101 protein-coding genes and 12 tRNA genes are annotated in these 115343 nt (G+C 58.1%); 42 read left to right on the top strand and 71 right to left on the bottom strand.

Annotated elements, in window-relative coordinates:
* Positions 1–461: 461 nt before the first annotated feature.
* The 3 genes from ACEQFP_RS07405 to ACEQFP_RS07395 all read left to right on the top strand — a co-directional run bounded on the left by ACEQFP_RS07405 (position 462) and on the right by ACEQFP_RS07395 (position 2101).
* Positions 462–671: a hypothetical protein gene (locus tag ACEQFP_RS07405; RefSeq protein ID WP_005288687.1), complete on the top strand. Its 210-nt coding sequence runs from the start codon at positions 462–464 to the stop codon at positions 669–671.
* Between the two features lie 204 nt (positions 672–875).
* A complete protein-coding gene (gene leuE / locus ACEQFP_RS07400; protein WP_035598801.1) occupies positions 876–1517 on the top strand; it encodes a leucine efflux protein LeuE in 642 nt (213 codons plus the stop codon).
* A 200-nt stretch (positions 1518–1717) separates the two neighbouring features.
* A complete protein-coding gene (locus ACEQFP_RS07395; protein WP_005288695.1) occupies positions 1718–2101 on the top strand; it encodes a helix-turn-helix domain-containing protein in 384 nt (127 codons plus the stop codon).
* A gap of 35 nt (positions 2102–2136) precedes the next feature.
* Here the strand turns inward: ACEQFP_RS07395 and eco are convergent, their stop codons facing one another.
* Together eco and ACEQFP_RS07385 are read right to left on the bottom strand one after the other, a co-directional pair.
* Positions 2137–2640: a serine protease inhibitor ecotin gene (eco, locus tag ACEQFP_RS07390; RefSeq protein ID WP_068870571.1), complete on the bottom strand. Its 504-nt coding sequence runs from the start codon at positions 2638–2640 to the stop codon at positions 2137–2139.
* 156 nt (positions 2641–2796) lie between these two features.
* Complete coding sequence (locus ACEQFP_RS07385) at positions 2797–4392, bottom strand: ABC-F family ATPase (RefSeq protein WP_035603828.1); 1596 nt, start codon at positions 4390–4392, stop codon at positions 2797–2799.
* 785 nt (positions 4393–5177) lie between these two features.
* On the opposite strand from ACEQFP_RS07385, the gene ACEQFP_RS07380 reads away from it, so the two are divergent.
* The 3 genes from ACEQFP_RS07380 to yajD all read left to right on the top strand — a co-directional run bounded on the left by ACEQFP_RS07380 (position 5178) and on the right by yajD (position 8447).
* Positions 5178–6080: a LysR family transcriptional regulator gene (locus tag ACEQFP_RS07380; protein ID WP_370558336.1), complete on the top strand. Its 903-nt coding sequence runs from the start codon at positions 5178–5180 to the stop codon at positions 6078–6080.
* Between the two features lie 196 nt (positions 6081–6276).
* Entirely contained in the window at positions 6277–7941 is a 1665-nt protein-coding gene (locus ACEQFP_RS07375) for a methyl-accepting chemotaxis protein (protein ID WP_035600750.1), read from the top strand.
* A gap of 158 nt (positions 7942–8099) precedes the next feature.
* Positions 8100–8447, top strand: a complete 348-nt coding sequence (gene yajD, locus ACEQFP_RS07370; protein ID WP_005288716.1) for an HNH nuclease YajD — start codon at positions 8100–8102, stop codon at positions 8445–8447.
* 50 nt (positions 8448–8497) lie between these two features.
* On the opposite strand, the gene ACEQFP_RS07365 is transcribed toward yajD, so the two are convergent.
* From ACEQFP_RS07365 to pbpG, 17 genes are all read right to left on the bottom strand, one after another.
* Positions 8498–9208 (bottom strand): oligogalacturonate-specific porin KdgM family protein, encoded by a 711-nt coding sequence (locus ACEQFP_RS07365; RefSeq protein ID WP_005288720.1) that lies wholly within the window; start codon positions 9206–9208, stop codon positions 8498–8500.
* Between the two features lie 305 nt (positions 9209–9513).
* Positions 9514–10095 (bottom strand): DJ-1/PfpI family protein, encoded by a 582-nt coding sequence (locus ACEQFP_RS07360; protein ID WP_005288722.1) that lies wholly within the window; start codon positions 10093–10095, stop codon positions 9514–9516.
* A 12-nt stretch (positions 10096–10107) separates the two neighbouring features.
* Positions 10108–10962, bottom strand: a complete 855-nt coding sequence (locus ACEQFP_RS07355; protein WP_005288725.1) for a tagatose bisphosphate family class II aldolase — start codon at positions 10960–10962, stop codon at positions 10108–10110.
* Positions 10963–11061: 99 nt separating this feature from the next.
* Positions 11062–12552, bottom strand: coding sequence for a DUF2264 domain-containing protein (locus ACEQFP_RS07350; protein WP_005288728.1), 1491 nt, complete (start codon positions 12550–12552; stop codon positions 11062–11064).
* Positions 12553–12618: 66 nt separating this feature from the next.
* Positions 12619–14235, bottom strand: coding sequence for a sulfatase (locus ACEQFP_RS07345; RefSeq protein ID WP_005288731.1), 1617 nt, complete (start codon positions 14233–14235; stop codon positions 12619–12621).
* A 14-nt stretch (positions 14236–14249) separates the two neighbouring features.
* Entirely contained in the window at positions 14250–15482 is a 1233-nt protein-coding gene (locus ACEQFP_RS07340; protein WP_035594708.1) for an anaerobic sulfatase maturase, read from the bottom strand.
* 192 nt (positions 15483–15674) lie between these two features.
* On the bottom strand, positions 15675–16724 hold the full coding sequence (locus ACEQFP_RS07335) for a glycoside hydrolase family 105 protein (RefSeq protein WP_005288740.1): 1050 nt from the start codon (positions 16722–16724) through the stop codon (positions 15675–15677).
* A gap of 137 nt (positions 16725–16861) precedes the next feature.
* Positions 16862–18016 (bottom strand): N-acetylglucosamine-6-phosphate deacetylase, encoded by a 1155-nt coding sequence (gene nagA / locus ACEQFP_RS07330; RefSeq protein WP_035595144.1) that lies wholly within the window; start codon positions 18014–18016, stop codon positions 16862–16864.
* Positions 18017–18020: 4 nt separating this feature from the next.
* Positions 18021–18461, bottom strand: coding sequence for a PTS galactosamine/N-acetylgalactosamine transporter subunit IIA (agaF, locus tag ACEQFP_RS07325; protein ID WP_005288746.1), 441 nt, complete (start codon positions 18459–18461; stop codon positions 18021–18023).
* A 68-nt stretch (positions 18462–18529) separates the two neighbouring features.
* Entirely contained in the window at positions 18530–19420 is an 891-nt protein-coding gene (locus tag ACEQFP_RS07320) for a PTS system mannose/fructose/sorbose family transporter subunit IID (RefSeq protein ID WP_005288749.1), read from the bottom strand.
* A complete protein-coding gene (agaW, locus tag ACEQFP_RS07315) occupies positions 19410–20180 on the bottom strand; it encodes a PTS N-acetylgalactosamine transporter subunit IIC (protein ID WP_005288753.1) in 771 nt (256 codons plus the stop codon). The genes ACEQFP_RS07320 and agaW overlap by 11 nt, the downstream gene beginning before the upstream one ends.
* A gap of 54 nt (positions 20181–20234) precedes the next feature.
* On the bottom strand, positions 20235–20732 hold the full coding sequence (gene agaV / locus ACEQFP_RS07310) for a PTS N-acetylgalactosamine transporter subunit IIB (RefSeq protein ID WP_005288756.1): 498 nt from the start codon (positions 20730–20732) through the stop codon (positions 20235–20237).
* Positions 20719–21915 (bottom strand): SIS domain-containing protein, encoded by a 1197-nt coding sequence (locus ACEQFP_RS07305; protein ID WP_370547270.1) that lies wholly within the window; start codon positions 21913–21915, stop codon positions 20719–20721. The genes agaV and ACEQFP_RS07305 overlap by 14 nt, the downstream gene beginning before the upstream one ends.
* Positions 21916–21928: 13 nt before the next feature.
* Positions 21929–23209: a tagatose-bisphosphate aldolase subunit KbaZ gene (gene kbaZ / locus ACEQFP_RS07300; protein WP_005288761.1), complete on the bottom strand. Its 1281-nt coding sequence runs from the start codon at positions 23207–23209 to the stop codon at positions 21929–21931.
* 50 nt (positions 23210–23259) lie between these two features.
* Positions 23260–24039, bottom strand: a complete 780-nt coding sequence (gene agaR, locus ACEQFP_RS07295) for a transcriptional repressor AgaR (protein ID WP_005294363.1) — start codon at positions 24037–24039, stop codon at positions 23260–23262.
* A gap of 675 nt (positions 24040–24714) precedes the next feature.
* Positions 24715–25620, bottom strand: coding sequence for a DUF808 domain-containing protein (locus ACEQFP_RS07290; protein WP_370547269.1), 906 nt, complete (start codon positions 25618–25620; stop codon positions 24715–24717).
* A gap of 122 nt (positions 25621–25742) precedes the next feature.
* Entirely contained in the window at positions 25743–26672 is a 930-nt protein-coding gene (gene pbpG, locus ACEQFP_RS07285; RefSeq protein WP_005288777.1) for a D-alanyl-D-alanine endopeptidase, read from the bottom strand.
* 416 nt (positions 26673–27088) lie between these two features.
* Between pbpG and ACEQFP_RS07280 the strand changes: the two genes are divergently transcribed.
* Both ACEQFP_RS07280 and ACEQFP_RS07275 read left to right on the top strand, forming a co-directional pair.
* Positions 27089–27988 carry an EamA family transporter gene (locus tag ACEQFP_RS07280; RefSeq protein WP_005294358.1) on the top strand — a complete coding sequence of 300 codons (900 nt, stop codon included), beginning with the start codon at positions 27089–27091 and terminating at the stop codon, positions 27986–27988.
* Between the two features lie 123 nt (positions 27989–28111).
* Entirely contained in the window at positions 28112–29083 is a 972-nt protein-coding gene (locus ACEQFP_RS07275; protein ID WP_370558335.1) for an arsenic resistance protein, read from the top strand.
* Positions 29084–29147: 64 nt separating this feature from the next.
* On the opposite strand, the gene dusC is transcribed toward ACEQFP_RS07275, so the two are convergent.
* The 7 genes from dusC to bioB form a co-directional block, all read right to left on the bottom strand.
* Positions 29148–30104, bottom strand: a complete 957-nt coding sequence (dusC, locus tag ACEQFP_RS07270; RefSeq protein ID WP_035600732.1) for a tRNA dihydrouridine(16) synthase DusC — start codon at positions 30102–30104, stop codon at positions 29148–29150.
* A 72-nt stretch (positions 30105–30176) separates the two neighbouring features.
* Positions 30177–30449 carry a VF530 family DNA-binding protein gene (locus ACEQFP_RS07265; protein ID WP_035600729.1) on the bottom strand — a complete coding sequence of 91 codons (273 nt, stop codon included), beginning with the start codon at positions 30447–30449 and terminating at the stop codon, positions 30177–30179.
* A 75-nt stretch (positions 30450–30524) separates the two neighbouring features.
* The gene (gene uvrB / locus ACEQFP_RS07260; protein WP_005294350.1) at positions 30525–32543 is read right to left on the bottom strand and encodes an excinuclease ABC subunit UvrB; all 2019 of its coding nucleotides are present in this window, start codon (positions 32541–32543) and stop codon (positions 30525–30527) included.
* A 562-nt stretch (positions 32544–33105) separates the two neighbouring features.
* Complete coding sequence (bioD, locus tag ACEQFP_RS07255; RefSeq protein WP_370547268.1) at positions 33106–33834, bottom strand: dethiobiotin synthase; 729 nt, start codon at positions 33832–33834, stop codon at positions 33106–33108.
* Positions 33827–34597, bottom strand: coding sequence for a malonyl-ACP O-methyltransferase BioC (gene bioC, locus ACEQFP_RS07250; protein WP_035600723.1), 771 nt, complete (start codon positions 34595–34597; stop codon positions 33827–33829). The genes bioD and bioC overlap by 8 nt, the downstream gene beginning before the upstream one ends.
* Positions 34581–35732 carry an 8-amino-7-oxononanoate synthase gene (bioF, locus tag ACEQFP_RS07245; RefSeq protein ID WP_370547267.1) on the bottom strand — a complete coding sequence of 384 codons (1152 nt, stop codon included), beginning with the start codon at positions 35730–35732 and terminating at the stop codon, positions 34581–34583. Before bioF ends, bioC begins: the two co-directional genes overlap by 17 nt.
* A 1-nt stretch (position 35733) precedes the next feature.
* Positions 35734–36795 carry a biotin synthase BioB gene (gene bioB / locus ACEQFP_RS07240; RefSeq protein ID WP_370546459.1) on the bottom strand — a complete coding sequence of 354 codons (1062 nt, stop codon included), beginning with the start codon at positions 36793–36795 and terminating at the stop codon, positions 35734–35736.
* Between the two features lie 187 nt (positions 36796–36982).
* Between bioB and bioA the strand changes: the two genes are divergently transcribed.
* Together bioA and ACEQFP_RS07230 are read left to right on the top strand one after the other, a co-directional pair.
* Positions 36983–38284, top strand: a complete 1302-nt coding sequence (gene bioA / locus ACEQFP_RS07235) for an adenosylmethionine--8-amino-7-oxononanoate transaminase (protein ID WP_109579314.1) — start codon at positions 36983–36985, stop codon at positions 38282–38284.
* 139 nt (positions 38285–38423) lie between these two features.
* Positions 38424–39242, top strand: coding sequence for a pyridoxal phosphatase (locus ACEQFP_RS07230; protein WP_005288832.1), 819 nt, complete (start codon positions 38424–38426; stop codon positions 39240–39242).
* A gap of 41 nt (positions 39243–39283) precedes the next feature.
* Here ACEQFP_RS07230 and modC read toward each other — a convergent pair whose 3' ends face one another.
* From modC to ACEQFP_RS07205, 5 genes are all read right to left on the bottom strand, one after another.
* Positions 39284–40342, bottom strand: a complete 1059-nt coding sequence (gene modC / locus ACEQFP_RS07225) for a molybdenum ABC transporter ATP-binding protein ModC (RefSeq protein WP_370547266.1) — start codon at positions 40340–40342, stop codon at positions 39284–39286.
* 1 nt (position 40343) lies between these two features.
* Positions 40344–41036, bottom strand: a complete 693-nt coding sequence (modB, locus tag ACEQFP_RS07220) for a molybdate ABC transporter permease subunit (RefSeq protein ID WP_005288837.1) — start codon at positions 41034–41036, stop codon at positions 40344–40346.
* A 9-nt stretch (positions 41037–41045) separates the two neighbouring features.
* Positions 41046–41813 (bottom strand): molybdate ABC transporter substrate-binding protein, encoded by a 768-nt coding sequence (modA, locus tag ACEQFP_RS07215; protein WP_068870536.1) that lies wholly within the window; start codon positions 41811–41813, stop codon positions 41046–41048.
* 110 nt (positions 41814–41923) lie between these two features.
* The gene (locus tag ACEQFP_RS07210) at positions 41924–42700 is read right to left on the bottom strand and encodes a YdcF family protein (RefSeq protein WP_005294334.1); all 777 of its coding nucleotides are present in this window, start codon (positions 42698–42700) and stop codon (positions 41924–41926) included.
* Between the two features lie 130 nt (positions 42701–42830).
* A complete protein-coding gene (locus tag ACEQFP_RS07205) occupies positions 42831–42974 on the bottom strand; it encodes an AcrZ family multidrug efflux pump-associated protein (protein WP_005288848.1) in 144 nt (47 codons plus the stop codon).
* Positions 42975–43192: 218 nt separating this feature from the next.
* Between ACEQFP_RS07205 and modE the strand changes: the two genes are divergently transcribed.
* The 6 genes from modE (at position 43193) to galM (ending at position 49437) form a co-directional block, all read left to right on the top strand.
* Positions 43193–43984: a molybdenum-dependent transcriptional regulator gene (gene modE / locus ACEQFP_RS07200; RefSeq protein WP_005288851.1), complete on the top strand. Its 792-nt coding sequence runs from the start codon at positions 43193–43195 to the stop codon at positions 43982–43984.
* Between the two features lie 143 nt (positions 43985–44127).
* A complete protein-coding gene (locus ACEQFP_RS07195; protein WP_035600643.1) occupies positions 44128–44943 on the top strand; it encodes a CPBP family intramembrane glutamic endopeptidase in 816 nt (271 codons plus the stop codon).
* Between the two features lie 205 nt (positions 44944–45148).
* Positions 45149–46165, top strand: coding sequence for a UDP-glucose 4-epimerase GalE (gene galE / locus ACEQFP_RS07190; RefSeq protein ID WP_005288857.1), 1017 nt, complete (start codon positions 45149–45151; stop codon positions 46163–46165).
* Positions 46166–46176: 11 nt separating this feature from the next.
* A complete protein-coding gene (galT, locus tag ACEQFP_RS07185) occupies positions 46177–47220 on the top strand; it encodes a galactose-1-phosphate uridylyltransferase (RefSeq protein WP_370547263.1) in 1044 nt (347 codons plus the stop codon).
* Between the two features lie 19 nt (positions 47221–47239).
* Positions 47240–48397 carry a galactokinase gene (galK, locus tag ACEQFP_RS07180; RefSeq protein ID WP_068870530.1) on the top strand — a complete coding sequence of 386 codons (1158 nt, stop codon included), beginning with the start codon at positions 47240–47242 and terminating at the stop codon, positions 48395–48397.
* Positions 48391–49437, top strand: a complete 1047-nt coding sequence (gene galM / locus ACEQFP_RS07175; RefSeq protein WP_370547262.1) for a galactose-1-epimerase — start codon at positions 48391–48393, stop codon at positions 49435–49437. The genes galK and galM overlap by 7 nt, the downstream gene beginning before the upstream one ends.
* A 32-nt stretch (positions 49438–49469) precedes the next feature.
* Here galM and ACEQFP_RS07170 read toward each other — a convergent pair whose 3' ends face one another.
* On the bottom strand, positions 49470–50849 hold the full coding sequence (locus tag ACEQFP_RS07170; protein ID WP_370547260.1) for a DASS family sodium-coupled anion symporter: 1380 nt from the start codon (positions 50847–50849) through the stop codon (positions 49470–49472).
* Between the two features lie 306 nt (positions 50850–51155).
* Between ACEQFP_RS07170 and gpmA the strand changes: the two genes are divergently transcribed.
* Positions 51156–51908: a 2,3-diphosphoglycerate-dependent phosphoglycerate mutase gene (gene gpmA / locus ACEQFP_RS07165; protein WP_068870523.1), complete on the top strand. Its 753-nt coding sequence runs from the start codon at positions 51156–51158 to the stop codon at positions 51906–51908.
* Between the two features lie 49 nt (positions 51909–51957).
* Here the strand turns inward: gpmA and aroG are convergent, their stop codons facing one another.
* From aroG to sdhC, 26 genes are all read right to left on the bottom strand, one after another.
* Positions 51958–53022 (bottom strand): 3-deoxy-7-phosphoheptulonate synthase AroG, encoded by a 1065-nt coding sequence (aroG, locus tag ACEQFP_RS07160; protein ID WP_035603754.1) that lies wholly within the window; start codon positions 53020–53022, stop codon positions 51958–51960.
* 546 nt (positions 53023–53568) lie between these two features.
* Positions 53569–53644, bottom strand: a tRNA-Lys gene (locus ACEQFP_RS07155).
* A 247-nt stretch (positions 53645–53891) separates the two neighbouring features.
* Positions 53892–53967 (bottom strand) — tRNA-Lys (locus tag ACEQFP_RS07150).
* A 248-nt stretch (positions 53968–54215) separates the two neighbouring features.
* Positions 54216–54291: transfer RNA gene (locus ACEQFP_RS07145), tRNA-Lys, on the bottom strand.
* Positions 54292–54438: 147 nt separating this feature from the next.
* Positions 54439–54514: transfer RNA gene (locus ACEQFP_RS07140), tRNA-Lys, on the bottom strand.
* Between the two features lie 202 nt (positions 54515–54716).
* A tRNA-Lys gene (locus ACEQFP_RS07135) sits at positions 54717–54792 on the bottom strand.
* 148 nt (positions 54793–54940) lie between these two features.
* Positions 54941–55016, bottom strand: a tRNA-Lys gene (locus tag ACEQFP_RS07130).
* A 173-nt stretch (positions 55017–55189) separates the two neighbouring features.
* On the bottom strand, positions 55190–55975 hold the full coding sequence (cpoB, locus tag ACEQFP_RS07125) for a cell division protein CpoB (RefSeq protein WP_005295388.1): 786 nt from the start codon (positions 55973–55975) through the stop codon (positions 55190–55192).
* Positions 55976–55998: 23 nt separating this feature from the next.
* A complete protein-coding gene (gene pal / locus ACEQFP_RS07120; protein WP_005288881.1) occupies positions 55999–56511 on the bottom strand; it encodes a peptidoglycan-associated lipoprotein Pal in 513 nt (170 codons plus the stop codon).
* A 46-nt stretch (positions 56512–56557) separates the two neighbouring features.
* Positions 56558–57850, bottom strand: a complete 1293-nt coding sequence (gene tolB / locus ACEQFP_RS07115; RefSeq protein WP_068870521.1) for a Tol-Pal system beta propeller repeat protein TolB — start codon at positions 57848–57850, stop codon at positions 56558–56560.
* 147 nt (positions 57851–57997) lie between these two features.
* Complete coding sequence (tolA, locus tag ACEQFP_RS07110) at positions 57998–59194, bottom strand: cell envelope integrity protein TolA (protein ID WP_109728376.1); 1197 nt, start codon at positions 59192–59194, stop codon at positions 57998–58000.
* Positions 59195–59329: 135 nt separating this feature from the next.
* The gene (gene tolR / locus ACEQFP_RS07105; protein WP_005288888.1) at positions 59330–59752 is read right to left on the bottom strand and encodes a colicin uptake protein TolR; all 423 of its coding nucleotides are present in this window, start codon (positions 59750–59752) and stop codon (positions 59330–59332) included.
* A gap of 12 nt (positions 59753–59764) precedes the next feature.
* Positions 59765–60448 (bottom strand): Tol-Pal system protein TolQ, encoded by a 684-nt coding sequence (gene tolQ, locus ACEQFP_RS07100; RefSeq protein WP_035594717.1) that lies wholly within the window; start codon positions 60446–60448, stop codon positions 59765–59767.
* The gene (ybgC, locus tag ACEQFP_RS07095; RefSeq protein ID WP_005295375.1) at positions 60445–60849 is read right to left on the bottom strand and encodes a tol-pal system-associated acyl-CoA thioesterase; all 405 of its coding nucleotides are present in this window, start codon (positions 60847–60849) and stop codon (positions 60445–60447) included. The genes tolQ and ybgC overlap by 4 nt, the downstream gene beginning before the upstream one ends.
* Before the next feature lie 144 nt (positions 60850–60993).
* On the bottom strand, positions 60994–61287 hold the full coding sequence (ybgE, locus tag ACEQFP_RS07090; RefSeq protein ID WP_035595147.1) for a cyd operon protein YbgE: 294 nt from the start codon (positions 61285–61287) through the stop codon (positions 60994–60996).
* Positions 61287–61400, bottom strand: a complete 114-nt coding sequence (gene cydX / locus ACEQFP_RS07085) for a cytochrome bd-I oxidase subunit CydX (protein ID WP_005288900.1) — start codon at positions 61398–61400, stop codon at positions 61287–61289. The genes ybgE and cydX overlap by 1 nt, the downstream gene beginning before the upstream one ends.
* A gap of 19 nt (positions 61401–61419) precedes the next feature.
* Entirely contained in the window at positions 61420–62559 is a 1140-nt protein-coding gene (gene cydB, locus ACEQFP_RS07080) for a cytochrome d ubiquinol oxidase subunit II (RefSeq protein WP_005288903.1), read from the bottom strand.
* Between the two features lie 15 nt (positions 62560–62574).
* Positions 62575–64137 (bottom strand): cytochrome ubiquinol oxidase subunit I, encoded by a 1563-nt coding sequence (gene cydA / locus ACEQFP_RS07075; RefSeq protein WP_005288906.1) that lies wholly within the window; start codon positions 64135–64137, stop codon positions 62575–62577.
* Positions 64138–64834: 697 nt separating this feature from the next.
* A complete protein-coding gene (gene sucD / locus ACEQFP_RS07070) occupies positions 64835–65707 on the bottom strand; it encodes a succinate--CoA ligase subunit alpha (protein WP_068870516.1) in 873 nt (290 codons plus the stop codon).
* Complete coding sequence (gene sucC, locus ACEQFP_RS07065; RefSeq protein WP_005288915.1) at positions 65707–66873, bottom strand: ADP-forming succinate--CoA ligase subunit beta; 1167 nt, start codon at positions 66871–66873, stop codon at positions 65707–65709. Before sucC ends, sucD begins: the two co-directional genes overlap by 1 nt.
* Positions 66874–66950: 77 nt before the next feature.
* A complete protein-coding gene (gene odhB / locus ACEQFP_RS07060; protein ID WP_005288918.1) occupies positions 66951–68168 on the bottom strand; it encodes a 2-oxoglutarate dehydrogenase complex dihydrolipoyllysine-residue succinyltransferase in 1218 nt (405 codons plus the stop codon).
* Positions 68169–68227: 59 nt separating this feature from the next.
* Positions 68228–71035 carry a 2-oxoglutarate dehydrogenase E1 component gene (gene sucA, locus ACEQFP_RS07055; protein ID WP_005295365.1) on the bottom strand — a complete coding sequence of 936 codons (2808 nt, stop codon included), beginning with the start codon at positions 71033–71035 and terminating at the stop codon, positions 68228–68230.
* Positions 71036–71380: 345 nt separating this feature from the next.
* Positions 71381–72097, bottom strand: coding sequence for a succinate dehydrogenase iron-sulfur subunit (locus tag ACEQFP_RS07050; protein ID WP_035597891.1), 717 nt, complete (start codon positions 72095–72097; stop codon positions 71381–71383).
* An 18-nt stretch (positions 72098–72115) separates the two neighbouring features.
* A complete protein-coding gene (sdhA, locus tag ACEQFP_RS07045) occupies positions 72116–73882 on the bottom strand; it encodes a succinate dehydrogenase flavoprotein subunit (protein WP_005288932.1) in 1767 nt (588 codons plus the stop codon).
* On the bottom strand, positions 73883–74230 hold the full coding sequence (gene sdhD / locus ACEQFP_RS07040; RefSeq protein WP_005288935.1) for a succinate dehydrogenase membrane anchor subunit: 348 nt from the start codon (positions 74228–74230) through the stop codon (positions 73883–73885).
* Positions 74224–74613: a succinate dehydrogenase cytochrome b556 subunit gene (gene sdhC / locus ACEQFP_RS07035; RefSeq protein ID WP_035603918.1), complete on the bottom strand. Its 390-nt coding sequence runs from the start codon at positions 74611–74613 to the stop codon at positions 74224–74226. The genes sdhD and sdhC overlap by 7 nt, the downstream gene beginning before the upstream one ends.
* A 632-nt stretch (positions 74614–75245) precedes the next feature.
* Between sdhC and ACEQFP_RS07030 the strand changes: the two genes are divergently transcribed.
* The 4 genes from ACEQFP_RS07030 to ACEQFP_RS07015 all read left to right on the top strand — a co-directional run bounded on the left by ACEQFP_RS07030 (position 75246) and on the right by ACEQFP_RS07015 (position 79373).
* Positions 75246–76529, top strand: a complete 1284-nt coding sequence (locus ACEQFP_RS07030) for a citrate synthase (RefSeq protein WP_005295356.1) — start codon at positions 75246–75248, stop codon at positions 76527–76529.
* Between the two features lie 146 nt (positions 76530–76675).
* Complete coding sequence (locus ACEQFP_RS07025) at positions 76676–77212, top strand: GNAT family N-acetyltransferase (protein WP_005288942.1); 537 nt, start codon at positions 76676–76678, stop codon at positions 77210–77212.
* Positions 77213–77507: 295 nt separating this feature from the next.
* On the top strand, positions 77508–77846 hold the full coding sequence (locus ACEQFP_RS07020) for a zinc ribbon domain-containing protein YjdM (RefSeq protein WP_005295353.1): 339 nt from the start codon (positions 77508–77510) through the stop codon (positions 77844–77846).
* An 807-nt stretch (positions 77847–78653) separates the two neighbouring features.
* Positions 78654–79373, top strand: coding sequence for a LuxR family transcriptional regulator (locus tag ACEQFP_RS07015; RefSeq protein WP_005288957.1), 720 nt, complete (start codon positions 78654–78656; stop codon positions 79371–79373).
* Here ACEQFP_RS07015 and ACEQFP_RS07010 read toward each other — a convergent pair.
* The 6 genes from ACEQFP_RS07010 to ACEQFP_RS06985 all read right to left on the bottom strand — a co-directional run bounded on the left by ACEQFP_RS07010 (position 79354) and on the right by ACEQFP_RS06985 (position 85158).
* Complete coding sequence (locus tag ACEQFP_RS07010; RefSeq protein ID WP_005295349.1) at positions 79354–80022, bottom strand: acyl-homoserine-lactone synthase; 669 nt, start codon at positions 80020–80022, stop codon at positions 79354–79356. The two genes, ACEQFP_RS07015 and ACEQFP_RS07010, sit on opposite strands and share 20 nt — an antisense overlap.
* Before the next feature lie 599 nt (positions 80023–80621).
* Positions 80622–81365: a type 2 GTP cyclohydrolase I gene (locus ACEQFP_RS07005; RefSeq protein WP_005288963.1), complete on the bottom strand. Its 744-nt coding sequence runs from the start codon at positions 81363–81365 to the stop codon at positions 80622–80624.
* Positions 81366–81418: 53 nt separating this feature from the next.
* Complete coding sequence (locus ACEQFP_RS07000) at positions 81419–82432, bottom strand: MBL fold metallo-hydrolase (protein WP_370547257.1); 1014 nt, start codon at positions 82430–82432, stop codon at positions 81419–81421.
* Between the two features lie 31 nt (positions 82433–82463).
* Entirely contained in the window at positions 82464–83897 is a 1434-nt protein-coding gene (phrB, locus tag ACEQFP_RS06995) for a deoxyribodipyrimidine photo-lyase (RefSeq protein WP_047059370.1), read from the bottom strand.
* Positions 83898–83906: 9 nt separating this feature from the next.
* Complete coding sequence (locus ACEQFP_RS06990) at positions 83907–84860, bottom strand: DUF1722 domain-containing protein (RefSeq protein ID WP_035603717.1); 954 nt, start codon at positions 84858–84860, stop codon at positions 83907–83909.
* A 94-nt stretch (positions 84861–84954) separates the two neighbouring features.
* A complete protein-coding gene (locus ACEQFP_RS06985) occupies positions 84955–85158 on the bottom strand; it encodes a YbfA family protein (protein ID WP_005295342.1) in 204 nt (67 codons plus the stop codon).
* Positions 85159–85706: 548 nt separating this feature from the next.
* Here ACEQFP_RS06985 and ACEQFP_RS06980 point away from each other — a divergent pair.
* From ACEQFP_RS06980 to kdpE, 6 genes are read left to right on the top strand one after another with little or no spacing between them, the layout of a single operon-like run.
* Positions 85707–85796 carry a potassium-transporting ATPase subunit F gene (locus ACEQFP_RS06980; RefSeq protein WP_035594725.1) on the top strand — a complete coding sequence of 30 codons (90 nt, stop codon included), beginning with the start codon at positions 85707–85709 and terminating at the stop codon, positions 85794–85796.
* Positions 85796–87493: a potassium-transporting ATPase subunit KdpA gene (kdpA, locus tag ACEQFP_RS06975; protein WP_370547256.1), complete on the top strand. Its 1698-nt coding sequence runs from the start codon at positions 85796–85798 to the stop codon at positions 87491–87493. Before ACEQFP_RS06980 ends, kdpA begins: the two co-directional genes overlap by 1 nt.
* A gap of 25 nt (positions 87494–87518) precedes the next feature.
* Complete coding sequence (gene kdpB / locus ACEQFP_RS06970) at positions 87519–89585, top strand: potassium-transporting ATPase subunit KdpB (RefSeq protein ID WP_035597534.1); 2067 nt, start codon at positions 87519–87521, stop codon at positions 89583–89585.
* Positions 89586–89596: 11 nt separating this feature from the next.
* Complete coding sequence (kdpC, locus tag ACEQFP_RS06965; protein ID WP_098142958.1) at positions 89597–90202, top strand: potassium-transporting ATPase subunit KdpC; 606 nt, start codon at positions 89597–89599, stop codon at positions 90200–90202.
* A gap of 26 nt (positions 90203–90228) precedes the next feature.
* Positions 90229–92937, top strand: coding sequence for a two-component system sensor histidine kinase KdpD (gene kdpD / locus ACEQFP_RS06960; protein ID WP_005288997.1), 2709 nt, complete (start codon positions 90229–90231; stop codon positions 92935–92937).
* Entirely contained in the window at positions 92934–93623 is a 690-nt protein-coding gene (gene kdpE / locus ACEQFP_RS06955) for a two-component system response regulator KdpE (protein WP_005288998.1), read from the top strand. The genes kdpD and kdpE overlap by 4 nt, the downstream gene beginning before the upstream one ends.
* A gap of 99 nt (positions 93624–93722) precedes the next feature.
* Here kdpE and pgm read toward each other — a convergent pair whose 3' ends face one another.
* Together pgm and seqA are read right to left on the bottom strand one after the other, a co-directional pair.
* Positions 93723–95363, bottom strand: a complete 1641-nt coding sequence (pgm, locus tag ACEQFP_RS06950; RefSeq protein ID WP_116605131.1) for a phosphoglucomutase (alpha-D-glucose-1,6-bisphosphate-dependent) — start codon at positions 95361–95363, stop codon at positions 93723–93725.
* A gap of 29 nt (positions 95364–95392) precedes the next feature.
* Positions 95393–95923, bottom strand: coding sequence for a replication initiation negative regulator SeqA (gene seqA, locus ACEQFP_RS06945; protein ID WP_005289004.1), 531 nt, complete (start codon positions 95921–95923; stop codon positions 95393–95395).
* A gap of 192 nt (positions 95924–96115) precedes the next feature.
* On the opposite strand from seqA, the gene ACEQFP_RS06940 reads away from it, so the two are divergent.
* The 4 genes from ACEQFP_RS06940 to fur all read left to right on the top strand — a co-directional run bounded on the left by ACEQFP_RS06940 (position 96116) and on the right by fur (position 98850).
* A complete protein-coding gene (locus ACEQFP_RS06940) occupies positions 96116–96904 on the top strand; it encodes an alpha/beta fold hydrolase (protein WP_047060766.1) in 789 nt (262 codons plus the stop codon).
* Between the two features lie 200 nt (positions 96905–97104).
* Positions 97105–97383, top strand: a complete 279-nt coding sequence (gene ybfE, locus ACEQFP_RS06935) for a LexA regulated protein (RefSeq protein ID WP_098143516.1) — start codon at positions 97105–97107, stop codon at positions 97381–97383.
* 194 nt (positions 97384–97577) lie between these two features.
* A complete protein-coding gene (gene fldA, locus ACEQFP_RS06930) occupies positions 97578–98105 on the top strand; it encodes a flavodoxin FldA (RefSeq protein ID WP_370547255.1) in 528 nt (175 codons plus the stop codon).
* 280 nt (positions 98106–98385) lie between these two features.
* Complete coding sequence (fur, locus tag ACEQFP_RS06925) at positions 98386–98850, top strand: ferric iron uptake transcriptional regulator (protein ID WP_005289020.1); 465 nt, start codon at positions 98386–98388, stop codon at positions 98848–98850.
* Positions 98851–99192: 342 nt separating this feature from the next.
* Here the strand turns inward: fur and ACEQFP_RS06920 are convergent, their stop codons facing one another.
* The 5 genes from ACEQFP_RS06920 to nagE all read right to left on the bottom strand — a co-directional run bounded on the left by ACEQFP_RS06920 (position 99193) and on the right by nagE (position 108130).
* Entirely contained in the window at positions 99193–101859 is a 2667-nt protein-coding gene (locus ACEQFP_RS06920; RefSeq protein WP_035595155.1) for a beta-N-acetylhexosaminidase, read from the bottom strand.
* Between the two features lie 19 nt (positions 101860–101878).
* The gene (gene chiQ, locus ACEQFP_RS06915; protein WP_005289026.1) at positions 101879–102211 is read right to left on the bottom strand and encodes a ChiQ/YbfN family lipoprotein; all 333 of its coding nucleotides are present in this window, start codon (positions 102209–102211) and stop codon (positions 101879–101881) included.
* Between the two features lie 57 nt (positions 102212–102268).
* Entirely contained in the window at positions 102269–103666 is a 1398-nt protein-coding gene (locus tag ACEQFP_RS06910; RefSeq protein ID WP_005295315.1) for an OprD family outer membrane porin, read from the bottom strand.
* 527 nt (positions 103667–104193) lie between these two features.
* The gene (glnS, locus tag ACEQFP_RS06905) at positions 104194–105861 is read right to left on the bottom strand and encodes a glutamine--tRNA ligase (protein WP_370547254.1); all 1668 of its coding nucleotides are present in this window, start codon (positions 105859–105861) and stop codon (positions 104194–104196) included.
* Between the two features lie 241 nt (positions 105862–106102).
* The gene (nagE, locus tag ACEQFP_RS06900; RefSeq protein ID WP_370547253.1) at positions 106103–108130 is read right to left on the bottom strand and encodes an N-acetylglucosamine-specific PTS transporter subunit IIBC; all 2028 of its coding nucleotides are present in this window, start codon (positions 108128–108130) and stop codon (positions 106103–106105) included.
* A gap of 335 nt (positions 108131–108465) precedes the next feature.
* Between nagE and nagB the strand changes: the two genes are divergently transcribed.
* The 11 genes from nagB (at position 108466) to ACEQFP_RS06845 (ending at position 115343) form a co-directional block, all read left to right on the top strand.
* Positions 108466–109266 (top strand): glucosamine-6-phosphate deaminase, encoded by an 801-nt coding sequence (gene nagB / locus ACEQFP_RS06895; RefSeq protein ID WP_005289043.1) that lies wholly within the window; start codon positions 108466–108468, stop codon positions 109264–109266.
* A gap of 23 nt (positions 109267–109289) precedes the next feature.
* Positions 109290–110444: an N-acetylglucosamine-6-phosphate deacetylase gene (gene nagA, locus ACEQFP_RS06890; protein ID WP_005295309.1), complete on the top strand. Its 1155-nt coding sequence runs from the start codon at positions 109290–109292 to the stop codon at positions 110442–110444.
* 24 nt (positions 110445–110468) lie between these two features.
* Positions 110469–111695, top strand: coding sequence for an N-acetylglucosamine repressor (locus ACEQFP_RS06885; protein WP_005289054.1), 1227 nt, complete (start codon positions 110469–110471; stop codon positions 111693–111695).
* Between the two features lie 189 nt (positions 111696–111884).
* Complete coding sequence (locus tag ACEQFP_RS06880; RefSeq protein ID WP_005289055.1) at positions 111885–112637, top strand: HAD-IIA family hydrolase; 753 nt, start codon at positions 111885–111887, stop codon at positions 112635–112637.
* A gap of 214 nt (positions 112638–112851) precedes the next feature.
* Positions 112852–114513 carry an asparagine synthase B gene (asnB, locus tag ACEQFP_RS06875; RefSeq protein ID WP_005289061.1) on the top strand — a complete coding sequence of 554 codons (1662 nt, stop codon included), beginning with the start codon at positions 112852–112854 and terminating at the stop codon, positions 114511–114513.
* Between the two features lie 227 nt (positions 114514–114740).
* Positions 114741–114817: transfer RNA gene (locus tag ACEQFP_RS06870), tRNA-Met, on the top strand.
* Between the two features lie 19 nt (positions 114818–114836).
* Positions 114837–114921 (top strand) — tRNA-Leu (locus ACEQFP_RS06865).
* Positions 114922–114943: 22 nt separating this feature from the next.
* Positions 114944–115018: transfer RNA gene (locus ACEQFP_RS06860), tRNA-Gln, on the top strand.
* Between the two features lie 39 nt (positions 115019–115057).
* Positions 115058–115132 (top strand) — tRNA-Gln (locus tag ACEQFP_RS06855).
* Positions 115133–115191: 59 nt separating this feature from the next.
* A tRNA-Met gene (locus ACEQFP_RS06850) sits at positions 115192–115268 on the top strand.
* Between the two features lie 4 nt (positions 115269–115272).
* A tRNA-Gln gene (locus ACEQFP_RS06845) sits at positions 115273–115343 on the top strand.

Raw genomic sequence — 115343 nt, 5'->3', positions numbered from 1 at the left:
AAGTTTTACTAATCAAGAAATTTTATGCACTCGCCTAACCTGTCATCCCCCGCTATCAGGCAAGCGACGGGGCTCGTCACCCTCAGACGACGCATACGCTATGGGGAAAGTTGCGTAAATAGGCATATCCAAGGATGTAAGCTAACGCTTACGCGACAAAGTATAAACTCCCGGAATGATCTAATGAGTTGCAACAGTTTTCACAAATCTATATGTTCGCACGAGCAATAATGTCTACACTAACCACTAGGACGTCGATGTCACGTCCATCGGTCTGATGTAGGCTAAAAAATCAGCTAATTACATGGGAAATCACAATAATTTTTTTACCCATATCCGCCGATGCCTCCGCTTACTGAGCGTGCGGCACGGCCTATTCGAACGTTTTCACGCGGTGTCATGTTCCGCGTTTAGGGGCCAGGCGTCCCGCCTCCCACACACAGTTTACTTGAGGCTACAGCATGCAACAGTTTCTCTGCCGTTATGACCATATTCTCACGCTAACCGAGGAAAGAACGGGAAAAACCACCGCCAGTAAAGAGCAAGGCGCCTTTGTCATCAGTGCCGAATCGCGTCCCAAGGCGATGATGATGGCCAATGCGCGCCTGGCATCCATGATCGATCTGCACAGTACCTACTACCTGACCAGCGTAGACTGCTGCACCAAGTGAGCCAGTGAACACGGGACGAGCGACACCGCCAACCGTGCTATCGACTTCCTGCAGGTAGGTGGCGCACGAGGGTGTTGTGCCGCGCCACCACACAGTGGATGACTCGCACTCGCCCTCTGCCATTCGTCGAATAAAATGTGTAGAATATTCAGCCACTGTTATGGCTCCAATCCCACATAATTTACTTATTAAAAAGAGGTTGATGTGTTAGAAAGCTTTGGCGTACTCAATATCTGGACATATGTCCTGGGTGCGGTATTTATCATCTTAGTTCCCGGCCCCAACACCCTATTCGTACTGAAGACCGGGATCACCGGTGGTGTGCGTGAAGGCTATAAGGCCGCCAGCGCCGTGTTGATCGGGGATGGTGTATTGATCTTTCTGGCCTATCTTGGGATCGCCTCCTTGATCCGCTCCTCACCGTTCCTCTTCAATCTGATCAAGATGCTGGGGGCGCTCTATCTTCTCTATCTGGGGATTAAAATCCTCTACTCTACGTTGCGCCGACGTGACACGCCGCATCAAGGAGAGGAGCGTATCGAAGTCAGCCACACCTTTCGCAAGGCGCTGACCCTGAGCCTGACCAACCCCAAGTCGATCCTGTTTTACGTCTCTTTCTTCGTACAGTTTATCGACTTGAACTACGCCCATACCGGACTCTCTTTCCTGATCCTGGCGACGATCTTGGAATGCATCAGCATCTGCTATATGACCTTCCTGATCTTTTCCGGCGCCGCCCTGGCTCACTTTCTGGGGCAGAAGCAGCGTCTGGCACGCCTGGGTAACTCCCTGGTCGGTGTTATGTTCCTCGGTTTCGCCAGCAAGCTGGCCAGTGCAACCGCCTGATCCTCCTCGCGCGGAGAGGCTTCCCTCTCCGCCCTCCCTCACATTCTCTACGTATTGCGCCGATTATTACGCTTGGAAACACCTGGCTGGCATTTCTTTACAAAACAAGAAGAAGCCTTAGTTTTTGTATAAGTCTCTCTATTTTTGTTCCGCTAACATAAAAGTCGGCTCAACGAGTGCCTGCGATTGAGGGATTGCCAATGACGACCCAGGGACAACATCAACTGTTGGTTGACGCATTAATTCAGTGGATAGAGCAGAATCTGGATAAACGCATACTGATCGACGATATCGCCGACCGGGCGGGATATTCCAAGTGGTATCTACAACGGCTGTTCAAGGAGGTAACCGGGTATAACCTGGCCGCCTACGTCCGCCGGCGTCGACTGATCCGCGCGGCGGCCGAGCTGCAGCGCAGCAATAAGAAAATCATGGAGATCACGCTGCAATATGGCTTCGACAGCCAACAGACGTTTAGCCGAGCCTTTAAACGCCGCTATGGCACGTCACCCGGCAGCTACCGCCAACGCGCCGACGCACAAGGGGGGGAGCACCTCAGCGGCCCCCTGCTGGCGCCGATGTAATCACGCCCCCTCGATGACGGGGGCGTGGCCCCAATTTATTGGGTCAGCGCATCCTGTACCTGCGGCTGCGCCTGCCAGATACGATATTTCACCTGTACCCCTTGTGGGACATAGACCACCAGCGGCAACTTGCTGTTATAACGCTGCAAGGCATCATCGCCGAGATGCACCGTGACAAACGCCTGATGGCGCTGACTGTCTGGGCAAGCCATCAGGGTGCCCGCCGGCCCGGTGACCTTATCCATCACCAGATAGTCGTATCCCCATCCCTCCAGAGTCTTACTCTCCAGCTCACCCATCAGACGCTGGCGGTTGCAATCCACCGACAGCGTTTTGCCGATCAGCAACTCGACGCGCAGATCCGCCTCGTCGGCACGCGGCGGCAGAGCGATCACCTGACGCGTCATGCCTTTCTCCGCCTGCGGATAGGGGGCGATCTTATCTAACGGTTGCGGGCTCCGATCCGTCGTACCAGCCCAGGCGGTAGCAGAAGAGGCGGCGAGCAACATGCCGGCCATCACCATCGAGAATGTCTTCATCATCAAATCCTTGTTTAAGCTATCTCGGCCTCAGACTAGCACATTCTCTTGCCATCCCCCCATCGGCTTATTCTGACAAAGCGCTAGAGGTAAAAGATCATGCTACAGCCGGAATAAAAGGCAGCATAAAAAAACGGCCCCAAGGGGCCGTTATGCTTACTCGTCGATGCCTTTACTACGCAGGTAATCCTCGTAGCCGCCACCGAAGTCGACCACCTTCTGCGGGGTGATTTCGATGACCCGAGTGGCCAACGAACTCACGAACTCACGGTCATGAGAGACGAAGATCAGGGTACCTTGATATAATTCCAGCGCAATGTTCAACGCCTCGATGGACTCCATATCCATATGGTTCGTCGGTTCGTCCATCACCAGCACATTGGGGCGGCGCATCATCAGCTTACCGAACAACAGACGCCCTTTCTCGCCCCCCGACAGGACCTTGACCGACTTCTTGATATCTTCTTGGCTGAACAACAGACGGCCTAGGAAGCCGCGCACCGCCTGCTCGTCGTCCCCTTCTTGGCGCCACTGGCTCATCCAGTCGAACAACGTCATCTCTTGTTCGAACTCATACTCATGATCCTGCGCGTAGTAGCCGATCTGCGCGTTCTCGGCCCACTTGACGGTCCCGGCGTCCGGCGTCAAATCGCCGACTAAGGTCTTTAACAGCGTCGACTTACCGACCCCGTTCGTCCCCAGCACCGCGACCTTCTCGCCCGCCTCGAGCAACAACTTCAGGCCGCTGAATAGCGGGCCATTATCGAATCCCTTGCTGAGATCCGTCAGCTCGAGAGCGTTGCGGAACAACTTCTTCTCTTGCTCGAAGCGAATAAAGGGGTTCTGTCGACTGGAGGCCTTAACATCATCCAGTTTAATCTTCTCGATCTGACGCGCACGCGAAGTGGCCTGACGCGACTTCGACGCGTTGGCGCTAAAGCGACTCACGAACGATTGAAGCTCGGCAATCTGTGCCTTCTTCTTGGCGTTATCGGCTAACAGGCGCTCACGCGCCTGAGTCGCGGCGGTCATATAGTCGTCGTAATTACCGGGATAGATGCGCAACTCACCATAGTCCAGATCGGCCATATGGGTACATACCATGTTGAGGAAATGGCGGTCATGCGAAATGATGATCATGGTGCTGTTGCGCTCATTAAGCACCGCCTCTAACCAACGGATCGTATCGATATCCAGGTTGTTGGTCGGTTCATCAAGCAGCAGAATATCCGGATCGGAGAACAACGCCTGCGCCAGCAGCACACGCAGCTTCCAACCGGGGGCGACCTCACTCATCGGCCCATAATGTTGTTCGACAGGAATACCGACGCCCAGCAACAGCTCACCGGCGCGCGCCTCGGCGCTATAACCATCCATTTCACCGTAAGCGACTTCCAGATCGGCGACACGGTATCCCTCTTCTTCGCTCATCTCGGCCAGCGCATAGATGCGATCACGCTCTTCCTTGACCGCCCACAGCTCATGATGCCCCATGATGACGGTATCGATGACACTGTATTTCTCAAAGGCAAATTGATCCTGGCGCAACTTACCCAGACGCTCATTCGGATCCAACGCGACATTACCGGCGGTCGGTTGCAGATCGCCCCCCAGAATCTTCATCAGGGTAGATTTACCGCAGCCGTTCGCACCGATCAAACCGTAACGGTTGCCGCCACCGAACTTGACCGAAATGTTCTCAAACAAGGGTTTACTGCCAAACTGCATGGTGATGTTGTTACTTATCAGCACAGCGCGATCTCAATAGGTTAACGTGATTTTGCTCACATTATGCCACAATTGCCGCGCAAATGTCGTCCATTGTCGCCCCCTATCCTCAACGCATCTCGGGTGACCGCCTTCCGCCCTCATCGCGTTAATTGGACAGTTATTGTTCGATCATCGATAAATAATCGATTAAATAGGTTCTATTATTAAATTAATATTAAAACTTTCTGCCAAACTGACGAAATACTTTATAGCGTGCAGCATTAACTGTCGCACCAGCCAATAATTTTCCAGCTGAAATTATAAACATGAAAAGGATAGTGCTAATTTAGTATAAAAAGTAAATAAACCCCATTAAGTGATAAATAGTAAACAACAAGGTTAAATAACAAACCATTTTACCGATATATTTTTAGTGCGGGTAAACGCCTTCACTTAGAGCCTATCCGAGTAGGCGTGTATTGTTGCAGCCAGTTTGGACACGGACAGCGCGCAACAACCGGAGCGTACACGCAATACCTGAGGATTATTCGCTTCGCTCACCCTGCGGGCCGCCCTGAAGGGCGTGCAAAACTGAGTTAAGTTTTGGGTGAGCACGGCCCAGGGTCAAATGGCAAATAAAATAGCCTAATGGGATAGGCTATTATATCTAAAAATAACGATATAAAGGGATCTATGAAGAATAACGAGCAAGATATTATGATGTTTTTTTTAGGGTTATTAACTCATTGGCATAAAAAAGTGTTCAGCGGCCAGCACCCTCATCCACGCCACACTAACCCAGCCATCAATGCCGGGGGACGCGGCCTATGCGAATAAACCTAGAGGTCTTACTGATCCTGGATGCATTAGATCGTCACGGCAGTTTTGCCGCCGCCGCTCAATCGCTCTATAAGACGCCGGCCGCGCTAAGCTATATGGTGCAAAAGTTGGAAAGTAACTTAAATCTACAACTCCTCGATCGCAGCGGGCATCGCGCACGTTTCACTCAAGCCGGGCGTATTATTCTCGATAAGGGACGCCATCTGCTCAGCGAGGCGCACGCGTTAGAGCAGCAGGCGCTACTGCTGGAGTCGGGTTGGGAGACGGAGATCATCGTCGCGCTAGAGGGGTATACGCTGCCGGAGATCCTACACCCGGCGATCACGGACTTCCTCAGTCAACATCCGCATACCCGCCTACATTTAGCCCCCGCGCGCTCGGCCCAAATTGGCCTAGCGGGGCACGATACCGGCGCCGATATCATCATCGGCACCGCGGCGCGATTACCCGAACAGGGCGGTTATGTCTACCAGGCGCTCGGCATCATCGAAACCTTGCTGGTCGTCGCCCCGCATCACCCATTGGCACAAGCCATCCCCCCCCTCACACCCAGCCAACTCGGCCAACATCGCACGATTGAGATGGGCGAACGACTCGGCCAGCCGGCGATAACGCACACGCAGGAGGCGAGCCATGCCCCGCTCATCGTCTACGATATCTACTGTCAGATCAGCCTGTTACTCAATGGCGTTGGTATCGGTTATCTCCCCTACCATATTGCACGGCGCTATCTGACACAGCAGACGCTGATCGCCTGCCCACTTAGCTTTAGCCCCGCCCATGAGATCGCGTATATTGGCTGGCGCGCCGCCAAGAATGGGCGCGCCATGCAGTGGTGGCGCGAACGCTTACTGAGCGGAGAGTTACGCACGCCCTTAGGTTATGCTTAATCCCCCGACCGCCCTGCCGCAGTACACGTTTTCACCATCGTACTGCGCACTGCTCCCGACATTCTGCTCGGCAGACGATTTAATTAATTAGCTAAAACATTAAAGTTTTTACTCTATCTTCCGACAGTAATAACACCTTATTCCGATCCTTTTATCCGATCGGTAGTTTTCTCATGCTGTTATGACAGGTTACACAATGTTCGAACGATTAAAAATTTCACGGGGTCTGATGGCTGTGCTCGCGCTATTCTGCGGCCTACAGATTTTTTCCGGTATTTGGAGCCTGCGTGATGCCTCCACTACCGATACCCGCCTAGATGAGATCTCGCGGGGATTTAGCCAAATTATGGCGATGGACCGTGCCTACGCCTCGATCACGCAAATCCGTGAAGAGATCATGAAAGACGCGCTGGCATTGAGTGCACACGGCGACGACGATAACGCGCGTACTTCACTCACCAATCTGCAGCAGCGTCTGGTGAGTGTCGACCAAGAGATGGAAAACTTTTATGCCCTCTCACGCGCCAGTGGCCATGACAATGGCCGCGCAGAGAAGGTCAAAGGATTATATGGCAAGGCTCGCGCCGATCTGGTGACCATGATCGAACGACTGCAGAATAACGATATTAATGGTTTCCAAACCATCCTGCAGAATCACTCCAGCACCGGCTTCATGTCCTCGCTGGACGACGCTTCCGACTACGTCGCCAACAAGATCATCCAACCGGCGGCGCAGGCAGCCTCCGCCAATTACCATCAAATTATCCCACTGACTATCGGCTTTATGCTGCTGTTCGTTGCGATCACAGCGCTGGTCATGTATTGGGTTCGTCACTACATCATCGACCGCATTCAGCAAGTTATCGCCTACCAGGCGGAGATCGCACACGGCAATCTGGCCATCGATATCCAGGCGCGTGGCGATACCGAAATTAGCCAACTGATGCAGGGATTGCGCCATATGCGCGACGAGTTGGCTAACATGGTTGGCGCGGTGCGCAACGGCACCAGCCACATCTTCACCGGGGTGCAGGAAATCGCTGCCGGTAACAACGATCTCTCCAGCCGTACCGAAGAGCAGGCGAGCTCCTTGGAAGAGACCGCCTCCAGCATGGAGCAGATCTCCAGCACGGTGAAAAACAACGCAGATAGCGCTCGTGAGGCGACCGAACTGGTGCAGAAAGCCTCCGCCATCGCCGTCAATGGCGGCGAGATCACTCGCCAGATGGTCAGCACCATGACCGAAATCGCCGAAAGCTCACGCAAGATCGGCGACATCACCGGTGTCATCGATGGTATCGCCTTCCAGACCAACATCCTGGCGCTCAACGCCGCCGTCGAAGCCGCGCGGGCTGGCGAGCAGGGACGAGGTTTCGCCGTGGTCGCGGGGGAAGTCCGTAACCTGGCACAGCGTAGTGCACAGGCCGCCAAGGAGATCAAGGGGCTGATCGAGGCCTCCGTCAGCCGCGTCGAGCAAGGTAATCAGTTGGTGGAGAATGTGAGCCAGTCGATGGGCGACATCGTCACCTCCGTGAACCATATCTCCGATACCATGCTAGAGATCTCATCGGCCTCGGAGGAGCAGAGTCGCGGTATTGCCCAAATCGCGCAGGCCATCAACGAGATGGATAAGGTGACGCAACAGAACGCCGCCTTGGTCGAGCAATCCGCCGCCGCCGCCGGTGCGTTGGAGGAGCAGGCCGATCGCCTGACCCAGACCGTCGCACAGTTCAAGATCAGCCCGCAAGAAAGCGCCATCCCGCCCGCCGCACCGAGCGTCAGCCCGCAATCCCCCATCGTCAAGAAGGCCCCACTCTCGACGCGTGAGAACGCAGACGACGATAACTGGGATACCTTCTAATTCCCCGCATACGGCATGTCAGACGGCATGCCGCCACCCCCAGCAACGTGTCCGCGCGCACACGCTATGACGCCGCCTGCGCGCCACAGGTGATTACCGCGCAACTTTGCCCTACCATAGGGAACTCTATTTCTATTGCCAGCTAGCGAGAGAGCCCCATGGCCATTATCCCGAAAAACTATGCCCGCTTGGAAAGCGGTTACCGCGAGCAAGCCCTGAAACTGTTTCCCTGGGTCTGTGGCCGCTGCGCCCGCGAGTTCGTCTACTCCAACCTGCGAGAATTGACGGTACATCATCTCGATCATGATCATACTAACAACCCGACAGACGGCAGTAACTGGGAGTTACTCTGTCTGTATTGTCATGATCATGAGCACGAAAAATACACCGAGGCCGACACGTTTGGTACCCGCGTCGTCGCCGGAGAGGACGCTCAGCACGAGGTGGGCGTGGCGACCTACAACCCGTTTGCCGACCTGAAAAGCCGCTTAAGCGGGAAAAAATAGTCGCCAGCGGGGTGGCGCCGCTGCGTCACCCCGCTGAGCGCTGGCGCGGATTACCAGGTATATTTCAGACCGATACGATAGCGTCCCTGACGCCGGTCGCTGTCGCGGCTCTCCTTAATATCACCAATTTCGATAAAGGGGCGCCAGTTGGCATCAATGGCATATACCACCCTAAAGTTATTGGCATAATCCCACTTTTTACCGTTATACAACGGCTGACCATTGGCGGACATCTCACGCATCAGATCCAACTGATACTGAAAGTTCCACTGCCCCCACTTATAGCCAATAAACGTATCAAACTCTTGGATCTTTGAATGGTAAGGCTGCTGGTCTACCCCCTTCATCGAGTAGTCCCATAGTTTCCACTTATAGCGGCCATGGATATAGAAACCATTATCGAAGGTGTAATTCAGGCGCACAAATGGAATGAAGACCAGCCCCTCAGAGGTAAAGTCAAAGGAGTTTCCTGCCAGCAACAGGGTATTTTTATTTAGATCAGTATAATAAAAAACATTCAGTTCAGAGCCATTCAGGTACATCTGGTCATAGGCTTGATCATCGTGGTTACCATAGCGGGCATCGAACTCGAAGCCGATATGATTACCGGTATCTAAAAACACCTTAAACCTATCGCTATGTTTCTTTACGCCCTCGCGATACTCATGACGGTATTCAACGCTGGTTTTATAATTATTGGCCCATGACTGAGAGGCAGAAAACAAGCATGGGAGTGCGGCCAAGTAAATTAACTTGTTCATCGTATCCTTAACTCTTTTTCATAGTATTGACTGATGGGTAACCCGCGCATTGCCGTCATGACACCCGGGCCATAGCGCATTGACGCCGCACAGCGCCGGTACGTTCGGAGGCCGCCGTTAGCGTAGGGGTATACTACGCGCACTAAAGTTTCATATTATTACGCACGATCACAAAATCGCACCAAATAGAAAGCAAGCGAAAGAAATAAAAAGAAAGAATAGCGCCATAATCAAAAAAAAACGGTATCACCTTGCGGTGATACCGTCGCAGTCAAAGTAACCCCTAAAAACGCTTCGGCAATTAATTACACTTCAGACAGTGGCCAGCGCCGAAAATAGATATGGCTAGCCTGAGCATCGACCTTGGCCACATTGTCGGCCAAGAGGTGACGCGCCACCGTAAAGGCGAATTCAAAGCTAACACCCAACCCCTTGGCGGAGATGAAACGCCCATCGACCACCACGTCACGATCGACATATTCGCCATCGGCAAAGCGCTCAGCCAACTTATCCCCGGTACTATAACGCCGACCTTCCAGCAAGCCATGCGCCGCTAAGACCTTGGCGCCGGAAGAGCACAATGCACAGATATACTTGTCGGCGGCGATATGGCGACGCAAGAAAGCCAAGACCATGGCGCTGGCATTAAGGCGATCGGTACCCTGTGGCCCGCCCGGCATCATCACTGCGTCATACAGCGTCTCTTGGCGATCGGCCAGCAGCGCATCCGCTCGGATAGGGGTCTCAAAATAGCTATTCAGTGCCAGGCTCTCCTCGCAGGAGAGGATCTCCACCTGAATATCCAGGCGACGCATGATGTCGATAAACACCACCGCCTCCCCCTCTTCAAAACCGTGTGCCAGCAATACGGCAACGCGCTTCGTCATGCTGCTCTCCTCTTACAGTTGCCCGGCGCTGCCGCAGATACGGATCTTATGCTCGACGACCTGTTGCATCGCCGCCTTACCCGGCTCCATATAATGACGCATGTCGTTGGCGGCCGGATGGCTGGCAAAGTAAGCCTTCACCGCATCGGAGAAGGCGATCTTCAGTTCGGTTGCAACGTTAACCTTGCAGATCCCCAGCGACACGCAGCGCTCCACATCCTGATCGGGAATCCCAGAGGCGCCGTGTAGGACCAACGGTACCTCGGTCTGGCGGCGGATCTGAGCCAAACGATCGAAGTCCAGACGCGGCGCCTCTTTGTACATCCCATGGGCGGTGCCGATGGCAATCGCCAGCGAGTCGATGCCGGTGGCTTGCGCAAACTCAGCCGCCAAGGCCGGATCGGTATAGCTGCCGTGCGCCGCATCGACCACCAGATCATCCTCTTGGCCGACCAGACGCCCCAACTCCGCCTCGACGGTGCAATCCAAGCGGTGGCAATACTCCACCACTTGGCGTGTCAGCGCCACGTTATCGGCAAAGCTATGATGCGAGGCATCGATCATCGCCGACTTGACGCCACTGGCCACCTTGGCACAAATGTCGTCATAGGATTCATGATGATCCAGATGCAGCGCCAGCGGAATACGGTATTCACGCGCCGCCTCACGGCAGATATCAACCAGGTAAGCGACACCGGCATAACTAAAGGTGCCCGGCGTTCCCGCCAGGATCACCGGAGAACCCATTTGCGCCGCCGTCTTGGCGATCACCTGGATGGTCTCCAGGTTATGAATGTTAAACGCCGGTACGGCGTAGCCCCTGGCCTGCGCTTGCAGCAACATATCCCGGGAAGAAACCAAAAACATCGTCACACCTCCGCATCTTCATATACTTTCATTTAACCATCAAAATAAAACAAAGAAAACATTCAAAAGATAATAAAAGTGTGACTCCGTCCGGCGAAACTAAAAGTAAAGATCCATTTTCGAGCTATAGCAGGTGACGCCTTTACGCAACAGGTTGTTTTTCGGCCGCTCGGCGCGTCCCGTCAGACTCTCCAACAACCACTGCCAAGGACGTTGACGGATCAAGCGGCGGCTAAGCGGGGTCTGCGTCTGGGTATAATCATGGCGAAACAGCACCACACTTTCGCCCGTCTCGCGGCACCCGAACAGTTGCATCCCCGTCGCCTCGATACGTAGGGAGAAATCGTGCTGCTCGATCGGCAACGGTTGCTCCTGCGCCTGCCACAATCCATTCTGGGGCGCGCTGTACAAGGCAATATTCAAGGCGCGCAGCGACCAGAAGCTACTGGCCGGTCCACTGTAGTTGTCCACCAGGCGCGCATCATCGGCAAATAGCCCCTGAGTCGGCGCACCGGCACGCATCGCACCATTGGCGATGAAGTAACGTAGCGTCACCGCCAATGCGCGCTTGGCCAGGCCAAGGGTGGCGGGGGATGGCGCCTGACTGGCCTCAGCCAGGAGTGGCGCGGCGGCGGCCAGCCGATAACAGGCGCTACGTCCGAAGAAGGCGATGCCTTGCGGGGTCAGCAGATGGCGATAACCCGCGTTAAACTGCTGCAATGTCTGCTGAATAAAGGCCTGATCGAATTGCGGATCGATCTGATTTAGCCAATACAGGGAGTAATGGAAACCCCAGGCGTTGTAATAGTCATAGTTACCGCGTGCACCATCACGGAACCAGCCTTCGCCGACATGGAATTCCTTAATACGTTGGTATTTTTGCTGATCGACCTCCCCCTCACCGCGCAGATCGCGTAATACCATCTCGACCGTTAACCCGAACAGATGCCAGTTATTATCGACGGTTTGGCGTGCCGGTACCTGCGCGAACCAAGCCAGGACTTGTTCACGCTGGCGAGCATCGTAACGCGCCCACACCCAGCGCTTACTCAGCCAGAGTGCCAACGCCAGATCGGCACTCTCACAGATGCGCTGGTCGTAATCGTGTAATGTCCCCCAATAGCCGGGGTGGGCCGGGTCGGTACCGGCCAGAAACGCCCGACTCAACAGATCGGCGATATCCCAACGTTGACCATTCAATCCGCTCAGCACACTGCCCCGCGCCTGGCTGACTGCACCATGCAACCAGGCCGCCAGCGTCGGCAGTACCCGACTGCATCCCTCCATCGCATCGGTGCGTGCATTCTGTTGGCTGGGGCGCCCTGGGTAGTAGGCGTGGCTGTAGTCCCACACCGCATAATGATCGAAGGCCTCGGCGACGTAGCGCACCAGCATGTCACACTGCTGTTCCAGCGGCTGGCTATCATCGGCGAAACAGGCGCGCAGCGCGGCATCGTTACGCGTATAGGCACGCTTACGCCAGCGCAGCCGGACCAAGCGTTCACGCAACAGACGCAGATACATCTGCGCATCGGGATGTTCATAAGGGATGATCGGACGCGGCGCGCCGTCGATTTTCTTTTGCGCCATTTCGGTTCCTTCGCTGAAAAAAGTCAAAAAAAGGGCAGCGCACACCACGCTGCCCCGATACAAAACTTAACTGCGGGCCGACTGCTCCAAGATATGGTAGCGATCCTGGCCCCAGGCGACCGGCTTCGGCTTGGTCTTGATCCACTCATGGTAGGCGGCCTTCATCTCGGCCACGCGCTGTGGATACTTAGCCGACAGATCCTGGGATTCCGCCGGGTCGAGGCGATCGTTGAACAACTGGACCTTATCGCTACCGTCGTCATAGAAGTAGAGCGTCCACTCCCCGTCGCGTACCGCCCAAGATGAGGGCGAGAGCTTCTCCAGGTTCGGGTTCTTCGGCGGCTGCGGGGCCTCATAGCTGATCCACTTCCAGTAGTCGAACCAGAACGGCTGGTTCTCTTCGCTGTAATGCTTGGCGCCCGGTCCGGCCCAGTACAGATAGCGGTGCGGTGAGGTCTGCGCCTTGCCGCTCAGCTGCGGCATGATGTCGCGCCCATCCACCTTCATGCTAGCGGGAATGGTGATCCCGGCGGCCTTCAGCGCGGTCGGCAGAATGTCGATGGCGCTGACCATCACGTTGCTCTGTGTCCCGGCCGGGATATGTTTCGGCCAGTAGGCGACGAAGGGAACATGCACCCCACCGTTAAACATCTGCCCCTTGAAACCCCGATCCATCCCGTTGAGCGGCATCGGCGACTCATGCACCGCTCCATTATCGGAGATAAAGAAAATCAGCGTATTATCCAACTCACCCAAGGCCTTCAGACGGGCGATGATCTCACCGATACCTTCATCCGCAGCATTAATGGCGGCGAAATATTTATCCGCCTCGACGTTACCGGTCTGGAACTTGTCCATATAGCGCGCCGGTGAGGCCTGCTCTAGCGGGATATGCGGAACGCTGTAGGCCAAGCTGATAAAGAAGGGTTTGCCCTTATTCTCATCGAGGAACTTCAGGGTTTCGTTGGTCAGGTTATGCGTCAGGTAGCCCGGCGCGGCAATATTCTTACCGTTTTGCCAGATGGCCGGTGAGTTCCACAGCGCCGCCCCGGACGCGTAATAGCTGTAGGAGTAGTCGAAACCACGCTCTTCCGGCCCGTAGCCCGGCGCGCTGATGGAGATCATGTTGTCGTGATAGTCACGGGTCTGATCGGCCTTATCGACATAGTTTTTCTTTTCGATACGCGCGTTGTGCCACTTGCCGATATTGGCGGTGGCGTAGCCGTTCTCTTGGAACAACGCCGGTAGCAATTTGATATCCAATGGCACGCCGAGCAGTGCATCATCGTTGCTGTAGGTGCCGAAGCTGGCCGGATAACGGCCGGTAAAGATGCCAGCACGCGACGGTCCACACACCGGATGGGCGACGAAGGCGTTAGTCATCTTCACCCCTTGGTTCGCCAGTTGCGCCACATTCGGCATCGCTCGGCGCGCCGCATCGATCATCTTATCCAGGTCGCCCTGATAACGGGCGGCGACGGGGCGCTGCGCTAACGCCTTGGGATCTAGCGCCTCTAACGCAAAATCAAGTTGCCCCGTCCCAAGGTCATCCATGATCACCAACAGGACATTGGGGCGGCTATTGTCCGCCGTCGGGGCGGCCTGAGCTGTCGCGGCGCCGCACAGGCAGGCAGCGGCGACGAGCCCTGCCAACTGCTTCTTCTTGCTACTGAAAAACGTCATTGCCAACTCCGTTATTATGCATGCTTAAGTAAAGGCATCACATCCGCCGCCACACCGCCGCGTCGGATCACCGCCTGCATCATCTGCATCGCCTGGGCGGTATGAGTAAAAAAGTGCAAGTAGGAGGGGCACAGATAGTTGTGCCGCTGACGCTCATCGGGCAAGCCAATGAGGCGATGTTTAGGGCAGCCGCCATGGCAGAGAGGACGCACCGGACACTGTTGGCAGCGCGTCGTCAACTTATCCTGCTTAGCCTGGCCGAAACGCTGCTGACGCGCCGACGTCGCCAGCTTTAGCAACGACGTATCGGCGATATTGCCCAAGCGGTTGGCGGGATAGACGAAATGGTCGCAGCTGTAAATATCGCCGCTGGCCTCGATGATCAATGCCTGTCCGCAGGTCGCCGCCTGTACACAGGTCGAGGCGGGATAGCCCATCCATACCCCGAGCAGACTGTCGAACTCGCGCACGTAATAACGCCCCACATCCTGCGTAACCCAGGCGTCGAAGACGTCGCTCATAAATTGGCCATAGCCGTGCGCCGGTACGCTGAAGGGCGCCATCGTCGGTGAGGCGGGCGGCGAATAGTGACGCCCCTGGCCGCAGCCGATGGACGCATCGACCTCCACCAGCGGAATAAACTGCATGAACGTCGACCCCAGCGCCTTGAGCGCTTCATAGGTCTGACGCCCTTTATCCCAGTTCTGATCATTCACCACCGTCAGGGTATTGAACTCCACCTGATGATGACGCAAGGTTTCGATGGCACGACAGACACGATCGAAGGTGGGTTGCCCCTGTGCGGCGATACGGTAGCGGTTATGCACCGCGGCTAATCCATCCACCGAGACGCCGATCAGAAACTGCTGCTCGGCGAAGAAATCGGCCCACTGGCTATTGATGGCGATACCGTTAGTCTGGAAGCTGTTGGTGATAGTCTTGCCGTCGGCATACTTCTTCTGGTACTCCACCGCCTTCTGATAAAACGGCAATCCCGCGAGCATCGGTTCGCCACCCTGCCAGGCGAAGTCGACCTGTTCGCCCGCATGCGACTGAATATAGTCGCGCACATAGCGGCGCAGCGTGGCATCGCTCATCGTCTCCGCCGCGCGCGCGCCCGCCTGTTGCGGCACCACCTCCTCCTTCTCCAGGTAGAAGCAGTAACTACAGCGCAAGTTACAACGATAACTCGCCGGCTTGGCCATCATATGAAAATGAGCTTGCGGCGCAGAGGGAGAACGCGACATGAGAAACACCCCAATTTAAAACGATGTTTCTTATTTTACGAAAGAGAAAGCAAAGATACGCTGCGTAAAATCACAGTATCGAAAAAAATCGAAAGTGAAAAGATCCGGAATAGTGTCTAGCGTACACCTGTAACGAAAGTTGGCGAAAGAACGCCCGACCAAAGCCGGGCGTCATGTGTCATCCTGGGTCGATCAGGCGTACAGATCCAACATCGCACACCCCGCCAGCAGATAGGCACCGGCACCGTAATCGATGTTGTGCTGCGCCTGCACATCGCGCGGGTTGAAGGCGGGCAACTGCACCCAGCCCAGCATGCCATTAGGCTGGATACAGCCATGTAATGCCGCCCAGGCACGCTCGACGATCGGCTGGTAGCGCTCACGTGCCAGCAACCCCTGCGCGATGCCCCAGGCTAAGCCATAGCAGAACAACGCCGTGGCGCTGCTCTCCGCCGCCGGGAAGCGCTCGGGATCACGCATACTGGTGCGCCACATGCCATCGGCCTGCTGGTAGTCACTGATCGTCTCCGCCAGATCGCCGAACAACGCCAGATAGCGCGCACGACTCGGATGATCCGCCGGCAGGTGTGCCAAGATGCGCGGTACCGCCGCCAACACCCAACCGTTACCTCGGCTCCAGAATACTTTCTCACCATTTTCTTCCCGCAACTCACCGCCCTGCCCGTCGGGAATGTAGCGGTAATCGCGATAGAATAGGCCACTCTCAGGATCGTACAGATGGTCGACCGCATCCCAGAAGGCGACATCCATATAGTCGACGTAGCGGCTATCGCCAGTGCGCGCACTCAGCGCGGCGAAGGCCGGCGGTGCCATGAACAGCGCGTCACACCACCACCAATCTTCACGACCGGGACGCGGCTCATCCACCATCTGACCCAGCGCCTTGATGGTCGGCTCCAGAGCCTCCGGCTGCTCGACCTGGGAATAGACATCCAAATAGGCCTGGCAGCACACCATGTCGTCGGCGAAGCGGGCATTAGGACCGGTACGGAAACCGGTGTGCAGCGTGTAGTTCATCACTCCATCGAGATAGCACTGATCGCCGGTCGCCTGCCAGGCGGCGGCGACGCAGGACCAAAATACGCCGCGCTCCCAATCGGTATCCTTAATGAAACGCGTCTTGCCGCTGCGGCGTACCACACTGCGTGTCTGGTTGGCCGCCTGATAGCGGTACACCCGCAACATGTCAGCCAGGATCTCTTCACGTGTTATCGCATTCATTGCATTATCCTCACTGGGCCCGCGCGCCAGCAACTGGCGACTCCCCTGCGGGCCTCCGATTAGTGGTGGCCATGCCGGGCATGACCCTCCCTGGTTATCATGTATCGAACCGGTACTCAGGCCCGGCTCATCACGCGTCAGGCCGAACGCCGGTAGGCGCACTCACCGTTGATATAGGTCTCGACAACCGTCATCGCCTCATCGACCACGGTAAAGTTTGCCAGTGCACCGGCGCGGATCTCACCCAAACGCTCCGTCAGACCGAGGTAGGCGGCCGGTACCGCCGAAGCCATCTGCACGGCTTCCCACGCCGGAACGCCCGCCAGATTGATCATGTTGCGTACCGCCTGATCCAGGCTACAGGTACTGCCCGCCAACGATCCATCGTCGGTGCGCGCCTCGCCGTTACGCACGGTGATCTCCTGAGCACCGAGTCGATAACGCCCCTCACCCAGTCCACCGGCACGCATACAGTCGGTGATCAGGGCGATGTGATGATAGCCCTTGCTACGATAAGCCAAGTTGAGCATCACCGGATGAACGTGGATCCCATCGGCGATCAACTCCGCCAGCATATCCAGATACAGCACCGCCCCACAGCAACCCGGCTCACGATGATGCAACCCAGACATGCCGTTATACAGATGAACGCCGCAATCGGCGCCCAAGGCATGGGCGCGCTGAACCTGAGAAAAACTGGCCGCGGTATGGGCAACGCCCACCTTGACGCCGCGCGCGCGCCACCAAGCGATGGCTTGCAGAGCCGTCTCCGATTCGGGCGCCAGCGCGGCACGTAGCAGGGTGCCATCACTGGCCTGCCACAACGCCTCTAGCGCATCGGCATCCGGTTCACACAGGAAGGTCTCGGGATGAGACCCCCGATAAGGCGCAGTAAAATGTGGTCCCTCAAGGAAGCTACCCAATAAGCGGGCACCCTGCCGTTGCCCGGCGGCGATAAACGCCCCGACCTGTTGCAGCGCCTGGCAGACATCCTGCTGTGGCGCACTGACGGTGGTGCCCACCCACGCCACCACCCCACACTGCGGTAAGGCATCGGCGATGGTTTGTAGTGCCTGCGGTGTCGCATCCATCACATCGGCGCCGGCACGACCATGGATATGAATGTCGATCAATCCCGGCCATAGCGTATGACCGGCCAAGCGCACCACCTGGACGCCCGAGGGGATCGACGACCCGACAGCGGTGATGATGCCATCCTCGACCACTACGGCGACATCGCGCTCTATGCCGTGCGGGGTAAAGACCCGGTCGGCCAGATAGGCAATCGGCATCATCTTACAGTCCGTCGCTCGCTTCGCATTCGACGGGGGCCATCGCGGCTTCCAGCGTCTGACGCATATTCTGTACGCTGCTGGCGCCGATCTCTTGCAGGATCGCCACCAACTCCGCCAGCGTGGCACCATCGCGCTCGAAGGCGGCGTTGGCGATCATCGGCAGGTTGACCCCGGCTAACACCTCAACGCCGTCACGGCTCATCAGCACATTCAGCGCACGATTACAGGGCGATCCCCCCGGCAGGTCGGTCAGGAACAGGACACCTTCGCCCCCATCCACCTCATCGGCGGCCTGGCGCAAGGCGGCCTCCAGATCGTCGGTAGACATGGACTCAACAAAATCGATAAAACGCATCTGCGGCTGTTCGCCGGCGATGGCCCGTACGGCAGAAGCCATGCCGCTAGCGAAGTGGATGTGACCGGAAATGACAAGACCAATCATGGAATAACCCTTACAACTGACTCATTGGTAAACTCCCCGCCCATCGATGATGGCGCGGGGAGCGACGATTACAGAATACCCATCAGGTGGCCGACGACGCCGGCCGCCAAGGTCGAGAAGATCAGCACCGGAGGCTTAGCCCAGAAGCCGGTTCCCTTCACCATGCGGAACATAAAGAAGACCAACAGCAACGGCAGCATGTTTGGCATGATCTTGTCGAACAAGGCGCTCTGGAGATCCACCGTCTTGCCGCCCAACTCTATCGATGCCGTGGTACTGAAGCGGATAAAGGTGGCGCACAACGCCCCGATGACGAAGATACCCATGATGTTGGCGGCGCGCGCCAACTTCTCGGTGGCATCGCTCATGCTCACCATCGCCGCCGTACCGGCGCGATAGCCCATGAACATCAGGCCGAAGTAGACCAGGAAGTGGACGATCTGATACAGGATAAAGAACACGAACGGACCCGCGATGGAGCCATCGATGGCGATGGAGGCCCCCAGCGCCAGCGTCAACGGCATCAACGTCATATGGTCGATGGCATCACCGATCCCGCCGGTCGGGCCCATGCCCGCTACCTTCATCACGTTGATGGTAGACGGCTTCTCCTTGTTCTCTTCCATCGCGATGGCGGTGCCCAGCAGGAAGGTGAACAGTTTCGGACTGGCGTTAAAGAATTGCAGATGGTTCTTCAGCGACTTAGCCAGATCTGCGCGGTTATTACCGTGGATCTTCTTCAGGGCCGGGATCATCGAGTAGGCAAAGCCACCGCCCTGCATACGTTCGAAGTTGAAGTTACCTTCCATGAACAACCCGCGGAACGCGCACTTCCACAGATCCTTCTTGGTGATCACCTTGCGGACTTCACCATCCTGATAAGCATCCACGTTGTCCACCAGGCTGGCGGCCTTACGTGTTTCTTCCTGCGCCGGAGAGATAATGACTTCAGATGCCATCTTCGAATTCCTCTTTAACCTGCTGCTGTGAATTGGACTTATTACCGCTGAAGAAGTAGTACAACACGGCGATAGATGCGCCGAGGATAGCCACGGCCATGATCGGCAGCTTGAGGTAGGTGGTCATCACGAAACCGATAAAGAACACCCCAGCCATCTCCTTGGACCACATGATTTTCAGCAACATGGCGAAGCCGATTGCCGGAACCATCTTGGCGCCGATACCCAGGCCTTCCAGCAGCGCTTTCGGTGTGTTTTTGTCGATCCAATCGGCGGCATGCTCACCGAAGTAGACGGTGGCGAAAGCGATCACAAAGTAGAGCATCGAACGCGTGACGATAGTGCCGATCAACAAGCGCGATATCCCGCCGGCATCCGCCTGCTCCGCATACTCGTCTGCTTTCCCCATGGTGAACGCCGTCAGCGCGAAGAAGCCGATGACGATCATCTGCATCAGTACGGCGATCGGCATGCCGACCCCCATCGCCACTTCCGGTGACTGGCCAGTCATCACGGCAAATGCCACGGCGGCGATGGTGCCCATGGTGACATCCGGCGGCTGCGCCCCGGCGTTCGGCACCAGACCCAGCCAAGCCAGCTCCAGCGTCGCGCCGGCGATCAGGCCGATTTCCATATTCCCCATAATTAATCCGACCACCGGGCCGGTAATTAGTGGGCGGTGAATATTTAATGCCACATCGTATTTATCGATGCCGCATAAGAATGCCCAAATGGCAACGAGTGTCGCTTCAAAGACCATAAATATATTCCTCTACCGCAGAGTTACAATGGGGGGGACCAGCCCCCCATTGAATTAGGCGCTTTTAGCCAGAGTCAGAATATCAACCGGAGATTGGTCAGGTGTATTTTGTACGGTACAGCTAACACCTAAATCAATCATGCGACGGAAAGCATCCAGATCCTTATCGTCTACCGATACGGTCTTCGCGATCTGGCGTTTACCTTCATGGAAATGCATATTGCCAATATTGCAATGTTTAATCGGCACACCGCCTTCGACTAAACGCGCGACATCGCTTGGATTATTGCACAGAATAAAAATCTTCTGGCGTGCGGCGGCTTTGTGAATCACATCGATGGTTTTCTGAATCGTGAAGAAGCGTACATCATATTCGCCGCCTGCAGAGGCCTTCATTCCTGCTTGCATGAATGCCGCGCTATCGCCTTCAGCCGCTTCGTCGTTAGCAACCAGAATCAGATTGGCCTCAGTATGTTTACCCCAGGTAATTCGGATTTGCCCGTGCAGTAAACGCTCATCGATACGAGTCCAGACAATATTAGGCTGATTCATATATTTTCCCTTCGAGTGATTTTTCAAAACCGTAAATAGTGACACCTTGTACAACCCGATTAATTTCCCCGCTAGGTGATGGGTTGTCCGGTGAATTGCCAACGGCGATTGAATTATGGAATGCAAATGCTTGCACCAACATCAAATAAGCAAACAACAGTCCAATGTCATCGCTTTGTGCTACGCCTGGCACGATAATATGCCGGCCGGCAGTGACAGCGTGTTCTGTATAAGCAGAGACGGCAATAATTTCACTGGCAACATTATCGCTGCGTAGCTCTTGCAACAGATCGAGATCATACTTACGCGTATAAGGATCGTTGGAAATAAAAACAAAGATTAATGTTTCGCTGTTAACTATTGCCTTCGGTCCATGACGGAATCCCAATGGGGAATCGTACATGGCAGCGATTCTGCCTGAAGTTAACTCCAGCACTTTCAGTGCCGACTCCTGAGCCAATCCCTGTAATCCTCCGCTTCCCAGGTAGATAACTCGCTGATACTGCCCAGCCCGGATATTATCCACGAATTGCTGGTTTATTTGTTTGAACCAATCCGCACTTTTTTTACAAAATTCTTCGATATCTTTCGAATATTTATCAAGACCGGCAAAAATCGTAACTGCCGCCATCATCATCGAGGAGAAGCTGGAGGTCATCGCCAACGACTGATCGTTGGTCTCCGCCGGCGTCAACACCGCCAAGGCATGCTGGCTATCCTGACAGAAACGGTAGAGATGGCCCTCGGCGTTACAGGTCAGCACCAAGTGATAGCACTGGCTGAGACATTCGGAAGCGACTTGCAACGCCGCCACGCTTTCCGGGCTATTACCCGAACGGGCGAACGACACCAACAGCGTCGGAACATCTTCGCTCAGGTACTGTTGCGGGCAGGAGACCAGATCGGTGGTCGCGATCGCCTCCATGCGACGCGGTACATAACGTGACAGCAGCGGCACCAACGCGCGTCCGGCGAAGGCGGAGGTACCCGCGCCGGTGAAAATCACCCGCGCATTCTCGGCAGCCAGTGCGTGACGTAAGAAGCTGCTGATTTGTTCGTGCATGTCACTGACAATCTGTTGGGTCTTCGCCCAACAAGCCGGCTGTTGTTCAATCTCTTTCGCTGTCCATGTCGCGCCGAGACGCTGTAGGGCGTCCAGGTCATATCCCATATACTGTTGCATAGTCACGTCCTAATTAGTTGCGCAGGCAGGCCTGCGCGTAGCCGGATAAAATGTGTTTAACGTGCGCCTTAACCAACGCCTCGGGTTGCAGTGTCAGCTGACCTTCGCGCACGGCGGTGAATTCACGCGGCAGATACTGGCTGAGCAGCGGGTACGGAATCGGTGCCAGGGTCAGGTTGTCGAACAGCTTCTGCTGCGCTTCCTGGACCGCGGGTGTCGGCCAGTAGTAGCGGATGCGATCGCTAAAGCTGTAACGACGGGCAAAACGGACCTGCTCTTCGCTACCGCTGTAATATTTCTGCCAGTTCTGCGGCGCCTCCAGCATGGCTTTCTCAATGGCCTGGCGTAGACCGGAGCACTGTTCCGGCGCATACATCTCTTCTTCGATATGGCACAGGTTAAACAGCGCCTCTCGCAGGGCGAAGGTCAGGGCCGGGCCGACCTTGAGAATGGCGAAATGGTTGTCCACCAACTCACGATAGGCGCGATCGGTCTGGTAATCGGTCGAGTGCGCCTCGAACACCTGGTGTGGGTAATCCTCCAGGACTTGGCTAAGCGCCTGCGCCTGCTGCGGACGGAAGTCGATCACCCCGGTATGGTCAAACTCGACGCCCGGCTGTACCACCAGGCCGATCACTCGCTCCCAGCAGTCGGCGACGCCGGCCCGCGCAAAGGCTTCACGGTGACATTCGATGGTCTGACGCGCCGCCTGCGGTGAGGTCACCTCCAGCGTGTCGATATGCTCCTTAGCGCCGCCCGGCACCGGGACTTCAGTACCGATCACATACACCAGCTGGCTGCGACCGAAGTGATCGCGTGCGCTGCGTTCGGCGACGGCCGCCAGACGGGCGGCACGCTCGGCGACGATGGCATCACTCAACGGCACCGGATCATCGGCGCAAGACATGCTGCAATCGAGGTGGATTTTTTGGAAACCGGCGGCCACATAGGCGGCGATCAGGGTATCGGCATGCGCCATCGCCTCGGCGGCGGGCAGATGCTGCCAACGGTTGGGACCGAGATGGTCACCCCCGAGGATCAGACGAGCGAGTGGGAATTGCAGCAGATCGGCCTGACGGCACACGTAATCGCGGAAATCGGCCGGGGTCATCCCGGTATAACCGCCAAATTGATCCACCTGGTTGGAGGTGGCTTCGATCAGCAGGAGAGAATCATCCTGCAGTGCCTGCTCCATCGCGGCTTCGATAACCAACGGATGAGCGGAACAGACTGAATAGATACCGACCGGCTCACCGGCCTTGTGACGCTGAACGAGTTGCGCTAACAGATGCATCAAAATAACTCCACAATAAACACGGACCGGTTTACCGTGGAGTCAGCGCGTCACTTCTCTTTTTCAGCGATAATCACTTCGACGTGGGCTTCCCGCAGACGCTCGACATATTCATCGGGCACCCCGGAATCCGTCACCAGGATATCGATATCCGTAAAATCCCGAATCATGTGGTAGCCGCGCTTGCCGAACTTGGTCGAGTCGGCAACGGCGATCACCTGATCGGAGATCTCGCACATCAAGCGGTTAAGACTCGCTTCCTGCTCATTGTGCGTAGTGATACCCGCTCGCAGATCGAATCCATCCACCCCGAGAAAAACCTTGTCGAAACAGAAGTTTTTCAAGCAGGCTTCGGCCTGCGAACCTGAAAAAGACATTGCGCTCTTACGTAACACCCCACCGGTACACACCACTTCGATACCCGGTGAGGAGACGAGCTCCACGGCGACATCCAGACCGTTAGTCATGACCACCACGTTTTCGAGGCCCCGTAGGTGCCCTGCGATCTCACGGGTCGTCGTACCAGAATCCAGAATCACCGCGTCACCGCTGTGAATCAGCTTGGCCGCCGCCAGACCGATCTGGGATTTCACACCGCTATTACGGTGGCGCTTCTCGTGGACACTCAGTTCGGCAATCACCCCGGTATTCGGGATGGCCGCACCATGCGAACGCACGATATAGCCGTTCTCCTCCAGAAAGGTCAGGTCACTGCGGATGGTGACGCTTGAGACGTTAAATCTTGCGGCTAACTCCTCGACGCGGGCTTTCCCTTGGGAGGTCACCACGTTGAAGATTTCCATACGCCTTTCGATTGCTGCCGCTTTCACTTTTGTCCCCTTACGAAACCGGTTGAAGCGGGCTTCAACTGGCCTCGACCTAAGATTAATAACATTACGATTGCTTTCAACATAAACAACCGAAAAACATGATTGCTTTCACAAACTTTCGAATAACTACCATCAACTTTCAAAGCTAGCCTAGCAACAACCTAACTGGGACGTCACCCGCGTGGTGACAGGCGCGGTCTATCCGCTTGCAGGAGAGCGCCATCGATAGCAGCGACAATCAGCACATATCACCGCTCTCCGCCATCAGGCTGTACACGCTACATAGTAGCAAACGAAAGCAACATTCTTCGTTAACTTACGCAAAAAATGAAATAAAAAACAAATAAAAGCGGATGAGAGAAAAACGCGGCACTTCCCGTTGGAAACGGCATAAAGGTACGACAAGGCTTGTGCTTAAACACGCTTCCCCCCTCAACAACGCTTTGGCAGCTATTTATCCAAATATTACCCGGGGAAAGCAAGCGTTAAATCCATTACCCCACCTCTGTTTTCACACATCTCTCGCTAGGATATGGACGAAAACGCTAATACCTTTCCAGCACCTACGCAAGGATACGAAAATAAAACAAGGAGATATTAAGCATACCAACGAAAAGAGAAACGCAAAGAGGAGAGAGGAGAGCGGCGGCGGCAGACTGCTACCGCCGTCCTCCGTCAACGACGCAGGAGACGCTGCCCGCCAAGGAGCAACCCCACAATCAATACCCCCAACAGCAGGCCAAACAGCATCGCCAGCAACGAGGGAGCGATGCCGCCGAATAGCGCCCCCAAGGTCGGTAATGCCCCCACCGACTGGCTCAAGGCGAGGATGCCATGATGAACCCAAGGCAAGCCATGCACCACGATGCCCCCGCCCACCATGAACATGGCGATCGTCCCCGCTACCGACAGTAGACGCATCAACCAGGGCGCCGCCCGCAAGATCCCTCGCCCCACACCACGCGCCAGACGCCCTCGGCGCGCGCAAAGCCACAAGCCGGCATCATCCAGTTTCACGATCAACGCAACCAGGCCGTAAACCCCGAGGGTCATCACCAAGGCAATGCCGCATAACACCAACACTTGTTGCATGAAAGGCGCGCTCGCCACCGTCCCCAGGGTAATGGCAACGATCTCGGCGGAGAGGATAAAGTCGGTGCGGATCGCGCCCTTCACCTTACTCCGCTCATAGGCGACGCTATCTCCCTCTGGCAGCGCCGGCTCCTCCGCCGCGTCGAGTTCCCGCGGTAAACACTTATGCACCAGCTTCTCCGCACCCTCGTAGCACAAGAAGGCGCCGCCCAACATCAGCAACGGTGTAATCAGCCAGGGTGCCACGGCACTGATCAACAGGGCCAAGGGCACCAAAATCGCCTTATTTAGCAAGGAGCCGCGCGCCACTGCCCACACGACCGGCAGTTCGCGATCGGCATTCACGCCACTCACCTGTTGCGCGTTAAGCGCCAGATCGTCGCCTAACACGCCGGCGGTCTTGCGCGCCGCGACCTTACTCATCAAGGCCACATCGTCGAGTAACGAGGCAATATCATCGATCAGGGTTAATAAACTACTACCGGCCACCCTCTACCTCCTTCTTGCGGGGATCGCGCTCTGTATCATAAGACGCGACGATCAAAAAGTCGTGCGCCCTCAGGCGCACGTGGAAAACGCTAGCACATCACCCCATTATGGGGCGATACGCCTTAATTTTCGGCCAGACGCTGGCCCAGATTCTTCTGCTGTTTGTAGCTTAGCGCCGCCGCCGGTACCGGCGACGCCTTGCCCGTCAGCATCCATTCGCGCAGACGGTTAGCATCGGCGAAATGGGTATACTTACCGAAGGCATCCAACACCACCAGCGCCACCGGACGCCCGCCGATCACCGTACGCATCGCCAGGCAGTGCCCCGCCTGATTAGTAAAACCGGTTTTGGTCAGCGCGATGTCCCACTTGTCATTGCGTAACAGATGGTTGGTGTTGTTAAAGGTCTCCGTATAGGTCGGATGACGGAAGGTCACGCTCTGGGTCTCCGTCGTACTCAGCTCACTGATCAACGGATAGCGCTTCGTCGCCTGCAGCAACTTGACCAAATCACGGGCACTCGACACGTTCAGCGGCGAGAGGCCGGTCGGTTCGACGTAGTGGGTACGCGTCATGCCCAATGCCCGTGCCTTAGCATTCATGGCGCGAATGAAGGCATCGTAGCCGCCGGGATAATGATGCGCCAACGTCGCGGCGGCGCGGTTTTCCGACGACATCAACGCCAATAGCAACATCTCACGACGCGTCTGCTCACTACCGACCCGCACCCGCGAGAAGACCCCCTTTAGCTCCTTGGTATGACGGATATCGACCGCGATCACCTCGTTGAGATCAGGATGGGCATCCAACGCCACCATCGCCGTCATCAACTTGGTGATCGAGGCGATCGGCACCTGCACATCGGGATGGCTGGCGTAGATCACCTGATGCGTATTCAAATCCATCACCATGGCGCTGCCCGACGCCAGCGCCAACGGCGCACGCTGTTGCGCGGAGGGCGTGTTGTCACTGGCCTGCGCCGTCGGCAAGGCGGTCAGACTGCCACCCAGAATCAGTAGACTTAATAGGGAATAACGGAGTGTAACAACCATGTTTCTTCATTAATCTCGCTAGGGAATGGCCCGGTATGCGCCGGGAAGCCCGCCGTACGGGTGACCAACAGTATCCCACCCGGCGGGAATTGTGAGCCGAAAAGGCATGTCCATCATGGCATTAGCGGCTACCGTGCTCTGCACACGCGCCGATACAGTATAGACGCTGGCGGCGCGCTGGGCGCGGCGGCACACAGCCTAATCGCTCGCTGGAAAGGCGGCAAAAATAAAAATGTTTCCGTATGTGAATGGCGCGGCGTACCACAGACATTCAAAATTATCGCCGCCGTACAGGGGAAAAAACACACGAACAGATGGCATTGACTATAGTTGTTTTATCAGTGAGATAAACGGCAAAACGGCCACGGTCGCCGCACCGCCGCTCGGGAATGAAACGACAAGATGAGGGAGGCATTATGGGGCTGAAAGATACCCTGCTGGCGCTATTGGTGGTCGCGATCTGGGGCGTCAGCTTTGTGGCGATGCAACTCGGGCTGCAACAACTCTCGCCGCTGCTACTGGGTGGCCTGCGTTGTCTGTTATTGGCGCTGCCCGCCATCTTCCTCCTGCCGCGCCCGGCCCTCGCGGCGCACACCCTGATCCTGTATGGCCTGCTGATTGGCTTCGGCCAATTCGCCTTCCTGTTTTTCGCCCTGCATGGTGGCCTCAGCGCCGGAGTGGCCGCCATGCTGCTGCAACTGCAACTGCTATTTACCGTGTTGCTGGGCACCCTCCTGTTCGGCGAGCGCATCCGCGCCAGCCAGATCCTCGCCCTCCTGTTCGTCTTCGCCGGTGTGGCCTTACTGTTACACCAGGGTGCCGATGGCCTCTCTCTGCCTGATGGCGCCATCTTATTCGCGCTGGGGGCCGCCCTCTGCCTGGCGCTGGGTAATCTGCTGCAACGCCTACGCATCCGTGACAGCATCCAGGGATCGTTACCGGCTTTGATCGCCTGGGCGGCGTTGGCGCCGATCCTGCCGTTCTTCCTCGCCGCCTGGCTCTTCGACGGGGGACAGGCTACGCTAACGGCCCTGCGTGGGATCGATCTCACCACCCTGCTAGCACTGCTCTATCTGGCCTACATCGCTACCCATCTGGCCTATGCCATCTGGGGACGCTTGCTAAGACGCAACCACACCGGCTACTTGATGCCCTTTACCCTGCTGATCCCGTTAATCGCGTTGGCCGCCGATGAGATCGTCTTTGCCACCCCGCTGAGCGCCGTACAGCTCTATAGCCTACTGCTGATCCTCCTCGGCCTGGCGCTGGCGCTATTGGGTAACCGCCTGATGGATTTTCGCCTGGTACGTCACTAAGCCGCGGCTCAGGGAGTCGGGGGGCGTCCGTCTCCCCGATTCCCCCACTCAGGCTGGGATTTTTAATTGGCCACATTAACGCTATGATACGCCGCCCTAAATCACTAACGGACTCGCTGCGCAATGTCCCTCAGCAGAGAATGGCTAGAACGCCGGCAGATCGCCCTCTATCTTGCCGCCATCCTATTGGCGATCCTGCAAGGCCTCACGCTACCGACCCACACCCCCTCTAGCCAGGCCATCTCCCTCGCCTTGGCATTGATGCTCTACGCGACCTTCTTGCCGTTACCGCTTGGAGAACTGGGGCGAGCATTGCGCCAGCCCCGCTTCCTGGCGGCGTTGCTACTGACCCAGTTTTTATTGATCCCACTGCTGCTTACCCTGCTACTCCCGCTGCTACCCGACCAACCGCTGCTACGCCTCGGTATCCTCCTGGTGCTCTTAACCCCCTGCATCGACTATGTGGTGCCCTTCGCGCAACTCGGACGCGCCGATGTGCGTCCACTCCTTGCCGCGACCCCTCTGCTGCTCATGCTGCAAATGGTGTTGCTGCCGCTCTACCTGCATCTGTTCCTCGGCGCGCAAGCCGCGCAACACATTCAGCCCACCCCGTTTATCACGGCATTCCTTCAGTTAGTCGTATTGCCACTGTGTCTGGCGGCGCTGACGCAAACCCTATGCCGTCGCAGTCGACGCGGGCAGGCCATCGCCCACGGCCTTGCGCTATTGCCGGTACCGAGTTGTGCATTGGTGTTATGGGTTGTCGTAGCGAGCACGCTCACGCACCTGGAGGCTGCGGCAGACGCCGCCCTACAGAGTATGCCAATTTATCTGTTGTTCGCCGCCGTCGCACCGCTGATCGGCTGGGGCATGGCGCGCCTCTGGCGTCTCGATGCCCCTCAAGGCCGCGCCATCGCCTTCAGCGCCGCCACGCGCAATTCGCTGGTGGTACTCCCGCTCGCGCTCGCCATACCGGGCGTGCTGCCGCTCCTACCGGCGGTGATCGTCAGCCAGACCCTGGTAGAATTGCTGAGTGAGTTGGTTTACATTCGCCTGATCGCCCGGCTGGGACGCCGGGCAGGCGTTGACGACTAACGGCAGAGGCGGCGCGAGTCGCCGCTCACCGAGTCATGGCGGGCCGCCGCCGAGCGAGAGGCGCTTACACCTGGCCCGACAGCGCGTCGATGTGCGCCGCGATCGCCGGTGTCGCCATCAGTGGCCGCACCTGACGAAACAGCGTCTCCGCCTCGGGATAGACCTTGCGCAGGTAGCTGAGCCACTGCTTAATGCGGGCGACATGATACAAACCGGTATCACCCTGCTTCTCCAGACGGACGTAACGCTGCAACAGCGCTACCACCTCCGGCCACGCCATCGGCGCGGCGTTATCCTTCACCACCCGACTCAGATTTGGGATATTCAACGCCCCACGCCCGATCATCACGGCGTCGCAGCCGGTCTGTGCCAGGCAGGCCTGAGCGCTGGCATAATCCCAGATCTCACCGTTGGCGATCACCGGGATGGTTAAGCGCTGGCGGATCTCCCCGATCGCCGCCCAGTCGATACGATCGGCGCGATAACCATCCTCCTTGGTACGCCCATGCACCACCAGCTCCGTCGCCCCCGCCTGCTGTGCCGCATCGGCGATCTCAAAACGCTGGCTGGCACTCTCCCAGCCCAGACGCACCTTGACCGTGACCGGCAGCGCCGCCGGTACGGCCTGACGCATCGCCAACACCCCGGCGTAGATCTGCGCGGGATCCTTCAGCAGCGTGGCACCGCCGCCGCTGCCATTGACCGCCTTCGAGGGGCAACCACAATTGAAGTCGACGCCGGGCGATCCCAGCGCGACCGCGCGCTGGGCATTCTCCGCCAGCCAGTGCGGTGACTGACCCAACAGTTGAATACGCACCGGGGTGCCGCTGCGGGTACGACTGTGACGATGCAACTCCGGACAGAGACGGTAGAACACCTTCTCCGGCAACAGACGATCCACCACCCGCACAAACTCGGTGATACACAGATCGTAGTCATTCACTTCGCTCAGCAGCTCGCGCACCAGGGCGTCAAGCACCCCTTCCATCGGCGCCAGCAGCACCCGTTTTACTTTCGGCATACCTTTCCCCTCGTGGATAGCGGCGCAGATAGTACTGAGTTCCTGTGCCGCCCGCAACGCGGGCGCGGCCCCTCACTCGTCGTCGCTACGTCGGCGCCAACCCTCCCACGGCGTCGAAGCGTCGGCCGCGTCATCCTGCAACGACGCCAGATAGAGCGCCTCCACCTTGGCGCGCGCCCAAGGGGTACGACGTAAAAACTTGAGGCTCGACTTGATGCTGGGATCGCTTAGGAAGCAATTGATGGCGATACGACGCCCCAATTCCGGCCAGCCATAACGCGCCACCAGCGCGGTGAGGAGAGCTTCGAGGGTGATCCCGTGCAGGGGATCGCGTGATGTGTGCATAGGGGTTATCCGCTTGGCATGAAAGGCGCCTACCCTAACGGCCTTATGGCCGCCGGGCAAGCAAAAGCGACGGCGTTATGGCGCCGTCTTGAACTGTTCGCGCAGCTGGTGAATTTCGTCACGTAACGCGGCAGCCTGTTCGAACTCCAGGTTCTGCGCATGCTGGTACATCTGGCTCTCCAGACGCTGGATCTGCTGTTCGAGCTGTTTGGCGGAGAGGCCGCTGTAGGCCCGCTGCGGCTCGGCGGCACGTTGCCCGCGCGTTCCCTTACCGCGCCCGCGCGTCGCGGCATCGCCCAGTTGTAGGATATCGGTCACCTTCTTGTTCAACGCCTGTGGGACGATGCCATGGGCCAGGTTAAACGCCTGCTGGCGCTCACGTCGCCGCTCCGTCTCGCCGATCGCCCGCGCCATCGACGGCGTAATGCTATCGCCATACAGGATCGCCTTACCGTTCAGGTTGCGCGCCGCGCGGCCGATAGTCTGGATCAGCGAGCGTTCGGAGCGCAGAAAGCCCTCCTTGTCGGCATCCAGGATCGCCACCAAGGAGACCTCCGGCATGTCCAAGCCTTCGCGCAGTAAGTTGATGCCCACCAGGGCGTCGAACTCGCCCAGACGCAGATCGCGGATGATCTCCATGCGCTCAACGGTATCGATATCGGAATGCAGGTAGCGCACCCGCACGCCATGCTCCTCCAGATACTCCGTCAGATCTTCCGCCATACGTTTGGTCAGAGTGGTCACCAAGACCCGCTCACCGATGGCGGCGCGCTGGTTGATCTCCGACAGCAGATCATCCACCTGGGTCGCCACCGGGCGCACCTCGATCTGCGGATCGAGCAGCCCCGTCGGCCGCACCACCTGGTCGATCACCTCGCCGCCCGATCTCTCCAGCTCGTAGTTGCCCGGCGTTGCCGAGACGTAGATCGTCTGCGGCGCCAACGCCTCGAACTCCTCGAAGCGCAGCGGGCGATTATCCAGCGCCGAGGGCAGACGGAAGCCATACTCGACCAGCGTCTCCTTGCGCGCCCGATCACCGCGGTACATGCCCCCGATCTGCGGAATGGTGACATGCGACTCGTCGATCACCAGCAAGCCGTCTGCCGGCAGGTAATCGAACAGCGTCGGCGGCGGCTCGCCCGGCCCACGCCCAGAGAGGTAACGTGAATAGTTCTCGATCCCCGAGCAGTATCCCAGCTCATTCATCATCTCCAGATCGAACTGGGTGCGTTGACTCAGACGCTGCTCTTCCAACAGCTTGTTGTTGGCCAACAACACCTGACGGCGCTGCGCCAACTCGCCCCGAATCTCCTCCATCGCCTGCAGGATACGTTCACGCGGAGTCACGTAATGGGTCTTCGGATAGACGGTGAAGCGTTGCACGGTACGCAGCAGTTGCCCGGTGAGCGGATCGAACAACGACAGACGTTCCACCTCCTCGTCGAACAACTCGACCCGCAACGCCTGATCCTCCGCCTCGGCGGGGAAAATATCGATCACCTCGCCGCGCACCCGAAAGGTGCCGCGCGCAAACGCCTGATCATTGCGGGTGTATTGCAGCTCCGAGAGACGACGCAGAATCGCGCGCTGATCGATCAGCATGCCCTGGGTCAGATGCAACATCATCTTCAGATAGAGATCGGGATCACCCAAGCCATAGATCGCCGAGACCGAGGCGACCACCACCACATCGCGCCGCTCCAGCAGCGCCTTGGTGGCCGAGAGTCGCATCTGCTCGATATGTTCGTTGACCGAGGCATCCTTCTCGATGAAGGTATCGGAGCTGGGGACGTAGGCTTCCGGCTGGTAATAGTCATAGTAGGAGACGAAATATTCGACCGCGTTGTCGGGAAAGAACTGCTTCATCTCACCATACAATTGGGCGGCCAGCGTCTTGTTGGGCGCCATCACCATGGTCGGTCGATTGAGATCGGCGATCACGTTGGCGATGGTGAAGGTCTTCCCCGAGCCGGTCACACCCAACAGCGTCTGATGCGCCAGTCCATCCTCCAACCCCGCCTCCAGGCGACGAATCGCCTCGGGCTGATCGCCGGAGGGCTGAAAGGCGGAATGCAGTTTGAAGGTCTTACTCATGGCTCGCTACCCCATAGCTTGTGCGGCGGCAGAATGCCGACGGAAGCGCCGCACCTCACCCGCCGAATCATCGCGTGAACCCATCATGTTACTGGATGGCCCCCCCGCTTAAAATAGCCAGCCACATCGCTGGTGCAAACATTCACATTTCACTCACAACTGTCACGCTAAAATGACATTTATCCCCATTCCGGCGTGGCGAGGGGGCATTCCCGCCCCCCTCGCGTTGTCAAGGGGGACGCCCCGGCAAAGACGAAAATCCCCCGCCACCTTGCTTTTGTTTAATTATTTGATATAAAAGGAAATCATTGCAAAGACGAGAATCCGAGCGGGTTAAGTGGAAGCCGCATAGATACTGGCTTTGCGTCGGTTTTCTAAACCTAATACACAAGGTTATCCACAGGAATAGTGGATAACTTCGCGCGCCCCGCAGGAGAGCGGCTGTGCGAGGCAGGCGATTTTTTTTCGCCTACCCGGGGTGATTGGTTTATTAAACGAATATATCGATTAAAAAATTACAAACAATCTAAATTAGAGTTATAAGGTGAGGTGCAACGCCACATTAGCGTTGCGTGCGAGCGAGGGAGAGACGTGCATCCCCGACGTCGAGCAGGGGCGTCAGATCCAAGTAGGCGGCACGCGCCTGGCTGTCCTGCGCCGGATCGAAGGGGATCTCCCCCAGACAGGGCGCCGGGAGTCCCTGTTTCAGGGTCGCCAAATACTCCGCATGGCGCCGACCGGGAGGCTGGATCTGATTGGCCACCCAAGCGACCAATGGTAAGCCGGCGGCCGCGATGGCTCGCGCGCTCAGCAAGGCGTGATTGATGCAGCCCAACTTCACCCCGACCACCAGGATCACCGGCAAGCGCTCCGCTACCACCCACTGATCGAAACCATAATCCCGACTCAGCGGCGTAAACCAGCCGCCCGCCCCTTCCACCACGACCCACTGCGCCCGATGCTGTAGGGCATGTAAACCGGTGCTGAGGCAACGCGGATCGATGTCCACACCCTGCGCCGCGCTGACAATATGGGGCGAGGTCGCTTCGGCGAAGGTATAAGGATTCACCTCCTGGTAACGCAGCGCCAGGCTTGAGGCGGCCTGCAAGGCGACGGCGTCGGCATTACGTAGCCCCTCCGGCCGCCACTCACTACCGGAGGCGACCGGCTTATAACCGGCGCAACGCAGGCCATGCCGCGCCGCCGCCTGCAGCAGCGCCGCGCTGACCACCGTCTTGCCCACATCGGTATCGGTGCCGGTAATAAACCAACTCTGAGTACGACTAGTCACGCGTCAATTCTCCTACCACTAGTTGATAACTCAACGCCACGCCCTGTGCTTCGCGTGGATAGCACTGCGCCAGACGCGCCAGATGCTGGCGTCCGTTCAATCCGCCGCTGCGCCCGGCATGCAGATGGGTGGCACCGATCCCTTTCAGCGAGCGCATCAGCGCCATGACATCGGGAAAGTGATAACGCAGCGTATGCATCGTCAGGCAGTGGCGATAGGGCGCGCAGGCCGCCGCGATCTGCTCATGGCGCAGAAAGCGGTTGACGTGTTGCCGACCATCCACCTGCCGCCAGGCGCTATCCAGCTCCTGTAACGAACCGGCGGCCAAGGTGGTAAACAGCACCCGCCCCCCAGGCCGCGTCACGCGCATCAATTCGCCCAGTGCCCGGGGCAACGAGGCGCACCACTGTATCGCCAGGTTACAGAAGCAGAGATCCACGCACTCATCGGCCAGCGGCAGATGCTCCATATCGGCCAATAGATAGTGCTGTGCGCTGTCCAAGCGCCGCGCCTGTGCCAACATTCCGGGTGCCAGATCGAGTGCGGTGACACGATAGTCGTAGGCCGTCAGACGCCGGCTAAAATAGCCGGTGCCACAGCCCACATCCAAGGCCGTCTGCCCCTCGGCACGCCCCTCCAGCAGGGCCAGTAGACGTTCGCCGCTGTGACGCTGAAACGCCGCCGATTCCTCATAGCCGTGAGCGGCGCGACTAAAGGCCGCCGCCACCGCCGGTTTATTCACCCACTCATGCGTCAGCGTCATCGAGCGCCTCCAGCAGGCGTTCGATATCCTGCGTCCGATGCGCCGCGCTCAAGGTGATACGCAGGCGAGCGCTGCCCGGCGGTACGGTCGGTGGACGCATGGCGCACACCCACAGGCCGCGCGCGCGTAAGCGTTGCGCCAGCGCCAGCGCCGCCTGGTTCTCCCCGACGATCAGCGGTTGAATGGCGCTATGGGAGTCCGCCAGACGCCAACGCCCACCAGCCAAGGCCTGGCGTAGCTGCGCCACGTGGCCCGCCAGCTGTGCCCGCGCCGAGTCAGCCTGGCGCACCACCTGTAGGGCGGCCCGGAGGGCGCAAGCCTGCGCCGGCGGCATGCTGGTGCTGTAGATGAGGTGACGGGCGAACTGCAACAGGTACTCCGCCAATGGCTCACTACACAACAGCGCCGCACCACTGATGCCGAAAGCCTTGCCGAAGGTGACAATCAGCAGATCGGGACGTATCCCTTGGGCGTCGCAACTTCCGCGCCCCTCGCGGCCACAGACCCCGACGCCATGCGCGTCGTCCACCATCAGCCAGGCCGCGTGGCGATCGCACAGGGTGCGCAGCGCAGCCAACGGCGCGCTATCGCCATCCATGCTGAAGATCCCCTCGGTCACCACTAAGCTCTCTCCCTCATGTGGAGTGGCGAGCAGCCGTGCCAGCGAATCGGGCTGGTTGTGTTGGAAGCGACGTAACGCACTCGGCGCCAACATGGCCGCCTCCATCAGTGAGGCGTGACTCAGTTTGTCCGCTAACACCCGATCCTGACGCTGCATCAACGCCAGGATCAGCGCCTGATTCGCGGCGAAGCCGGAGATGAACAGCAGCGCACGCGGATAACCGAGCCAATCGGCCAGCTCTGCCTCTAACGCCGCATGCGCCGTCGTTTGACCGGTGACATGGGCAGAGCCCCCGGAGCCGCTACCGTAGCGTGCCAGCCCCTGCTGCCAGGCGGCGATCGGCGCCGGATGCTGGCTCAGTCCCAAGTAGTCGTTAGCCGCAAAATTGAGATAACGCCGCCCATCGATGACGATCTCTCGCCCGCCCGATGCCTCGCGTACCGTACGCCGCCGATAGGCGTCGGCGGCCTGCCGCGCCGCCAATGCCTGTGAAAGCCGTGTCTGCCAGCCCATATCAGCGCGCCGCGTTATAGAACAGATCGCTATCGGCCTGCAGCACCTGTTCGGCCAGTTGTTGCTGCTGCTGATTGTCGCCATAAGCCACCTGAGTTTGCTGTGGATTTAGCCCCAGCTTACGGAACAGCTGCCGATCGCGATCCTCCGCCGGGTTGGGGGTGGTCAGCAAGCGGCAGCCATAGAAGATGGAGTTGGCGCCCGCCATAAAGCACAGCGCCTGAGTCTGCTCGTTCATCTGCTCACGCCCGGCCGAGAGACGCACATAAGAGGTCGGCATCATGATGCGCGCCGCGGCGATGGTGCGGATGAAGTCAAACGGCTCGACGTCGGGATTATCCGCTAGCGGGGTACCCGCCACCTTCACCAGCATGTTGATCGGTACGCTCTCCGGCGGCGTCGGCAGGTTGGCTAACTCCACCAACAAGGCGGCGCGATCGCGCACACTCTCCCCCAGTCCGACGATCCCGCCGGAACACACCTTGATCCCGGCGGCGCGTACGCGCGCTAAGGTATCCAGGCGATCCTGATAACGGCGTGTGGTGATGATATTGGCGTAGTACTCCGGCGAGGTGTCCAAGTTATGGTTGTAGTAATCCAGCCCCGCCTGTGCCAGACGTTGCGCTTGGCTAGCGCTCAACGCGCCCAGCGTCATGCAGGCCTCCATCCCCAACGCCTTGACGCCACGTACCATCTGCTCCAAGTAGGGCATGTCGCGCTCATGGGGATTCTTCCACGCCGCTCCCATGCAAAAACGGGTCGAGCCGGCGGCGCGCGCCTGGCGCGCCGACGTCAACACGTGCTCCACCTCCATCAACCTCTCGGCCTCCAGGCCGGTCTTGTAACGGGCGCTCTGCGGACAATATTTGCAGTCCTCCGGGCAGGCGCCGGTCTTGATGGACAGCAGGGTGCTCACCTGTACCTGACGCGGGTCAAAGTGTTGACGGTGGACTTGCTGTGCCTGAAACAACAGCTCTAATAGGGGGTGTTCGAACAACGCCTGCGCCTGCGCTAACGTCCAGCGCCCGGAATGCGGTCTCTCTGCCACGGCAGCCTCTCTCATCGGATAAGTCGATAACTCGTCGGCTCAGTGTAAGACGACAAAACACCATGTCAACCATATGGAATGCAAAATGGTTTACGAAAGTGGCTGCTGAGTTTACCTAATTACGGCACATGACATGACGAAGACGGCATGAAGCGTTACAATGTCAACTCTTATGAAGAAATGAAGGTTGACAAAATAAGTCATGGATCTCAGCGCACTCGACTTCGACCGCCGCCACATCTGGCACCCCTATACCTCGATGAGTCAACCGCTACCGGTCTACCCCGTCGTCGCGGCCAGCGGTTGCGAGCTCCAACTGGCGGATGGCCGCCGTCTGGTGGACGGGATGTCTTCCTGGTGGGCCGCCATCCATGGCTATAATCATCCTCATCTGAATCAGGCGCTGACCCAGCAGCTCACGCAGATGGCGCACGTCATGTTCGGCGGCATCACCCATCCGGCGGCGGTGGCGCTCTGCCAAAAGCTGGTGGCACTGACGCCAGCGGCGTTAGAATGCGTGTTTCTCGCCGACTCCGGTTCCGTCGCCGTCGAGGTGGCGTTAAAGATGGCGCTGCAATATTGGCAGGCGCGTGGCGAGCCGCGCCAACGCTTTCTCACCCTACGCCACGGCTACCATGGCGATACCTTCGGTGCCATGGCGGTGTGCGATCCGCATAACAGCATGCACAGCCTGTATCACGGCTACCTGCCGCAACACCTGTTCGCCCCGGCACCGCAATGCGCCTTCGGCGACGACTGGGATGAGGCGGATTTCGTCCCCTTCGCCCGCCTGCTGGCGGCCCACCACCAGGAGATCGCCGCCGTGATCCTCGAACCGCTGGTTCAGGGCGCCGGCGGCATGCGTTTCTATCACCCGCGCTACCTGCAACGCGTACGCCAGGCCTGTAGTCGCCACGGGGTATTGCTGATCGCCGATGAGATCGCCACCGGCTTTGGCCGTAGCGGCGCACTGTTCGCCTGCGATCACGCCACCATCACCCCCGATATTCTCTGTCTCGGTAAGGCCTTGACCGGCGGCTATCTGACGCTCTCCGCCACCCTCACCACCCGAGCCGTCGCCGACACCATCAGCGAGGGTGAAGCGGGCTGTTTTATGCATGGTCCAACCTTTATGGGCAACCCGCTGGCCTGCGCCGTCGCCTTGGCGAGCCTAGAGCTTATCGAACAGGGGCATTGGCGTACTCAGGTCGCCGCCATCGAGTCTCAGCTGCGTGCGGAGCTACTACCGCTCAATGCGCACCCCCGCGTACGCCAGGCGCGGGTGCTCGGCGCCATCGGCGTGGTGGAGACCCATCAACCGGTCAATATGGCCACGCTGCAAGCCTTCTTCGTCGAGCAGGGCGTTTGGATCCGGCCCTTCGGTCATCTGATTTACCTGATGCCGCCCTACCCGATCAGCGCAGCACAACTCACCCGGCTGTGTGAGGCGATAGCGGCGGCCTTGTCACATGATGCGCACTTTTTACCGCTCTCCGACACCTAAGGGGCGTTAGCCTAGCGCACGGTGATCAGGTCATCTCTGGAAGAGTGCTCGCACTCGCGATGGGGGGAATAACGGCTGTTGTCGACTGGGTATCCGGTGTAACATTCGGCGCAGAATTCATCGTTTTAAGGTATCCCTCATGCACTATCGCCTGATCGCCCTCGATCTCGACGGCACCCTGCTCAATGCCCGCAAACAGATCCTGCCGGAGTCACTGGCCGCGCTGGCCGAGGCTCGCGCCGCGGGTCTGGAGGTGATGATCGTCACCGGTCGCCACCATGTCGCCATCCACCCGTTTTATCGCGCGCTGGCGCTCGATACGCCCGCTATCTGCTGTAATGGCACCTATCTGTATGATTACTTGGGACAACGCGTATTAGCTGCCGATCCGCTGCGCGCCGATCAGGCGCAGGCGGTGCTGGATCGTCTCGAGGCACAGCAGATCCACGGATTGCTGTACGTCGATAATGCGATGCTCTACCAGCGGCCAACCGGCCATGTGCAGCGCTCCCACGCCTGGGCGGAATCCCTACCGGCCGATCAACGCCCAGTACTACAGCAGGTCGAGAGCCTGCGCGAGGCGGCACAGCACGCCGACGCCATCTGGAAGTTCGCCACCTCCGACGAGGACGGCGACCGCTTGCGGGACTTCGCCGCCGGCATCGAGCGCGATCTGGGATTGAGCTGTGAGTGGTCCTGGCACGATCAGGTGGATGTCGCCCAGGCGGGCAACAGCAAGGGACGCCGCCTGGCGGAGTACGCCGCCACACGAGGCATCACGCTAGATCAGGTGGTTGCCTTTGGAGATAATTTCAACGATATCAGCATGCTGGAATCTGTTGGCCTGGGCGTTGCCATGGGCAACAGCGATGAGGCGGTCAAGGCGCGCGCTCAGCGTGTCATCGGCAGTAACGAGACCCCGGCGATCGCCGATTTCCTGCGGCAGCACGTCCTGTAACACCTTCACGGGCACCGCCGAGGCGGCGCCCGCTTATATCCCTACTGATTGATCGACACGCTCTTGATCTGGGCGTATAGCTGTTGACCGGGTACCAACGCCAAATCGTCGCGAGCCCATGGGGTGATGCGCGCCCACAGCGTCTCGCCCGCTAACGCCAGCTTAACGTCGATCTGCCCCTCAACCTCCACCAACTCGACCACGCTAACCGCCAGGATGTTACGGATGCTGCTGGCACGCGGCACTTCACGCACCAGCGATACGTCCACCGCATCGATCCGTAGCCGGAAACGCTCACCCGGCTCGCCCGCCTGTCGCGCCACCCACAGACACTGATCGCCCAACGCCAACGCGCTCATGGCGTAGTGCGGATGATGGTGATCGAGGCGCACATTCAGCACGCTGCTCGGCGCCTCCTTTTGTAGCCAGGGACGCAAGGCGCTGCTGGCCCAGACCTCCTCCAAACGGCCAAAGGCACGCATCTGCCCCTGATCCAACAGCAAGACATGCTGCGCCAGCCGCAGGATCTCATCCATGCTATGGCTGACGTAGAGGATGGGGATGCGCACATCGCGCGCCAAACGCTCCAGGTAAGGCAGCAGTTCACGCTTACGCGGCAGATCGAGGGAGGCCAACGGCTCGTCCATCAGCAGCAACTCGGGGGCGGTCAACAGGGCGCGGCCGATGGCCACCCGTTGACGCTCGCCGCCGGAGAGGGTGCGCGGAAAGCGCTGTAACAAGGGGGCGATCCCCAGCAACTCAACGATGGCATCGAACTGGCTACGCATCGTCTCCGCCATGCCGTAGGTGAGATTGCCGCGCACCCGGTAGTGCGGAAATAGGCGCGCATCCTGGAAGACATAGCCGATGCGCCGCTGCTCTGGCGGTAGATAACGGCCCTGCTCGCAGTCCAGCAGCGTGCGGCCGTTGAGCACAATATGTCCCTGCTGCGGACGTGTCAGCCCGCCGATGGCGTTGATCAACGAGGTCTTCCCCGCGCCAGAGAGCCCGAAGATGGCGGTGATCCCCTCCCCCGGAAGATCGGCATTGACCTGCAGATCCAGATCGCCTAGGCGTTGACGAATATCGACATGCAGCATCTTAGGCGCCTCCCAGCCGTTTCTGGCTCCAACGCGCCAGCCACTCCGATAGCAACAGAGAGAGCAGCGATAACGCGATGGCGATGGCGCAGAGACGCGCGGCCTCTAACTCCGCCCCCGGTGTCTCGATCAGGGTATACATCGCCAACGGAATGGTTCGCGTCTCACCCGGAATATTGGAGACGAAGGTGATGGTGGCACCGAACTCGCCCAACGAGCGGGCAAAGGCCAGTACCGTTCCGGCCAAGATCCCGGGAAACGACAACGGCAAGGTGATGGTAAAGAACACGCGTAGTGGCGTGGCGCCCAGGGTACGTGCCGCCAATTCCAGACGCTGATCGACGGCAGACAGCGCCAGGCGAATGGCACGCACCATCAAGGGAAAGGCCACCACGGCCGAGGCCAGTGCGGCACCATGCCAACTGAAGCTGAAACTAAAGCCGAACCAGTGATACAGCCAAGCACCGATCACCCCTTTGCGCCCCATCGCCAATAACAACAGGTAGCCAATCACCACCGGCGGCAACACCAACGGCAAATGGATCACGCTATCCAGCAATGCCTTGCCAGGGAAACGGTAACGGACCAACACCCACGCGGTGAGGATGCCAATCGGCAGACTAAAGAACACCGCGGTGCCCGCCACTTGCAGGCTAAGCACCACGGCTTCCCATTCATAAGGACTCAGGAACATACTCACGGATTAACGCGGGGTAAAGCCGTAGCGGGTAAAAATGGTGGCTGCCTGCGGCCCCTTCAGATAGTCATAGAAAGCATCGACCGCTGGCGATTGTTTGCCCTTGACGATCGCCATCGGGTACTCCACCGGCTTGTGGCTATCCGCAGGGAATACACCGACCACCTTCACCTTCTTACTGGCCACGGCATCGGAACCGTACACGATCCCCAGCGGGGCCTCGCCACGCTCGACCAGCGCCAAGGCGGCACGCACGTCGTTAGCGCGCGCCATCAATGGCGACACGCTCTGCCAGGCACCCAACTTCTGCAACGACTCCTTGGCATAGATCCCCGCCGGCACATGGTCCGGATCACCGACGGCTAAGCGACCACCGTCCAACAGCTTCTTCCACGGGGTCTGTGCGTCGATGGTGATCTGACCCAGCTTGCTATCGGCCGGTGCCACCAGCACCAACTGGTTGCCCAGCAAGGTGTAACGGGTGTTCGCCACCATCGCCTGCTTATCGATGGCATAATCCATCCACTTCTGATCGGCAGAGATGAACAGATCGGCCGGCGCCCCTTGATCGATCTGGCGCGCCAGCGTCGAGGAGGAGGCGAACGAGGTCACGATGCTGACATCCTTACCCTGCTGATACTGCGCGGCGATCTCCTGCAGCGCATTGGTCAACGAGGCGGCGGCGAATACCGTCACCTTCTCTGCGGCCTGGGCCCCCTGACATACCCCGGCAGCCAGCACGGCTCCCGCCACTAACTTATTCCACACTTTCATCGCCTCTCCCCGTTGCATACAGTGATATCGTTATGTAGTGGATTATATGGCGCGAATCCATGCAATGACACTGAAAAAAATCATAAATATGACGCCGTTGGCATTTGTCCCTATGCCGGACGGAAGCCATAGCGCTCGCCGAGCATCGACGCCAGGCGCTGAAAGGCGGCCTCAACCTCATCGGGCAGATCGACGTGAGCGATAAAGTCACGCCCGCGTGGCCCATACCCCTGAGCATCGTCACGCAGACGAGGGATCTCGCCCAACAACAGCGACATGAAGCGCGCGACGGGCCACAATGTCCCCGGAGCGCCAGCGATACACCATTGCCCCGCACGGCACACTAACTGTGGAACAAAGGTCGGCCAGCTGGCAAAGGATACCGCCGGCTGATCCTGCCAGACACGCTGAAAGGTCGCTAGGGTACGGCGTTGCATCAACGGATCCTGCACCAACAGAATGCGCGACGGCATTTCCCCCTGCGCCTGCAACAGTGCGCGACTAAAGCGCGCATTCTCGCCACAGTTCGTCGACGCCTTCTCCAGCCAGATGCGACAGCCATCGATGCCCGCCTCACTCAACGCTAACTCGGCCAACAGCTCGGCCTCCGCACGCCCGGCACACACAAGCGTCGCCCCCACGGGATCGGCAGCCAACGCCTGGTATAACAAGGGGGTAGAGTGACCAATGCCACCGGCGATCAGCAGCTGCGGCGCCACACCGGCGCGTAGCGCGGCGAAGCTGGCGCGAGCGGTCGGCAACAGGGCATTGCCCAGCAAGATCAGCAGATCGGCACTCTCCGGCGGCGGCATCTGCCCGGCGAACTCATCACAGGCGAGGAAACGGGCGATCAGGTTAATGTCATGCACTTGTGCGGTGGAAAACACGGCGGCCTCCATGGCGAAAGGTGAGATTGCAGATGCAGATAGCACATCGCCCGGCAGTACCGGGCGATGTGAGGGGGCGGCAGACCAGGTCTCACCGCCACGGCGCCGCGCGCTACGCGACGCACATTAATTAGGACTCTTTCTCTTCGGGATGACCCCACGCGGAGATCAGGTTACAGAGCTCACCCATTCCCCAGATCAGTCCCAAAATCACCGCCATCACCACCGGCACCATGATGGCGGCGACGACCAAACTCTTCAGCAATTCAAACATAGCTGACTTCACTCTCCGTTGATATGCGCGCTGCGCTAACCCTACCCTACGCCGCCGACGCAACGGCGGCGCTGTCCTCGTCGGATGACAGGCTCCTAATCGATAGTGTAACTCAGCCATCACCGTTTCGCATTGTTCAATCCGTGCGATAGTCCCGGTTTGCCTGTCGACGGTCAGATCGGCCACAATAGCGTAAGCAATCACGCCGAGGAGCCGCCATGCAAGCCGATATCTTACTCACTCTCAAACTTCAGGATCGTCTATTCGCCGATCCGCGCCGCATCGAGCTGCTCAAACAGGTGCGCCACACCGGCTCCATCAGCCAGGGAGCCAAACTGGCCGGGATCAGCTATAAGAGTGCCTGGGATGCCATCAACGAGATGAATCAACTGGCCGATGAAGAGATCGTCGCCCGCGCCACCGGTGGTAAGGGCGGCGGCGGCGCACGCCTGACTCGCTATGGCGAGCGCCTGATCGCCCTGTACGATCTCCTGGGACAAATCCAACAGAAGGCCTTCGACGTGTTGAAGAGCGACGAGCTACCGCTCGATAGCCTGTTAGCCGCCATCGCCCGTTTCTCACTGCAAACCAGCGCGCGTAACCAATTTTTCGCCACCGTCATCGAGCGGGACGATGAGGCGGTGCAGCAACACCTACTGCTGCGCCTGGCGGACGGTAAGACCCAGTTACGCGCCGCCGTCACCGCCCAGAGCGCCCAACGCCTGGCGTTACATCCGGGTAAAGAGGTGTTGGTGCTGATCAAGGCGCCCTGGATCCGTCTGAGCACCGATCCCGCCCTGAGTGGTGCCGCCGACAATGCCCTGAGCGGGCGCGTCAGCCATATTCAAGCCGGTAGCGATAACAGCGAAGTGCTGCTGACCCTGCCCAGCGGTGAAACCCTGTGTGCCACCGTCGATAATCGCACCATGAGTCAGCTCCAACTGAGCCTAGGGATGTCCGTCAACGCCCTGTTCAACGCCGATCGGGTCATCGTCGCAACCCTAGCCTAACGCCGCGCGGGCGGCGCGGCTCCCCCGCGTCGTTCTCGTCAACGCGCCTCCCCTTGACCTCCATTATGTTACCGTTAGGTTAATAATGATGTGCTAACATCGTATCCCTTTAGATAGCAGCACGATCATTCCAAGGAGGAAACATGTGGGAGATTTTACTCCTGCCAGCCCTGTTGTTGGCCTGGGCGCCGCGCGCCGCCTTTCTGAGCGCCGCCGTCGCTGTCGCACTGCTCGCATACCAAGGGCTGATCGCCCCGTTGGCGGTCGCGCTGCTGGCGTTGATGGCACTGGTTCTCTATCTGCGAGGCCGTCTGACACTGAGCACGCCCTGGCGTGCCCTCAGCGAAATCGGGCTCGTGGCCGCCATTCTGACACTCTATCTACACCACTTTCCCGGCTTCCATAACCCGCTGCTGCTGGATAAGGTGCGTGTCGGCGCGCACAGCGCCCCCTTTACCCTGTACGCTAATCTCGACAAGGCATTGGCACCGCTACTGCTGCTGGCGCTGTATCCCACCCTGCTGCGCCGCCCCGACGCCCCGCGTGTCCCGGCCTGGCGCTATGGCGCCTTGCTGCTTAGCCTGCCTGCCCTACTGCTGCTGGCGGTCGCCCTGGGAGGCCTACGCATCGAGCCCCACTGGCCCCACTGGCTCCTGACCTTTTCCCTCCTCAACCTGCTGTTCGTCTCGCTGCCAGAAGAGGCGCTGTTTCGCGGCTACTTGCAACAGCGTCTGAGCGCCTGGTTTGGCCCCTGGGTCGCCCTGCTACTCGCCGCCCTGCTCTTCGGCCTGCTGCATCTAGCCGGTGGCCCGTTACTCGTCCTCTTCGCCACCCTCGCCGGGGGAATTTATGGCCTGGCGTGGCAATGGAGTGGGCGATTATGGGTGGCGGTACTGTTTCATTTTGCGTTGAATATGTTGCACCTGCTGTTCTTCACCTACCCACTCTACCGCCCCTAGCGCGCACATTAGTGTAAACGATACCACTCACACCGCTACTGACGCGGCACTCTCCGGCTAAAGTAGAACGGTTGCCGCGATAGTTAAAGGGGTGAGTGGATATCAGCCATTGTGTAAACGATTCCATTTTTACCACCTAGATCACCTTTTCACCTGCTGGTGCGTGTTACCTTTTTAACCATCAGAGTCGCACTGGGAGTTCATCATGATTGTATTAGTCACCGGGGGAAGCGGTTACATTGGCAGCCATACCTGTCTCCAACTGCTCCAGGCGGGCCATACACCGGTCATCGTCGATAATCTCTGCAACAGCAAAGTCAGCGTGCTAGATCGTATCGCCGCACTCGGCGGCACACGTCCCGTGTTATATCAGGGAGATGTTCGCGACCGAGCCCTGCTCACGCGCATCTTCGCCGAGCACGCCATCGACGCGGTGATCCACTTCGCCGGTCTGAAGGCGGTCGGCGAGTCGGTGCAACGCCCCTTGGCCTATTACGACAATAATGTCGGTGGAACGCTGGTACTGCTGGAGGTGATGCAGCAGGCGGGAGTGCATAACATCATTTTCAGCTCCTCGGCCACCGTCTATGGCGACCAACCGCAGGTGCCCTATGTCGAAGCGATGCCAACAGGGATGCCCTCCAGCCCCTATGGCCGCAGCAAGCTGATGGTCGAACAGATACTGCAAGATCTACAGCACGCCTCGCCGGCATGGAGCGTGACACTGCTGCGCTACTTCAATCCGGTCGGCGCACATCCCTCCGGTACCATGGGCGAGGATCCTCAGGGTATCCCCAACAACCTGATGCCCTATATCTCGCAGGTAGCCATCGGCCGCCGCGACTCACTGGCCATCTTCGGTAATGACTACCCGACGCCTGACGGTACCGGGGTGCGCGATTACATCCATGTGATGGATCTGGCCGACGGCCACCTGGCCGCGTTACAGGCCAAGTGTCATCAGCCAGGGGTACACATCTATAACCTCGGCGCGGGCGTCGGTTACAGCGTGTTACAGGTGGTCGACGCCTTCAGCCAGGCCTGTGGCAAAGCGGTTCCCTACCATTTCGCCCCTCGTCGCGCCGGCGATCTGCCCGCCTACTGGGCCGACGCCGCCAAGGCTGAGCGTGAGCTAGGTTGGCGCGTTCATCACTCCCTGGCGCAGATGGCCGAAGATACCTGGCGCTGGCAATCCCGTAACCCGAATGGCTACCCACAATAAGGAGTGTGGCGATGACGACGACCTTTAACCCGGTGGATCATCCCCACCGCCGCTACAATCCGCTCAACGATCAGTGGGTGCTGGTATCCCCCCATCGCGCTAAGCGCCCCTGGCAGGGCGCGCAGGAGACCCCCGCCAGCACACAGCTGCCGGCACACGATCCCGACTGCTATCTGTGCCCGGGCAATCTGCGTGTCACCGGCGATCGCAACCCGGACTACCGCACGACCCATGTCTTCACCAACGACTTCGCCGCATTGATGCCGGACACGCCAGATGCGCCGTCCAGCGACGACGTGCTGATGCGTAGCGCTAGCGCCCGTGGGACGAGCCGAGTGATCTGCTTCTCTCCCGATCACAGTAAGACGCTGCCCCAGCTCTCATTAGCGGCGTTAGAGGCGGTGATCGCCACCTGGCAGAGCCAGAGCGCCGAGCTGGGCCGCCGCTATCCTTGGGTTCAGGTATTCGAGAACAAGGGGGCGGCGATGGGCTGCTCCAATCCGCATCCTCATGGCCAGATCTGGGCCAACAGCTTCCTCCCCAACGAGGCGGCACGCGAGGATCGCCTGCAGCGAGACTACTTCCTCCGTCACCATCGCCCGCTGCTGCTCGACTACGTACAGCGAGAGTTAGCCGACGGCAGCCGCACGGTGGTGGAGACCGCGCACTGGCTGGCGGTCGTGCCCTACTGGGCCGCCTGGCCGTTTGAAACGCTCTTACTGCCGAAACAGCCGTTACGACGCCTGCCCGAGATCGATGCAGCACAGCGTAGCGATCTGGCCGTAGCCATAAAAAAACTGACCAGCCGTTACGATAACCTGTTCCACTGCGCCTTCCCCTATTCGATGGGCTGGCACGGCGCCCCCTTCGATCAGGTCGATACCGATCACTGGCTGCTACATGCCCATTTCTACCCACCCTTGCTGCGTTCCGCCACGGTGCGCAAGTTCATGGTCGGCTACGAGATGCTGGCGGAAACCCAACGCGATCTGACCCCGGAGCAAGCGACCGAACGCCTGCGCGCCGTCAGTGACATTCACTTTAGCGAAGCCTAACGCCCGAGAGGATACAACCATGCACCTCCATGATCTGACTCGCCTGACCCGTGAGATCTTTACCCGTGAATTTGGCTACGCGCCGACCTGCTGCGTCCAGGCGCCGGGACGCGTCAACCTGATCGGTGAGCACACCGACTATAACGATGGCTTCGTCCTCCCTTGCGCCATCGACTACCAGACCGTCATCAGCTGCGCGGCGCGTCCCGACCGCCAGGTGCGCGTCATCGCCGCCGACTACGCCAATCAGCAGGATAGCTTCAGCCTCGATGCGCCGATCGTCGCCCACGACAGCATGATGTGGAGTAACTATGTGCGTGGGGTGATCAAGCATCTCCAGCAACGTTGTGACACCATCGGCGGCGTCGACATGGTGATCAGCGGCAACGTACCGCAAGGGGCGGGACTCAGCTCTTCCGCCGCCTTGGAGGTCGCCGTCGGCCAAGCGCTCCAGGCCCTGTATCAGTTGCCGCTGGATGGCGTTGCACTGGCCCTCAATGGCCAGGAGGCGGAGAACCGTTTCGTCGGCTGTAACTGCGGCATCATGGATCAACTGATCTCCGCCCTCGGTCAGGCACAGCACGCGCTGCTGATCGATTGCCGTTCGCTGGCGACCCAGGCGGTGCCCTTGCCCGCAGAGGCGGCGGTGGTGATCATCAACTCCAACGTCAAACGTGGCCTGGTCGATAGCGAGTACAACACTCGCCGCCAACAGTGTGAAGAGGCGGCGCGCTTCTTCGCCGTCCCGGCATTACGCGACGTGACCCCGGAGCGCTTCGCCGCCGAGGCGCATGCCCTGCCCGCACTCACCGCCCGGCGCGCCCGCCACGTCATCAGTGAAAATGCGCGGACCGTAGCGGCCGCCGAGGCGCTCGCTGCCGGCGATCTGGGTCGGATGGGGGAATTGATGGCCGCCTCACATGCCTCGATGCGCGATGACTTCGCCATCACCGTGCCACCCATCGACACACTGGTCGAGATCGTCAAGGGCGTCATCGGCGATCGAGGCGGGGTCCGTATGACCGGCGGGGGATTCGGCGGCTGTATCGTCGCCCTCATGCCACACGCGCTCGTCGAGGCGGTGCGCAGCGCGGTCGCGCGCGACTACCCGGCGCGCACCGGCCTACACGAAAGCTTCTACGTCTGTCAGCCATCGGCGGGAGCCAGCGTATGTTAAGTGACAACCTCGAACGGGCGCCGGACGGCGATCCCTTTCAATTTACCGCCCTGCATAACGCTCGCGGCACTACCCTGCTGTTGATGGACTGGGGGGCCAGTTGGCTCTCCTGCCGCCTGGCGCTCGGCGGCGGCCAGGCGCGCGAGGTATTACTCGGTTGCCGACGCGCCAGCCAGTATCCCGAACAACAGGCCTTCCTCGGTGCGACCATCGGTCGCTATGCTAACCGCATCGCCAACGCGGCCTACCTCGACCACGGGCGGCGCGTCGCCCTGCTCCCGAGCCAAGGCGTCAATCAGCTGCATGGCGGGCCCGAGGGGTTTGACAAGCGCCGCTGGCAACGCATTGCCCACGACGCCCATTCGGTCACCTACCGCCTGCACTCGCCCGACGGTGATCAGGGCTATCCCGGTAACCTGACGGTGGAGACACGTTATACGCTGGATGACGAGGATCGGGTGACGATCGACTGGCAGGCCCGCGTCGATCGCCCCTGCCCGGTCGGCCTGACCAACCACGCCTACTTTAATCTTGGCGGCGATGGCCAAGCGGATGCCCTCATGCAGCAGTTGCAGTTAAATGCCGACGAGTATTTGCCGGTGGATGAGCAGGGGATCCCCTGCGCGCCCTTACGCACGGTCGCGGGCAGTGGCATGGATTTCCGCCAGAGCAAAACGCTGCGCGGCGACCTGCTACGCGACGTCGATCAGCGCCGCGTCAAGGGGTACGACCACGCGTTCCTGCTACAACCCCGTTGTCGCGATGGCGCCTACCCCGCCGCCACGCTCCGCGCGGATGATGGCCGGGTCAGCCTCCAGGTTTACACCAATGCACCGGCCTTGCAGCTCTACAGCGGCAACTACCTCGCCGGGACGCCCGACCGACAGGGGGGCCACTACGCCGACTATGCCGGGGTGGCGTTGGAATGCGCCTTTCTCCCCGATAGCCCGAATCATCCCGAATGGCCTCAACCCCGCTGCCTGCTGCAACCCGGCGAAACCTACCACGCCTTCGCACAGTATCACTTCCATGTCGCGTGATGCAACGGGGCGCTCGGCGGCGCCCCGCTGACTTAACGCCAGAACAGCCAGGCAAACAGGCTCAGGGCGAAGATGCTCACCAGGTTGAGCCAGAAACCGACGCGCACCATCTCCTGCTGGTGGATATGACCGGAGCCGAACACGATGGCGTTGGGCGGGGTCGCGACTGGCAACATGAAGGCGCAGGAGGCCCCGATCCCGATCACCAGCGTGAGCAGGCTCTCCGGCATGCCCAGCGCCTTGGCGACGGTGGCGAACACCGGCACCAACAGCGCGGCGCTGGCGGTGTTACTGGTGAACTCCGTCAGGAAGATGATGAACGCGGCCACCGCCAACAGAATGATAAACCAGTGACTTTGGCCGAAGATGTCGGCCATTCCACGTGCCAGGATGGCGCTCGCTCCCGACCCCTCGAGGATCAAACTCAACGTCAGGCCACCACCGAATAGCATCAGTACGCCCCACTCGGTGTTGCGCTGGATCTGATCCCAACTGGCGACCCCGCTGGCCCCGATCAAGACCGCCGCCCCGACGGCGACCAAGGTATCAAACTGCTTGATGCCACCCAACATGGCACTGATTTGGTTACTGAAGATCCAACCGATCACCGTCAGCGCGAAGATCAACAAGGCGATCACCCGCGATGCGGTCCATTCCAATTTTTCGACATGAAGCGTCACCTTATGCGAGAGATTGGGACGCAGCAGCAGGTAGAGTAGCCCCATCATCAGCGGCATCATCACCACCATCACCGGAATGCCGTACTTCATCCAAGTAAGGAAGTCGATCCCCAACTGGGCGGCGGCGATGGCGTTCGGCGGACTACCGACCAGGGTCCCCAACCCACCAATACTGGCGCTATAGGCGATCCCCAACAACAGGAAGACATAGGTATTGCGCTCACGCACCGGATCGAGATTAGTGAGAATCCCCAACGCCAGAGGCAACATCATCGCCGCTGTCGCGGTGTTACTGATCCACATCGAGAGCGCCGCGGTCACACTGAACAGCATCAGTACGGCGGTGCCCATCCGCCCACCGGCCAGTAGCAGCAACTGATTGGCGATCAACCGATCCAGCCCCTGCACATGCAGCGCCGTCGCCAGCACGAAGCCGCCGAAAAAGAGGAAGATGGTCGGGTTAGCGAATGATTTCAACGCCCCGCTGGCGTCCAATAACCCGAAGCCGATTGCAAGCAGAGGGATCAGCAGCGCGGTGATGGTCACATGCACCGCCTCGGTCAACCACAGCACACCGACGAAGATCGTCAGTGCCAAGCCCGTATTGGCCTTCTCGTCGAAAGGTAAGGTATGCAACAAAATTACTAACAGCGCAATGTCGAGCGCCATAATCAATAAACCCCGCTGCGAAGGCGGACTGGTCATCGCAGCGGTTAATGGGGTGGCATCCATGGGCAACCTCGCTATCCTAGAGTTATTTATTGTTAACATTTGAAACAAGGCATTAACTATAATCAACAATGCGCCGCCCTCAAACCCCGAAACGGTAAAAATGAGAGGCTGATAGGATCCTCGTCGCCACCCGCGCCCCACGGGGCGCGAAGGGGAATAACCTCCGCTCGCGCATCGACTACACTGAGACGGTGACGCCGCGCGGCAACACGGCAACACGTTTGCCGTCGCCATCGCGACCATTGCATTTCACAAGGTATAATGATAATTATTATCAGTATGCTAACGCAATTAAGGAGTCTCTCTATGGCTGTCACCAAACTGGTTCTGGTTCGCCACGGCGAAAGCGAGTGGAACAAGGAAAACCGCTTCACCGGCTGGACCGATGTTGAACTGTCGGATAAAGGGCGTCAGGAGGCCCTGGCGGCGGGACGCCTCTTACAGGAGCAAGGGTTCAGCTTCGACTTCGCCTACACCTCCGTGCTCAAACGGGCTATTCATACCCTCTGGCATATCCTGGACGAGATCGATCAACCCTGGCTAGCGGTCGAGAAGTCATGGAAGCTCAACGAGCGCCATTATGGCGCCCTGCAAGGATTGAATAAGGCCGAGACCGCTCAGAAGTATGGCGATGAACAGGTCAAGCTATGGCGACGCGCCTTCGCTATCACCCCGCCGGCCCTGACACCGCAGGATGAACGCTACCCAGGACACGATCCACGCTATGCCGCGCTGAGCAGCGATGAATTACCGCTAACGGAGAGCCTAGCCACGACCATCGAGCGCGTGATCCCCTACTGGCAGCAGCAGATCATGCCGCGCATCGCCGCCGGCGAGCGCGTGATCATCGCCGCTCATGGCAACTCACTGCGAGCCTTAGTGAAACACCTGGATCAGATCAGTGAGGCGGAGATCGTCGAGCTGAACATCCCGACGGGGGTGCCGCTGGTGTACGAGTTCGATGAACAGATGCGCCCGCTACGCCATTACTACCTCGGCGATGCCGCCGAGATCGCCGCCCGCCAGGCGGCGGTAGCGAATCAGGGCAAGGCAGGCTAAGCCCGCCTTGGGCGATAATGACGGTGCCGAGCTAGCGCCGTCAGCCATTTTATGCAACCGAATGGGCGCGACGCGCGCGTACCGCTTGAGCGAGCTGGCGTAACGCCCGCTCGCTATCTTCCCAGCCGATGCAGGCATCGGTCACACTCTGGCCATAGCGTAACGTGGCGCCGTTGTCCGGGCTTTGGTTACCCTCCACCAAATTGCTCTCGATCATCACGCCCATGATGGCACGCTCACCGGCGGCTAACTGGCCGCAGACATCCTCACACACCACCATCTGGCGCTGAAACTGCTTACTGCTATTGGCGTGACTGAAGTCGATCATTACCTGTGCGGGCAGCCCGGCTTGGCTGAGTCCCGCCTTCACCGCCTGTACATCGTCCGCACGATAATTCGGCTGGCGCCCACCACGCAAGATGATATGGCAGTCACCGTTCCCACTGGTGCTCACGATGGCCGAGTGCCCCCACTTGGTGACCGAAAGGAAACAATGCGGCGCCCCGGCGGCATTGATCGCGTCGATCGCCACCTTAATGGTGCCATCGGTACCGTTCTTGAAACCGACCGGACAAGAGAGGCCTGAGGCTAACTCACGATGTACCTGTGACTCGGTAGTCCGTGCCCCGATCGCCCCCCAACTCATCAGATCGGCCAGGTACTGCGGAGTGATCATATCCAAAAACTCACCCGCGGTCGGCATGCCACTGTCGTTGATCTCAAGCAGCAGGCGACGTGCGCTACGCAAACCATCGTTGATACGGTAACTACCATCCATATGCGGATCGTTGATCAGCCCTTTCCATCCCACCGTCGTCCGTGGCTTCTCGAAGTAAACACGCATCACAATCTCCAACTCACCGGCTAACGCATGACGTAGCGCCAGCAAGCGGGAGGCATACTCTTTCGCCGCCAGGGGATCGTGGATCGAACAGGGGCCAATGATCACCAGCAGACGATCGTCTTGCGCCTGAAGAATACGGTGAATGGCGTTACGGGTCTGCGCTACCGTCTGTGCGGCACTGTCGCTAGCCGGAAAGGCCTCTAACAAGGCCACTGGCGGTAATAACTCCTGGATCTGGTTGATGCGTAAATCGTCGTTCTGATAACTCATAGTGCGTCCATCACAGTCAGAGAAAAGGCTTGTCACAAGCGTTTCAATCTATCCGCTTTTTTACGCGCTTGTAAATGACTGACCCAGCAGGAGATTTTTTACATAATCACATGATTTAATTAAATAAAAATAATAAAGCAAAATATCAGGCTGGCTCCAGCGCTGTATTCACGCTATCGGGATGATGGATAGCCAGAGAAACAGACTAATTCACTACCAGTAAACCTGAGATAGCGGCGTGAAAGTGCAGAGAACAGGCCAAAATAGGCGAGTCGCCTGGACAAGAGGTGATGATCGGCGCGCTACGCCATAACGTCAGCTAACGAAATAGGCCGCATTGGGTCGCTGAATAATCACGGGGGGGAGGCTCGGCTTTCGTGCATCGATTGATCCATGCTACGCGATGTGATCCTTCACGCTAAACAAGGGGTTCTCATCGGGAGAATGGTGGGTCGTGCAGGATGACTCGGCTGACGCCTCGCCCTAATGGGCCATCGCTACGCGATGTTATCCTTCACGCTAAACACCGATTTTTCACCGGGAGAATGGTGGGTCGTGCAGGATTCGAACCTGCGACCAATTGATTAAAAGTCAACTGCTCTACCAACTGAGCTAACGACCCGCTCGGATAATCATTCGCCAACGGCCAATGATCTGATAAAAGGTATGACACGACGGAGCGTGTAAAACAGACGGGGATATCACCCTGGTGGCCTATCGCTACGCGGGGTTATCCTTGACGCTAAACACCGATTACTCATTGGAAGAATGGTGGGTCGTGCAGGATGACTCAGCTGACGCCTCGCCCTAATGGGCCATCGCTATGCGATGTTATCCTTCACGCTAAACACCGATTTTCACCGAAAGAATGGTGGGTCGTGCAGGATTCGAACCTGCGACCAATTGATTAAAAGTCAACTGCTCTACCAACTGAGCTAACGACCCGCTCGGATAATCATTCGCCAACGGCCAACGATCTGATAAAAGACATGACACGACGGAGTACGTAAAATACATCAGGAGACAACCCCGATGGGCTACCGCTAAGCGATATATCCCTTTACGCTAAACACCGATTTCTCACCGAGAGAATGGTGGGTCGTGCAGGATGACTCGGCTGATGCCTCGCCCTAATGGGCCATCGCTACGCGATGTTATCCTTCACGCTAAACACCGATTTTTCACCGAGAGAATGGTGGGTCGTGCAGGATTCGAACCTGCGACCAATTGATTAAAAGTCAACTGCTCTACCAACTGAGCTAACGACCCGCTCGACGTGCAATGCGACTCTGACTATCCATATCTCGGAATAAACGGCGGATGATCCAGGATAACTTGGCTGACGCCTCATCCTAGTGATGCCATCGCTAAGCGATGCAACCCTTCATGCTAAACACCGATTTCTCACTGAGAGAATGGTGGGTCGTGCAGGATTCGAACCTGCGACCAATTGATTAAAAGTCAACTGCTCTACCAACTGAGCTAACGACCCATACCAGAGTATGACTCACAGAAAAACCAGATGACCGATGTGGTCTGAGACGTAGTGTGCTAGCACACCTTACTCAGCGCGTCCCTTTCTCATCAAGAAAAGGGTGGAGAATGCAGGATGACTCGGCTGACGCCTCGCCCTAACGGGCCATCGCTACGCGATGTTATCCTTCACGCTAAACACCGATTTCTCACCGGGAGAATGGTGGGTCGTGCAGGATTCGAACCTGCGACCAATTGATTAAAAGTCAACTGCTCTACCAACTGAGCTAACGACCCGCGCTATGGCTTACTGCTGATTACAGAATATCATTCTAGACAAAGAATGGTGGCTCGTGCAGGATGACTCGGCTGACGCCTCGCCCTAACGGGCCATCGCTACGCGATGTTATCCTTCACGCTAAACACCGATCTCTCATCGAGAGAATGGTGGGTCGTGCAGGATTCGAACCTGCGACCAATTGATTAAAAGTCAACTGCTCTACCAACTGAGCTAACGACCCATTCTGTATGCCGCCGCGACTCGCTTTACAGTTTGTCTTGGCAACGGCGGCATATATTACCCATTTATCTCGACAGCGCAACCAAAAAATCTCATAACCGGGTCAATTGCTTGCACTTCATACATCCAGGCATGGAAAATAGCCAGAATGTCTACTCCCTACCCGACGACCCGTTATCCCAAACGCTTCTGCGCCAACTTGGCCGCTTCACTATTCGGATATTGCTTGAGCACTTGCTGGAATACGGCATGCGCTTTATCGCTCTGCCCCTTCTCCTGCATGATCACGCCGACCTTATACATCGACTCGGGCGCCTTAGGCGACTTAGGGTAGTTTTTCACGACCACGGCGTAATAATAAGCCGCATCATCCTTCTTCCCTTTACTGTAGTACAGCTGCCCCAGCCAGTAGTTGGCATTGGGCTGATAAGTCGAGTCGGGGTACTGTTTGATAAAGGTCTGGAAAGCCGAAATCGCCTGATCGTTCTGCTTCTTCACCAATACCAGATCGACGGCACGGTTATAGTCCGTATTGGCATCACCGCTGGCCGCTGCCGCCTGTGGCGCCGCCGCCGGTGCACTCGCCGCCGGTGCCGTACTATCGGCCGGTTGCGCGCTGGCCGCTGGCGTATTGCCCTGCGCCGCATTGCCGCTACTCAAGCTATCTATCTGCTGGTAGATCTGTTTCTGGCGTTCCACAATCTGATTCAGTTGATATTGGTTTTCCTGGATCTGCCCACGCAGAGTGTCAATATCACGCTGGTTATCGGAAAGCTGTTGTTGAAGTTGGGTCAATAACTGACCCTGAGCGTTGGTAATACGCTCGAGAGAGGTGACTCGATCTTCGACCGAGCCTGAGCCGACGCTACTGATTGGCGCTTGGGCAGTAGCGGCCCAAGGGGCCGCTACGCCAACCAGCAACGACAGCGCCATCACATGACGTCTGAAGTTACTGCTCATTCGTTACTCGTCTACACAAGAAATTAGTAAACCAGTACGGCACGACGGTTCTTAGCGTAAGCCGCTTCGTCGTGACCCAGCACTGCCGGCTTCTCTTTACCGTAAGAAACGATATCGATCTGATCGGCGCTAACGCCTTTACCCTGCAAATACATCTTCACCGCGTTAGCACGGCGCTCGCCCAGGGCGATGTTATATTCCGGCGTCCCACGTTCGTCGGTATGACCTTCTACGGTTACCTTGTAAGACGGGTTGTTACGCAGGAATGCCGCGTGAGCGTCCAGCTCCTGCATGTATTCCGGCGTTACATCATATTTGTCCAGACCGAAGTAAACGATGTTGTTTTTCTGGAGCTCCTGCATCTGCAAACGAGCCTGTTCCTCAGAAGAGAGATTGCTGCTGCTGTTTTCCATACCGTTGGCGCCCACGCCCATACCGGACTGATCGTCGTTGGTGTTTTTCTTAGAACTACAGGCAGCCACGGCCATGATCGGCAGTACTAGCATCAGCCCCTTGAGAACTTTGTTCAGTTGCATCTTATTGATCCTTTTAAATTTATATAAGTATAGTTTTATGTATGCATCACAGATACGGCGACCAGGCCGGGAACTTCACCTGACCATCCGTCGCCGGAAGACGCGCTTTAAAACGCCCATCAATCGACACGAGCTGCAACACGGAGCCCAGTCCCTGGGTAGAACTGTAAATCACCATGGTGCCGTTCGGCGCGATGCTCGGCGTTTCATCCAGGAACGTATCCGTCAGAACCTGAGTGGCATTCGTTCCAAGATCCAGTTTGGCAATGTGTTGCGCACCGGCGTTAGAGCTCACCATGACCAGGAATTTCCCGTCAGGGCTCACCTCGGCATCCTGATTCTGGGCACCTTCCCAGGTCAGACGTTGCGCGGCACCGCCATTGATATTGATTTTATAAATCTGCGGACGACCCGCCTGGTCAGAGGTAAAGGCCAGGTTTTGGCTGTCCGGGAACCAGCTCGGCTCCGTATTGTTACTGCGACCATCGGTCACCTGACGAATGGCGCCAGAAGCGAGGTCCATCACATACAGGTTGAGGCTACCCGTCTTCGACAAGGCGAAGGCCAGTTTAGTCCCATCCGGAGAGAAGGCCGGAGAACCATTATGGCGCGGGAAAGAAGCCACCTGACGGATAGCGCCGTTAGACAGCGTCTGGATCACCAGCGCGGAACGGCCGCTCTCGAAGGTGACGTAAGCCAGCTTGCTGCCATCCGGCGACCAGGCCGGAGACATCAGCGGTTCGGCAGAGCGATGCACCACGAATTGGTTGTAACCATCATAGTCGGCGACGCGCAGCTCATAGGGGAACTGGCCACCATTGGTCTGCACCACATAGGCGATGCGCGTGCGGAAGGCGCCCTTGATACCGGTCAGCTTCTCAAACACCTCGTCGCTGGCGGTATGAGCGGCATAACGTAACCACTGCTTGGTGACCTTATACTGATTCTGCGCCAATACGCTCCCCGGATTCCCGGAGGTATCCACCAGTTGGTAGGAGACCAGATAACTGCCGTCCGCCCCCGGTTGTACCTGACCGACCACCACGGCATCAATGCCCAGCGCCGTCCAGGCCGCCGGCGTCACCTCAGCCGCCGTCGCCGGTTGCTGCGGCATGCGGCTGGCATCAATCGGATTAAACTTGCCGCTGTTGCGCAGGTCGGCGGCGATAATACCACCAATATTTTCCGGCGCCGCGCCCGGGCCCATCCACTTAAACGGCACCACACCAATCGGGCGGGCAGAGTCCACCCCCTGGGTGATCACGATTCGGACTTCGGCATGGAGCACGCTGGCCCACAGGACGAGAAGCCCCACCATCAAACGAAACGCCTGCTTCATCTTATCTCCCTTATCCGACCCTCTGGCCACGATAATTAGCAGAATTTTAACAAAACAATCTCAACAACACTACATGCCACCTCGGCACGCCATCGGCGAAATCCGATAACCCTTCCGCGACAGGCACCCAGGTGTCGAGTCTCACCATCACTGCGGCTGGAACACCACCGGCGCGTTTTTAAACACCTGGTACACCGCCTCGCTCGGCGGCTTGGGATAGCGCGCCTGACGCGCGGCGGAGAGCGCCGCCTGACACAACGCCGGATCCCCGCCCTCTGCCTTCACATCGATCAGCAGGCCATCGGGCGCCAGCTTGATACGCAAATCACAGGTTTTTCCGGTATAACTGGGATCAGTATAAAACTTCGCCATGATTGCGCTCTTTATTTGATCCGCATAACCGCTAATTTCTGCACCGGAGGCCCCCGACGTCTTGCTATTCCCCTTACCGGCCGGGCCTGCCTTGCCGCTGTTACCCGGCGTGCCGCCGTTGGCGGTGCCTTTTGGTGCGTTCTTCGACGACGCCAGGCCGCCAAACAGATCATCGACCTCATCGGCCTGCTTCGCCGCCGCTGCTGCCGCCGCCTTCTTCTTGGCCTCGGCGGCCTTCTTGGCGTCGGCTTTCGCCTTCGCTTCAGTCTCCGCCTTCGCCTTAGCCTCTGCTGCCGCTTTGGCTTCCGCGGCGGCTTTCGCCTCCGCCGCGGCCTTCGCTTTCGCGGCGGCTGCCGCCTGTTTCTTCGCCTCTTCCGCCGCCTGCTTCTTCGCGGCCTCCTCGGCCTGTTTCTTGGCTTCTGCGGCGGCCTTTTTCACCTCTTCCTCGGCTTGCTTCTTCGCCGCGGCGGCGGCCTTAGCCGCCTCTTCTTTCGCCTGCTGTATCGCTAATGCGGCTTGCTTCTTCGCCTCTTCGGCCGCCTGCTTCGCCTCTTCCGCCGCCTGTTTCTTGGCCGCCTCGGCGGCCTGTTTGGCCTCTTCCGCCGCCTTGCGTGCGTCCTCTTGGGCTTGTAGGCGCTCTTTCTCTAATGCCTTGAGACGCTGTTGTTCTTCCGCCTGTTTACGCTGCATCTCCTGCGCCTGCTTCTCCGCCTGTTTCTGGCGTTGCTGCTCCGCGCGTTGTGCCGCGTTCTGTTGTTCTTGCTGGCGGTTATATTGCTGTACGACCGCGTTCGGATCGACCATCACCGCATCGATCGCCGAGCCACCGCCGCCGCCATCGCCGCCCTCACTCATCGGGTTATCTTGCAGCATCGATCCCCAGACCAGCAGCCCGATCAGGACGATGTGCAGAATCACCGAGATGATGACAGAGCGATTCAGCTTATCTTTTTGCTCAGTTGCGTTTCCCACAATTTTGATTCCAACCGCTAGTCGCTGCCTAGACGCCGCCGTGCTAGACGGCATCCACCGCACTGGCGTCGCAAAATAAAGACACGCAGCCCATACAGGCTGCATGTCTGCTTACACTATGCTGCAGCGAATCCGTTAAATCGGCTGCGTCATCAGACCGACCGAAGTCACACCCGCCTGATGCAATAAGTTGAGCGCCTTGATGATCTCATCGTAGGGCACCTCTTTGGCGCCACCGATCAGGAAAACCGTCTTCGGATCCGCTTTAAGCTGCGCCTGCGCCTCGGCGATCACCTGTTCCGGCGGTAACTGTTCCATACGGTTATGATTAACCACCACAGCGTACTGCCCCACACCGGAAACCTCAACGATCACCGGAGGGTGATCATTACTGCTGACGGTCTTGGAGTCCGTCGCATCCGGGAGATCCACCTCTACACTCTGCGTAATGATCGGCGCCGTCGCCATAAAGATCAGCACCAGCACCAACAGCACGTCGAGCAGCGGGACGATATTGATTTCCGATTTGAGATCGCGCCGTCCACCTAATCTTGCCATGCTATCCTCGACTTACTTACCATCAGCGGCAAAGGCCTGGCGATGCAGAATGGCGATGAACTCTTCCATGAAGTTTTCATAGTTCTGCTCCAGCTTATTCACACGCAGATTAAGACGGTTATAGGCCATTACGGCAGGAATAGCGGCGAACAAACCGATCGCCGTCGCGATCAACGCCTCGGCGATCCCCGGTGCCACCATCTGCAAGGTCGCCTGCTTCACGGCGCCCAGGCCGATAAAAGCATGCATGATCCCCCAAACGGTACCGAACAGGCCGATATAGGGGCTGATCGAGCCGACGGTGCCCAGAAACGGAATGTGGGTCTCCAACGCCTCGACCTCGCGATTCAGGGAGATGCGCATGGCGCGCGATGCCCCTTCGATCACCCCTTCCGTCGCATGGCTGTTCATCCGATGCAGACGGGCGAACTCTTTAAAGCCCGCGTAGAAGATCTGCTCCGACCCATTCAAGGTGTCACGTCGGGTCTGGCTCTCCTGATACAGGCGAGACAGTTCGATGCCCGACCAAAATTTATCCTCGAAAGCTTCGGCGTCACGCGTTGCCGCGTTCAGGATACGGGTGCGCTGGATGATGATCGCCCAAGAGGCGACCGAAAAGCATATCAATACCAGCATGATAAGCTTTACCAGCACGCTTGCTTTCAGGAATAAATCCAGAATATTCATGTCAGTCACTGCTTAAACTCCGCGACAATAGACTTAGGAAGCGCGATCGGCTTCATTAGATTTTGATCGATACATGCAATCAGCACATCGGCCCGGCTGAGAACCAAACCTTCTGAATTAACGATGCGCTGCGCAAACGTAAGGGAAGCCCCCCGCAGCGCGGATATCTCGCTCTCCACCACCAACAGATCGTCCAGGCGGGCGGGAGCCAAATAGTCCACGGTCATGCGACGGACCGCAAAAGCGACATGCTCAGTCAGTAACTGTTGCTGACTAAAATGGTGTTGACGCAGCATCTCCGTGCGCGCTCTTTCATAAAAGGCGACATAGCGTGCATGATAAACAACGCCACCGGCGTCGGTGTCTTCAAAGTAAACCCGTACCGGCCATCGAAATACCATATGACTCACTCTACATCCCAGTATAGCTAAACAACGCGGATACTATACGCAAGTGAAATCGGGTTGGGAATGGGGGAGAAAGGGGAGAACTAAAATAATTATGGGCCACGGAATGGCCCATAGGGAAGTAAACGGTTACTGACCTAACTCAGCTTAGAGAAAGAAGAAACCGAGACCGGCGGCCAGCACGATCAAGGCCGGCAGTGGCGAAAAGAAGGCGCGCCACCAGGCGCGTTGCGGACGGAAACCGACGCCGTGTACCACACCGCAGCAAACCGCCCACATGATCAATAACCCTTGCCAGATCTCCAGGGCACTGGTTTTCGCCGCGAAGCGTGTCGGATCCCAAAAGATACAACCCGCCAGAACCAGTGCGAGGATGAGGGAAAGGGCCCGTAACGGGCCCTTGTCCATCAGGTTATACAGCTTATCTGCCAACCCGGTCATCATTTACCGTCTTGGGCCGCTTTCTTAGCCTCGCTGTTCTCGATCGCCATCGCGGTGATGATGGCGAAGAAGCAGGCCATAAGCGTTCCCAAAACCCAGGCAAAATACCACATGCTTAAGCTCCTCAGCGGATCAGTACAGTGAGTGATTGTTGTTTTCGATGTAGTTCTTATCCAGTCGGCCAAACATCTTGTAGTAACTCCAGATGGTGTACAGCAGCACGATAGGAACGAAAACAATCGCCACGACGGTCATCACCTTCAGTGTCAGCAGACTTGAGGTGGCATCCCACATGGTCAGGCTCATGCTCGGGTTAGTGATGGACGGCATCACGAACGGGAACATGGTAATACCGGCGGTCAAGATCACACAGGCGATGGTCAGCGAGGAGAACAGGAACGCCCAGCCACAACGATCCAGACGCGAGGTCAGGATGGTCAGCAGCGGCAGTACCACGCCCAACGCCGGGATCAGCCACAGGATCGGGTGCGCCTCAAAGTTCACCAGCCAAGCTCCCGCCTGATGGGCGACTTCTTTATGCAGCGGGTTAGACGGTGCGGCATAGTCCAGCGCCGAGGTCACGATATAACCATCGATCCCTTTCACCACCCATATCCCGGCCAGCAAGAAGGCGACCATCATGATCAGCGCGCAGATCTGCGTCGCCGCTCGGGCGCGCAGACGCAGTTCGCCGGCGGTCTTCATCTGCAGGTAAGCCGCGCCTTGTACCAACAACATGGTCAGGCTGACAACCCCGGCCAGCAGGCCAAACGGGTTAAGCAGCTGGAAGAAGTTACCGGTATAGAACAGACGCAGATACTCATCGATGTGGAACGGTACCCCTTGCAGCAGGTTACCGAAGGCCACGCCGAAGACCAGCGCCGGCACGAAACTACCGATAAAGATGCCCCAGTCCCACATGTTACGCCAACGCGGATCGGTGATCTTCGAGCGATAGTCGAAGCCGACCGGGCGGAAGAACAAGGCTGATAGCACCAGGATCATCGCCACATAGAAGCCGGAGAAGGCGGCGGCATACACCATCGGCCAGGCGGCGAACAACGCCCCGCCGGCGGTGATCAACCACACCTGGTTGCCGTCCCAATGTGGGGCGATGGCGTTAATCATCACCCGGCGCTCGGTATCGGTCTTCCCGAGGATGCGGGACAGAATCCCAACCCCCATGTCAAAGCCATCGGTGATGGCAAACCCGATCAGCAACACACCGACCAGCAGCCACCAGACAAAGCGCAATACTTCATATTCGAACATAGTGTGGACTCCTGTTTACCGTGCGTCGACCGCATGCGTCTGTTCAAAGTGATAACGACCAGTCTTCAGGCTGCTCGGCCCCAGACGGGCAAACTTGAACATCAGATACAGCTCAGCTACCAGGAACAGTGTGTACAGACCGCAGATCAGGATGATCGAGAACCACAGATCGCCAGTCGTCAACGAGGAGTTCGCCACAGCGGTCGGCAACACCTCACCGATCGCCCACGGCTGACGACCGTACTCGGCCACGAACCAGCCCGCCTCACAGGCAATCCACGGCAACGGGATCCCCAGCAGCGCGGCGCGCAGTAACCAACGTTTCTCACCGATGCGACCACGTGCGACGCTATAGAAGGAGGCGAAGATCACCAGCAACATCAGGATGCCGCAACCCACCATGATACGGAAGGCGAAGTACAACGGCGCCACTTCTGGGATGGAGTCTTTGGTCGCCTTCGCGATCTGCTCTTCGCTCGCCTGAGCCGGGTTATCGGTATAGCGTTTCAGCAGCAGACCATAGCCCAGATCCTGTTTCGCATGATTAAAGGCATCACGCACCGCCGGATCAGTATTGCCGGTACGCAACTCTTGCAGCAACTGATAGGCCTTCATCCCGTTACGGATGCGCACCTCATGCTCCTTCATCAGGTCTTTCAGACCGATGACCGGCGTATCGAGGGAACGTGTCGCAATCAGACCCAGCAGATAAGGGACCTGAATGGCGTAGTGGTTACTTTCCGTCTGCTGATCCGGCAGGGCGATCAGGTTAAAGGAAGCCGGTGCCGGCTGCGTTTCCCACTCGGCCTCGATGGCGGCCAGCTTGGTCTTCTGCACGTCGCCCATCTCGTAGCCGGACTCATCACCCAGCAGGATAACGGCGATCACCGACGCCATACCAAACGCAGCGGCGATGGCGAAGGAGCGCTTAGCGAAGGCTAAATCACGCCCTTTCAGCAGGTAGTAAGCGCTGATGCCCAGAATAAACATCGCACCGGTAACATAACCGGCGGAGACGGTGTGCACAAACTTCACCTGGGCGACCGGGTTCAATACCAGCTCGGAGAAGCTCACCATCTCCATACGCATGGTTTCGAAGTTGAAGTCGGAGGCGATCGGGTTCTGCATCCAACCGTTAGCCACCAAGATCCACAACGCAGAGAGGTTGGAGCCCAACGCCACCAGCCAGGTGGTCAGCATGTGCTGCACCTTGCCCAGACGATCCCAACCAAAGAAGAACAACCCGACGAAGGTCGATTCCAGGAAGAACGCCATCAACCCTTCGATGGCCAGCGGCGCACCAAAGATATCCCCGACGTAGTGAGAGTAGTAAGACCAGTTAGTCCCGAACTGGAACTCCATGGTCAGACCGGTAGCGACCCCTAGGGCAAAGTTGATACCAAACAACTTTCCCCAGAACTTGGTCATGTCTTTATAGATTTGCTTGCCGGTCAGCACATATACCGTTTCCATGATGGCCAGCAGGAACGCCATCCCCAGCGTCAGCGGGACAAATAGAAAATGGTACATCGCCGTTAAGGCAAACTGTAAACGTGACAGTTCGACAATATCAAACATCTTGACTCCTTGCTCCTCGCAGGAAGACTCCGACTTGCGGCAACCCGGCTTCCGTTTCTACGGAAGTCACATAACAACCAGCAATGAATGCCCTTTACCCACAAATGCGACCCATCCCAATTCTCAACGGCCTACCCTCTCTACCCCGCGATGACTCATGCAAGCATAGCGTAGCGCAGAAAACGTTCGCAGCTAAAAACCGGGAAAAGATAACAAATATAACAATAGATCTGACCCTGTATTACAGTCTGATAAATCTTACCCTCACAGACATATACAATAAATAGCTATTTGCGTGACCGTGATTGGATTTCCATTGTTAGGTCAATATTTGCCTAGATACTATCTATAGACAACTATTGATCTAGCGCAAGATTACCAAAAAGCTACGCTAAAATCATTAGTTACAATACCAAACTAGATCAAAGCGCTCAGAAATCAAACAGAGCAAAACACCCCCTTGCGTGTGTATTTATTGTTAATCAATCTGATATTTATTGTTGAGCGTTTTGCTATCTATGGGATATCTCACCATTATTTATGGCCGCACCATTACATCACGAAAATATTTCTGCTCAGACCTATTTTTACAATAGGGAGAAAAAATAACCTCATCGTCACCGCAAGCGGGGAATGAATAAAAAAAGACCGCCCCAAGGGCGGTCTCCATACCGTGGCGCGGTAAGCGTCGTCGCAATCAACCGAGCACACGCAGCAACGCCTGACCAATATCAGCCAGGCTACGCACCGTCGTCACCCCGGCCGCCTCCAGCGCGGCGAACTTCTCATCCGCCGTCCCCTTACCCCCGGCGATGATCGCCCCGGCATGCCCCATGCGTTTCCCCTTCGGCGCCGTCACCCCCGCGATATAGGCCACCACCGGCTTCGTCACATGCTGCTTGATGTAGGCCGCCGCCTCCTCTTCCGCATTGCCCCCGATCTCGCCGATCATCACGATGGCATCGGTTTGCGGATCGGCTTGGAACAGCGCCAGAATATCGATAAAGCTCGACCCCGGAATCGGATCGCCACCAATCCCCACGCAGGTTGACTGGCCCAAACCGACATCGCTGGTCTGCTTGACCGCCTCATAGGTCAGGGTGCCCGAACGGGAAACGATCCCGATGCGTCCCGGTTGATGGATATGCCCCGGCATAATGCCGATCTTGCATTCGCCCGGCGTGATCACCCCCGGGCAGTTGGGGCCAATCATGCGCACTCCTGGACACTGATCGAGCTTGGCCTTCACCAGCAGCATGTCCTGTGTCGGGATACCCTCGGTGATGCAGATGATCAACGTGATGCCGGCGTCGATCGCCTCCAGAATGGAGTCCTTGCAGAACGGTGCCGGGACATAAATCACGCTGGCGCTCGCCGCCGTGGCCTGCACCGCCTCACGCACGGTGTTAAACACCGGTAGCCCAAGGTGTTCGCTGCCGCCTTTACCGGGGGTGACCCCAGCGACGAGTTGGCTACCGTAGGCCAATGCCTGCTCGGAATGGAATGTCCCCTGGCTGCCGGTAAATCCCTGGCAAATCACCCGAGTCTCTTTATTGATCAATATCGACATTATTTCCCCTCCACGGCAGCAACTACCTGGCGCGCGGCATCCGTTAGACTGGTGGCCGCAATGATATTCAAACCGCTGTCGGCCAGTATTCGGGTCCCCAACTCGGCGTTATTCCCCTCCAGACGGACCACCACCGGGACATGTACCCCGACCTCGGCCACCGCACCGATGATGCCGTCGGCGATCAGGTCACAACGCACGATGCCACCGAAGATATTAACCAGCACCGCCTTGACGTGCTCATCGGAGAGGATGATCTTAAACGCCTCCGTCACTCGCTCCTTGGTGGCGCCACCACCGACATCCAAGAAGTTCGCCGGCGCACCGCCGTGCAACTTCACGATATCCATGGTGCCCATCGCCAGACCAGCTCCGTTCACCATGCAGCCGATGTTGCCCTCCAGGGCGACATAGTTCAGCTCCCACTGTGCCGCATGCGCCTCACGCGCATCGTTTTGTTCGGGATCTTCCATTTCGCGCAGCGCCGGCTGGCGGAACAGAGCATTACTGTCAACATCTAACTTACCATCGAGGCACAGCAGATCGCCCTGCGGCGTGATCACCAGCGGGTTGATCTCCGCCATGGTCAGATCGCACTGCAGGAACAGCGTCGCCAAGCCAAGGAAGATCTGACCAAACTGTTGCGCCTGCTTGCCGCTCAGACCCAGTTTGAAAGCCAGTTCACGCCCCTGATAGGGTTGCGGCCCCGTCAGCGGGTCCAGCGCCACGCGGTGGATCAGGTGCGGCGTCTGCTGCGCGACCTGTTCGATCTCCACCCCGCCCTCGGTCGAGGCCATAAACACCACCCGACGTGAGCTACGGTCGATAACCGCCCCCAGATAGAGCTCGCGGGCGATCTCGGTCGCGCCTTCGACCAGGATTTGGCGTACGGGCTGGCCCTGAGCATCCGTTTGATAGGTTACCAGGCGTTTCCCCAACCACTGCTCGGCGAAGGCACGGATCTCCTCTTTGCGCGCCACGCACTTGACACCACCCGCCTTGCCACGCCCGCCGGCGTGTACTTGGCACTTCACTACCCAGGGGCCGGCGCCGATCTTCGAGGCGGCCTCCTCGGCCTGACGCGGCGTGCTGCAGGCATAACCCACCGGCGTCGGGAGTCCATAACGGGCAAACAGCTGTTTGGCCTGATATTCGTGTAAGTTCATGATGTTCTATCCCTATAGGGGCTGAATCTTATTGTGAGGTTCAGGCCCGCCGGCGCGGGCCTATGCATAGCACAGCGTTAGACATCCAGCAGCAGGCGTGCCGGATCTTCCAGCATCTCTTTCACGGTCACCAGGAAGCCGACGGATTCGCGCCCGTCGATCTGGCGGTGATCATAGGAAAGCGCCAGGTACATCATCGGCAGGATCACCACCTGACCATTGACCGCCATCGGGCGATCCTTGATGGCATGCATGCCCAGGATGGCACTTTGCGGTGGGTTGATGATCGGCGTCGACATCAACGAACCGAAGACCCCCCCGTTAGTAATGGTGAAGTTACCTCCGGTCAGCTCCTCAACCGTCAGCTTGCCATCACGCCCCTTCACGGCCAAGGTCTTGATGCGCTTCTCGATCTCCGCCATGCTCAGGGTATCGACATCGCGGATCACAGGTGTGACCAGGCCACGAGGCGTGGAGACGGCGATGCTGATGTCAAAGTAGTTGTGGTAGACCACCTCCTCACCGTCGAGGGCGGCGTTAACCTCGGGATAACGCTTCAGCGCCTCCAGCACCGCCTTAACATAGAAGGACATAAAGCCCAAACGGACACCATGGCGCTTCTCGAATGCTTCACCATACTGGCTACGCAGATCCATGATCGGCTGCATATTCACTTCATTGAAGGTGGTCAGCATCGCGGTGCTGTTCTTCGCCTCCAACAACCGCTCCGCCACACGCTTACGCAGACGGGTCATCGGCACCCGCTTCTCCCGACCGGCGGTCAACGGTGCCTCGCTGGCGCGAGCGGCCGGTGTCGGCGAGGGTGCCGCAGCAGACTGGGCGGACAGGTGTTTCTCCACATCCTCGCGCGTCAGGCGTCCACCGACACCGCTGCCCTGCAAGGCTGCCGGATCCAGATCATGCTCCGCCACCAAACGGCGCACCGCGGGGCTCAACGCATCGCTATTACCGCTATCCAACGCGGCGGTATGACGCTCGGCTGGCGCCGCCTGCGCGACCTGCGGCCCACTGCCGATCGCTACGCCACTGACGTCCGCCGGGCGCAGGCGCCCCAGCAGTTGACGCGCCGTCACCGTCGCCCCCTCTGGCTCGAGGATCGCCTCCAGCACGCCCGCCTCCAGTGCTGGCACCTCTAACACCACTTTATCCGTTTCGATTTCAACCACGACCTCGTCACGGGCCACGCTCTCACCGACTTGCTTATGCCAGGTGGCGACCGTCGCATCGGCGACTGACTCGGGCAGATCGGGAACCAGAATTTCTACGCTACTCATTATTTTTCCTTATTTCAAAGCGTGTCTCGCATGCGGACCCGCGGGTCCGCACCCTGAACTCATTCCACATGCAATGCATCGTCCACCAGCGCCTGCTGCTGCTCGCGGTGAACCGACATATATCCTACCGCCGGCGAGGCCGAGGCGGGGCGCCCCGCATAACGCAACACCGCACCGAAAGGGATCACCTCGCGGAAGTTGTGCTGGCTGCAATACCAGGCGCCTTGGTTAAGCGGCTCCTCCTGACACCAGACGAAGTCATGCGCCTGGGTATAGGGAGCCAATACCGCCTGCACCGCCTGATGCGGGAACGGATACAGCTGCTCGATGCGCACGATAGCCACATTTTCCTGGCCATTCTTACGCCGCTGCTCGAGCAAATCGTAGTACACCTTGCCGGAACACATCACCACCCGCTTAACCTGTTGCGGATCGATCGGGTCGATTTCGCCGATCGCCGGCTGGAAGCTCCCCTGTGCCAACTCCTCCAGTGAGGAGATCGCCAGCGGATGGCGCAGCAACGACTTGGGCGACATCACCACCAGCGGGCGCCGCATGCCACGTAGTGCTTGGCGCCGCAACATATGGTAGACCTGCGCCGGTGTCGAGGGCACACAGACCTGGATGTTCTGTTGGGCGCACAGTTGCAGGTAACGCTCCAAACGCGCGGAGGAGTGCTCCGGTCCTTGGCCCTCATAGCCATGCGGCAACAACATCACCAGGCCACACAACCGCCCCCACTTCTGCTCACCGGAGCTGATAAACTGGTCGATCACCACCTGGGCACCGTTGGCGAAGTCCCCGAATTGCGCCTCCCAGATGGTCAGGGTGCGCGGCTCTGCGCTGGCATAACCGTATTCGAAGGCTAATACCGCCGCCTCGGAAAGCACCGAGTCCCAGACTTTAAAGTCGCCCTGAGCGTGATGCACATTCTCCAGCGGTACATACAGCGACCCATCCTTCTGGTTATGGATCACCGCATGGCGGTGGAAGAAGGTGCCGCGGCCACAATCCTCACCGGAGAGACGCACCGGGATCCCCTCATCCACCAGCGTCGCATAGGCCAGCGTTTCCGCGCCCCCCCAGTCGAATGGCTTACTGCCGTCGGCCATTTCCGCGCGATCGGCATAGATCTTGGCGACCCGCGCCTGCATCTCCACTTCCTCAGGCACCCGACTAATACGGCGGGCCAACTCTTGCAGGCGCTGCGTCTCGACGGCGTGGGGATACGCTTCGTCCCATTCGTGGTGCAGGTAGGGGTCCCAGGTCACGCTGTGCATGGTCATCGGCCGCCACTCCTCGACCACGCATCCCCCGCTGTCTAAGGCGTCACGATACAGATTGACCATCTCGGTGGCATCCTCCAAGGAGACCACCCCCTGCTCCGTCAGGCGATCGGCGTACAGCTTGCGCGGCGTCGGGTGTTTCTTGATCTTCTGGTACATCACCGGCTGGGTCGCACTCGGCTCATCGGCCTCGTTATGGCCGTGACGGCGGTAACACACCAGATCGATAAACACGTCGCGCTTAAAGGTATTACGGAAATCGAGCGCCAGTCGGGTGACGAAGGCCACCGCCTCCGGATCATCGGCATTGACGTGGAAGATCGGCGCCTGCACCATCTTGCCTATGTCGGTGCAATACTGGCTTGAACGCGCATCCAGCGGATTGGAGGTGGTGAAACCGATCTGGTTGTTGATGACGATACGCACCGTGCCCCCCACCTCGTAGCCGCGCGCCTGAGACATGTTCAACGTCTCCTGCACGATGCCCTGGCCGGTGACGGCCGCATCGCCATGAATGGTGATCGGCAGCACGATGTCACTGCGCGTCCGATCCAGTCGATCACGGCGGGCACGCACCGAGCCCATCACCACCGGGCTGACGATCTCCAGGTGGGACGGGTTGAAGGCCAACGCCAGATGTACCGGGCCGCCCTCCGTCGCCATATCTGAGGAGAAGCCCATGTGGTATTTCACGTCGCCGGTGCCCAGATGGTCCTTATGCTTGCCGGCAAACTCGTCGAACAACTCATCGGCATGTTTACCCAGTACGTTGATCAGCACGTTCAAGCGCCCGCGGTGTGCCATGCCCAGTACCACCTCACGGGTACCGTGCAGGCCGGCGTGGCGGATCAGCTCCTTCAGCATCGGGATCAACGCATCGCCACCCTCCAGCGAGAAGCGTTTGGCGCCGGGGAACTTCGCGCCAAGATAGCGCTCCAGCCCCTCGGCGGCGGTCAACTCGCGCAGGAAGCGGCGCTTCTCCTCCGCGTTAAAGGAGGGCTGTCCCATCACCGACTCCAGACGCTGTTGCAGCCAGCGTTTCTCGTCGGTGTTAGTCAGGTGCATATACTCGGCGCCGATGGTGCCACAGTAAGTCTGTTGCAACGCACGGTAAATATCCGCCAGACGCATGGTTTCGCTGCCGACAGCGAAGGAGCCCACGTTAAACGTCTCGTCGAAATCCTCTGCGCTAAGGTTATGGAAGGCCGGGTCGAGATCGGGCACCGGTTCTTGTTTCCACAACCCGAGTGGATCGAGGTTCGCCTGCTGATGGCCACGAAAACGGAAGGCATTGATCAATTGCAACACCTTCACCTGCTTCGCATCGGTCTGCGGATCGTTAAAGCTCTGGCCGAAACGCGCCGGATCTTTAGCCAGACGGCGGAAGTAGTCACGTGTTTGAGAATGAAACTGATCCGGCGGCAATCCATTAGCCGGCAGTTGTTGAAAGAGGATTTTCCAGCTGTGCTCCACCGAGTCGGGGTCCGTGAGATAGTCCTCATACAGTTGCTCTATATAAGACTGGTTCGCGCCCGCCAGATAGGAGGAATCCAGCCAGGCCTTCATTGTGCCGTTTTGCATCGTGATCCCTTAAGCTTATAAAGCCCGTAGTTCGCCGTGGTGAATATCCTATTTTTAACAGATATTCTTGTATTAACTTAATGTTATTAAAAATTTTATCCAATTTACCAACAACATAATCACTGCGTGATAACCCTGCCGCTATTGTATCCACCTCTCGGGGCGGTTTTGACATCAGCGGACAGTGGATGCCGCCAACGACGGCATACTCAGGGAACCGCTAAAAACCGGCGCAAACCCACGGCGAAAGCGGCTTTTAGCGGTTCTCTGCCCGCCCCTCTCGACAGCGGGGCGGGACAGTGCATTATCCGGCCTATTAGGCTGAATACTATATTTTTCTTAGTGTTAGGCCTCGCGATGCAGCAGCATGGATTTAATGTGACCAATGGCGCGCGTCGGGTTCAATCCTTTCGGGCAGACACTGACACAGTTCATGATGCCATGGCAGCGGAATACGCTGAATGCATCGTCCAAACCATCCAGGCGCTGTGCCGTCGCGGTGTCGCGGCTGTCGATCAGGAAGCGATAGGCCGCCAGCAGACCCGAAGGACCGACAAACTTATCCGGGTTCCACCAGAATGAAGGACAGGAGGTGGAGCAGCAGGCACACAGGATGCATTCATATAGCCCATCCAACTTGGCGCGCTCCTCCGGCGATTGCAGATACTCCCGCGCCGGCGGCGTACGGCCATCGTTGATCAGATAGGGTTTAATCTTTTCGTACTGGGCATAAAACTGCCCCATATCCACCACCAGATCACGCACCACTGGCAGGCCGGGTAAGGGGCGGATGACGATCTTGCGTCCCCCCTGACGTAACGCGGAGATCGGCGTGATACAGGCCAAGCCATTCTTGCCATTCATGTTGACCCCATCGGAGCCACAGACGCCTTCACGACAGGAGCGGCGGAAGGCCAGCGTCGGGTCCTGCTCCTTCAGGCGGATCAGGGCGTCCAACAGCATCATGTCACGCCCCTCTTCGGCCTCCAGGGTGTAATCCTGCATATGCGGCGCGCTGTCTACGTCGGGATTGTAACGATAGATAGAAAATTCGAGTTTCATCACCTATTCCTCGGCAAATCAGTAAGTCCGCACCTTCGGCGGGAACGCCGCGCGTAGTTTAGGCTGCATATTGACGTGGCGTTGTACCATACGCTCGCTCTCTGGCAGATAGAGGGTGTGGCACAGCCAGTTGGCGTCATCACGCTCCGGGAAGTCGAAGCGGCTGTGGGCCCCGCGGCTTTCGGTACGGTAGTTCGCCGCCATGGCGGTGGCGAAGGCCGTGGCCATCAGGTTATCCAGCTCCAGGCACTCGATGCGTTGGGTGTTGAACTCGCTAGAGGTGTCATCCAGGCGGGCATCGGCCAGGCGGTCACGAATATGCTTCAATTCAGCCAAACCTTGCGCCATCGCCTCGCCTTCGCGGAACACCGAGAAGTTATGCTGCATACACGCCTGCAGATCTTTGCGGATCTGCGCCGGATCCTCCCCCTTGCGGGCGCCGTTCCAGCGGTTTAGCCGTAGCAGACTCGCCTCAATGTCCGATTCGCCGGCATCGCGCAACGGCCCCTGCTCTTGCAGACTCTGCGCCAGATGCAGGCCGGCAGAGCGGCCAAAGACCACCAGATCCAGCAATGAGTTACCGCCCAAGCGATTGGCCCCATGCACCGAAACGCAGGCGATTTCGCCGACGGCGAACAACCCCGGGATCACCTGATCGTTGCCGTTCGCGTCCTGGGTCAACGCCTGGCCGCTGATGCGGGTCGGAATCCCGCCCATCATATAGTGACAGGTCGGGATCACCGGAATCGGCTCCTTGACCGGATCGACATGGGCGAAGGTGCGCGACAACTCCAGGATGCCCGGCAGACGGGACTCCAGCACCTCTTTACCCAGGTGATCGAGCTTCAGCTTGGCGTGAGGACCCCATGGCCCCTCGCAGCCACGCCCCTCGCGGATCTCGATCATGATCGACCGGGCAACCACATCCCGTCCCGCCAAGTCCTTCGCGTTCGGCGCATAGCGCTCCATAAAACGCTCGCCATGCTTATTCAGCAGGTAACCGCCCTCGCCGCGACAGCCCTCTGTCACCAAGACCCCTGCGCCGGCGATGCCGGTCGGATGGAACTGCCACATCTCCATGTCCTGCAACGGTACCCCGGCGCGCAGCGCCATGCCGACGCCGTCACCGGTATTAATGTGCGCGTTAGTGGTCGACTGGTAGATACGCCCGGCACCACCGGTCGCCAGGATCGTGGCGCGCGACTTGAAGTAAACCACCTCCCCCGTCTCGATGCATAAGGCGGTACAGCCGACGACCGCACCATCCTGATTCTTCACCAGATCCAAGGCATACCATTCGGAGAAGATGGTGGTGTGATTCTTCAGGTTTTGTTGGTACAGGGTATGCAACAAGGCGTGTCCGGTACGGTCCGCCGCCGCCGCCGTGCGGGCCGCCTGCTCACCGCCGAAGTTTTTCGATTGACCGCCGAATGGACGCTGATAAATACGCCCATCATCCAGCCGGGAGAAGGGTAGTCCCATATGCTCCAGCTCTAGGATGGCATCGGGGCCGGTCTTACACATATATTCGATGGCGTCCTGATCGCCAATATAGTCCGACCCCTTCACGGTGTCGTACATGTGCCATTCCCAGTTATCTTCATGGGTATTGCCCAACGCGACGGTGATGCCACCTTGCGCCGAGACGGTATGGGAGCGGGTAGGAAAGACTTTCGATAGTAAGGCGCAACGGAATCCCTGTTGCGAAATCTGCAATGCGGCACGCATGCCCGCACCACCCGCGCCGATCACGACGGCGTCAAACTCTCTCACTGGCAGCTTCATTTATATCCCCCAGACGACCAATGTGCCATAAACCAGATAAACCACCAGTACCACCACGATCGCCAGCTGTAGCAGCAGACGCAGTGCCAGAGGTTTGACATAATCCGTCAACACCTGCCACATCCCGATCCAGGCATGCACCAAGACACACAATAGAGTCAGCAGGGTAAACACCTGGGTCAACCGAGAGGAGAAGAAGTCGAGCCACACGCCATAGTTAAGCGGGCCAGCCCCGACGATAAAGGCCACCAGGTAGATGACGTACAACGTCATGATGATGGCGGATGCACGCAACAGTAACCAATCCTGGATCCCGTTGCGCCCCAGCGCCGATGCATTGCTTACCATACCCACACCCCCGCACAGATGGAGAGCAGCACGGTCGCAGCGAACGCCACCTGCGCCGAGCGACATCCCACACTAAACGTCTCTTCCAGATAACCAAAATCCATCAGTAAATGGCGGATACCACCACAAATATGGTAAGCCAACGCCGTCAGGATGCCCCACAACACCAGCTTGACCAGCACACCATCCACTACCGCCGACGCCTGCGCGAATCCCTCAGCCGACGAGAGCGATAGGCCGAGCAACCACAGAAGGATACCGATGGAGACGAAGACGATGACCCCGCTAACGCGGTGTAGGATCGAGGCAATGGCAGTAATGGGGAAGCGGATTGTTGGCAAGTCAAGATTGACAGGTCTTTGTTTTTTCACAGTGTTGCCCACATAGCTCTTTTTATTTTCCCTCCTCCGGACCTGGGCGGCGTCAAGCAGCATCCCAAGGCCACGTGATCGCGGGCAGACAGCGTCGGCAAACGGATATCTGACCACACCGGGCGATGGGCGCTGGGTGCTCCACAACAGGCATGCCTACCGACGGCGGTAAGTCCCGGAGACCTGGCGGCAGTATAGGGTCACCACATTATGATTACAATTCAAACACAAAATGATTAACAACATTTAACCAAAACAGTGAGCATGGTCACGCATTCATCAAAAGTTAATAAATAGGCTAACCTCATTGACAATAAATCAACATTTCGATTACAAAAAGAGAATTAAAAGTGTGCGTTATGATTAGATGTTGCCCAATTCGCTTTCGTATGAGACAACGTTAGCCAGCTGTGTTGGAAATCCCTTTCCACGCCGTCAACATGAATAATCATAATCCTTACGCCACCTTGGAAACACATTTTTAACAATTAGTAACGGCAACCACGTGACAAGGAGAGGCCACTGCGCCGCTTGACGCCAACGAAAGACGCGAGACGGCCATATCACGTGCCAGGGAAGCTTACCTCGCCGCATCCCGTGCGGCGTCAATGGTTCTAAAAATAGATGTCCCAAAGGAGACTGTAATGGCAGACAAGAAAGCAACGCTGACGGTGGGTTCTGAGCGCATTGAACTGGATGTACTGTCCGGGACGCTAGGTTACGATGAGATCGATATCCGTAAACTTGGCGGCCACGGCTACTTCACCTTTGATCCGGGCTTTACCTCTACCGCCTCCTGCGAGTCCCAGATCACCTATATCGACGGTGATGAGGGGATCCTGTTACATCGCGGCTATCCCATCGATCAACTGGCGAAACACTCCTCATTCCTTGAGGTCTGTTACATCCTGTTGAATGGCGAGCCACCGACGCAGGCAGAGTATGACACCTTCAAGACCACCGTCACCCGCCATACCATGATCCACGAGCAGATTACCCGCTTATTGCAAGGGTTTCGCCGTGACTCACACCCGATGGCGGTCATGTGCGGGGTTACCGGCGCGCTGGCGGCCTTCTACCATGATTCGCTGGATATCAGTAACGAACGTCACCGCGAGATCGCCGCCTTCCGCCTGCTATCCAAAATGCCGACCGTGGCGGCGATGTGTTACAAGTACTCCCTGGGGCAACCCTTTATCTACCCACAGAACGATCTCTCCTATGCAGGCAACTTCCTGCGCATGATGTTTGCCACGCCCTGTGAGGAGTACCAGGTTAACCCGGTATTGGAACGCGCCATGGATCGCATCCTGATCCTCCATGCCGACCATGAGCAGAACGCCTCGACGTCGACGGTGCGTACCGCCGGCTCCTCCGGTGCCAACCCGTTCGCCTGTATCGCCGCCGGTATCGCCTCGCTGTGGGGACCGGCGCACGGTGGGGCCAACGAGGCCTGTCTGAAGATGCTGGAGGAGATCAATCATGTTGATCATATTCCCGCCTTTATTAAGCGCGCCAAGGATAAGAACGACTCCTTCCGCCTGATGGGCTTCGGCCACCGGGTCTATAAGAACTACGATCCACGCGCCACGGTAATGCGGGAGACATGCCATGAGGTGCTCAAAGAGTTGGGAATGAATGACAACCTGCTCGAAGTGGCGCTGGAGCTGGAGCATATCGCGCTGAATGATCCCTACTTTATCGAGAAGAAACTCTACCCCAACGTCGACTTCTACTCCGGTATCATTCTCAAGGCGATGGGGATCCCCTCGACCATGTTTACCGTCATCTTCGCTATCGCCCGTACCGTCGGCTGGATCGCCCATTGGAACGAGATGCACGAAGATGGCCTGAAGATCGCCCGCCCGCGTCAGCTGTACACCGGCTATACCCGCCGCGAATTCAGCTCCCAGCTGGAGCGTCGTTAATCTCCCCGTCCCGGTCAGCCAGTCTGGCCGGGTTCACTCCCCCCACCACTCACTCAGCGCGCCACGCGGGTACCCGCCCTCCTCTCCACCTCGCCATCGCGTTATACTGCCCGCCAACAAGGGCGGCGCTACGCCCGGGAGGCATCATGCAACACACTATCTTACTCGCCGGTCCCGAACTCTATCTGATCCCGGCACATCCGCGCTTTGCCCAGGCGCTGTTCACGCTGGTGGAGCAGAATCGCGAACACCTCTGTCGTTTCCTCAGCTGGCCGCATAGCATGGCGCATGTCGACAATCTCACTCAGACGCTACACGCCCAAGCCGAGGCGCATCAGGCAGGCAGCGCACGCCATTACGTCATCCACTATCAGCAGCACTGTGTCGGCGTAATCTCCTTAAATAGCATCGATCTCCAGCGCCGTTGCGCACCGATAGGCTATTGGCTGGCTCAGCCTTACCAAGGTAAAGGCCTCGTCTCGGCATCCCTCCAGGCATTGATGCGACACTATGTGGCGCAGCGCGAAGTCACCCGCTTCGTGATCCAGTGCATCAGCGTGAATCTGCGTAGCAACGCCGTCGCACGGCGCAATGGCTTCACCCTGGTGGAGACACGTCACCAAGCCTGCGAGCTCGAAGGCGTACGCTACGATCAAAACACCTATCTACGCCGTTTCGATTGAGGCAGGCCAGACGAATAAAACGAACTTTTTAGCACTTTGATAACCAGAGCGCGCCATACGAGAAAATCGCCAACAACTTCAAATAACCAATTGAATAAAAACAATAAAATAAAAAAATTAAGTATACTAAGCCGATAGAAATACGATACAAACGGGGGTAAAAGAAAGATTTATCAACAAAAATATCGACGAATGAGGTATTATGGCTGGGTAAAGTTTATTTTCACTACTTTTCCGCCCGATGCCGAGCAAAGCGCCCGCATCCCGGCGGTTTTTACTTTTGCGAGGCCTTATCATGCAACTGCCACATTGCCCGAAGTGTCATTCAGAGTATACCTATCAAGATAATGACATGTATATCTGTCCAGAATGCGCCTACGAGTGGAACGACGCCACCGACGCCGCCCAGGAAGAAGAGACTCTAGTCGTCAAAGATGCCAATGGCAACCTGTTGGCCGATGGCGATAGTGTCACCGTCATCAAGGATCTGAAGGTCAAAGGCAGCTCCTCGATGCTGAAAATCGGCACCAAGGTGAAAAACATTCGCCTGGTCGAGGGTGATCACAATATCGATTGTAAAATCGATGGTTTCGGTCCGATGAAGCTCAAGTCGGAATTTGTGAAAAAGAATTAAGCTTTAGCCGATGCCAGCTAACGGCACTCAGATTCTCGCTCCATTCGACGAGCGAGAATCTAAGACCAATATAAGACAATTAACCGCGCGCATGCTTAATTGAATACGTTTGTAGGACAAAGTCAGTAGAAACTATAATTTGTCACGCTTGTTTTACAATGCGGCAGCAATATTTGTAGATCGATAGTATCACTATTCATATGACAACGAGTGCCGTTCAAGAAATAACCGATAATAATAAATCGATAAAAATCAAAGACTAAGATTAAATAAAATAATAAGAATTAATATTACTAAGTATAAGCAAAGGATTCATTTTTTTCTCCTCTGTAAAGTAGAGAAAAAAGATAGCGCAGGGTCTATATTCTGCTGACATTTTTATGTAAGCTGTGCCTGAAAAGTCGTAGCAGAAACAGAATGAGGACGATTACGATTAGATGAATAGTAACGGGCATGGCCATTAGGCGATGCGTCGTAAGGATAATCAGGCGTACTTTCTCTATTTGTAGTATCTGGAAAGTATCAACCTGATTGTAACGTTTTCCCTGGTGTTGGCCAAATTGGCAACCTGATCCATCGATGGGTCAGGTTTTTTTTTGCCCTCTTAACCTGGCACTTATTCTATTAAGCGATGACAATAACGTCTAGTTAGACTAAGGTATAGCTATCCCGCTGATAATGCAGGAGGCCCTCTACGACTCATGTCAATATCTAGTATCATGGTAGATAGAGGATGTAATTCACCACAGAACGTATTATTGTATACCTAATAGTAGGTGGTGATGCCAATGAGGAGAAAGAAGTAGAGTGATTGCTGATAACGAGAGCCTGGCGCAGGATATCAAGCGGTTTATCGATCAATCTTTATCCTACTATGGGCAACTACAGTTTGCCTATTTATTGCTCAACAAAAAGAATCCCACAGAAATCACCATCATCTCCAACTACCCCGATGAATGGGTAACCTTGTACAAAGAGCACCATTATCAACAGATCGACCCGGTAGTGATCTATGCGCTACGTCGCGTTTCACCTTTCCTCTGGGATGAAAAGATCACGGTGAACGCCAAGCTCAACCTGTCCAAGATCTTTAGTCTGGCCAAAAAATATCAGGTCAACAAAGGCTATACCTTTGTCCTGCATGATGCCGATAACCAACTGGCAATGCTCTCACTGATGGTTGACGATCATAGTCTTAGTATTGTCGAGCAGAATCAAGGAGCGTTACAGATGTTATTGATCAACGCTCATGAGCGCTTCATGACGGGGCAACGGCAGCTTCAAGTACAACAGCATAATATTAAAAGTAATAACATGGAGAATATCTTCTCCGCACGCGAGAATGAAATTCTGTATTGGGCCAGCATGGGTAAAACCTATCAGGAGATCGCGCTGATCTTAGGGATTAAAAGCGGCACGGTGAAGTTTCATATCGGCAACGTGGTAAAAAAATTAGGGGTGCTCAACGCCAAGCATGCCATCCGACTCGGCGTTGAATTACAACTGATCAAACCGATTGAGCGCTAATCGTCTCTTCTTCTAGCAGCAAGGGCCAAGCCTGTAGCAATGCCTGCGGATAGGGTTGCTCCAAATCTTGATTAATCCGCTCAATCAGGCAACGCTGATTCTCAGCATCGGCCGGCAAATAGACTAAATAAATCGCCTGATCCTTTTCTGAAGTACCTTTCTCGACGACCGAAACATCCCAACCGGAGCGGGTCAGAATCCGTAGCATCGGATGGCTGACGATGGTATAAATCCCCTGATGGCCTGAGGATAAGGTGTAATTAATCATCGCCAAAAATAACAGATGACATAGCGGATATTGGTTGGCCAACAAGGTACGTGCCCGGCGTTTATCGACAAAGAATCGGCTGGATTCGAAGAACTGGCTGCTGGCAGGGATCTCCGCCTTAGCGAAATACTGGCAAAAGGTACCCACAATCATGTTGTGATAACGCGTCTCGATTAAGCGCACGCTACACACCACATCATTATCCTTTACACCCAGTAGATAGGTCGTATGCTCGCTGTCATACTCATCGAACTCCATGCCATCGCTACAGTTGACAGCCCAATTCAAACGATCTTTAAACGTGCCTTTGCGCAATGAGAATAGCTCGGTAGATGTCGTTCTTGACAGCGACTGATAGTCAACAGCGAAAATTTCAAACATATCCATTCCTTTAACGCCCGTCTATGTAGCTCTCTCCGATCACGGCTTTAGCCAACCGAAAAAAACGCTTCAGGTTGACCATGATAGCGACCGGCACAATCCTATCTTGCCTCTTCCAAGGAGATGTCCGAATTTAGTTTTTAATGATCGCTCGCCTCGACAGATAAGTGTTGTAAGACAACATATAACGATATGGGGGGGAGGTCATTCAACGCCGATGAAATACGACTAAGGGCGCTGTATCGAAGCGCTAAATTCATTTGAAAATAAAAGCATTGCTACTTGTCAATATAAATTTAATGCTGCAATAAACTATTCGGATTAACCGTTAGCATACAGGGAAATGGGGGGATAAGACAAACAGAATATGAGAAAGTCAGTCGGGTGATCATTAAAAAAATAATAGCGCGATGGCGTAATTTTTGCAGGCGATTATTAATAGGAAAACAGCCGTGACAACGGCAGGCGCGGCGTACCGCGCAGAATACCGACGCAAGACGCGACAGCGCCTGGGAAATAATGCGCCATTAGGTTGTGGTATTAAATTGGTAATAACATGGTCCACGGGTGGCCGGCCGTGCCGACCCTCCGTGGCACACTCAGGCCGGGTTCGCAATATCGATAAAGGTCACCTCGAGGCCATGCTCGCGCGCCAACCACTCCCCTAACGCCCGAATGCCCCCCCGCTCCGTCGCGTGATGGCCTGCGGCAAAGAAATGCAGCCCCATCTCCCGGGCGATATGAATGGTTTGCTCCGAGACCTCACCGGTAATAAACGCATCGACACCGAACTGCGCCGCCTGTTCGATGAACCCCTGTCCGCCCCCGCTACACCACGCCACACGCCGGATCTTCGCCGGTGCATGATCGCCACAATGCAGTACGCTATGATGCAGTTTACGTTCCAAACGGCCAATCAACTCCCCGGCACTGCAAGGTTCAGCCAATTCACCATAGGGCAGTAGCGGAGCAATAAGCCCTTGTGGCGTAATCTTTAGCACCCGAGCCAACTGAGCGTTATTGCCCAACTGTGGATGCGCATCCAAGGGCAGATGATAGGCATACAGATTAATGTCGTTCGCCAGCAACGTCTTAAGACGCTGACGCCGCATGCCACGGATGGTCGGCGCCTCGTTTTTCCAAAAATAACCATGATGGACTAAGATCGCATCCGCCTCGGCCTGCAACGCGGCATCCAACAGGGCCTGACAGGCGGTCACCCCAGTGACGACGCGCCGTACCTCGCGACGCCCCTCGACCTGCAGACCATTGGGGGCGTAATCCTGCATCTCAGCCACATTCAACAGCTGATTCATCTGTTGCTCTAACAGCCAATTATCCATGCACTCTCCTCAGTCGCATCATTCAATCGCCATCTCGATCCTCGAATAATACGCTACTCACGCCCCGAAAACAGCGCATGCTCCCCCTGCTGCAGATGCCGAAACGCCACCCCGTTACGATTCCCCGCCGCCAACTGTGCCATGATGGTCTGCGCCGCCGTCTCGCCAGCCTGTAGCGACGGTTTAATATGAGCGATCACCACCGGGAATCCGGCCAAGGCAGAGGCGCCACCGCTATAGCACGCCAGGTTAGTCAGCTCCTGATTGAGCAGATGCGGCGTAAGATGGCCGAAGAGGCGCGCTTGGGGTACCGCGTCACTGAACGAGGTCTCGATGATCATGCCTTGCAGCGCGCCACTGGCCAACAAGGGGCCCAACCGGCGCCAGATGCGATCGAGATGGCTGCTCTGTTCCACACTATCGGCCCCGGTATCGCCAAAATAGGCGAAGTATTCGCCCGATCGCTCCAGCAGGATCATCGCCGAGGTCACGCCGCCGTGGCTCAACGGGTACACCTGAGCGCTCATCCCGCTATTGCCGAGGGCAAAACGCTGCGCCGGGCGCACGCTGTGAATACGATAGGTCCCCAGACGCTGCCCCTGCCCGGCATCGCTAAAATTGGGCCAGCTTTTCCAGTTAAAGTAGTGATTATGTAGCGTCTCGGCGCTGTTCGCCAGGGTATAGATCGGCTTGCGGCTGTCCTCCGGCGCGGCCAGTAGCAGCCCGGCGACATGGTCGAGATGGGCATGACTGATAAAATAGGCCACGATCAACTCACGCAGCACGTATCCTTGTGGCGTCCAAGGCGCGGCACGTTCGGCGCTCGCCTCGGGGAAGGCGCCCTGCGCCAACGCCTTGGCGATCCCGGGTAAGGTCGACCCCGCATCCAGCCCCAGATAACGCGTATCACGCTCGTGGCGGATCAGATAGGCGGGCAGATTGTCGCCGCTGAGCCCCCCGCCACTGCCTAATGCCACGACCTGAAAACCCGCTAGCGCGGGCAGCGCCAACAGGCCATATAATACAACCCCCACGACCCCACAGCTGATGGTTCTCCTGATCCACATCCCCTCGCCCTCCCTGTCGTCTCGAATCGACTCACCCGCCATCGTCCTCCGTCATACGGGCGCGCTGAAAGGCCAATAGCGTATCTTGCCGCGCCCGAGCGTGATCGACCATGGGGTCGGGGTAGTCTAGCACGCGTCGCTGGCGTAACGCCCAGCGTTGAGGGTGATGGATCTCACTATCCGGCACATCCTTCAACGCCGGTAGCCAGCGGCGAATGAACTGCCCCTGCGCATCATAACGTTGCCCCTGCGTCGTCGGATTGAAAATACGAAAATAGGGCGCGGCATCGCAGCCCGTCGAAGCGGCCCACTGCCAGCCGCCGTTGTTCGCCGCCAGATCGCCATCGATCAGCTGACTGAGGAAATAACGCTCGCCGAGACGCCAATCGATCAACAGATCTTTGACCAGGAAACTGGCCGTCAGCATACGGAGACGGTTATGCATCCAACCGCAGTGATTGAGTTGACGCATAGCCGCATCAATTAATGGAAAGCCGGTCATCCCCTGCTGCCAGCGCCGCAATCCCTGTTCGTCGTCGCGCCAACGAATGCGCGCCGTCCAGGGGAGGAAGGGGCGATGGCGACACAGATCGGGCCACGCCACCAGCAGGTGGCGATAAAACTCGCGCCAGATCAACTCATTCAACCAGGCGGCGCCGCCGCCAGAGGCCGCGTTCGGCGAGTCGAGCATCCCCGACTGCAGCGCCGCCAGGCACTGACGCGGCGACACCACCCCCAACGTCAAGTAGGGCGACAGCAGGCTGGTTCCCGCCTGCGCCGGAAAGTCACGCCGCACAGCATAGGTCGCCAGATCGGTGCGGCAAAAATGCGCCAGCCGCGCCTGAGCCGCCGCCTCTCCGGCGGGAAACAACGTCGCATCGACCGTCGCCGCGGGGTAGTCGAAGGTAGGCAGCACTGGCGGCGGTGCACAGGGGTAAGCCCGCCGGGTCGGTGCCGGCAACGGTGCATTATCCTGTTGACCCAAAGCCTGTAAGAAGGCGTGTTTAAACGGGGTAAAAACCTTGAACATCTGCCCCGCGGCGGTCAGGACGGCGCCGGGGGGCAATAGCAAGGCATCGTCGAAGCCATGGCAAGGAATGGACAGCGTGGCGCATAACGCCTCATCCCGCCGGCGCTCATTCAGCTCATACTGGCGATTGAAGAACAGGGCCGTGGCCTGATGCTGAGCACAAAAGTGCGCCACCGCCTGTCGCTGGGCGGCATAGTCCGCCACACTCAGGCCATGCAGCGCGATATGACGAGCCGCGAGCTCAAGCCGCAGGCACTGCAGATTCTGCCAAATGAACTGCGCCTGACGGGGCGCCATATCCTGCGCTTGCCACTGACGCGACGTCGCCACATAGAGCGCCAGCACGCGCGCGTCAGGATCGGCGCAGGCGGCATGCAATGCGCGGTTATCGGTCACACGCAGATCGTTGCGTAACCAGACGACATGGGTTGTCATCGGCGCCACCTAATGGCCATAGCGCAGACGCAACGCGTCTGGATAGGGCGAAAAATAACGCTGCGAGGCCAGGTACTCATCGGGATATTCACGCAGATAATGTTTCAGCAGCGTCAGGGGGGCCAGCAATGGCTGTGTCCCCTGACGATACTGCAAGATCAACTCGCTCAGCTCGGCGCGCTGGGCGGCACTCAGACGCGGGCTGAAGTAGCCCTGCACGTGTTGCAGCACATTGGTATGGTTACGCCGCGTCGCAGGCTGGCGCATCAGCGCCATCAAGCGCGCGCGATACTCCACGGCGAACTGCGCCAATGAATCATATTGAGCGATAGCCGCCACCAGACGCCCTAATGCGCGATAATCGGGTTGTGAGTGGGCCAACAGCAACAGTTTATAACGGCTATGAAAGGCCACCAGTGCGCCACGGCTCAATCCCTGGTGCCACAGCTGATTGAACTCGTGCAAGGCATACACCCGTGCGATAAAGTTCTCGCGCAACAGCGCATCGCTCAGGCGCCCATCCTCCTCAACCGGCAACCAGGGCATCGCCGCCATCAGGGCGGCGGCAAACAGCCCTACCCCGCTCTTCCGCGCCTCCTGCGCCGTGTAGACCTTGACCCGCTCCATACCGCAACTGGGCGAGCGCGCACAGAGGATAAAGCCACACAATGCCTGCAGGTGCGGCAGTTGATGCGCGGAAAAGGCCTGCATCGCCGCCGTATAATCCAAGCTAGGGTCACGACTATCGACCAGGGCGATGTCCGATGACGCCTCGCGCCGCAACAAACGTAAGGCGGGGCGCGGCGATGGCAAGCCGATGCCCATCTCGGGACAGAGGGGTAAGAAGCGAAAAAATGGCGCCAGCGTCTCACAGGCCAAGGCCAGACGCTTATGTCCACCATCGAAGCGCACCGTCTGACCGAGCAGACAGGCACTGATACCGACCGGGATCGTAGATGACATGGTAAGCCTCCCTTCACAGCGACAAACGATTTCCGGGATCCTTACGCAAGTGTAGACCGCCGCGCCACATCTGCGAGTCTCGCCGGCGTTGCCGTCAGAAGAAGTCGGGCTTCACTTTTTCTGATTCGCTCAGCCACACCGGTTTATCACTGGTCTTGCACCACACCCGATGCAGGTAGCTGTAGAAACGGGCGCGATCCTTACGCAGCAGCATCACCGGCAGCGCGAGTGTACCAATGACGATAACGCCGCTACGGCGTAACAGAATGCGTGGCCAAGAATAGGGGGGATACAGCATCGTGACCTCCTTGCAAATTCGCCTAAAGCCTAGCGGCGAGGCGGGAACAGCGTGGCCAGAAGCGCTGGCCTGAGTGGGAACAACATAGCCCCTCGCTGCACAGAAAGCAAGCACTCCTCCGACCACCTATACCCTGGATGGCGATACCGCATCACAGGCGTCCAGGTCGACACACGCCGAGAGGTCAACGCGTCGCCATCGTGCGTGATCGCGCCACGCTTTCCACTTAATCACGCCATAGCCTCGCGTGCTGACTGACCTTATCTGCGCCGTAGCCCCGCGTGCGCCTAACTCCTGATAGGCCGTTGACGGTGGATGATGCATGGGCCGCTTGCCCCCGCACCTGCGACGTTGCCACACCGTCACGACACACGACGCACAACGACCTAACCTGCGCCGCCCTTAGCCGATTTAATCGGCGATATCTGTATGAATAATATTCATTTTTATATCTTTTTTACAGCCAGCCCCGCCTTTTTTACCCTTTTTATGCCTCGCTCTCCCTATGCTGAAGGCGTCATTAAGCCAGACATAATGAGGAGAACACAATGACCGTGGGACTGATTGCCTGCACCGTTTTGGTGCTGCTACTGCTGGTATACCTGGTGTATGCACTGTGGCATGCGGAGGACTTCTGATGTTACTCAATGCACTGATGCTCATCGGGCTACTCTTGCTGGCGCTGCTGGTCCTGGCCCCCCCGCTCGGTAGCCTATTGAGCCGCCTGATCGACGGAGAGCCTTATCGCGCCATGGTGCGCACAGAGAATACCCTATGGCGCTTATGCGGTATCACGCCACGCGACATGGATTGGCGCCGCTATCTGTTGGCGATCCTCGCCTTTAATCTCCTGGGTATCGCGCTACTGTTCATCCTATTATTGGCCCAGGGTAGTCTGCCGCTCAACCCACAGGGCTTTCCCGGCCTACGCTGGGATTTAGCCCTCAACACCGCCGTCAGCTTCGTCACCAACACCAACTGGCAAGCCTACAGCGGCGAGAGTAGCCTGAGCTACCTCAGCCAGATGGCCGGACTTGGCGTACAAAACTTCCTCTCGGCGGCCAGCGGCATCGCCATCCTGTTCGCCCTGACTCGCGCCTTCAGCCGTCACGCCGATGCGGCATTGGGTAACGCCTGGGTCGATCTATGGCGCATCACCCTGTATGTCCTGTTACCCCTGTCGCTCTTACTGGCGCTGTTCTTCGCCGGCCAAGGGGTGGTACAAAACTTCGCCGCCTATGTCGATGTCAGCCCATTGGAGGGAGGGAAACAGCTGTTACCGCTGGGGCCGGTCGCCTCCCAAGAGGCGATCAAACTGCTGGGCACCAACGGCGGCGGTTTCTTCGGTGCCAACTCCGCCCATCCCTTCGAAAACCCCAGCGCGCTGAGCAATCTGGTTCAGATGGTGGCGATTTTCCTGCTACCCAGCGCACTCTGCTTCGCCTTCGGCCGCAGCGTCGGCGATAGTCGCCAGGGCCACGCCTTGCTATGGGCCATGGCGTTGATCTTCATCGTCGCCGCTGGCGCCGTGATGTATGCCGAACTGCAAGGTAACCCACATCTAATGACGCTGGGCGCCGACAGCAACGGCAATATGGAGGGGAAAGAGAGCCGCTTCGGTATCCTCGCCTCCGCCCTGTATGCCGTCGTAACTACCGCCGCCTCCTGTGGCGCGGTCAATGCGATGCATGACTCGTTTACTGCCCTCGGCGGCATGGTACCGATGTGGCTGATGCAGATCGGCGAGGTGGTCTTCGGCGGCGTCGGCAGCGGGCTCTACGGTATGTTGCTGTTCGTCCTGCTCACCGTCTTCATCGCCGGATTGATGATTGGCCGCACCCCCGAGTACCTAGGGAAAAAGATCACGGTCTTCGAGATGAAGATGACCGCGCTGGCCATCCTGATCCCCCCGGCCCTGGTCCTGGTCGGCAGCGCCATCGCCCTGTTGTGTGACGCCGGACGCAGCGCCATCCTCAACCCGGGTGCCCACGGCTTCAGCGAGGTGCTATACGCCTTCTCTTCCGCCGCCAATAACAACGGCAGCGCCTTCAGTGGGCTGAGCGTCAACACGCCGTTCTACAACCTACTGCTGGCGCTCGTCATGCTGCTCGGCCGCTTCGGGGTGATCATCCCCGTCATGGCGATCGCCGGTGCCTTGGCGCTGAAAAAACGCCAACCGGCCGGTAACGGCACCCTGGCGACCCATGGCGCGCTGTTCGTCGGCCTACTGATCGGCACCATCTTGCTGGTCGGCGCCTTAACCTTCATTCCGGCACTGGCGCTCGGGCCAGTCGCCGAGCAGCTACAAACCACGCTGCTACACACCCAGCCGTAAGTGTAAGGACATAGAGAGAATTATCATGAGTCATCAACAGCGAGCCTTGTTCGACCCCGCTCTGCTCAAGACCGCGTTACGGGACGCCCTGCGCAAACTGGACCCACGCGTACAATGGCGTAACCCGGTGATGTTCGTCGTCTACCTGGGCAGCCTGCTAACCAGCTTTATCTGGTTGATGATCCTCAGTGGTCATACCGACGGCAGCGCCGCCTTCACCGGCAGCCTGGCTGTCTGGTTATGGTTTACCGTACTCTTCGCCAACCTGGCCGAGGCCTTGGCCGAGGGGCGCAGCAAGGCGCAGGCCGAGAGCTTAAAAGGCGTGAAGAAGAGCGGTTGGGCCAAGAAACTGCAACAGGCGCAGTATGGCGCGCCATGGCAGAAGGTGGCCGCCGAGAGCCTGCGTAAAGGTGACGTGGTGCTGGTCGAGGCGGGTGATACCCTACCCTGCGACGGTGAAGTCCTGGAGGGCGGCGCCTCGGTCGACGAAAGCGCCATCACCGGCGAGTCCGCACCGGTCATCCGCGAGTCGGGCGGCGACTTCTCCTCCGTCACCGGCGGGACGCGGGTCCTCTCCGACTGGCTGGTGGTGCAGTGCAGCGTCAACCCCGGCGAAACCTTTCTCGATCGCATGATCGCCATGGTGGAGGGCGCCAAGCGACGCAAGACCCCCAACGAGATCGCCCTGACCATCCTGCTGATCGCCCTGACGCTGGTATTCCTGCTGGCTTGCGCCACCCTGTATCCCTTCTCACTCTTCGGGGCCCAGGTCAGCCAGATGGGGAGTCCGGTCACCGTCACGGTGCTGGTGGCGCTGCTGGTCTGCCTGATCCCCACCACCATCGGCGGTCTGCTCTCGGCTATCGGTGTCGCCGGCATGAGCCGCATGCTGGGTGCCAACGTCATCGCCACCAGCGGACGAGCCGTCGAGGCCGCTGGCGATGTCGACGTGCTGCTGCTGGATAAGACCGGTACCATCACCCTCGGTAACCGCCAGGCCTCCGAGTTCCTGCCGGTCAATGGGGTCAGTGAGCAACAATTAGCCAGCGCCGCCCAACTGGCTTCACTGGCGGATGAGACCCCGGAAGGGCGTAGCATCGTCGTACTGGCCAAGCAGCGCTTTAACCTGCGGGAACGCGATCTGCACAGCCTGAATGCCACCTTCGTCCCCTTCTCCGCCCAGACACGCATGAGCGGGGTCAACATCCAGGGGCGCATGATCCGTAAAGGCTCCGTCGATGCGATTCGCCGTTATGTTGAATCGGCCGACGGTCACTTCCCGCGCGCCGTAGATGAGACCGTCGAGCGCGTCGCTCGCAGCGGGGCGACCCCCTTAGTGGTGGCCGAAGATGCCTGCATCCTGGGGGTGGTGGCGCTCAAAGATATCGTCAAGGGGGGGATCAAGGAGCGCTTCGCCGAGCTGCGCCGCATGGGGATCAAGACGGTGATGATCACCGGCGATAACCGGCTGACCGCCGCCGCCATCGCCGCCGAAGCCGGGGTAGACGACTTCCTGGCCGAGGCGACACCGGAAGCCAAACTGGCGCTGATCCGCCAATATCAGGCCGAAGGCCGCTTGGTGGCGATGACCGGTGACGGTACCAACGACGCCCCGGCGCTGGCCCAGGCCGACGTGGCCGTGGCGATGAACTCCGGCACCCAGGCCGCCAAGGAGGCGGGCAACATGGTCGATCTGGACTCCAACCCGACCAAACTGATCGAGGTGGTACATATCGGCAAGCAGATGCTGATGACGCGTGGCTCGTTGACCACCTTTAGCATCGCCAACGACGTGGCGAAATACTTCGCCATCATCCCGGCCGCCTTCGCCGCCACCTATCCGCAACTGAATCGACTAAACGTGATGCACCTCAGTTCGCCCTCCTCGGCCATCATGTCGGCGGTGATCTTCAACGCCCTGATCATCGTCTTCCTGATCCCCCTCGCGTTACGCGGCGTGAGTTACCGCCCGCTGAGCGCCGGGGCGCTGTTGCGCCGTAACCTGTGGATCTATGGCGTGGGCGGACTGGTGGTGCCCTTTATCGGCATCAAGCTGATCGATCTGTTATTAACCCTATGCGGCCTGGCTTAAAGGAGCCCTCCATGACACAGCCCTTACTACGCCCCACCCTGGTCATGATGCTGGTGCTTACCCTGATCACCGGTATTCTCTATCCCCTGTTAACCACGGCGCTGGCACAGTTGATGTTCCCCTGGCAGGCCAACGGCTCGCTGCTGCAACGCGACGGGCGCCCGGTCGGATCGGCGCTGATCGGTCAATCCTTCCAGCGTGATGACTATTTTTGGCCGCGCCCCTCGGCGACCGCCGACCACCCCTACAACGCCCTGGCCTCCGGCGGCAGCAACCTGGCGGTCAGCAACCCTCTGTTGACCCGCACCCTGGCCGAGCGCGCCGCGCAGCTGCGTCAGCGCGATCCGCTGGAGCCCTACAGCGAGGCGTTACCGGTCGATCTGCTCACCAGCTCTGCCAGCGGCCTCGACCCCGATATTTCGCCGCAGGCGGCCTACTATCAGGCGGCGCGCGTCGCCGCGGCGCGTGGTCTCGCGCTGAGCCGCGTCGAGGCACTGATCGCCGAGCTGCAGCGCGACAGCTGGCCGGCCTTCATCGGTCGGCCGACGGTCAACGTCTTGGCGCTCAATCTGGCGCTGGATCGGCTATCATCGGAGGCAACACCCCGCTTACGCTAACCGTTTTCGCTCGCTAAGGATGTTTCATGGTTGATGATGAACAGCGCCCCGATCCCGACGCCCTGCTGGCACAGGTCGGCGAGCCGGCGCGCGGCAAACTCAAGATCTTCTTCGGTGCCTGCGCCGGTGTCGGGAAAACCTATGCCATGCTCCAGGAGGCGCAGCGTCTGCGCAGCCAGGGACTGGATGTGCTGATCGGCGTCGTCGAGACCCATGGGCGCAGCGAGACGGCCGCCCTGCTCGACGGGCTGGAACGCTTGCCGGCCAAGCGCATTCATCATCGCGGCCGTCAGTTGCGTGAGTTTGACCTCGACCGGGCGTTGAGCCGTGCGCCAGCACTGATCCTGATGGATGAGCTGGCGCACACCAACGCCCCCGGTTCACGCCATCCCAAGCGCTGGCAGGATGTCGAGGAGCTGTTAGTAGCGGGCATCGATGTGCTGACCACCGTCAACGTACAGCACCTGGAGAGCCTGAACGACGTGGTCGGTAACGTCACCGGAGTTCAGGTGCGAGAGACGGTACCCGATCGGCTATTCGATGCCGCCAGTGAGGTGGTACTGGTCGATCTGCCACCGGACGATCTGCGCCAGCGCCTCAAGGAGGGCAAGGTCTACATCCCCGGCCAGGCCGAGCGCGCTATCGAGAACTTTTTCCGCAAGGGGAACCTGATCGCCCTGCGCGAACTAGCGCTGCGTCGCACCGCCGACCGGGTCGACGAGCAAATGCGGGAGTTCCGCAGCGGCCCGGGAGGCAGCCGAGTCTGGCATACTCGCGATGCCCTGCTGCTGTGCATCGGTCACTGCGCCGACAACGACAAGCTGGTGCGCACCGCCGCACGTCTGGCCACGCGCCTCGGTTGCGTCTGGCATGCGGTCTATGTTGAAACGCCACGACTTCATCGCTTGCCGGAAAGCGAGCGACGCGCCATCCTGCGTAGCATGCGCCTGGCACAGGAGTTGGGGGCAGAGACCGCCACCCTCTCCGATCCGGCCCCAGAGCGCGCGATTCTACGCTATGCCCGCGAGCATAACCTCGGGAAGATCGTCATCGGCCGCCGCCAACGCGAGACACGACGACTCTCTTGGCCTACGGCCCGCTTCGCCGATCGACTGGCACGCCTCGGCCCCGATCTCGATCTACTGATCGTCGCGGTGGAGGAGCGCCCCGTGGGCCCCCGCGAGAACGATCCCCGTCCCTTCGGGGAGCGCTGGCGCGTACAGATCCGTGGCTTTATGGTCGCCGCGGCGCTGTGCGCCCTGATCTCGCTACTCGGTAAGCTGCTACTCCCCACCTTCGATCAGGTTAACTTGGTGATGATCTACCTGCTCGGTGTGGCACTGGTGGCGCTCTTCTTCGGCCGCTGGCCCTCGGTGTTCGCCGCCTGTATCAGCGTCGCCAGCTTCGATCTGTTCTTCATTCAACCGCAATGGTCGTTCGCCGTCAGCGACGTCCAGTATCTGGTCACCTTCGGGGTGATGTTGATCGTCGGCATCCTGATCGGCAACCTCACCGCAGGCATGCGCTATCAGGCGCGCGTGGCGCGTTACCGCGAGCAACGCGCCCACCATCTGTATGAGATGTCCAAGGCGCTGGGCAATGCCCTCAACCAAGAAGCGGTAATCCGCAGTAGCTGTGCCTCGCTCAACCACAGCTTCGGCGCCCGTACTACCCTGCTGTTACCCGATGCGGAAGGCCAGTTGCATTGCCATCAGGGGGATGAGGCCGGGGTCGCCAACGTCGATCTGGCCATCGCCCAGTGGTGCCGCGATCGCGGCCAACCCGCCGGTGCCGGTACCGATACCCTACCCGGCGTCCCCTATCAGCTGTTACCGCTCTCCAGCACCCAGACCACCTACGGGGTGCTGGCTATCGAGCCCGCGAATCTGCGTCAGCTGATGGTGCCGGAGCAACAACGCCTATTGCAGACTTACAGCGTCCTGATCGCCAACGCGCTGGAGCGTTTACATTTGGCGCATAGCGCGGCGGCGGCGCGCCTGGAGGCCGAACGCGAGCAACTGCGTAACTCACTACTGGCCGCGCTCTCACACGATCTCCGCACCCCGCTGACGGTACTCTTCGGTCAGGCGGAGATCCTCACCCTGGATCTGGCCAGCGAAAACTCCGTTCATGCCCCGCAGGCTGGTGAGATCCGCCAACAGATCCTCAATACCTCGCGCCTGGTCAACAACCTGTTGGATATGGCGCGTCTTCAATCCGGCGGCTTCCGCCTACGCCAGGAGTGGCAATCCCTGGAGGAGATCGTCGGCAGCGCCCTACACACCCTGGAACCGATGCTGGCCGCCCATCCGCTACACCTTCACCTGCCGCCAGATCTACCGCTGGTCTACTGTGACGGGGCGCTGCTCGAACGGGTGTTGCAGAATCTGCTGGAGAACGCCGGGAAATACGCGGGGGGCACCGCAGCCATCACCATCAGCGCGTGCGTCACGGCGGAGGGGCTGGAAGTCGAGGTCAGTGATGATGGCAATGGCATCGCCAACGCGCAACGCCAGCAGATCTTCAACAAGTTCACCCGTGGCGATAAGGAATCCGCCATCCCCGGCGTCGGTTTGGGGTTAGCGATTTGTCGTGCCATTATTGAGGTACACGGTGGTAAAATCTGGCTGGAATGCCCGCCAGACGGCGGTGCCCATTTTCACTTTACGCTACCGTTGCAAGCCGCACCGGAGATTGAACCGGAAACCGATGTGGAGATGACAGATCAATCGTGACCACGACCCCGATAACCATCCTGATCGTCGAAGACGAACAAGCCATCCGCCGCTTCGTGCGCGCCGCCCTGGAAAACGAGGGGTGGCGAGTTAACGAGGCCGACGGCCTACAACGCGGTTTGATCGAGGCGGGCACTCGCCAACCCGATCTGATCATCCTCGATCTCGGCCTACCAGATGGCGATGGGATCGAGTTTATTCGTGATCTGCGCCGCTGGAGCGCCATTCCGTTGATCGTGTTGTCGGCTCGCAGCGACGAAGCCGACAAGATCGCGGCGCTGGACGCCGGGGCGGAGGACTTTCTCAGTAAGCCATTCGGCATCGGCGAATTACTGGCACGTGTACGCGTCGCCCTGCGGCGCCATACGCGCCAGCAGCAGGAGAGTCCATTGGTTTGCTTCGGCGAGGTGCAAGTCGATCTGCTACAACGCAGCGTGACACGCGCCGGCGAGTCGCTACACCTGACCCCGATCGAGTTCCGTCTGCTGGCCGAGCTGATCGCCAACAGCGGCAAGGTGTTAACGCAACGCCAGTTACTCAACAGCGTCTGGGGACCCAACTACGTCGAGCATAGCCACTATCTGCGCATCTATATGGGGCATCTACGCCAGAAGCTAGAGCTGGAGCCGGCGCGCCCGCGCCATCTCCTCACCGAAACCGGCGTCGGTTACCGTTTTATGCCCTGAAGCCAAGGAGGCCCCGCGCCTCAACCGGGCCGTTGCGCGCGATAAAACAACGCCGCGCAAGGCGCGGCGTTGGTCAGGCTATCAGACGATCAGCGGCGATTAGGCGTTAGCCAATACGGCGCTAACAATATCGACCGCCTCTTTCTCAATACATTGGCGATGCTCTGCCCCCAAGAAGCTTTCACAGTAAATCTTGTAAGCTTCCTCGGTACCGGAAGGACGCGCAGCGAACCACCCGTTGTCGGTCATGATCTTCAGCCCCCCGATCGGCGCATCGTTACCCGGCGCACGGGTCAAGCGTGCGGTGATCGGGTCGCCGGCCAACCGATCGGCCTGCACCATCTCGGGAGAGAGGCGAGACAAGGCGGCCTTCTGGGCATGCGTCGCCGGCGCTTGCAGGCGATTATAACTCGGTGAGCCGAAACGCTCAGCCAGCGCAGCGTAGTGTTGCTGTGGATTCTTACCGGTCTGTGCGGTGATCTCCGCCGCCAGCAGGCACAGGATGATGCCATCCTTATCGGTGGACCACGGCGTACCGTTGAAGCGCAAGAAAGAGGCACCGGCGCTCTCTTCTCCGCCAAAGCCCAGACTGCCATCAAATAAGCCATCGACGAACCACTTGAAGCCGACCGGAACCTCGACCAGACGGCGATCGAGCGCCTTGACCACTCGATCGATCATCGCGCTGGAGACCAGGGTCTTACCGACGGCAACCTCGGCCCCCCACTGCGGGCGATGACGGAACAGGTAGTCGATGGCGACGGCCAGATAGTGGTTCGGGTTCATCAATCCGGCAGGCGTCACGATGCCGTGGCGGTCATAGTCCGGATCGTTGGCAAAGGCCAGATCGAAACGGTCACGCAACGCCAACAGACCCGCCATGGCGCTCTCGGAGGAGCAATCCATACGGATCACGCCATCGTGGTCCAGGTGCATGAAACGGAAGGTCTGATCGATATGGTCGTTGACCAGGGTCAGATCCAGACCGTAATGCTCGCCGATACGCTGCCAATACTCGATGCCGGAGCCACCGAGCGGATCGACACCCAGCTTCAGCCCGGCACGCTGGATGGCCGGCATGTCAACGATATCACGCAAATCTTCGACATAAGGCTGTACCAGATCGCGCGCATGGATCTGCCCACTGCGCCAGGCGGCCGCCAGGGTCAGGCGCTTCACGCCCGCCAGATCGGCGGCCAACAGCTGATTCGCGCGCTGCTCGATCACCTGAGTCAGGTTGGTGTCAGCCGGACCGCCGTTGGTTGGGTTGTATTTGATGCCGCCATCTTCCGGAGGATTATGAGAAGGGGTGATGACAATCCCGTCGGCCAGCGCGCCGCCGTGGCGATTATGCGTCAGAATGGCATGCGACACCGCGGGCGTCGGCGTGAAGCCATTGTTCTCCTGCACCACCACCTCGACGCCATTCGCGCTCAATACCTCCAGCACGCTGATAAAGGCCGGCTCGGAAAGGGCATGGGTATCCTTACCAACGAAGCAGGGGCCGGTGACGCCATTGGCCTTACGCACCTCGGCGATGGCCTGGGCGATGGCCAGGATATGTGCCTCATTGAAGCTCTGGCGCTGAGCGCTCCCCCGGTGGCCGGAGGTACCAAACTTCACGGCATGAGCCGGATTATCCGCCTGCGGACGCAGGCTGTAATACTGTGCAACCAGCTGAGCCACATTGATCAAATCGCTCTGCCGGGCAGGCTGCCCGGCGCGCGGGTGATTTGCCATCTGCGCTTCTCCCTAACGCTTGTTATTCATTAGATTGTGCCGCAAACTTTCTCGATCAGCTCCCCAGGGAACTGCATCGCTTGCATGATATGTTCAATCATGGCGCGCTTACGACCCGAGTTGGTATTGGTGATCACCCAATAAGGGGTGTCGGGGACTTGCTTGGGTTTCGTGTGGTTGCCACTCTGCAACAGCGTGTTCCTATCGCCGGCAAAGTAGACGCGGGTGCGCCCATGCAGGGCATCCGTTGCCGCCGCAAACCCTTCGGCGTCAATATGGTAGAGCGTGGTCAACACCAGCATGAAGCGGCCGACCGCTCTGTTCTGTGCTGCGTATTCGTCCGACAACAGCAATTCGCGCACGCTACGCACGCGATCCTGCGGTTGCGGCGCGCGAATAGCCAGGGGGGCTACCGGGAGCGGGGCGGCGACGTTGGCCGTCTTATTCTCCATGCCAACCTTCAACAGCCGGCGCAGAATGTCGGAAGCACTCTCGCCAATACGCTGGGTGTGGCTGGCAATATAGCGGTAAAGCTCCTCATCGACTTCAATCGTTTTCATCGTTATCCAGTACTTTTGCTACTCAGTCAGCCTGGATTATAAGGTCAAACGCCGTGAGCGGATAGCGTTTAGCGCCACGCCGAGGCGATTAAGACGCATTTTGTGGTGTCATGCGCGGCTATCCCGCGACGGACAATCGGCCTACGCCTGTGGTAACCTAATGGTAACATTCCACCTACAATTCGTTGAATGATGATCCTACACCTGAACCACCAGCTGCATCCTGCACAACAGACGCGACGTTATCCTCCGTTGCTACTGATCCACGGACTCTTTGGCTCCTTGGACAATTTAGGGCTGCTCGCGCGCGAACTGAAACGCGACCGCGACGTGTTGCAGGTCGACTTACGTAATCATGGTCTCTCCGGCCACACCCCACAGATGAGTTACGATCTGATGGCCGAGGATCTTGCCGCGCTGATCGCCCATTACGATCTGGCACCGATGGACATCATCGGCCACTCGATGGGCGGCAAGGCGGCGATGCGTCTGGCGTTACGCCATCCGCAGCAGGTGCGCCGCCTGGCGGTGCTGGACATGGCCCCGGTCGCCTACCCGACTCGCCGCCACGATGCGGTCTTCGCCGCCCTCTATGCGGTAGAGGAGGCCGCCGTCGAGACACGCCCGCAGGCCGCCGCAATCCTGCGCCGCTATCTCCAGTCGGAGGGAGTGGTGCAGTTCCTGCTGAAATCCTTCCATCGCGGCCAATGGCGCTTTAACCTGCCGGCACTAGACCAGCACTACCCCGCCATCCTCGGCTGGGATGAGCAACCGCCCCATCCGGGCGATACACTGTTTATCAAGGGTGCCGACTCCCCCTACCTACTCGATGACTACCGTCCGGCGATCCTGCGCCAATTTCCCCATGCCCGCGCCCATGTCATCTACGGTACCGGCCATTGGTTGCACGCCGAACAGCCGGAAAAGGTACTCCATGTACTGCATCGCTTCCTCGATACCCCTGACGAGGCGTCGCGATAACCACCGGTAGCGGCGCGAAACACACGCCATCCACGCCAGGCCGAGAAAGGATTGTCGCTGCCGCGCTCCCTAGGGTATGATGGCGCGCTAAAATCGACGGCAGGTCAATGCACGCTGCCGATGGGGAAAATCCCGAATATATGTTAATCGGAGCGCGGATTTCCCGCGCTCTCTTCTCCTTGCAGTACCGCTACCTGAATATGGCCAAAGAACAAACGGACCGCACGACGCTCGATCTGTTCGCGGATGAACGTCGTCCAGGTCGTCCTAAAACCAACCCGCTCTCCCGGGAAGAGCAGTTGCGGATCAATAAGCGTAACCAGCTGCGCCGCGATCGGGTCAAGGGGCTACGCCGCGTCGAGTTGAAGATGAACGAGGAGGCGGTAGCCATCCTCAATCGCCTGGCGCACGAGCGTAATATCAGCCGCAGCGAGCTGATCGAGCAAATGCTGCTCAGTCAGCTACCGACGCACGGCTGAGCGGCGAAGCACGCCTCATCCAGACACCGGCGGCGCAACGCACAATGACGATAAAGGCGTGATGCCAAAGGTGTTATAGTATCGACTGGTAGGTAGGCTGGTAGCGACGCTCGCCCACGGCCACACCCGGTGGGTTCCCGTGGCGACCGCGCACAGTCTGATTCAATTTCTGAGATAAAAGGTAAATTCGCGATATGGCAATCGTAGGTATTTTCTTTGGCAGCGACACCGGCAACACGGAAAACATTGCTAAGATGATCCAGAAGCAACTGGGTAAAGACGTTGCGGAAGTTCATGACATTGCCAAAAGCAGCAAAGAAGATCTCGCCGCGTTCGACATTCTGCTGCTCGGTATCCCGACCTGGTACTACGGCGAGGCACAGTGTGATTGGGATGACTTCTTCCCCACCCTGGAAGAGATCGACTTCTCTGGCAAGCTGGTCGCCCTGTTTGGTTGCGGTGATCAGGAGGACTATGCCGAGTACTTCTGTGACGCGATGGGCACCATCCGCGATCTGGTCGAAGCGCGTGGCGCGACCCTGGTTGGGCACTGGCCGACCGCTGGTTACCACTTCGAGGCGTCCAAGGCGCAGGTGGATAACGAGACCTTCGTTGGCCTGGCCATCGATGAAGATCGCCAACCGGAACTGACCGCCGAGCGCGTCGACGCCTGGGTAAAACAGATCAGCGCCGAGATGCATCTGGCCGAGATCCTGGGTTAATCCCTCACGGGTACCTGCCGGTCGCCAGCTTGGCGTCTGATAGCCGGCAGGTATCCCAGCCATCAATAAAAACGATACCCTGACTAATCATCGCGTCTTTTCTCCCTATCCTCCTGATTATACTGATACTCTCCTGTTTATTCCGTCCCTATCCCCCGCGCGGTGCGGCGGCGGCGCGGTTCCCATTTCCGCCTATCGGCCTTATAATCAAACTCACTATTATTTCTGTTCGGCAGCGGCCTCTAGGTTCTGCCGGGCTCTGTGACAGGACAGAATCCGAATGACTGACAACAATATTGCGCTAAAGAAAGCTGGCCTGAAAGTCACGCTTCCCCGTCTCAAGATTCTGGAAGTACTGCAAGATCCCGTGTGTCATCATGTCAGTGCCGAAGAGTTATATAAGAAGCTGATCGATATGGGTGAGGAGATCGGTCTGGCCACGGTCTACCGTGTACTAAACCAGTTCGACGATGCAGGCATCGTCACCCGCCACAACTTCGAGGGCGGTAAGTCAGTCTTCGAACTGACCCAACAGCATCACCATGATCATCTGATCTGCCTGGATTGTGGCAAGGTGATCGAGTTTAGTGATGAGTCCATCGAGAAACGCCAGCAGGAGATCGCCAAGAAGCACGGCATCCAGCTGACCAACCACAGCCTCTATCTGTATGGTCACTGCGCTTCCGGGGCCGATGGCGAGGGCGACTGCCGTAACGACGAGTCGCTACATGACGAGAAGGCATAACGGCGTCTACGGCGTTCCATATACGGCCCTATGAGGCCGTTTTTTTTCGCCATCGGATACGATGGCGCCCATCGGGACGGGTTAAAGGCCCTCACAAAAAGGCGCGTCCTGTTCTGAACGCGTTAAATCCAAAGACAATAAGGCAGAGCCAATACCTGTCGCGGCCCCCCACCCTAGGCGGAGGGTTATGTCGGGATAAAAAAAATGCCCTCATGATGAGGGCAATCACTACTTACTACTCAGTTCGAAATCGGAAAGTTCTGCGCAGCGAGGGCCGAAGGGCCGCACCGCGAAAGCCCCCGCGCAAGCGGGGGCATGAGAGGGTAACGTCCTCGCGAGCCGTTAGGACTTGACGGACTCGACGCGGCTAAAGCGCTTGCCATCCGGCGATACGGTACGGACCTGTACCTCACCACTCACGGCCGGCTTCGCCTTGGCATCGTAACGCTGCCAGTGTTTACCGCCGTCGATGGAGTACTCAACCACCAGACCCGGCATCGCCACGTTGGTCTCCAGCTTGCCGTCGACCACACGCGCCCCCGGCTGCGGTACACGATAGGCCACGCCAGACTTATCCATCTTCGCCAGTTCACGCTGTCCCATCAGGTTGGCGAAACGCTGCCAATCCTTCAGCAGAGCCTGCTGATCGACCAGGTGAGTCTCGCCGCCCTTATACTCACGACCCGCCTGATACGGCTGCTCCCAACCCGCCTGATGCCAGGCGCGCTCGGCCACCGCCATGATGCGCGGATAGATCTTGTACTCCATCATGTCGTCGGTACGCACCACCTCGCTCCACAGCTGCGCGGAGAGGCCATAGGCACCCGGCCACGGCTTGTCGCTCTTGGCGCTGAAGTAGTTACCGTCGCGATCGACCGATGTTTCGGCGTTCTGCGGCAGGTTATCCGGCGCGAAGGCGAAGATCTTACGCTCATCGTTAAAGCGGGTACCCCAGTAGTAACCGTTCTCTTTCGGGTTCACCTCATACGGGAAGTCCATGTAGACATAATCCGGGCTGGAGATGATCACCTCATAGCCTTTATTCGCCCAATCGTTGGCCGAATCGAAACCACCCCAATACAGGGTATCCCAGAAGTTCACCCCGACGCGCGGCGTCGCGAAGGCCTTGGCATCCTTGGCATCCTTCAGGCCATCCTGCCAGGCCTGCATCTTGCCGATGCCGTGATCCTTGACCATCTTGCTGACTTCAACGGCGAAGTAGCTCGGCAGGTGCTCCATATCGGCCACCTTGCCCTCTTTGATCATCGCCTGACACATCTGGGACTTAGCCCACGGCTTGTCCTCTTTGCTCAGGTCGATCATCCCCTTGCCCGCTTCCGGCTTGTTCACGTCGGTGTAACCCGGCCCTAAGCGGATGTTCTTCGCCTCGTCACCACCGAAGTGCCAAGTGGTCAGCGGTTGACCCGCCTCGCGGTGCATCTGGGCAATTTCGCCGATCACCTTATCCACGAAGCGCTTGGAGGAGTCCAGGCACGGGTTGAGGTAGCTGTGGCGATCGTAGAACTGCACCGAGGTGGTGTTGGAGTCATCGGTCGGATCCAGCAGGCGGTACTCGTTAGCGCCCTTCTCGTCGCCTGCCGCCTTCAGCTTGTTATAACGCGCCTCCATCGCCACCACCGCCGCACGGGCGTGGGCCGGCATGTCGATCTCTGGGATCACCTCAATCTGGCGTGCCTGAGCATATTTCAGCAGCTTGATATAGTCGGCACGGGTGAAGTAGCCGCTGCCATTGTTGTCGCTATCTGGGCCTGAGCCCAACTGCGGCAGCAGGCACGTCTGCTCGCTCAGATCGTGGCAGCGCTTACCGCCGATCTCGGTCAGTTCCGGCAGCCCCGGGATCTCAATACGCCACCCTTCATCATCCGTCAGATGGAAGTGGAATTTGTTCAGCTTATAGGCGGCCATCTGATCCAGCAGACGCTCGATGGAAGCCAGTGAATGGAAGTTACGTCCCACATCCAGCTCGATACCACGGTACTGGAAGCGCGGCGCATCCTCGGCGTCCAGCGTCGCGATCTTAGCGCTACCATCGGCCGGCAACAGCGACAGAATGGATTGCAGACCGTAGAAGACACCCGCCTGGTCGTAACCGGTCACCTCGGCACCCTTGGTACCGATCTTCAACTGATAGGCGCCCGGTACCGCCATCTCGCCCTTAAACGCTTTGGTGGCGATCTGGGCTTTGATCGGATAGCCCCCCTTGACCTGCTTCACGCCCAACTGGGTCAGGCGCGCCTTGATGACGTCGGCACTGGCCGTGTTCAGTACCGTCAGATCCAGACTCACACCACGAGCCAGGTCGGCATCCTGCTGATGTACCTTCAAGGTCGTCGGCGTCGGCATGATCTGACCACGCAGGCTAGAGGCCGGCAGGGTCTTCACATCGGCATTCTTGGCGAAGCGATTCTCCGGCGTCATCAGGATGTTCTTGTCATCCTTGGTACGCTTCCACAAGTCACCGGTAAACGGCGTGACGAACTGGCTCAAATCTTCGGTATCGGTATTGGCGATCACCTTCGGCTTCGCGTCCGGCGACGTCACATACCAACGCGGCAATACGTCGCTCTCGAATAACTGCCAATATTCGCCGACGATGGGGATCTCGACGCGTTCCCCGGCGGCAAAGCCCTTAAACTTATCCGTCGGCTCGATCTTATGCAGATCGCCGGTAATGAAGGTGATCTTGAACTGATCGTTGCCGCTCTTCAGGATCTGACGAATATTATGGAAATAGATGGCCCAATCTTTCCCCTCGATGGCGTTACCATCGTTGGTCAGGCTGATCACCGCCTGATTACAGGAGGCCCAGTCCGCGCCCAGGGCGGCACAGTTGACACCATTCTCCGCGCCACGGTTATCGGTAACGGCATAGTTCACCTTCACCTGGCTGCTGATGCGGTCAACCAGTTGCTGATCCGCCTGCGCCATACCACTCATGCCCAACAGACCCAGGGTCGTCGCCACTACGCTCAGTTTATAACCTTTCATCATCATCGCTTCCCTTCTCTCAGTTCGCGTTACTGGCGCGGATTTCTTGCCACAATGTACCGCAACGTGCGGTGTAGTTATCGCCAGCGCCGCTCATCGCCGCCTCGATACACTGTTGGTAATTCAACACACTCACACTCTCTTTCTGCGCGAATGTCGCCTGTGCCGGGCTCTGTTTCATCACCTCCAGAATCGTCTTGCAGGAGGCGACCTTGTCATGGTTGCCCTTCGAATCTTCAATACACTTGCTATAGGCTTGCTTCAGTAGTTGTCCATCCTGCGACGGCGCGCTCGGTTGCGCACAGCCAGCCAATACGATTGCGGCCACGGCCACACCCAGAATCGCTTTCATCTTCTCTCTCCCTTGATTCGCTTAACGCCCCTCCGCGCGTGCGGAGGGGGGATCAACTCAGAATACGGTGAACGGTGCGATGACGATAAACTTCACGTCACGCTCATCCTGGAACATGTTGTTGTAACCACCGCCCCAGCTCGGGTTGTCGGAGTGGTTGTCGTACTGGGTGTAGTGCAGCTTAAACATCGTCCCTTTCGCGCGGCCGTCTTGGACCACATACATCGCATCCAGGCTATAGGCGCTCTCTTTCACCCGCTCGCTCTGATCGGCCCAAGTGCTGTTCGGCTTGGCATCCCAGGCATAGACATAGGAGGCACCAACGCCCCACCCGGGCATGTCCCACTTGCTCAGGTCATACATCACGCCGGCGAAGACCGCCTTCTCACCGTTGGCGTTGAAGTCGGAGCGGTTATCCCACCAGATATCCAGGCGGCCGTTGGAGGAGGCATAGGCCGGCGTCATACGCTGCAGGAAGTAGCCCTGCTTACCTTCCGCCTTCACCCAGGTCCCTTCCAGACGCAGATCGAACTGGCCGAGCTTGTAACCGAAGGTCAGAGCTTGCAACCAAGCGGTGCCGTCATAGATATTGGCCGCGCTGTTGGCATCGGAGATGCGATCGTGCGCGCCGTAGAACTGGTAGCTACTGGTCAGCGGGCTACCGGCGACGTCGAACTTGTAGGTCCCCTTGGCGAAGTACTGATTCATAAAGCCCTGCGCCTGGCCGAAGGCCGCTTCCAGCACCAGACCGTTCTTGAAGTCATACTTCCCGCCCAGGGAGTGCAGGTAGGACACCTCTTCGCCGCGATTATCCCCCAGCCCACCCTGATAGAACTTGTCCATCTCCAGGTGCCATGGCGCCTTGTAACGGTCGGTCCACATATAGGAGAAGCTCAGCGCGCCGGCGGTATCGAAATCGAAGTTAGCCCCGGTCTCGAAACCCTGATAGGTGCCCGGCATGAAGCTCCAGTGCGGGGCGATCAGCGTCTGACCCGTCGGTTGGATCCAACCGATACGCGCCCACATCGGCCCCATCTTCAACTTGGCGGCCGCCTTATACAGGCTGATGCCGCTCTTATCGCCGCTGTAGTTTTCGTCATAGGCTTTGTTGATAGAGGAGAAGGCGATTTCGTTCGGGTGGCCACTTTCAGCCGACTCGGCCATCTCGATGGCGGTGAAGGCGCCGACATCCACACCGATAAAGTCGGCGGCATAGCCGGAGGAGAAATCGAGACTGGCGTTCCACGTCGAATGCGACAGGTTAGTCTTATACTGGCCGGTCTCTACATCCTTGCGATCACGCTCGCGCTGCCAATAGTAGATTCCACCGGTCATGGTTGAATCGTCAATGAACCCTTCTGCCTTCGCCTGCGATGGCGCCATGAAGCCAGTGCCCAGCGTTGCCGCTGCAACAGCAAGCGCCAGCACGCTGCGCTTAGCACGATGCGTAACCATAGAAAAATTCCTCTTTGACTGTAAAAACGCGGCTGGCGGAACAGCGCCCGACCAGGTCGCCAATAGCCCCATTGGGGTAAAAGTTATTGGGTGACGAGAAAAAAGCCTCGTTCACTTACTGCACTACTAGACTATTTTTCGCGACGCGAATTATCAAATGAAAAGTAAATTAGATGTATCAATTTTTGACCGAGTGCACATATTCTTATATTTAGTTACACAACGGTATAATTTAGAAATCAAGTAAAAAATAGCATTAAAAAACAGCGATATGTTTGTAATACCATTTATAAATGCAGACTGGATCACAGTAATGGGCTGGGTATAACTACGCGATGTACGAATAACTATTACATTACAACATGTTATTAATTTGCATCGCGAAATCAATTTTCGATACTACACGATGTAACATCGAGAAAGAGAGGAAGGGAAAAAAGAAAGAGCGTGAGGTAAAAAAAGTCGTCGACAAAAAAAACCACGGACCTTGAGCCCGTGGTTTTTATCTCGGTTAGCCGTGACGACGCTTAGGCGCCGCTCTTAGCCCAGGTATCGCGCAGACCGACGGTACGGTTAAAGACCAGATGATCGGCCGAGGAGTAATGACTGTCGGCGCAGAAATAGCCCTCACGCTCGAACTGGTAGGTCACGCCAGCCACCGCAACGGCCAGGCTCGGCTCGACGAAGCCCTGACGGATCACCAACGACTCTGGGTTGATGGTGGAAAGGAAATCCTCCGCCGCCCCCGGATTCGGCACACTGAACAGACGATCGTACAGGCGGAATTCGGCCGCAACGGCATGGCTCGCGGAGACCCAGTGGATCACCCCCTTCACCTTGCGCCCATCGGCCGGATCCTTGCTCAAGGTATCCGCATCGTAGCTGCAATAGATGGCGGTGATCTCGCCGTCGGCACCCTTCTCGACCCGCTCGGCACGGATCACGTAAGCGTTACGCAGACGCACTTCCTTACCCAACACCAGACGCTTGTACTGCTTATTCGCTTCCTCACGGAAGTCGGCGCGATCGATGTACAGCTCGCGCGCGAACGGCACCTCGCGGCTGCCCATCTCCGGCTTATTCGGATGATTCGGCATGGTCAACATCTGCACGCTATCCGCCGGCAGATTCTCGATCACCAGACGGACCGGATCCAGCACCGCCATGGCGCGCGGCGCGTTTTCGTTGAGATCGTCGCGAATACAGGATTCCAGCGCGGCCATCTCGACGTTGTTATCCTGTTTGGTGACCCCGATACGGCGGCAGAATTCACGCACCGCGGCGGCGCTATAGCCGCGACGACGCAGACCAGAGATGGTCGGCATCCGTGGGTCATCCCACCCCTCGACGATCTTCTCGCTCACCAACAGGTTCAGCTTACGCTTAGACATGATGGCATATTCCAGGTTCAAGCGAGAAAACTCATACTGACGCGGATGGCACGGAATGGAGAGATTATCCAACACCCAATCATACAGGCGACGGTTATCCTGGAACTCCAGCGTACACAGCGAGTGGGTGATCCCCTCCAGCGCATCGGAGATGCAATGGGTGAAATCGTACATCGGATAGATGCACCACTTGTTACCGGTTTGATGGTGTTCGGCAAACTTGATGCGATACAGCACCGGATCGCGCATCACGATAAACGGCGACGCCATATCGATTTTAGCGCGCAGGCAGGCACTACCTTCGGCGAACTCGCCCTGACGCATCTTCTCAAACAGCGCCAGGTTCTCCTCCACGCTACGATCGCGGAAGGGGCTATTTTTACCCGGTGAGGTCAGGGTACCGCGATATTCGCGGATCTGCTCGGCGCTCAACTCATCGACGTAGGCCAGCCCTTTGCTGATCAGCTCGATGGCGTATTGATGCAGCTGGTCAAAATAGTCAGAGGAGTAACGCACCGCCCCACTCCACTCAAAACCTAGCCACTGCACGTCACGCTTGATGGACTCGACGTATTCGATGTCTTCTTTAACCGGGTTAGTGTCATCGAAACGCAGATTGCACAGCCCTTGATAATCTCTGGCAATGCCGAAATTCAGGCAAATGGACTTGGCGTGGCCGATATGCAGGTAGCCGTTCGGCTCCGGCGGGAAACGGGTATGCACGCTGGTGTGTTTACCGGACGCCAGATCTTCATCGATAATCTGACGGATAAAGTTGGTTGGGCGGGCTTCAGCCTCACTCATCTTCGGCTCCTCTTGCCAAAAAATACGTTCTCATCGTGTCATGATCTAACAACCACCGGCAGGACACAACCACTGTAACGGTAAAATCCCTACGTTTTTTTGCCGTCCCCCCGTGCCATCGCTTACTCGCTCAGCACGATCCCCCCCACCCGCGCAAGCGAGGCGCGGTAAAGCGCGCATAAAAAAAGCGGGAGGCCCCTTTCGGCACCTCCCGCGATCAACGACGCTGATGCGTCAAGCGTTACTTGTTCAGCAGGGTATACAGCTTGCTTTCCCCGGCGACGACTTGGCCAGAGGCCTGCGCGCCAATCCCACCGAACTCATCGATATTGCTGACGACAACCGGGCTGATCATCGAGCGAGCGTGGGCGTTCAGGTAATCCAGATCCATCTCCAGCACCGGCTGGCCGACCTTGACGACATCTCCCTCGTTCACCAGACGCTTGAACCCTTCACCGTTCAACGCCACGGTATCGATACCCATGTGTACCACCACCTCGGCCCCCTCATCGGTCTCCAGGCAGAAGGCGTGGTTGGTATTGAAGATCTTCACCACCGTCCCGTTAGCCGGGGCCACCACGATGTTGCTGGTCGGGCGCACGGCCACACCATCACCCACCGCCTTGCTGGCGAATGCCTCATCTGGCACTTCGCTCAGGGCAACCACCTCACCGCTGATCGGCGAGACCAGGGTAGCGCGCACACCGGCGGCAGCATTAGGCGTAGCCTGTGCCTTGGCGGCTGGCGCGGCGGTAGATGCAGCGCTGCTAGCGGCGGCAGCCGGAACATTGCCGACGTTACGCATCGCGTTGGCGATCTTCTCGGCCACGAAGCCGACGATGATCTGGACGCTGGTCTTGTTCAGGCGGATCACGCCGGATGCACCCAGCTTCTTGGCCAGCGCCTCATTCACCAGCGAGGAGTCCTTCACCGTCAGACGCAGACGGGTGATGCAGGCATCGATACCGGTCAGGTTAGCGGAACCACCGACACAGGCGATGTACTGACGAGCCAGTTCACTCACATCCGCATCTTTGGTCAGATCCAGATCTTCATCGTTACCATCGGCCTCTTCACCGGCGCCGCTCAGCTCACGCCCCGGCGTCATCAGGTTGAATTTAGTGATGGTGAAACGGAACACCACGTAGTAGATAACGAAGAACACCAGCCCTTGCAGGATCAGCATGTACCAGTGTGTGGCCAGCGGGTTGCGTGACTGCAACACCATATCCACCAGGCCGGCGCTGAAGCCGAAACCGGAGATCCAGTGCATGCTGGCGGCGATAAATACGGAGATACCCGTCAGAATGGCATGCAGCACATACAGTACCGGCGCCACGAACATGAAGGAGAACTCCAGCGGCTCGGTGATACCGGTAAAGAACGCGGCGAATGCGGCGGCCAGCATGATACCGGCGACCTTAGCCTTGTTCTCCGGACGCGCGCAGTGGTAGATAGCCAGCGCGGCACCCGGCAGACCGAACATCATGATCGGGAAGAAGCCCGCCTGATAGCGGCCAGTGATACCGACCACGGCCTTGCCGCTCTCGATAGACTGTGCCCCGCCCAGGAAGTTCGGGATATCGTTAATACCGGCCACGTCGAACCAGAATACGGAGTTCAGAGCGTGATGCAGACCGACCGGAATCAGCAGACGGTTAAAGAAGGCGTAGACACCCGCACCGACGGAACCCAGTTTCTGGATATGCTCACCGAAGTTCACCAGACCGTTAAAGATCACCGGCCAGATGTACATCAGGATGAACGCCAGGATGATCATCAAAAACGAGGTCAGGATCGGTACCAGACGACGGCCACTGAAGAAGGAGAGTGCCTTCGGCAGCTCAACACTGCTGTAACGGTTGTACAGCTCGGCAGAGATAATACCGACCAGAATACCGATAAACTGGTTGTTGATCTTACCGAACGCGGCCGGGACCTGATCCAGCGGAATCTTTTGGATCATCGCCACGGCAGCCGGCGAGCACAGCGTTGTAACCACTAAGAACCCGACAAAGCCGGCCAGCGCAGCGGCGCCGTCTTTATCTTTTGACATACCATACGCGACACCGATAGCAAACAGCACCGACATATTGTCGATGATGGCTGAACCGGACTTGATGAAGAACGCCGCCAGTGCGTTATCTCCACCCCAGCCGACCGGGTCGATCCAATAACCGACACCCATCAGTATTGCTGCGGCGGGTAGCGTCGCTACCGGCACCATCAGCGCACGGCCTACCTTCTGCAAATAACCGAGAATACTCACATTTCCCCCTATTGGGCCTACAATGTCATTAACACCGACGACCCGATCATCACTGATTTAATATATCAATATATTCGCAACAATTATGGACTAACGTTCAGGAGTGTAAAAAAATTATTTTTCTCCGCAAATTAAAACCTCCTGATTTGTGATAATTATCACCAATAATCGGTGAAAAGTTGTCTGCATGCTGGCTATCAGCGAAAACTTATTTTATCATTCGAAAAATCGATCGGCGGGCTGACATTCCCCTCGCGCGGAGTGAGGAAATGGAAGGTCTTGCCTGACGCCGAACCGGCTTTCTGTCCAGTTTCCCGTATTGTAAAAGGTGCCCTATGAGACTTATTCCGCTGCATAACGCGACCGACGTTGGTCTGTGGTCTGCCCGTCATATCGTCAAGCGCATCAATGCGTTCCAACCGACTGCCGAGCGCCCGTTTGTGTTGGGCCTGCCGACCGGCGGCACACCGCTGCAAACCTACAAGCGTCTGATCGAACTCTACCAGGCCGGTGAGGTCAGCTTCCGTCACGTCGTAACCTTTAACATGGATGAATACGTGGGGCTGCCCGAGGCGCATCCGGAGAGTTATCACAGCTTCATGTATAATAATTTCTTCAATCATATTGATATTCAAAAAGAAAATATCAATCTGCTCAATGGTAACGCGCCGGATGTGGACGCTGAGTGCCGTCGTTATGAAGAGAAGATTAAATCTTACGGTAAGATCCACCTGTTCATGGGTGGCGTGGGCAACGATGGCCATATCGCCTTCAACGAACCCGCCTCCTCACTGGCCTCACGTACCCGCATCAAGACCCTGACCGAAGATACGCGCATCGCCAACTCGCGTTTCTTCAACGGCGACATCAATCTGGTACCGAAGTATGCACTGACCGTTGGTGTGGGTACCCTGCTAGATGCGGAAGAGGTGATGATTCTGGTGACCGGCCATGGTAAAGCTCTGGCGTTGCAAGCGGCGGTCGAGGGCAGCGTCAACCACATGTGGACCATCAGCGCCCTGCAACTGCATCCCAAGTCCGTGGTGGTCTGTGACCAGCCGGCGACCATGGAACTGAAGGTCAAAACTGTTAACTACTTCCGCGAGTTAGAAGCGGAAAATATGAAAGATCTTTGATAACTACGCTCCGGGGGAATGTGATGTACGCTTTAACCCACTGTCGGATTTATACCGGCCACGATATTCTTGACGACCATGCAGTTGTGATCGCCAATGGTTTAATTGAAAAAATCTGTCCTGAGTCCGCTCTGGCGCCAGACATCGCCACGCGCGATCTGGGCGGCGCCATCCTGGCCCCCGGCTTTATCGATGTCCAGCTCAATGGCTGTGGCGGCGTGCAGTTTAACGACTCCGAGCAGGCCGTTAGCGAGCAAACGCTGGAGATCATGCAGCGCGCCAACGAGCGCTCCGGCTGCACCAGTTATCTGCCGACGTTGATCACCTGTAGCGATCAGATGATGCAGCGTGGCATCACCGTGATGCAGGCCTACCTGCACAAACACCGGAATCAGGCGCTGGGCCTGCATATCGAAGGGCCGTACATTAGCCTGGAGAAGAAAGGGACCCACAATCCGCACTATATCCGCCGTCCGGATCACGCCATGCTCGACTTTATCTGCGACCACGCCGACGCCGTCGTCAAAGTCACCATGGCGCCGGAGATGAGCGACGATGCCGCCATTCGCCAGTTACGCGCCGCCGGGATCGTGGTCTCTGCCGGGCACTCCAATGCCAGCTATGAAGAGGCGCGACGCGGCTTCGCGGCCGGGATGCGCTTCGCCACTCATCTGTATAATGCCATGCCGGCAATCAGCGGGCGGGCTCCGGGGCTGATGGGGGCCATCTTCGATACGCCGGAGGTCTATACCGGCATCATCGCCGACGGCCATCATGTCGCCTGGCCCAACATCCGCATGGCGAAAAAGCTCAAGGGTGACCATCTGGTGTTGGTGACCGACGCCACCGCGCCGGCGGGATCCGACATTGACAGCTTCATTTTCGCGGGGAAAACAGTATATTACCGCAATGGCTTGGTCGTAGACGAAAATGGAACCCTGAGCGGATCCGCGCTGACCATGATCGAAGCCGTACAAAATAGCGTCGAGCACGTCGGTATTGCCCTGGATGAAGCGCTGCGTATGGCCAGCCTCTACCCGGCACGCGCCATTGGTGTCGAACACCGCCTCGGCAGCATCGAGGCGGGTAAGGTGGCGAACCTGACCGCGTTTACCCGTGATTTCCGGGTAACCACGACCATCGTTAACGGCGAAACCGTCTACCAACACGGCGGTTAATAACAACAGACGGGTGAATAAGTGATGGCCACTGGCGGACCAGGACAGATCGGTAACGTCGATCTGGTAAAACAGTTAAATAGCGCGGCGGTATACCGCCTGATCGACCAACAGGGTCCGATCTCGCGCATTCAGATCGCCGAGTATAGCCAGCTGGCCCCGGCCAGCGTCACCAAAATCACCCGTCAGTTATTGGAGCGCGGGCTGATCAAAGAGGTCGATCAGCAAGCCTCCACCGGCGGACGACGCGCCATCTCTATCGTCACCGAGACACGCCATTTTCAGGCTATCGCCATCCGCCTCGGCCGTCACGACGCCACCATCACCCTGTATGATCTGGCGGGCAAGGTGCTGGGCATCGCCCACTATCCGCTGCCACAGCGTACACAGGAAAGCGTCGAAGACGCCCTGTTTCAAGCCATTGACCACTTCATCCAAGAGCACCAGCGTAAGGCGCGCGAGCTGATCGCCATCGCCCTGATGCTGCCTGGCCTGGTCGATCCCGAACGCGGCATCGTACGTTACATGCCGCACATCGCCGTCAACGACTGGCCGCTGGTACAACGCCTGGAAGATCGCTTCCATCTGGCCTGCTTTATCGGCCATGACATCCGTAGCCTGGCGTTAGCCGAGCACTACTTCGGCGCCAGCCGTGACTGCCGTGACTCCATCCTGGTGCGCGTCCACCGCGGCACCGGCGCCGGGATCATCATCGATGAAAATATCTTTCTCGGCAGTAACGGCAACGTCGGCGAAATCGGCCACATTCAGATCGATCCGCTCGGCGAGCGTTGCCATTGCGGTAACTTCGGCTGCCTGGAGACCGTGGCGGCCAATGCCGCTATCGAACAGCATACCCGACGGCTGCTGGAGCAGGGCTATCCCAGCAGCCTGACGCGCGAGGAGTGCTCCATCAACGCCATCTGCCGTGCAGCCAATCGCGGCGACGCGCTGGCCGTCGAGGTCATCGAGCGCGTCGGACGCAACCTGGGGCGCGCCATCGCCATCACCATCAACCTGTTCAATCCGCAAAAAATCGTCATCGCCGGCGATATTATCGAGGCGCGCAAGACACTCCTGCCCGCCATCGAGCGCTGTATCCAGACGCAGACATTGAAGGATTTCCGCCACAATCTTCCGGTCGTCACCTCGGAACTCGACCACCGCTCGGCCATCGGCGCCTTCGCCCTGGTCAAACGCGCCATGCTGAACGGCGTGCTACTTCAGCGCCTGCTGGAGCACCACGACTGATATCGTGCGGGGCGCTCAACGGCGCCACGCGCTCCCCACTCCCTGACGAACCGCGACGCGCGCGTAGGGTGTCCCCTTACCCATAGCAGCCTCCGCTGCGGCGACACACGCCGCCAGCGCGAAGCGGATACGCGATCCGTGACACGTGTTATAGTAAGTCTCTGCATTATCAACGAGAAGCTCGAACCTATGACAATAAAAAGCGTGATTTGCGATATTGATGGCGTATTGATGCACGACAACACGCCGATTCCCGGTGCCCGCGAGTTTTTACAGCGTCTACAGCAACAAGAGATGCCGTTGGTGATCCTGACCAACTACCCGTCACAGACCGGGCAGGATCTGGCCAACCGTTTCGCCGCCGCCGGCATCGAGGTGCCGGAGCAGGTGTTTTACACCTCGGCCATGGCCACCGCCGACTTCCTCAAGCGCCAGGAGGGCAAGAAGGCCTATGTCATCGGCGAGGGCGCGTTGATCCATGAACTGTACAAGGCCGGCTTCACTATCACCGATATCAACCCGGACTTCGTCATCGTCGGCGAGACACGCTCCTATAATTGGGAGATGATCCACAAGGCGGCCTATTTCGTCGCCCATGGCGCCCGCTTTATCGCCACCAACCCCGACTCCCATGGCCGTGGTTTTTTCCCCGCCTGTGGCGCCCTGTGCGCGCCGATCGAATTGATCGCCGGACGCTCCCCCTTCTACGTCGGCAAGCCCAGCCCCTGGATCATTCGCGCCGCCCTGAACAAGATGCAGGCTCACTCAGAAAGCACGGTGATCATCGGCGATAACCTGAAGACCGACATTCTGGCCGGCTTCCAGGCGGGACTGGAGACCATCCTGGTGCTCTCCGGCGTCTCGACCCTGGAGGATGTGGATACCATGCCCTTCCGCCCCAGCTATATCTACCCCTCGGTGGCCGACATCGATATCCTGTGATGCCGATAACGGGCGGCGCTCGCCGCCTTTTTATATATCCACTAATAAAATCGTCATTTTTTTATATATCTTCTAAAGCTAGAACCATAAAAAAATCTTTTTTCGCCAAATAAGGCAAAATGCTTGATTTCCATTCAGCGAATGTCGCATGTTGAGTGTCATACCGGGGCCGCCCCGTCGTCATTACCATCCGTCATGTCGTAGAGGAAACGCTATGTGTTCGATCTTTGGAGTGCTCGATCTCAAAACCGACCCGCAGGAACTGCGCAAAACCGCGCTGGAAATGTCCCGCCTGATGCGTCACCGTGGCCCGGACTGGTCCGGTATCTATGCCGGTGATAACGCCATCCTGGCCCATGAGCGTCTCTCCATTGTCGACGTCAATACCGGCGCCCAGCCGCTGTACAACCAGCAGCGCACCCATGTGCTGGCGGTAAACGGCGAAATTTACAACCATCAGGCGCTGCGTGAACGCCTCGCCGATCGTTACGCCTTCCAGACCGGCTCCGACTGCGAGGTGATCCTGGCGCTGTACCAAGAGTACGGCCCCGACTTCCTCGACCAGTTGCGTGGCATGTTCGCCTTCATCCTGTATGACGCCGAACGCGACGCCTACCTGATTGGCCGCGACCACCTGGGGATCATCCCGCTCTATATGGGGCATGACGAGCACGGCAACCTATTCGTCGCCTCCGAGATGAAGGCGCTGGTTCCCATCTGCCAGACACTGCGTGAATTCCCCGCCGGCAGCGCCCTATGGAGCCGCGACGGGGAGATCCGCCGCTACTATCAACGCGACTGGTTCGACTATGCCGCCGTCGAGCAGAATCCCACCGACAGCGCCGCCCTACGCTGCGCCCTGGAGGAGTCGGTGAAGAGCCATCTGATGTCCGACGTGCCCTATGGCGTGCTGCTCTCCGGCGGTCTGGACTCCTCCATCATCTCCGCCATCACCAAGAAGTTCGCGGCACGCCGTGTCGAGGACGACGAACGCAGTGCCGCCTGGTGGCCCCAGCTACACTCCTTCGCCGTCGGCCTGCAAGGGGCGCCGGATCTCAAGGCGGCGCAGGAGGTGGCCAACCATTTAGGCACGGTACACCATGAGATCCACTTCACCGTGCAGGAGGGGATGGATGCCATTCGCGACGTGATTTATCACATCGAGACCTACGACGTCACCACCATCCGCGCCTCGACGCCGATGTACCTGATGGCGCGCAAGATCAAGGCGATGGGGATCAAGATGGTGCTCTCCGGCGAAGGGGCTGATGAGGTATTCGGCGGCTATCTCTACTTTCACAAGGCGCCCAACGCCAAAGAGTTCCATGACGAGACGGTGCGCAAGCTGCTGGCGTTGCACATGTATGACTGCGCCCGCGCCAACAAGGCGATGGCCGCCTGGGGCGTCGAGGCACGGGTTCCCTTCCTCGACAAGGCGTTCCTCGACGTGGCGATGCGCCTCAACCCGCACGACAAGATGTGTGGCAATGGCCGCATCGAGAAACAGCTACTGCGCGAGTGCTTCGAATCCTACCTGCCCGCCAGCGTCGCCTGGCGCCAAAAAGAGCAGTTCTCCGACGGCGTGGGCTACAGTTGGATCGACTCACTGAAGGCGGCAGCCGAGGCGCAGATCAGCGATCAGGCGCTGGCGAACGCCCATTTCCGCTTCCCCTACAACACCCCGACCTCGAAGGAGGCCTACCTCTACCGCGAGATCTTCGCCCAGCTATTCCCGCTGCCTAGCGCGGCCGAGTGTGTCCCTGGTGGCCCCTCCGTCGCCTGCTCCTCTGCCAAGGCGATCGAGTGGGATGCCTCGTTCCGCCGGATGGACGACCCCTCAGGCCGCGCCGTCGGCGTCCATCAATCGGCCTATTAAGCGACGACTGGCGATGTGGGACCGTCCACACACTTCGCCAGGATGACGTAAAGTCGGCGCGCAACGCCGACTTTTTACCGATTTTTGTTGCTTTTCACAGCGACCTGTATAATCCACAGGCAAACGGTGCGTCAAAGGGAATTTGGCGTAAAAAAGGGGTTGACGCTTCCCCCCCATATCCGCATAATGCGCCCCGCAACGCCGATTAAGGCAAGCGAATAAAGAACGGCTACGTAGCTCAGTTGGTTAGAGCACATCACTCATAATGATGGGGTCACAGGTTCGAATCCCGTCGTAGCCACCACTCTTTATCGTATTGTTGGGCGGGAGTGGCGAAATTGGTAGACGCACCAGATTTAGGTTCTGGCGCCGCAAGGTGTACGAGTTCAAGTCTCGTCTCCCGCACCATTTCAACCCGGCTTGCGTCGGATGGGGTATCGCCAAGCGGTAAGGCAGCGGGTTTTGATCCCGCCATCCCCAGGTTCGAATCCTGGTACCCCAGCCATATTTTTCTGTCTCGGTAGAGACTGGTTACAGTCCCGATTGGGGTATCGCCAAGCGGTAAGGCAGCGGGTTTTGATCCCGCCATCCCCAGGTTCGAATCCTGGTACCCCAGCCACAGAAAAATAAAGCATTGAAATTCAATGCATTATATGATTTACTCAGTACTACATTGATGGCTACGTAGCTCAGCTGGTTAGAGCACATCACTCATAATGATGGGGTCACAGGTTCGAATCCCGTCGTAGCCACCACTCTTGGGGTATCGCCAAGCGGTAAGGCAGCGGATTCTGATTCCGCCATCCCGAGGTTCGAATCCTCGTACCCCA

Origin of the sequence: Edwardsiella sp. A.80236, from assembly GCF_044540725.1 — a bacterium.
Taxonomy (GTDB): Bacteria; Pseudomonadota; Gammaproteobacteria; order Enterobacterales; family Enterobacteriaceae; genus Edwardsiella; species Edwardsiella tarda.
The sequence above is the reverse complement of the archived record's forward strand: the minus strand, read 5'-3'. Positions and strand labels throughout refer to the sequence as shown.

What these genes read in the sequence shown, in the direction of transcription:
- ACEQFP_RS07405 (WP_005288687.1), top strand. Translation starts at nt 462, where the DNA reads ATGCAACAGTTTCTCTGCCGTTATGACCATATTCTCACGCTAACCGAG.
- ACEQFP_RS07395 (WP_005288695.1), top strand. Translation starts at nt 1,718, where the DNA reads ATGACGACCCAGGGACAACATCAACTGTTGGTTGACGCATTAATTCAG.
- eco (WP_068870571.1), bottom strand. Translation starts at nt 2,640, where the DNA reads ATGAAGACATTCTCGATGGTGATGGCCGGCATGTTGCTCGCCGCCTCT.
- ACEQFP_RS07380 (WP_370558336.1), top strand. Translation starts at nt 5,178, where the DNA reads ATGCGAATAAACCTAGAGGTCTTACTGATCCTGGATGCATTAGATCGT.
- ACEQFP_RS07375 (WP_035600750.1), top strand. Translation starts at nt 6,277, where the DNA reads ATGTTCGAACGATTAAAAATTTCACGGGGTCTGATGGCTGTGCTCGCG.
- yajD (WP_005288716.1), top strand. Translation starts at nt 8,100, where the DNA reads ATGGCCATTATCCCGAAAAACTATGCCCGCTTGGAAAGCGGTTACCGC.
- ACEQFP_RS07365 (WP_005288720.1), bottom strand. Translation starts at nt 9,208, where the DNA reads ATGAACAAGTTAATTTACTTGGCCGCACTCCCATGCTTGTTTTCTGCC.
- ACEQFP_RS07360 (WP_005288722.1), bottom strand. Translation starts at nt 10,095, where the DNA reads ATGACGAAGCGCGTTGCCGTATTGCTGGCACACGGTTTTGAAGAGGGG.
- ACEQFP_RS07355 (WP_005288725.1), bottom strand. Translation starts at nt 10,962, where the DNA reads ATGTTTTTGGTTTCTTCCCGGGATATGTTGCTGCAAGCGCAGGCCAGG.
- ACEQFP_RS07350 (WP_005288728.1), bottom strand. Translation starts at nt 12,552, where the DNA reads ATGGCGCAAAAGAAAATCGACGGCGCGCCGCGTCCGATCATCCCTTAT.
- ACEQFP_RS07345 (WP_005288731.1), bottom strand. Translation starts at nt 14,235, where the DNA reads ATGACGTTTTTCAGTAGCAAGAAGAAGCAGTTGGCAGGGCTCGTCGCC.
- ACEQFP_RS07340 (WP_035594708.1), bottom strand. Translation starts at nt 15,482, where the DNA reads ATGTCGCGTTCTCCCTCTGCGCCGCAAGCTCATTTTCATATGATGGCC.
- ACEQFP_RS07335 (WP_005288740.1), bottom strand. Translation starts at nt 16,724, where the DNA reads ATGAATGCGATAACACGTGAAGAGATCCTGGCTGACATGTTGCGGGTG.
- nagA (WP_035595144.1), bottom strand. Translation starts at nt 18,016, where the DNA reads ATGCCGATTGCCTATCTGGCCGACCGGGTCTTTACCCCGCACGGCATA.
- agaF (WP_005288746.1), bottom strand. Translation starts at nt 18,461, where the DNA reads ATGATTGGTCTTGTCATTTCCGGTCACATCCACTTCGCTAGCGGCATG.
- ACEQFP_RS07320 (WP_005288749.1), bottom strand. Translation starts at nt 19,420, where the DNA reads ATGGCATCTGAAGTCATTATCTCTCCGGCGCAGGAAGAAACACGTAAG.
- agaW (WP_005288753.1), bottom strand. Translation starts at nt 20,180, where the DNA reads ATGGTCTTTGAAGCGACACTCGTTGCCATTTGGGCATTCTTATGCGGC.
- agaV (WP_005288756.1), bottom strand. Translation starts at nt 20,732, where the DNA reads ATGAATCAGCCTAATATTGTCTGGACTCGTATCGATGAGCGTTTACTG.
- ACEQFP_RS07305 (WP_370547270.1), bottom strand. Translation starts at nt 21,915, where the DNA reads ATGCAACAGTATATGGGATATGACCTGGACGCCCTACAGCGTCTCGGC.
- kbaZ (WP_005288761.1), bottom strand. Translation starts at nt 23,209, where the DNA reads ATGCATCTGTTAGCGCAACTCGTTCAGCGTCACAAGGCCGGTGAGCCG.
- pbpG (WP_005288777.1), bottom strand. Translation starts at nt 26,672, where the DNA reads ATGGTTGTTACACTCCGTTATTCCCTATTAAGTCTACTGATTCTGGGT.
- ACEQFP_RS07280 (WP_005294358.1), top strand. Translation starts at nt 27,089, where the DNA reads ATGGGGCTGAAAGATACCCTGCTGGCGCTATTGGTGGTCGCGATCTGG.
- ACEQFP_RS07275 (WP_370558335.1), top strand. Translation starts at nt 28,112, where the DNA reads ATGTCCCTCAGCAGAGAATGGCTAGAACGCCGGCAGATCGCCCTCTAT.
- dusC (WP_035600732.1), bottom strand. Translation starts at nt 30,104, where the DNA reads ATGCCGAAAGTAAAACGGGTGCTGCTGGCGCCGATGGAAGGGGTGCTT.
- ACEQFP_RS07265 (WP_035600729.1), bottom strand. Translation starts at nt 30,449, where the DNA reads ATGCACACATCACGCGATCCCCTGCACGGGATCACCCTCGAAGCTCTC.
- uvrB (WP_005294350.1), bottom strand. Translation starts at nt 32,543, where the DNA reads ATGAGTAAGACCTTCAAACTGCATTCCGCCTTTCAGCCCTCCGGCGAT.
- bioC (WP_035600723.1), bottom strand. Translation starts at nt 34,597, where the DNA reads ATGACGCTGACGCATGAGTGGGTGAATAAACCGGCGGTGGCGGCGGCC.
- bioF (WP_370547267.1), bottom strand. Translation starts at nt 35,732, where the DNA reads ATGGGCTGGCAGACACGGCTTTCACAGGCATTGGCGGCGCGGCAGGCC.
- bioB (WP_370546459.1), bottom strand. Translation starts at nt 36,795, where the DNA reads ATGAGAGAGGCTGCCGTGGCAGAGAGACCGCATTCCGGGCGCTGGACG.
- bioA (WP_109579314.1), top strand. Translation starts at nt 36,983, where the DNA reads ATGGATCTCAGCGCACTCGACTTCGACCGCCGCCACATCTGGCACCCC.
- ACEQFP_RS07230 (WP_005288832.1), top strand. Translation starts at nt 38,424, where the DNA reads ATGCACTATCGCCTGATCGCCCTCGATCTCGACGGCACCCTGCTCAAT.
- modC (WP_370547266.1), bottom strand. Translation starts at nt 40,342, where the DNA reads ATGCTGCATGTCGATATTCGTCAACGCCTAGGCGATCTGGATCTGCAG.
- modB (WP_005288837.1), bottom strand. Translation starts at nt 41,036, where the DNA reads ATGTTCCTGAGTCCTTATGAATGGGAAGCCGTGGTGCTTAGCCTGCAA.
- modA (WP_068870536.1), bottom strand. Translation starts at nt 41,813, where the DNA reads ATGAAAGTGTGGAATAAGTTAGTGGCGGGAGCCGTGCTGGCTGCCGGG.
- ACEQFP_RS07205 (WP_005288848.1), bottom strand. Translation starts at nt 42,974, where the DNA reads ATGTTTGAATTGCTGAAGAGTTTGGTCGTCGCCGCCATCATGGTGCCG.
- modE (WP_005288851.1), top strand. Translation starts at nt 43,193, where the DNA reads ATGCAAGCCGATATCTTACTCACTCTCAAACTTCAGGATCGTCTATTC.
- ACEQFP_RS07195 (WP_035600643.1), top strand. Translation starts at nt 44,128, where the DNA reads ATGTGGGAGATTTTACTCCTGCCAGCCCTGTTGTTGGCCTGGGCGCCG.
- galE (WP_005288857.1), top strand. Translation starts at nt 45,149, where the DNA reads ATGATTGTATTAGTCACCGGGGGAAGCGGTTACATTGGCAGCCATACC.
- galT (WP_370547263.1), top strand. Translation starts at nt 46,177, where the DNA reads ATGACGACGACCTTTAACCCGGTGGATCATCCCCACCGCCGCTACAAT.
- galK (WP_068870530.1), top strand. Translation starts at nt 47,240, where the DNA reads ATGCACCTCCATGATCTGACTCGCCTGACCCGTGAGATCTTTACCCGT.
- galM (WP_370547262.1), top strand. Translation starts at nt 48,391, where the DNA reads ATGTTAAGTGACAACCTCGAACGGGCGCCGGACGGCGATCCCTTTCAA.
- ACEQFP_RS07170 (WP_370547260.1), bottom strand. Translation starts at nt 50,849, where the DNA reads ATGGATGCCACCCCATTAACCGCTGCGATGACCAGTCCGCCTTCGCAG.
- gpmA (WP_068870523.1), top strand. Translation starts at nt 51,156, where the DNA reads ATGGCTGTCACCAAACTGGTTCTGGTTCGCCACGGCGAAAGCGAGTGG.
- aroG (WP_035603754.1), bottom strand. Translation starts at nt 53,022, where the DNA reads ATGAGTTATCAGAACGACGATTTACGCATCAACCAGATCCAGGAGTTA.
- cpoB (WP_005295388.1), bottom strand. Translation starts at nt 55,975, where the DNA reads ATGAGCAGTAACTTCAGACGTCATGTGATGGCGCTGTCGTTGCTGGTT.
- pal (WP_005288881.1), bottom strand. Translation starts at nt 56,511, where the DNA reads ATGCAACTGAACAAAGTTCTCAAGGGGCTGATGCTAGTACTGCCGATC.
- tolB (WP_068870521.1), bottom strand. Translation starts at nt 57,850, where the DNA reads ATGAAGCAGGCGTTTCGTTTGATGGTGGGGCTTCTCGTCCTGTGGGCC.
- tolR (WP_005288888.1), bottom strand. Translation starts at nt 59,752, where the DNA reads ATGGCAAGATTAGGTGGACGGCGCGATCTCAAATCGGAAATCAATATC.
- ybgE (WP_035595147.1), bottom strand. Translation starts at nt 61,287, where the DNA reads ATGACCGGGTTGGCAGATAAGCTGTATAACCTGATGGACAAGGGCCCG.
- cydX (WP_005288900.1), bottom strand. Translation starts at nt 61,400, where the DNA reads ATGTGGTATTTTGCCTGGGTTTTGGGAACGCTTATGGCCTGCTTCTTC.
- cydB (WP_005288903.1), bottom strand. Translation starts at nt 62,559, where the DNA reads ATGTTCGAATATGAAGTATTGCGCTTTGTCTGGTGGCTGCTGGTCGGT.
- cydA (WP_005288906.1), bottom strand. Translation starts at nt 64,137, where the DNA reads ATGTTTGATATTGTCGAACTGTCACGTTTACAGTTTGCCTTAACGGCG.
- sucD (WP_068870516.1), bottom strand. Translation starts at nt 65,707, where the DNA reads ATGTCGATATTGATCAATAAAGAGACTCGGGTGATTTGCCAGGGATTT.
- sucC (WP_005288915.1), bottom strand. Translation starts at nt 66,873, where the DNA reads ATGAACTTACACGAATATCAGGCCAAACAGCTGTTTGCCCGTTATGGA.
- odhB (WP_005288918.1), bottom strand. Translation starts at nt 68,168, where the DNA reads ATGAGTAGCGTAGAAATTCTGGTTCCCGATCTGCCCGAGTCAGTCGCC.
- sucA (WP_005295365.1), bottom strand. Translation starts at nt 71,035, where the DNA reads ATGCAAAACGGCACAATGAAGGCCTGGCTGGATTCCTCCTATCTGGCG.
- ACEQFP_RS07050 (WP_035597891.1), bottom strand. Translation starts at nt 72,097, where the DNA reads ATGAAACTCGAATTTTCTATCTATCGTTACAATCCCGACGTAGACAGC.
- sdhA (WP_005288932.1), bottom strand. Translation starts at nt 73,882, where the DNA reads ATGAAGCTGCCAGTGAGAGAGTTTGACGCCGTCGTGATCGGCGCGGGT.
- sdhD (WP_005288935.1), bottom strand. Translation starts at nt 74,230, where the DNA reads ATGGTAAGCAATGCATCGGCGCTGGGGCGCAACGGGATCCAGGATTGG.
- ACEQFP_RS07030 (WP_005295356.1), top strand. Translation starts at nt 75,246, where the DNA reads ATGGCAGACAAGAAAGCAACGCTGACGGTGGGTTCTGAGCGCATTGAA.
- ACEQFP_RS07025 (WP_005288942.1), top strand. Translation starts at nt 76,676, where the DNA reads ATGCAACACACTATCTTACTCGCCGGTCCCGAACTCTATCTGATCCCG.
- ACEQFP_RS07020 (WP_005295353.1), top strand. Translation starts at nt 77,508, where the DNA reads ATGCAACTGCCACATTGCCCGAAGTGTCATTCAGAGTATACCTATCAA.
- ACEQFP_RS07010 (WP_005295349.1), bottom strand. Translation starts at nt 80,022, where the DNA reads ATGTTTGAAATTTTCGCTGTTGACTATCAGTCGCTGTCAAGAACGACA.
- ACEQFP_RS07005 (WP_005288963.1), bottom strand. Translation starts at nt 81,365, where the DNA reads ATGGATAATTGGCTGTTAGAGCAACAGATGAATCAGCTGTTGAATGTG.
- ACEQFP_RS07000 (WP_370547257.1), bottom strand. Translation starts at nt 82,432, where the DNA reads ATGTGGATCAGGAGAACCATCAGCTGTGGGGTCGTGGGGGTTGTATTA.
- phrB (WP_047059370.1), bottom strand. Translation starts at nt 83,897, where the DNA reads ATGACAACCCATGTCGTCTGGTTACGCAACGATCTGCGTGTGACCGAT.
- ACEQFP_RS06990 (WP_035603717.1), bottom strand. Translation starts at nt 84,860, where the DNA reads ATGTCATCTACGATCCCGGTCGGTATCAGTGCCTGTCTGCTCGGTCAG.
- ACEQFP_RS06985 (WP_005295342.1), bottom strand. Translation starts at nt 85,158, where the DNA reads ATGCTGTATCCCCCCTATTCTTGGCCACGCATTCTGTTACGCCGTAGC.
- ACEQFP_RS06980 (WP_035594725.1), top strand. Translation starts at nt 85,707, where the DNA reads ATGACCGTGGGACTGATTGCCTGCACCGTTTTGGTGCTGCTACTGCTG.
- kdpA (WP_370547256.1), top strand. Translation starts at nt 85,796, where the DNA reads ATGTTACTCAATGCACTGATGCTCATCGGGCTACTCTTGCTGGCGCTG.
- kdpB (WP_035597534.1), top strand. Translation starts at nt 87,519, where the DNA reads ATGAGTCATCAACAGCGAGCCTTGTTCGACCCCGCTCTGCTCAAGACC.
- kdpC (WP_098142958.1), top strand. Translation starts at nt 89,597, where the DNA reads ATGACACAGCCCTTACTACGCCCCACCCTGGTCATGATGCTGGTGCTT.
- kdpD (WP_005288997.1), top strand. Translation starts at nt 90,229, where the DNA reads ATGGTTGATGATGAACAGCGCCCCGATCCCGACGCCCTGCTGGCACAG.
- pgm (WP_116605131.1), bottom strand. Translation starts at nt 95,363, where the DNA reads ATGGCAAATCACCCGCGCGCCGGGCAGCCTGCCCGGCAGAGCGATTTG.
- seqA (WP_005289004.1), bottom strand. Translation starts at nt 95,923, where the DNA reads ATGAAAACGATTGAAGTCGATGAGGAGCTTTACCGCTATATTGCCAGC.
- ACEQFP_RS06940 (WP_047060766.1), top strand. Translation starts at nt 96,116, where the DNA reads ATGATCCTACACCTGAACCACCAGCTGCATCCTGCACAACAGACGCGA.
- ybfE (WP_098143516.1), top strand. Translation starts at nt 97,105, where the DNA reads ATGGCCAAAGAACAAACGGACCGCACGACGCTCGATCTGTTCGCGGAT.
- fldA (WP_370547255.1), top strand. Translation starts at nt 97,578, where the DNA reads ATGGCAATCGTAGGTATTTTCTTTGGCAGCGACACCGGCAACACGGAA.
- fur (WP_005289020.1), top strand. Translation starts at nt 98,386, where the DNA reads ATGACTGACAACAATATTGCGCTAAAGAAAGCTGGCCTGAAAGTCACG.
- ACEQFP_RS06920 (WP_035595155.1), bottom strand. Translation starts at nt 101,859, where the DNA reads ATGAAAGGTTATAAACTGAGCGTAGTGGCGACGACCCTGGGTCTGTTG.
- chiQ (WP_005289026.1), bottom strand. Translation starts at nt 102,211, where the DNA reads ATGAAAGCGATTCTGGGTGTGGCCGTGGCCGCAATCGTATTGGCTGGC.
- ACEQFP_RS06910 (WP_005295315.1), bottom strand. Translation starts at nt 103,666, where the DNA reads ATGGTTACGCATCGTGCTAAGCGCAGCGTGCTGGCGCTTGCTGTTGCA.
- glnS (WP_370547254.1), bottom strand. Translation starts at nt 105,861, where the DNA reads ATGAGTGAGGCTGAAGCCCGCCCAACCAACTTTATCCGTCAGATTATC.
- nagB (WP_005289043.1), top strand. Translation starts at nt 108,466, where the DNA reads ATGAGACTTATTCCGCTGCATAACGCGACCGACGTTGGTCTGTGGTCT.
- nagA (WP_005295309.1), top strand. Translation starts at nt 109,290, where the DNA reads ATGTACGCTTTAACCCACTGTCGGATTTATACCGGCCACGATATTCTT.
- ACEQFP_RS06885 (WP_005289054.1), top strand. Translation starts at nt 110,469, where the DNA reads ATGGCCACTGGCGGACCAGGACAGATCGGTAACGTCGATCTGGTAAAA.
- ACEQFP_RS06880 (WP_005289055.1), top strand. Translation starts at nt 111,885, where the DNA reads ATGACAATAAAAAGCGTGATTTGCGATATTGATGGCGTATTGATGCAC.
- asnB (WP_005289061.1), top strand. Translation starts at nt 112,852, where the DNA reads ATGTGTTCGATCTTTGGAGTGCTCGATCTCAAAACCGACCCGCAGGAA.